Annotated in this window: 105 protein-coding genes, 3 tRNA genes and 1 pseudogene (1 of these 109 only partly in view); 57 read left to right on the top strand and 52 right to left on the bottom strand. The window is 71.8% G+C overall.

Annotated elements, in window-relative coordinates:
• Window positions 1–352 precede the first annotated feature (352 nt).
• Both ACFFXY_RS02395 and ACFFXY_RS02390 read right to left on the bottom strand, forming a co-directional pair.
• On the bottom strand, window positions 353–1,075 hold the full coding sequence (locus ACFFXY_RS02395) for an LmeA family phospholipid-binding protein (RefSeq protein ID WP_382345511.1): 723 nt from the start codon (window positions 1,073–1,075) through the stop codon (window positions 353–355).
• A 49-nt stretch (window positions 1,076–1,124) separates the two neighbouring features.
• Window positions 1,125–2,198 (bottom strand): hypothetical protein, encoded by a 1,074-nt coding sequence (locus ACFFXY_RS02390; RefSeq protein WP_382345509.1) that lies wholly within the window; start codon window positions 2,196–2,198, stop codon window positions 1,125–1,127.
• 318 nt (window positions 2,199–2,516) lie between these two features.
• On the opposite strand from ACFFXY_RS02390, the gene ACFFXY_RS02385 reads away from it, so the two are divergent.
• The 3 genes from ACFFXY_RS02385 (at window position 2,517) to ACFFXY_RS02375 (ending at window position 5,515) form a co-directional block, all read left to right on the top strand.
• Complete coding sequence (locus ACFFXY_RS02385) at window positions 2,517–3,239, top strand: winged helix-turn-helix transcriptional regulator (protein ID WP_106363003.1); 723 nt, start codon at window positions 2,517–2,519, stop codon at window positions 3,237–3,239.
• A 345-nt stretch (window positions 3,240–3,584) separates the two neighbouring features.
• A complete protein-coding gene (locus ACFFXY_RS02380; RefSeq protein WP_359946165.1) occupies window positions 3,585–3,902 on the top strand; it encodes a hypothetical protein in 318 nt (105 codons plus the stop codon).
• A 5-nt stretch (window positions 3,903–3,907) separates the two neighbouring features.
• Window positions 3,908–5,515, top strand: a complete 1,608-nt coding sequence (locus tag ACFFXY_RS02375; RefSeq protein WP_382345506.1) for a hypothetical protein — start codon at window positions 3,908–3,910, stop codon at window positions 5,513–5,515.
• A 77-nt stretch (window positions 5,516–5,592) separates the two neighbouring features.
• Here ACFFXY_RS02375 and ACFFXY_RS02370 read toward each other — a convergent pair whose 3' ends face one another.
• From ACFFXY_RS02370 to ACFFXY_RS02345, 6 genes are all read right to left on the bottom strand, one after another.
• Entirely contained in the window at window positions 5,593–8,652 is a 3,060-nt protein-coding gene (locus tag ACFFXY_RS02370) for a S8 family serine peptidase (protein WP_382345504.1), read from the bottom strand.
• A gap of 231 nt (window positions 8,653–8,883) precedes the next feature.
• Window positions 8,884–9,477 carry a DUF1707 SHOCT-like domain-containing protein gene (locus ACFFXY_RS02365; protein WP_382345502.1) on the bottom strand — a complete coding sequence of 198 codons (594 nt, stop codon included), beginning with the start codon at window positions 9,475–9,477 and terminating at the stop codon, window positions 8,884–8,886.
• Between the two features lie 35 nt (window positions 9,478–9,512).
• Window positions 9,513–9,950 carry a hypothetical protein gene (locus ACFFXY_RS02360; protein ID WP_359946150.1) on the bottom strand — a complete coding sequence of 146 codons (438 nt, stop codon included), beginning with the start codon at window positions 9,948–9,950 and terminating at the stop codon, window positions 9,513–9,515.
• A gap of 185 nt (window positions 9,951–10,135) precedes the next feature.
• Window positions 10,136–10,939: a putative endonuclease domain-containing protein gene (locus tag ACFFXY_RS02355; RefSeq protein WP_382345500.1), complete on the bottom strand. Its 804-nt coding sequence runs from the start codon at window positions 10,937–10,939 to the stop codon at window positions 10,136–10,138.
• Between the two features lie 181 nt (window positions 10,940–11,120).
• Window positions 11,121–11,402, bottom strand: a complete 282-nt coding sequence (locus ACFFXY_RS02350) for a hypothetical protein (protein WP_382345498.1) — start codon at window positions 11,400–11,402, stop codon at window positions 11,121–11,123.
• A 181-nt stretch (window positions 11,403–11,583) separates the two neighbouring features.
• Entirely contained in the window at window positions 11,584–12,450 is an 867-nt protein-coding gene (locus ACFFXY_RS02345) for a hypothetical protein (RefSeq protein ID WP_382345496.1), read from the bottom strand.
• A 343-nt stretch (window positions 12,451–12,793) separates the two neighbouring features.
• Here ACFFXY_RS02345 and ACFFXY_RS02340 point away from each other — a divergent pair, with 343 nt between their 5' ends.
• Window positions 12,794–13,894, top strand: coding sequence for a HEAT repeat domain-containing protein (locus tag ACFFXY_RS02340; RefSeq protein WP_382345494.1), 1,101 nt, complete (start codon window positions 12,794–12,796; stop codon window positions 13,892–13,894).
• Between the two features lies 1 nt (window position 13,895).
• Here the strand turns inward: ACFFXY_RS02340 and ACFFXY_RS02335 are convergent, their stop codons facing one another.
• Window positions 13,896–14,774: a class I SAM-dependent methyltransferase gene (locus ACFFXY_RS02335; RefSeq protein WP_382345492.1), complete on the bottom strand. Its 879-nt coding sequence runs from the start codon at window positions 14,772–14,774 to the stop codon at window positions 13,896–13,898.
• Between the two features lie 80 nt (window positions 14,775–14,854).
• Window positions 14,855–15,562 carry a sensor domain-containing protein gene (locus ACFFXY_RS02330; RefSeq protein ID WP_382345490.1) on the bottom strand — a complete coding sequence of 236 codons (708 nt, stop codon included), beginning with the start codon at window positions 15,560–15,562 and terminating at the stop codon, window positions 14,855–14,857.
• A gap of 172 nt (window positions 15,563–15,734) precedes the next feature.
• Here ACFFXY_RS02330 and ACFFXY_RS02325 point away from each other — a divergent pair, with 172 nt between their 5' ends.
• Window positions 15,735–16,214, top strand: a complete 480-nt coding sequence (locus ACFFXY_RS02325) for a hypothetical protein (protein ID WP_382345488.1) — start codon at window positions 15,735–15,737, stop codon at window positions 16,212–16,214.
• A 485-nt stretch (window positions 16,215–16,699) separates the two neighbouring features.
• Here ACFFXY_RS02325 and ACFFXY_RS02320 read toward each other — a convergent pair whose 3' ends face one another.
• Window positions 16,700–17,434 (bottom strand): DUF7873 family protein, encoded by a 735-nt coding sequence (locus tag ACFFXY_RS02320; protein ID WP_382345486.1) that lies wholly within the window; start codon window positions 17,432–17,434, stop codon window positions 16,700–16,702.
• A gap of 66 nt (window positions 17,435–17,500) precedes the next feature.
• Entirely contained in the window at window positions 17,501–18,016 is a 516-nt protein-coding gene (locus tag ACFFXY_RS02315) for a hypothetical protein (RefSeq protein ID WP_382345484.1), read from the bottom strand.
• Between the two features lie 184 nt (window positions 18,017–18,200).
• Between ACFFXY_RS02315 and ACFFXY_RS02310 the strand changes: the two genes are divergently transcribed.
• Window positions 18,201–18,938 (top strand): hypothetical protein, encoded by a 738-nt coding sequence (locus ACFFXY_RS02310; protein ID WP_382345482.1) that lies wholly within the window; start codon window positions 18,201–18,203, stop codon window positions 18,936–18,938.
• Between the two features lie 61 nt (window positions 18,939–18,999).
• Here the strand turns inward: ACFFXY_RS02310 and ACFFXY_RS02305 are convergent, their stop codons facing one another.
• Window positions 19,000–19,686 carry a GNAT family N-acetyltransferase gene (locus ACFFXY_RS02305; RefSeq protein WP_382345480.1) on the bottom strand — a complete coding sequence of 229 codons (687 nt, stop codon included), beginning with the start codon at window positions 19,684–19,686 and terminating at the stop codon, window positions 19,000–19,002.
• Between the two features lie 27 nt (window positions 19,687–19,713).
• Complete coding sequence (locus ACFFXY_RS02300; protein WP_382345478.1) at window positions 19,714–22,074, bottom strand: hypothetical protein; 2,361 nt, start codon at window positions 22,072–22,074, stop codon at window positions 19,714–19,716.
• A gap of 126 nt (window positions 22,075–22,200) precedes the next feature.
• Between ACFFXY_RS02300 and ACFFXY_RS02295 the strand changes: the two genes are divergently transcribed.
• Window positions 22,201–23,169, top strand: coding sequence for a hypothetical protein (locus tag ACFFXY_RS02295; protein WP_382345476.1), 969 nt, complete (start codon window positions 22,201–22,203; stop codon window positions 23,167–23,169).
• Window positions 23,170–23,171: 2 nt separating this feature from the next.
• Here the strand turns inward: ACFFXY_RS02295 and ACFFXY_RS02290 are convergent, their stop codons facing one another.
• From ACFFXY_RS02290 to ACFFXY_RS02265, 6 genes are read right to left on the bottom strand one after another with little or no spacing between them, the layout of a single operon-like run.
• On the bottom strand, window positions 23,172–24,332 hold the full coding sequence (locus ACFFXY_RS02290; protein WP_382345474.1) for a M23 family metallopeptidase: 1,161 nt from the start codon (window positions 24,330–24,332) through the stop codon (window positions 23,172–23,174).
• Window positions 24,329–24,853 (bottom strand): hypothetical protein, encoded by a 525-nt coding sequence (locus tag ACFFXY_RS02285; protein WP_382345472.1) that lies wholly within the window; start codon window positions 24,851–24,853, stop codon window positions 24,329–24,331. The genes ACFFXY_RS02290 and ACFFXY_RS02285 overlap by 4 nt, the downstream gene beginning before the upstream one ends.
• Window positions 24,854–24,856: 3 nt before the next feature.
• Window positions 24,857–26,776, bottom strand: a complete 1,920-nt coding sequence (locus tag ACFFXY_RS02280; RefSeq protein ID WP_382345470.1) for a hypothetical protein — start codon at window positions 26,774–26,776, stop codon at window positions 24,857–24,859.
• The gene (locus ACFFXY_RS02275; protein ID WP_382345468.1) at window positions 26,773–29,907 is read right to left on the bottom strand and encodes an ATP-binding protein; all 3,135 of its coding nucleotides are present in this window, start codon (window positions 29,905–29,907) and stop codon (window positions 26,773–26,775) included. The genes ACFFXY_RS02280 and ACFFXY_RS02275 overlap by 4 nt, the downstream gene beginning before the upstream one ends.
• Entirely contained in the window at window positions 29,904–30,293 is a 390-nt protein-coding gene (locus ACFFXY_RS02270) for a hypothetical protein (RefSeq protein WP_359946098.1), read from the bottom strand. Before ACFFXY_RS02270 ends, ACFFXY_RS02275 begins: the two co-directional genes overlap by 4 nt.
• 44 nt (window positions 30,294–30,337) lie before the next feature.
• A complete protein-coding gene (locus ACFFXY_RS02265; protein ID WP_106363021.1) occupies window positions 30,338–30,619 on the bottom strand; it encodes a hypothetical protein in 282 nt (93 codons plus the stop codon).
• Between the two features lie 358 nt (window positions 30,620–30,977).
• Between ACFFXY_RS02265 and ACFFXY_RS02260 the strand changes: the two genes are divergently transcribed.
• From ACFFXY_RS02260 to ACFFXY_RS02215, 11 genes and pseudogenes are all read left to right on the top strand, one after another.
• A complete protein-coding gene (locus ACFFXY_RS02260; protein ID WP_382345466.1) occupies window positions 30,978–31,784 on the top strand; it encodes a hypothetical protein in 807 nt (268 codons plus the stop codon).
• 67 nt (window positions 31,785–31,851) lie between these two features.
• Window positions 31,852–32,607 carry a hypothetical protein gene (locus ACFFXY_RS02255; RefSeq protein ID WP_382345464.1) on the top strand — a complete coding sequence of 252 codons (756 nt, stop codon included), beginning with the start codon at window positions 31,852–31,854 and terminating at the stop codon, window positions 32,605–32,607.
• The gene (locus tag ACFFXY_RS02250) at window positions 32,604–32,906 is read left to right on the top strand and encodes a hypothetical protein (RefSeq protein ID WP_382345462.1); all 303 of its coding nucleotides are present in this window, start codon (window positions 32,604–32,606) and stop codon (window positions 32,904–32,906) included. Before ACFFXY_RS02255 ends, ACFFXY_RS02250 begins: the two co-directional genes overlap by 4 nt.
• 12 nt (window positions 32,907–32,918) lie before the next feature.
• A pseudogene (locus tag ACFFXY_RS25395) lies at window positions 32,919–33,287 on the top strand (PPE domain-containing protein); the annotation flags it as partial.
• A 622-nt stretch (window positions 33,288–33,909) separates the two neighbouring features.
• On the top strand, window positions 33,910–35,421 hold the full coding sequence (locus ACFFXY_RS02245) for a WXG100 family type VII secretion target (protein WP_382345460.1): 1,512 nt from the start codon (window positions 33,910–33,912) through the stop codon (window positions 35,419–35,421).
• A 14-nt stretch (window positions 35,422–35,435) separates the two neighbouring features.
• Window positions 35,436–35,774, top strand: coding sequence for a hypothetical protein (locus ACFFXY_RS02240; RefSeq protein WP_382345458.1), 339 nt, complete (start codon window positions 35,436–35,438; stop codon window positions 35,772–35,774).
• A 250-nt stretch (window positions 35,775–36,024) separates the two neighbouring features.
• Window positions 36,025–36,336, top strand: coding sequence for a DUF2563 family protein (locus tag ACFFXY_RS02235; RefSeq protein ID WP_382345456.1), 312 nt, complete (start codon window positions 36,025–36,027; stop codon window positions 36,334–36,336).
• Between the two features lie 47 nt (window positions 36,337–36,383).
• Entirely contained in the window at window positions 36,384–37,127 is a 744-nt protein-coding gene (locus tag ACFFXY_RS02230) for a hypothetical protein (protein ID WP_382345454.1), read from the top strand.
• 2 nt (window positions 37,128–37,129) lie between these two features.
• Window positions 37,130–38,800 (top strand): hypothetical protein, encoded by a 1,671-nt coding sequence (locus tag ACFFXY_RS02225; protein WP_382345452.1) that lies wholly within the window; start codon window positions 37,130–37,132, stop codon window positions 38,798–38,800.
• Window positions 38,801–38,950: 150 nt separating this feature from the next.
• Window positions 38,951–40,225, top strand: a complete 1,275-nt coding sequence (locus tag ACFFXY_RS02220) for a hypothetical protein (RefSeq protein ID WP_382345450.1) — start codon at window positions 38,951–38,953, stop codon at window positions 40,223–40,225.
• The gene (locus tag ACFFXY_RS02215; protein WP_382345448.1) at window positions 40,222–40,878 is read left to right on the top strand and encodes a hypothetical protein; all 657 of its coding nucleotides are present in this window, start codon (window positions 40,222–40,224) and stop codon (window positions 40,876–40,878) included. Before ACFFXY_RS02220 ends, ACFFXY_RS02215 begins: the two co-directional genes overlap by 4 nt.
• Here the strand turns inward: ACFFXY_RS02215 and ACFFXY_RS02210 are convergent, their stop codons facing one another.
• Window positions 40,879–42,081 carry a hypothetical protein gene (locus ACFFXY_RS02210; RefSeq protein ID WP_382345446.1) on the bottom strand — a complete coding sequence of 401 codons (1,203 nt, stop codon included), beginning with the start codon at window positions 42,079–42,081 and terminating at the stop codon, window positions 40,879–40,881.
• Window positions 42,081–43,313 carry a hypothetical protein gene (locus ACFFXY_RS02205; protein ID WP_382345444.1) on the bottom strand — a complete coding sequence of 411 codons (1,233 nt, stop codon included), beginning with the start codon at window positions 43,311–43,313 and terminating at the stop codon, window positions 42,081–42,083. The genes ACFFXY_RS02210 and ACFFXY_RS02205 overlap by 1 nt, the downstream gene beginning before the upstream one ends.
• Window positions 43,314–43,488: 175 nt before the next feature.
• Here ACFFXY_RS02205 and ACFFXY_RS02200 point away from each other — a divergent pair, with 175 nt between their 5' ends.
• From ACFFXY_RS02200 to ACFFXY_RS02190, 3 genes are all read left to right on the top strand, one after another.
• Window positions 43,489–43,824: a YbaB/EbfC family nucleoid-associated protein gene (locus tag ACFFXY_RS02200; RefSeq protein WP_382345442.1), complete on the top strand. Its 336-nt coding sequence runs from the start codon at window positions 43,489–43,491 to the stop codon at window positions 43,822–43,824.
• Window positions 43,821–44,222 carry a YbaB/EbfC family nucleoid-associated protein gene (locus ACFFXY_RS02195; protein ID WP_382345440.1) on the top strand — a complete coding sequence of 134 codons (402 nt, stop codon included), beginning with the start codon at window positions 43,821–43,823 and terminating at the stop codon, window positions 44,220–44,222. Before ACFFXY_RS02200 ends, ACFFXY_RS02195 begins: the two co-directional genes overlap by 4 nt.
• Window positions 44,223–44,297: 75 nt before the next feature.
• Window positions 44,298–45,179 (top strand): hypothetical protein, encoded by an 882-nt coding sequence (locus ACFFXY_RS02190; RefSeq protein ID WP_382345438.1) that lies wholly within the window; start codon window positions 44,298–44,300, stop codon window positions 45,177–45,179.
• A gap of 33 nt (window positions 45,180–45,212) precedes the next feature.
• Here ACFFXY_RS02190 and ACFFXY_RS02185 read toward each other — a convergent pair whose 3' ends face one another.
• The gene (locus ACFFXY_RS02185; RefSeq protein ID WP_382345436.1) at window positions 45,213–46,214 is read right to left on the bottom strand and encodes a Gfo/Idh/MocA family protein; all 1,002 of its coding nucleotides are present in this window, start codon (window positions 46,212–46,214) and stop codon (window positions 45,213–45,215) included.
• 218 nt (window positions 46,215–46,432) lie between these two features.
• Between ACFFXY_RS02185 and ACFFXY_RS02180 the strand changes: the two genes are divergently transcribed.
• Complete coding sequence (locus ACFFXY_RS02180; protein WP_382345434.1) at window positions 46,433–46,588, top strand: hypothetical protein; 156 nt, start codon at window positions 46,433–46,435, stop codon at window positions 46,586–46,588.
• Here the strand turns inward: ACFFXY_RS02180 and ACFFXY_RS02175 are convergent.
• The 4 genes from ACFFXY_RS02175 to moaC are packed head-to-tail and all read right to left on the bottom strand — an operon-like array spanning window position 46,585 to window position 49,110.
• On the bottom strand, window positions 46,585–46,998 hold the full coding sequence (locus tag ACFFXY_RS02175; RefSeq protein WP_382345432.1) for a molybdenum cofactor biosynthesis protein MoaE: 414 nt from the start codon (window positions 46,996–46,998) through the stop codon (window positions 46,585–46,587). The genes ACFFXY_RS02180 and ACFFXY_RS02175 overlap by 4 nt on opposite strands.
• Complete coding sequence (locus ACFFXY_RS02170; protein WP_382345430.1) at window positions 46,995–48,152, bottom strand: molybdopterin molybdotransferase MoeA; 1,158 nt, start codon at window positions 48,150–48,152, stop codon at window positions 46,995–46,997. Before ACFFXY_RS02170 ends, ACFFXY_RS02175 begins: the two co-directional genes overlap by 4 nt.
• Window positions 48,149–48,655, bottom strand: coding sequence for a MogA/MoaB family molybdenum cofactor biosynthesis protein (locus tag ACFFXY_RS02165; protein ID WP_382345428.1), 507 nt, complete (start codon window positions 48,653–48,655; stop codon window positions 48,149–48,151). Before ACFFXY_RS02165 ends, ACFFXY_RS02170 begins: the two co-directional genes overlap by 4 nt.
• On the bottom strand, window positions 48,643–49,110 hold the full coding sequence (gene moaC / locus ACFFXY_RS02160; protein ID WP_382345426.1) for a cyclic pyranopterin monophosphate synthase MoaC: 468 nt from the start codon (window positions 49,108–49,110) through the stop codon (window positions 48,643–48,645). The genes ACFFXY_RS02165 and moaC overlap by 13 nt, the downstream gene beginning before the upstream one ends.
• A gap of 122 nt (window positions 49,111–49,232) precedes the next feature.
• Here moaC and ACFFXY_RS02155 point away from each other — a divergent pair, with 122 nt between their 5' ends.
• Both ACFFXY_RS02155 and ACFFXY_RS02150 read left to right on the top strand, forming a co-directional pair.
• A complete protein-coding gene (locus ACFFXY_RS02155) occupies window positions 49,233–49,601 on the top strand; it encodes a hypothetical protein (RefSeq protein ID WP_382345424.1) in 369 nt (122 codons plus the stop codon).
• On the top strand, window positions 49,591–49,995 hold the full coding sequence (locus ACFFXY_RS02150; RefSeq protein WP_382345422.1) for a hypothetical protein: 405 nt from the start codon (window positions 49,591–49,593) through the stop codon (window positions 49,993–49,995). Before ACFFXY_RS02155 ends, ACFFXY_RS02150 begins: the two co-directional genes overlap by 11 nt.
• Here the strand turns inward: ACFFXY_RS02150 and ACFFXY_RS02145 are convergent.
• Genes ACFFXY_RS02145 through ACFFXY_RS02130 form a run of 4 tightly spaced genes read right to left on the bottom strand, consistent with a single transcriptional unit; the run spans window position 49,992 to window position 54,954 of the window.
• Window positions 49,992–50,576, bottom strand: a complete 585-nt coding sequence (locus ACFFXY_RS02145) for a hypothetical protein (RefSeq protein WP_382345420.1) — start codon at window positions 50,574–50,576, stop codon at window positions 49,992–49,994. The two genes, ACFFXY_RS02150 and ACFFXY_RS02145, sit on opposite strands and share 4 nt — an antisense overlap.
• Before the next feature lie 12 nt (window positions 50,577–50,588).
• On the bottom strand, window positions 50,589–51,836 hold the full coding sequence (locus tag ACFFXY_RS02140; protein ID WP_382345418.1) for a hypothetical protein: 1,248 nt from the start codon (window positions 51,834–51,836) through the stop codon (window positions 50,589–50,591).
• A gap of 59 nt (window positions 51,837–51,895) precedes the next feature.
• Complete coding sequence (locus ACFFXY_RS02135; RefSeq protein WP_382345416.1) at window positions 51,896–52,522, bottom strand: hypothetical protein; 627 nt, start codon at window positions 52,520–52,522, stop codon at window positions 51,896–51,898.
• Window positions 52,519–54,954, bottom strand: coding sequence for an FtsK/SpoIIIE domain-containing protein (locus ACFFXY_RS02130; RefSeq protein ID WP_382345414.1), 2,436 nt, complete (start codon window positions 54,952–54,954; stop codon window positions 52,519–52,521). Before ACFFXY_RS02130 ends, ACFFXY_RS02135 begins: the two co-directional genes overlap by 4 nt.
• A gap of 343 nt (window positions 54,955–55,297) precedes the next feature.
• Between ACFFXY_RS02130 and ACFFXY_RS02125 the strand changes: the two genes are divergently transcribed.
• The 10 genes from ACFFXY_RS02125 to ACFFXY_RS02080 all read left to right on the top strand — a co-directional run bounded on the left by ACFFXY_RS02125 (window position 55,298) and on the right by ACFFXY_RS02080 (window position 72,036).
• Window positions 55,298–55,954 carry a hypothetical protein gene (locus ACFFXY_RS02125; protein ID WP_382345412.1) on the top strand — a complete coding sequence of 219 codons (657 nt, stop codon included), beginning with the start codon at window positions 55,298–55,300 and terminating at the stop codon, window positions 55,952–55,954.
• Window positions 55,955–56,093: 139 nt separating this feature from the next.
• Window positions 56,094–58,160 carry an SPFH domain-containing protein gene (locus tag ACFFXY_RS02120; protein ID WP_382345410.1) on the top strand — a complete coding sequence of 689 codons (2,067 nt, stop codon included), beginning with the start codon at window positions 56,094–56,096 and terminating at the stop codon, window positions 58,158–58,160.
• An 81-nt stretch (window positions 58,161–58,241) separates the two neighbouring features.
• Window positions 58,242–63,203 carry a DNA repair ATPase gene (locus tag ACFFXY_RS02115; RefSeq protein ID WP_382345408.1) on the top strand — a complete coding sequence of 1,654 codons (4,962 nt, stop codon included), beginning with the start codon at window positions 58,242–58,244 and terminating at the stop codon, window positions 63,201–63,203.
• A 116-nt stretch (window positions 63,204–63,319) separates the two neighbouring features.
• Window positions 63,320–64,021, top strand: coding sequence for a hypothetical protein (locus tag ACFFXY_RS02110; protein WP_382345406.1), 702 nt, complete (start codon window positions 63,320–63,322; stop codon window positions 64,019–64,021).
• A 141-nt stretch (window positions 64,022–64,162) separates the two neighbouring features.
• Window positions 64,163–66,766 (top strand): ATP-dependent chaperone ClpB, encoded by a 2,604-nt coding sequence (gene clpB, locus ACFFXY_RS02105; protein WP_382345404.1) that lies wholly within the window; start codon window positions 64,163–64,165, stop codon window positions 66,764–66,766.
• Between the two features lie 279 nt (window positions 66,767–67,045).
• The gene (locus ACFFXY_RS02100) at window positions 67,046–68,275 is read left to right on the top strand and encodes an ArsB/NhaD family transporter (protein ID WP_382345402.1); all 1,230 of its coding nucleotides are present in this window, start codon (window positions 67,046–67,048) and stop codon (window positions 68,273–68,275) included.
• Window positions 68,276–68,364: 89 nt separating this feature from the next.
• On the top strand, window positions 68,365–69,363 hold the full coding sequence (locus ACFFXY_RS02095; protein WP_382345400.1) for a hypothetical protein: 999 nt from the start codon (window positions 68,365–68,367) through the stop codon (window positions 69,361–69,363).
• Between the two features lie 15 nt (window positions 69,364–69,378).
• Window positions 69,379–70,158, top strand: coding sequence for a hypothetical protein (locus ACFFXY_RS02090; RefSeq protein ID WP_382345398.1), 780 nt, complete (start codon window positions 69,379–69,381; stop codon window positions 70,156–70,158).
• 14 nt (window positions 70,159–70,172) lie between these two features.
• Entirely contained in the window at window positions 70,173–71,201 is a 1,029-nt protein-coding gene (locus ACFFXY_RS02085; RefSeq protein WP_382345396.1) for a transcriptional regulator domain-containing protein, read from the top strand.
• A gap of 19 nt (window positions 71,202–71,220) precedes the next feature.
• Window positions 71,221–72,036, top strand: a complete 816-nt coding sequence (locus tag ACFFXY_RS02080; protein ID WP_382345393.1) for an MOSC domain-containing protein — start codon at window positions 71,221–71,223, stop codon at window positions 72,034–72,036.
• 44 nt (window positions 72,037–72,080) lie between these two features.
• On the opposite strand, the gene ACFFXY_RS02075 is transcribed toward ACFFXY_RS02080, so the two are convergent.
• From ACFFXY_RS02075 to ACFFXY_RS02050, 6 genes are all read right to left on the bottom strand, one after another.
• Window positions 72,081–73,019, bottom strand: coding sequence for a hypothetical protein (locus ACFFXY_RS02075; protein WP_382345391.1), 939 nt, complete (start codon window positions 73,017–73,019; stop codon window positions 72,081–72,083).
• Between the two features lie 168 nt (window positions 73,020–73,187).
• Entirely contained in the window at window positions 73,188–73,580 is a 393-nt protein-coding gene (locus tag ACFFXY_RS02070) for a contact-dependent growth inhibition system immunity protein (protein WP_382345389.1), read from the bottom strand.
• 39 nt (window positions 73,581–73,619) lie between these two features.
• A complete protein-coding gene (locus ACFFXY_RS02065) occupies window positions 73,620–74,249 on the bottom strand; it encodes a polymorphic toxin type 28 domain-containing protein (RefSeq protein ID WP_382345386.1) in 630 nt (209 codons plus the stop codon).
• 4 nt (window positions 74,250–74,253) lie between these two features.
• Complete coding sequence (locus ACFFXY_RS02060) at window positions 74,254–74,955, bottom strand: WXG100 family type VII secretion target (RefSeq protein WP_382345384.1); 702 nt, start codon at window positions 74,953–74,955, stop codon at window positions 74,254–74,256.
• Window positions 74,956–74,957: 2 nt separating this feature from the next.
• Window positions 74,958–75,278, bottom strand: a complete 321-nt coding sequence (locus ACFFXY_RS02055; protein WP_382345382.1) for a type VII secretion target — start codon at window positions 75,276–75,278, stop codon at window positions 74,958–74,960.
• Between the two features lie 5 nt (window positions 75,279–75,283).
• Window positions 75,284–75,670, bottom strand: a complete 387-nt coding sequence (locus tag ACFFXY_RS02050) for a YbaB/EbfC family nucleoid-associated protein (RefSeq protein WP_382345380.1) — start codon at window positions 75,668–75,670, stop codon at window positions 75,284–75,286.
• A gap of 171 nt (window positions 75,671–75,841) precedes the next feature.
• Between ACFFXY_RS02050 and ACFFXY_RS02045 the strand changes: the two genes are divergently transcribed.
• Entirely contained in the window at window positions 75,842–76,354 is a 513-nt protein-coding gene (locus ACFFXY_RS02045; RefSeq protein WP_382345378.1) for a hypothetical protein, read from the top strand.
• 22 nt (window positions 76,355–76,376) lie between these two features.
• Here the strand turns inward: ACFFXY_RS02045 and ACFFXY_RS02040 are convergent, their stop codons facing one another.
• Entirely contained in the window at window positions 76,377–77,552 is a 1,176-nt protein-coding gene (locus ACFFXY_RS02040; RefSeq protein ID WP_382345376.1) for an LppU/SCO3897 family protein, read from the bottom strand.
• Between the two features lie 93 nt (window positions 77,553–77,645).
• Between ACFFXY_RS02040 and ACFFXY_RS02035 the strand changes: the two genes are divergently transcribed.
• From ACFFXY_RS02035 to ACFFXY_RS02025, 3 genes are all read left to right on the top strand, one after another.
• On the top strand, window positions 77,646–79,832 hold the full coding sequence (locus ACFFXY_RS02035) for a DEAD/DEAH box helicase (RefSeq protein ID WP_382345374.1): 2,187 nt from the start codon (window positions 77,646–77,648) through the stop codon (window positions 79,830–79,832).
• A 51-nt stretch (window positions 79,833–79,883) separates the two neighbouring features.
• Window positions 79,884–80,456: a DUF4291 domain-containing protein gene (locus tag ACFFXY_RS02030; protein WP_382345372.1), complete on the top strand. Its 573-nt coding sequence runs from the start codon at window positions 79,884–79,886 to the stop codon at window positions 80,454–80,456.
• Between the two features lie 108 nt (window positions 80,457–80,564).
• The gene (locus tag ACFFXY_RS02025; protein WP_382345369.1) at window positions 80,565–82,184 is read left to right on the top strand and encodes a cellulase family glycosylhydrolase; all 1,620 of its coding nucleotides are present in this window, start codon (window positions 80,565–80,567) and stop codon (window positions 82,182–82,184) included.
• A 66-nt stretch (window positions 82,185–82,250) separates the two neighbouring features.
• On the opposite strand, the gene ACFFXY_RS02020 is transcribed toward ACFFXY_RS02025, so the two are convergent.
• Window positions 82,251–83,450, bottom strand: coding sequence for a chymotrypsin family serine protease (locus ACFFXY_RS02020; protein WP_382345367.1), 1,200 nt, complete (start codon window positions 83,448–83,450; stop codon window positions 82,251–82,253).
• 229 nt (window positions 83,451–83,679) lie between these two features.
• Here ACFFXY_RS02020 and ACFFXY_RS02015 point away from each other — a divergent pair, with 229 nt between their 5' ends.
• Window positions 83,680–84,651 (top strand): aldo/keto reductase, encoded by a 972-nt coding sequence (locus tag ACFFXY_RS02015; RefSeq protein WP_382347333.1) that lies wholly within the window; start codon window positions 83,680–83,682, stop codon window positions 84,649–84,651.
• 83 nt (window positions 84,652–84,734) lie between these two features.
• Here the strand turns inward: ACFFXY_RS02015 and ACFFXY_RS02010 are convergent.
• Both ACFFXY_RS02010 and ACFFXY_RS02005 read right to left on the bottom strand, forming a co-directional pair.
• Window positions 84,735–84,810, bottom strand: a tRNA-Arg gene (locus ACFFXY_RS02010).
• Window positions 84,811–84,933: 123 nt separating this feature from the next.
• Window positions 84,934–85,605 (bottom strand): hypothetical protein, encoded by a 672-nt coding sequence (locus ACFFXY_RS02005; protein ID WP_382345365.1) that lies wholly within the window; start codon window positions 85,603–85,605, stop codon window positions 84,934–84,936.
• Between the two features lie 138 nt (window positions 85,606–85,743).
• Between ACFFXY_RS02005 and ACFFXY_RS02000 the strand changes: the two genes are divergently transcribed.
• The gene (locus tag ACFFXY_RS02000) at window positions 85,744–86,886 is read left to right on the top strand and encodes a winged helix DNA-binding domain-containing protein (protein WP_382345363.1); all 1,143 of its coding nucleotides are present in this window, start codon (window positions 85,744–85,746) and stop codon (window positions 86,884–86,886) included.
• A gap of 27 nt (window positions 86,887–86,913) precedes the next feature.
• Here ACFFXY_RS02000 and ACFFXY_RS01995 read toward each other — a convergent pair whose 3' ends face one another.
• The 3 genes from ACFFXY_RS01995 to ACFFXY_RS01985 are packed head-to-tail and all read right to left on the bottom strand — an operon-like array spanning window position 86,914 to window position 89,881.
• Window positions 86,914–88,611: a DUF885 domain-containing protein gene (locus ACFFXY_RS01995; protein WP_382345362.1), complete on the bottom strand. Its 1,698-nt coding sequence runs from the start codon at window positions 88,609–88,611 to the stop codon at window positions 86,914–86,916.
• Window positions 88,608–89,543, bottom strand: coding sequence for a prephenate dehydrogenase (locus ACFFXY_RS01990; RefSeq protein ID WP_382345360.1), 936 nt, complete (start codon window positions 89,541–89,543; stop codon window positions 88,608–88,610). Before ACFFXY_RS01990 ends, ACFFXY_RS01995 begins: the two co-directional genes overlap by 4 nt.
• Window positions 89,543–89,881 carry a GroES family chaperonin gene (locus tag ACFFXY_RS01985; RefSeq protein WP_335992053.1) on the bottom strand — a complete coding sequence of 113 codons (339 nt, stop codon included), beginning with the start codon at window positions 89,879–89,881 and terminating at the stop codon, window positions 89,543–89,545. Before ACFFXY_RS01985 ends, ACFFXY_RS01990 begins: the two co-directional genes overlap by 1 nt.
• A 151-nt stretch (window positions 89,882–90,032) precedes the next feature.
• Here ACFFXY_RS01985 and ACFFXY_RS01980 point away from each other — a divergent pair, with 151 nt between their 5' ends.
• The 4 genes from ACFFXY_RS01980 to ACFFXY_RS01965 all read left to right on the top strand — a co-directional run bounded on the left by ACFFXY_RS01980 (window position 90,033) and on the right by ACFFXY_RS01965 (window position 95,160).
• Entirely contained in the window at window positions 90,033–91,391 is a 1,359-nt protein-coding gene (locus ACFFXY_RS01980) for an AI-2E family transporter (protein WP_382345358.1), read from the top strand.
• Window positions 91,388–93,334 (top strand): ATP-dependent DNA helicase, encoded by a 1,947-nt coding sequence (locus tag ACFFXY_RS01975; RefSeq protein ID WP_382345356.1) that lies wholly within the window; start codon window positions 91,388–91,390, stop codon window positions 93,332–93,334. The genes ACFFXY_RS01980 and ACFFXY_RS01975 overlap by 4 nt, the downstream gene beginning before the upstream one ends.
• Before the next feature lie 192 nt (window positions 93,335–93,526).
• Complete coding sequence (locus ACFFXY_RS01970; protein ID WP_382345354.1) at window positions 93,527–94,156, top strand: DUF47 domain-containing protein; 630 nt, start codon at window positions 93,527–93,529, stop codon at window positions 94,154–94,156.
• Window positions 94,157–94,158: 2 nt separating this feature from the next.
• On the top strand, window positions 94,159–95,160 hold the full coding sequence (locus ACFFXY_RS01965) for an inorganic phosphate transporter (protein WP_382345352.1): 1,002 nt from the start codon (window positions 94,159–94,161) through the stop codon (window positions 95,158–95,160).
• Between the two features lie 854 nt (window positions 95,161–96,014).
• On the opposite strand, the gene mshD is transcribed toward ACFFXY_RS01965, so the two are convergent.
• The 3 genes from mshD to ACFFXY_RS01950 form a co-directional block, all read right to left on the bottom strand.
• Window positions 96,015–96,962 (bottom strand): mycothiol synthase, encoded by a 948-nt coding sequence (gene mshD, locus ACFFXY_RS01960; protein WP_382345350.1) that lies wholly within the window; start codon window positions 96,960–96,962, stop codon window positions 96,015–96,017.
• Window positions 96,963–97,042: 80 nt separating this feature from the next.
• Window positions 97,043–97,134 (bottom strand) — tRNA-Ser (locus ACFFXY_RS01955).
• 41 nt (window positions 97,135–97,175) lie between these two features.
• Window positions 97,176–98,009, bottom strand: a complete 834-nt coding sequence (locus ACFFXY_RS01950; RefSeq protein WP_382345348.1) for an IucA/IucC family C-terminal-domain containing protein — start codon at window positions 98,007–98,009, stop codon at window positions 97,176–97,178.
• A 262-nt stretch (window positions 98,010–98,271) separates the two neighbouring features.
• Here ACFFXY_RS01950 and ACFFXY_RS01945 point away from each other — a divergent pair, with 262 nt between their 5' ends.
• Window positions 98,272–99,048: a CPBP family intramembrane glutamic endopeptidase gene (locus ACFFXY_RS01945; RefSeq protein WP_382345346.1), complete on the top strand. Its 777-nt coding sequence runs from the start codon at window positions 98,272–98,274 to the stop codon at window positions 99,046–99,048.
• A gap of 76 nt (window positions 99,049–99,124) precedes the next feature.
• Window positions 99,125–99,212, top strand: a tRNA-Ser gene (locus ACFFXY_RS01940).
• Window positions 99,213–99,329: 117 nt separating this feature from the next.
• Here ACFFXY_RS01940 and ACFFXY_RS01935 read toward each other — a convergent pair.
• Window positions 99,330–100,523 carry a PucR family transcriptional regulator gene (locus ACFFXY_RS01935; RefSeq protein WP_382345344.1) on the bottom strand — a complete coding sequence of 398 codons (1,194 nt, stop codon included), beginning with the start codon at window positions 100,521–100,523 and terminating at the stop codon, window positions 99,330–99,332.
• 217 nt (window positions 100,524–100,740) lie between these two features.
• Here ACFFXY_RS01935 and ACFFXY_RS01930 point away from each other — a divergent pair, with 217 nt between their 5' ends.
• The 9 genes from ACFFXY_RS01930 to ACFFXY_RS01890 are packed head-to-tail and all read left to right on the top strand — an operon-like array spanning window position 100,741 to window position 107,937.
• A complete protein-coding gene (locus tag ACFFXY_RS01930) occupies window positions 100,741–101,343 on the top strand; it encodes a helix-turn-helix transcriptional regulator (protein WP_382345342.1) in 603 nt (200 codons plus the stop codon).
• Between the two features lie 51 nt (window positions 101,344–101,394).
• Window positions 101,395–102,213 carry an alpha/beta hydrolase gene (locus ACFFXY_RS01925; protein WP_382345340.1) on the top strand — a complete coding sequence of 273 codons (819 nt, stop codon included), beginning with the start codon at window positions 101,395–101,397 and terminating at the stop codon, window positions 102,211–102,213.
• A gap of 57 nt (window positions 102,214–102,270) precedes the next feature.
• On the top strand, window positions 102,271–103,005 hold the full coding sequence (locus ACFFXY_RS01920) for an ABC transporter ATP-binding protein (RefSeq protein WP_382345338.1): 735 nt from the start codon (window positions 102,271–102,273) through the stop codon (window positions 103,003–103,005).
• The gene (locus ACFFXY_RS01915) at window positions 103,006–104,925 is read left to right on the top strand and encodes an ABC transporter permease (RefSeq protein WP_382345336.1); all 1,920 of its coding nucleotides are present in this window, start codon (window positions 103,006–103,008) and stop codon (window positions 104,923–104,925) included.
• Between the two features lie 45 nt (window positions 104,926–104,970).
• On the top strand, window positions 104,971–105,318 hold the full coding sequence (locus ACFFXY_RS01910; protein WP_359945835.1) for an ArsR/SmtB family transcription factor: 348 nt from the start codon (window positions 104,971–104,973) through the stop codon (window positions 105,316–105,318).
• Window positions 105,308–105,781 (top strand): SRPBCC family protein, encoded by a 474-nt coding sequence (locus ACFFXY_RS01905; RefSeq protein WP_382345334.1) that lies wholly within the window; start codon window positions 105,308–105,310, stop codon window positions 105,779–105,781. The genes ACFFXY_RS01910 and ACFFXY_RS01905 overlap by 11 nt, the downstream gene beginning before the upstream one ends.
• Window positions 105,781–106,443 carry a dihydrofolate reductase family protein gene (locus tag ACFFXY_RS01900; RefSeq protein WP_382345332.1) on the top strand — a complete coding sequence of 221 codons (663 nt, stop codon included), beginning with the start codon at window positions 105,781–105,783 and terminating at the stop codon, window positions 106,441–106,443. Before ACFFXY_RS01905 ends, ACFFXY_RS01900 begins: the two co-directional genes overlap by 1 nt.
• A gap of 58 nt (window positions 106,444–106,501) precedes the next feature.
• Window positions 106,502–107,140 carry a TetR/AcrR family transcriptional regulator gene (locus ACFFXY_RS01895; RefSeq protein WP_382345330.1) on the top strand — a complete coding sequence of 213 codons (639 nt, stop codon included), beginning with the start codon at window positions 106,502–106,504 and terminating at the stop codon, window positions 107,138–107,140.
• Window positions 107,137–107,937 carry an SDR family oxidoreductase gene (locus ACFFXY_RS01890; RefSeq protein WP_382345328.1) on the top strand — a complete coding sequence of 267 codons (801 nt, stop codon included), beginning with the start codon at window positions 107,137–107,139 and terminating at the stop codon, window positions 107,935–107,937. The genes ACFFXY_RS01895 and ACFFXY_RS01890 overlap by 4 nt, the downstream gene beginning before the upstream one ends.
• 21 nt (window positions 107,938–107,958) lie before the next feature.
• Here the strand turns inward: ACFFXY_RS01890 and ACFFXY_RS01885 are convergent, their stop codons facing one another.
• Together ACFFXY_RS01885 and ACFFXY_RS01880 are read right to left on the bottom strand one after the other, a co-directional pair.
• On the bottom strand, window positions 107,959–109,116 hold the full coding sequence (locus ACFFXY_RS01885) for an RNA polymerase sigma factor (RefSeq protein WP_382347330.1): 1,158 nt from the start codon (window positions 109,114–109,116) through the stop codon (window positions 107,959–107,961).
• Entirely contained in the window at window positions 109,116–109,532 is a 417-nt protein-coding gene (locus tag ACFFXY_RS01880; protein WP_382345326.1) for a YciI family protein, read from the bottom strand. Before ACFFXY_RS01880 ends, ACFFXY_RS01885 begins: the two co-directional genes overlap by 1 nt.
• 215 nt (window positions 109,533–109,747) lie before the next feature.
• Here ACFFXY_RS01880 and ACFFXY_RS01875 point away from each other — a divergent pair, with 215 nt between their 5' ends.
• Window positions 109,748–110,152, top strand: a complete 405-nt coding sequence (locus ACFFXY_RS01875; protein ID WP_382345324.1) for a hypothetical protein — start codon at window positions 109,748–109,750, stop codon at window positions 110,150–110,152.
• A 56-nt stretch (window positions 110,153–110,208) separates the two neighbouring features.
• Here ACFFXY_RS01875 and ACFFXY_RS01870 read toward each other — a convergent pair whose 3' ends face one another.
• Together ACFFXY_RS01870 and ACFFXY_RS01865 are read right to left on the bottom strand one after the other, a co-directional pair.
• Window positions 110,209–110,412 carry a cold-shock protein gene (locus ACFFXY_RS01870; protein ID WP_359945815.1) on the bottom strand — a complete coding sequence of 68 codons (204 nt, stop codon included), beginning with the start codon at window positions 110,410–110,412 and terminating at the stop codon, window positions 110,209–110,211.
• A 266-nt stretch (window positions 110,413–110,678) separates the two neighbouring features.
• Complete coding sequence (locus ACFFXY_RS01865; RefSeq protein WP_382345322.1) at window positions 110,679–111,038, bottom strand: hypothetical protein; 360 nt, start codon at window positions 111,036–111,038, stop codon at window positions 110,679–110,681.
• A 131-nt stretch (window positions 111,039–111,169) separates the two neighbouring features.
• Between ACFFXY_RS01865 and ACFFXY_RS01860 the strand changes: the two genes are divergently transcribed.
• Window positions 111,170–112,192, top strand: partial view of a TetR/AcrR family transcriptional regulator gene (locus tag ACFFXY_RS01860; protein WP_382345320.1) — the 5' portion only. Its footprint extends 87 nt past the window's final position; 1,023 of the gene's 1,110 nt are visible here — the first part of the coding sequence; it begins with the start codon at window positions 111,170–111,172; the stop codon falls past the right edge of the window.

Genomic DNA, 112,192 nt, shown 5'->3' with positions numbered 1-112,192 from the left:
CCGCTGGAGACGGCGAGCAGGGTGATCCAGGGGATCGTCAGTCCTGGGATCGAGACCGGTTCCGGCCGCGCGGAAAAGCGCGTTCAGGGAACCTGGGGATGCAAGCCTTGCTCTTGGATGTCACGCACGCTGGGCCGCAATGCGGCGACTGCCTTCGGCCTCCGGGGCCGGGCGAGTCGCCTAAGGCATTCGACAGAGCGTGGCCGCGATCATGCAGTAGTCGATCGCGCGCCGCTTCGTGAGCATCGGCTTGCGCATGGGCAGAACGCTAGCAGACTTCCCGGGCCGAATCCACCGCCGTTCTCGCGATGCGGACCCCGAATGGAACCGAACGCGAGGGGGCGGTCACCGGTCAGGTGAGGACGACGTCCTCGGCGGAGGCGGCGATGGCGACGGCGTCGCCTTCGAAGGAGATCTCGGCGAGGGTGATCCCGTAGGGCAGTTCGGGGAGCTGGACGGTGGAGGTGAGCTGGGACGCGAACTGGTCGACGAGGGGCTGGACGGCCTGGGGGAGGCCCTGTGTGAGGGACTCGACGGCGTCGGGCGTGAAGCTGATGGCGTCGTCGCCGACCTCGATGCTGCCGGTGGCCTGGAGGTCGACGCTGACGCCGCCGAGCTCCTCGGTGGTGGTGAGGGTCGCGTTGCCGTCGCGGTCGATCTCCAGGTCCCAGCCGGTCTGCTCGGCCAGGAGCGCCTCGATGGAGTCGATGGAGATGGTGCCCTCGACGTCGAGGGTCCCGGCGACGGCGTCGCCGCCGTCGCTGAGCTCGCGCCAGTCGGCGGTGACGTCGCGGGCGGTCATGGCGAGTTCGGGGAAGACCAGGCCGTTCGCGCCGACGTCCTTGAGGGTGATGTCGATGCGCTCGAAGTCGCCGGTCCACGCCTGGGTGGCGAAGGGCCAGCCGTGGATGGTCACGTCGGGGCGCCGCTCGGAGTAGGCGCCGTGGTCGGCGGCGGTGGCCGCGACCTCGGTCGCGATGCGCCGCTCGGCGACCGCGTTCGCGACCCGGTCGCCGAGGGCGAGGAGCGCGGCGGCGATGACGAGGGTGATGAGGAGGCGGCGGAGGATCTTCACCAGGGGGCTCCAGGGAGTCGCGGGGTGCGTGCGGCGCGAGGGGTGTGCGTCAGTCGATCATGTAGTAGGCGCTGAGGAGGTACACCACGGGGCCCGTGACGGCGAACGCCAGGAGCGGGCCCGCGGCGCTGACCACGGGGTTCGGGGCGGTCCCGGCGCCGTCGATGCGCCGCGACGCCGACATGTAGCCGCACGCGAGGTCCGACAGGACCGCGATGAGCGCGACGAGGAGCCCGCCGATCGCGGCGTGCTCGGGGTCGGGGCCCTCGATGACGAGCCCGGCGTAGGCGGCGGACGCGGTGCCGCACATGGTGCCGATGACGATCCCGAAGGCGCCGCGGGTGACCTGGCGGTTGATGCGCGGGTCGGGCATGACGAGGTCGACGGCGCGGGCGGCGAGGACCGCGGTCCCGGCGGCGACGACCGCGGAGTACATCGCGGGCGGCGCCGATCCCAGGCGGGACAGGGCGATGTAGCAGGCGTACCCGCACACGGCGACGCACAGGAGCATCGTGAACCCGAGGCTCTCGGTGAAGCCCTCGTGGGTGCGGCGCGCGAGCTGCCCGGCGACGGCCGCGCCGAACGCGAGCGCGAGGAGCACGGTGACCGGCAGGAGCGACACGGGCGTCCACGTGACGGCGACCCAGTCGGCGGCGACGGCGAGGAGGGACGCGACCGCGATCGTGATCCAGGCGCCCTCGATGCGCCGGACCCACGTCAGGAGGACGACGGCGGCGATCTGGAGGACCGCGATCCCGGCGGCGTAGACGGGCCGCTCCATCTGCGCGCCGAGGACGAGCCCGGCGGCGACGACGATGACGACGGCGATCGCGGGGAGGCGGTGGAGCAGGTGCGGGGTGGGCGGGGGCAGGGTGTGGTCCTCGCGGCCGTCGGCCCCGGCGGCCCGGTAGGCGCCGGTGTCGGCGCCCGGGGCGCGGCGGGGGGAGGGGCGGCGGGAGGAGGCTTTGCGGGCCTGCGCCTTCCGGGACGGCGCGGCCTTGCGGCCGGGCGCGGCCGCGGGCGGCTCCTCGGGGTACGTCTCGCCCCAGGCGGGGCCCTCGGCGGGCCGGGCCGCCTCGGGGGGTTCGTGGCCCCAGGTCTCGTCGGGTCGGCTGTACGACACGGACACAGCCTACGGCAACGCCCTTGTGCACCGTTCACCTTCGATGGGCGGTCCGTCCCGGTGTCGGGGACGCCATCCCCGCGGGTGACGGGGCGGCCCGGTCCGTGTGCGGCGCGTGTCGGCGGGGTGAACGGCGGTTTGCCGCCGCCTCGCCGGGGCGCGTCCCGCATAGTGAAGTGACGCGGTGGTGACGCTGGTCATTCGGCGGGTGACCGTTTACACTCGGACAGGACTCCACCTACCGCATGTAAGCCCACCCGTCGCCGAAGCCGGGAAGAGCGATATTCGCGTGTGCTCACCTACCAGCGGAGGACTGCCTTGGAAATCCTGATCCTCACTTCCAACCCCGTGCCGGAGTCCCCTGAATCGATCCTGCCGTCCCTGGAGCTGCTGCCGCACCGCGCGCGGTACGCGGGCCGGGACGTGCGGGCGCTGCTGAGCGGCCCGAGCCCGGACGCGGTCATGGTCGACGCCCGGTCCGACCTCGCCGACGCCCGCGCCACCTGCCGCGTCCTCCAGGCCACCGGCCTGACCGTCCCGCTCCTGGCGATCGTCACCGAGGCGGGACTGGCCGCGCTCCAGGCCGACTGGGGCGTGGACGACTTCCTCCTCGCCTCGGCCGGCCCCGCGGAGGTCGAGGCGCGCCTGCGCCTGACCACCGGGAAGCCCAACGCGGCCACGGCCGCCGGGCCCGCGGTCATCCGCGCCGGGGACCTCACGGTCGACCCGGACACGTACGCCGCGAAGCTCAAGGGCGCCCCGCTCGACCTGACGTACAAGGAGTTCGAGCTGCTGCGGTTCCTCGCCCAGCACCCCGGGCGCGTGTTCACCCGCGAGCAGCTCCTGCGGGAGGTGTGGGGCTACGACTACTTCGGCGGCACCCGCACCGTGGACGTCCACGTGCGGCGGCTGCGCGCGAAGCTCGGCTCGGAGTACGAGTCGATGATCGGGACGGTGCGCCAGGTCGGCTACAAGTTCGTGGCGCCGCCGCCGGAGAACCTCCGCGAGTCGGAGCCGCTCCCCGAGCGGGTCGACGCGTAACGGTCGCCTTCCATTCGTTCCCCGTCCACGTCAGCGACGGGAGAGGCGGTTCCGCACAGCGGGGCCGCCGTTTCTTTTAGTTTCCACAGTTGACAGTGGGGCAGGAGTTCCCACCGGTCCAGGAGTTGTGCTCGAACCTGATGCGGCCGTGAGCATTTCCGCTCGATCGGGTGAACGGTCTCCCGGAGTCGTGCCAAACAGGAATATTAACCGAATAAAAGAACGTCCGAGAAGCGTCCTAACCGGACAATTCCGGCAACAGAGAGTACCCGTGGGGTGGCACTCGGTGGATAGAATTGAGGTCGCTTTGGACTCAAACCCTCGCCCCCCTTGGAGTGTGACCCCGTGTCCGATCGCTCCGTCGACCCCGACGCCCTCGCCGAGTTCCGCGAGGCCGCGCAGGGCCGCTTGGATTTCCTCGAAACACTGATCGAACGGCTGCGGCACGGCAATGAACTCGGCGTGGAGCCCGGCTTCGGCCTCCTCGACTCCGGCCAGACCGCCCGTGAGATGTACCGCGACTTCCACCGCCAGACCTGGTCCAACCTCCAGGACCTCCGATCCGATCTGGCCGGCATCATCGCCACGGTCGACGGCGTCGCCGAGCGCGCCGCCGAGACCGACGCGTCGTCGGCCGCCCACCTGTCGCGAAGCAAGGACTGACCGACATGCCTGAGACCCAGACCAGCGGCGACACCGGCCGCGACGACGAGGACCGCACCGAAGAAGACCGCACCGACGAGGAGACCGACGGGCGCGACGAGGACGACCGCGACGACGACCGCGACAGCGACGACGACGACCGCGCCAGCCGCGACCGCGACGGCCACCCGCGCGGACGCCGCGAAGAATACGAGAACAACGCGCCCGACGACTCCACCGTCGTCGAGTACCAGCGCCGCGACGCCGACGCGCTGTTCCTCTCCGGCCAGCCGTGCGGCTACGCCAACTGCCAGAACGGCGTCAACGAGGCCGAAGCGGCCTGGATCAAACTCGTCTCCGCCATCCCCATCGCCGGACAGGTCCAGATGCTCACCGTCGAGACCAAGGGCACCCCCGCGCCGAGCCAGGAGGCCATCCGCAACCTCGTCGCCGAGGTCCGCCCCGACGACCCCGACAAGTACGCGCTGCGCATCGTCAGCGAGCACTGGCAGACGTTCAAGAACGACTTCGACACCGACCCGACCAACGGGATCGCGCCGACCCTCAAATCGGCGCTGCGCTCGCTCTCGGAGACGTGGAAGGGCACCGACTTCGACGCGTTCGCCGAACAGGTCGAGATCGTCCTCGCCAACTGCGCCTCCGTGTGCGACGACATCGGCGACGCCACCACCGGCGCCGTCGGACTCCTGGAGCAGAAGGCCGACGAGTTCTTCGGCCTCCAGGGCGGCGACTCCGGGGAGCTCCCCTACCCCGCGCCGCTGTACTGGATCTCCGACATGGAGTCCATGTTCACCGACCCGCTCGTCCACGTGCGCCCGCCGTTCCGCTCCGGATGGTGCGACGTCACCGCCGGATGCGACAACGACGGCGGCCTCATCGGCGCGCTGTTGGAACTCGGCGGGTTCGAGAAGGACTACGTGTCCGAAGTGAACGACTACGTCGAGAACCAGACCGACTACTACATGCGCAAGCACAAGAACGACGAACCGCCCATCACCGAGGAGCAGGCGCGCTCCTGGGCGCAGGCCGACGCCAACCAGAACATCACCGCCGACGTCAACGCCGGGATCGACGACTACAACTCGCGCTCCCAGATCGCGAACGAGGACGTCGTCAACCGCTGGGAGAACGCCGAGGAGTCGGCCTCCACCTTCCAGCCCGAGGCGTACCCGTCCAGCCCCTCCACGTTCCGCGACTCCTCCGACATGCTCTCGGACTCCTACGGGGGCCTCGACGGCGGCAGCGGCGGCCTGGAGAGCGGCACGCCCGCCGGGGGCGACGGCCTCGAACCCCCCGGCGGCGGAGGCGGCGGCGGCATCAGCGGCGGCCTCGCCTCCGGCGGCGGCGGCCTCGACGGCGCCACCCTCGGCAGCGGCGGATCGTTCCCCGTCGGCGCGGCCTCCGCGACCGGCGCCGGCGCCCTCGGCAACACCGCCGCGGGCCTCGGCGGCACCGGCGGCGGCATGGGCGGCATGATGGGCGCCGGCGGCGGCATGGGAGGCCGCGGCATGGGCGGCGACCAGGAAGCCGAAGGCGAGCACAAGGACTGGCTCGAAGAAGACGAGGAGATCTGGGGCATCATCCGCGACGCCGAAGAAGACCCCTACGCCTAGCCGAACCGCCTTGCACCAGCACGGAAAGGAGCCCCCGGGGCGCCGCTTCATCTCAGATACTCAGGCGCTCAACGCACTCAAGTCGTGATCCCCACGACCGTCGCGTCGATCGCCTCCCCGTCCGCCGCATAGTTCAGCGTCCCGAGGTAGCGCGAACCCGCGTCCAGACCCGACCACGACAGCGACAGCGCGTACGCCCCGCCCGTCTCCACGGCCTGCTCGCCCGGCGACACCGCGAGGTTCCCCTCGTCGCCGCCCGGCACCACCCACGAATGCAGGCGCGCCTCAAGCGGCGACGGACCCGCCCACTCGTCCACGAACACCACGAACGTGTAGCCGCCCGGCAGCGTCACCGTCTCGTTCGAGCCGCCCGAAGCCGAGTAGCCGACCAGCGTCAACTCGTCGCCCTCCTTCAAGTACACGAACACGTCCAGGTCCGTCCCCGTCGGATGCTCCGACTCGAACGTCGCGAACCGCACCAGCGCCGCATCCGCGGGCGTCGCGAACTCGAACGACGCCACATGCGAATTCACCGCGGGAGCGTCCGTCGGGAACGACGACGCGTCCGGGTCCGTCAGCGTCGACGTCGACACCTCCGACGCCACCAGCCCCGACACCGACGCGCCCAGCGTCCCGTCGAAGCCCGACAGGCCCGACAGGTCCTGCGAACCCGAAGCGCCCGACAGCGACAGCTCGTCCGCCGCCGCCAACTGCGACGGCTTCACCGTGATCGGCGAACGCACCTCGTGGACCGTCCGGTTGCCCTTCGTCTCCGTCCACGTGATGTCGCCGAACGCCCAGTCGCCGAACGACGCGTCAGTGCGCGTGATCGTCAACGTGTACGTCGCCGACTCGCCCGGCCGCAGCGTGATCCGCGACTTGTCGACCTCGACCTCGAAGCCCGCGGGCGCCGTGATCTCCGCCTTGTACGTCGACTTCTTGTCCGACGCGTTCGTCACCGTGCGCGACACCTCGTAGACCCCGGTCAACTCCGCGACCGTGATCGACGGGTAGTTCAACTGCGACGGGTCCATCGAACCCAGCGCATCGCAGTTCGACTGGATCTTGTACGCCTCCGGCGTGCCGCAGATGTACTGGATCCACTCCACCGGCGACGACTCGTACACCAGGCCCGGATCGAACATCGCCGCACCGTCGGCATGGCCCGCACCGAAGTCGAACGGCGTCGCGTCCTCACCGGCCCGCTGGATCGGGTCCCCCGCCTGGTCGGTCTGGTACGCCGTCGTCATGATCGCCGACTTGATCGCCATCGGCGACCAGCCCGGGTTCTCCGACGCCAGCAGCGCCGCCAGACCCGCGATGTGCGGACTCGCCATCGACGTGCCCTGGTTCGTCCCGAAATCATTGCCCGCGTGGTTGTCAGGCGTCACACCCGCGACGACCTCCATACCCGGAGCCGTGATGTCCGGCTTCAGCAGGTTCTGACCCGCCGCCAGCGCCGGACCGTTCGACGAGAAGTCCGCCATCACCGGCGCGTTCTTGTCCTCCAGCTCAGAGCCCTCGACCTCCACCTTCGGGTTCGAGCGCGAGCCCACCCACTCGGAGAAGTCCTGCCCGTCCTCGTACGACAGGTGCAGCACCGGGACCGCCTGCGACGTCACGACACTCGCCGGACCCCGCTCGTACTGGTCCACCACGATGAGCGCCTTCCCGCCCAGCGACGCGATGTAGTCCGCGTTGTCCGAGAACAGGTTCCCGCGCACGCACACGACCGCCTTGCCCGCGACCAGCTCCGCGTCCAGCGTGCCCGCGTCGCACGTCGCCGCCGCGGCCGGATCGGCCCCGTCCAGCGCCACGTCCTCCGCCAGGCGCACCCGCCACTCGGCCTCGCCGACCATGCCCGCGGCCTCGACCTCGGTGCGGCCGTACTCCAGCTCCGTGCGGAACGTCTTGTCGTGCGAGGACGCCGCCACCGTGGTCACCCACGGCTCCTGGTGGTCCACCGTGGACGTCGGGCCGTCGTTGCCGGCGCTGGCCGCCACGAACACGCCCGCCGCGGCGGCGTTGAAGAACGCGATCGACACCGAGTCGACGAACTCGGGGGTGCCGGTCGAGCCGATCGAGAAGTTGATGACGTCGACGCCGTCGGCGACGGCGGCCTCGATGCCCGCGACCAGGTCCAGGCCGGAGCAGCCGCCCCAGCAGACCTTGTAGGCGGCGAGGCGGGCGGCCGGCGCGATGCCGGAGAACGTCCCGAGGTTCTCGCCGTCGATCTTGACCTTGGTCTTGTAGTTGCCGGCGGCCGTGGTCGCGGTGTGGGTGCCGTGGCCGTCGGAGTCGCGCGGCGACGCGTAGCTCGCGGCGGAGACGCCGCGCGCGTCGAACCAGCGGGCGCCGATGAGCTTGTTGTTGCACTCGATGTTCCCGGCGGGGTCCTCGTCCTCGCCGGTCTCGCACTCGCCGTTCCACTTGGCGTCGATGGTCGCCTGGTCGGGGCGGGGCTCGGAGAGCGGCGCCAGGGCGGGGTTCTCGGGCCAGATGCCGGTGTCGAGGACGCCGACGATGACGCCCTCGCCCGCGTGCTTCGCGGAGCCGAACTGCTCCTCCCAGGCGCCGTCCTTGCCGGAGACGTCGAGGAAGCCGGTCGCGTCGATGGCGCCGGTCGGCTGGTAGATCACGTCGGGGATGACCGCGAGGACGTCGTCGCTCGCGGCGAGCTCCTCGGCCTCGGCTGCGGTGAGGTGGGCGCCGAAGCCGTTGAGGACCGTGTCGTACTGGGTGAGGGCGTCCACGTCGTACTCGGCGATGACGTCGGCGCGCTCCTCGGCGAGGAAGCCCGCGTACTCCTCGACGGCGTCGGCCGCGAAGTCGATCGTGCCGCCGTCGGCGGGGGCCGTCGCGTCGAGGCCGGAGACGCCGCCCTCGTAGGTGGCGATGGGGTCGTCGGCCAGTTGGACGACGTAGTAGCCGTCCTCGTAGACGATCGGGGCCGCGGCCTCCTTGAAGTACTGCGGGAAGACCTCGGGCAGCGCGGACTCGGCCGCGGCCGGGCCCGCGGCCGCGGTGGTGAGCGCGGCGACCACCACGGGGACCGCGGCGGCCGCGACGGCCGCCCTGGTTCCTGCTCTGGCGCGTCTGGCGACGCGCCTTGTCTTACTGGGGGACGGAGATCCCATGCGATGAGCTCCTCTCAAGGGGGGCGCGCACCGCGGAGGGTGACTGGTCCTCCACCGCAAGGTCACTTGCCGTGGCCGCGGCGCACGGAAACGAGCCTATTGCGAGGAAGGTTCGGTGTAAACCCTCGTATGAGGGGAATGCCGGGATCAGGCATGACTGTTATGGGGCCGTTACAAAGGACGTTGCGGCGTCCTTGTATTCACTGAATTCCATATCCCGCCGGGAGCGGCCTACCAACGCCACCAGAGGAATCGGCGCTCGTAGCGGAAGGTCACGGAACTGGCCTTCGCCTTCCCCGAGAACGTGAAGCGAATACCCGAACCTCCCTTGTAGGGGGCGTGATTGCTCACCGAGCTCGCCATGACGTCCGTATTGTCGTCCGTCGCGTAGGCGCCCCTGGGGAGGACCACTTCGAGCGAGGACGCGATGAGGTTGACGTCGATCTCGACCTCGCCGGTGCGGATCACCGCGTGGCGGCAGTCGAGCTTCACCGACGACGCCTTCGCGTCGACGACGAGCCGAGCCGGGACGACCCAGTCGCCCTTGCGCTCCAAGGACGAGGCCTTCGGGGTGAGGCGCAGCTCGGCGGGCGCGCCGGGGGCGGGGCGCGGCGAGGCGGGGACGGCGAGGCCCCCGGCGGTCTCGGGGAGGTCGGCGAGGAGGTGCTCCACCTCGGCGAACGTGCGGGCCTCGTACGCCTTGCCGGACCGCTCGGCGAACTCGTGGAGGTCGAGGCGGCCCTCTTCGGTGGCCGCGTGGAGGCGGGCGATGACGGCTTCGCGGTCGGCGTTCGACATGCGCAGGTTGGGGTCGGGCCGGTTCATCGGAGGGCGCTCTTCTCAGGCGGTGCCATGGCTTCTCATCTTCTCTTCGGGCCGGGGTCGAGCCGCCGCGGCCGTCGCACCAGCCCGCCGTTGCACCATTCGTGGTAGTCGAACAGGTCCGGTTGGCGGATCAGCGCTCGGGTGTTGGCTGCCCATAGTCCAACATACTGGTCCCGCGACTCGGATGCCTTCTCCAGGAGCCGGTCGACGCGTTTGCGGGGGTGGACCCGGAACTTCGTGCGGACCGCGTCGCCCGCGTAGATGTAGAGCACGTGGAGCGCGAACGAGCGCTTCGGGCAGGTCGGGTCGCCCGCGAGCTCCAGCCAGGTGTCGGCGAGCTCGTCGGTGGCGAGGGTGAGGTCCCACTGCCGCCCCTCGGGGGCGGTGGAGTACGGGTCGAGCGCCCACTCGGTGATCTCCTGCGGCGTCGGCTCCGCCGGGCGCGCGAACCCGCCGAAGGTCCCGTCGGCCACGTGCGCTCCCCGCCTGAATTGAACAATGCTCGCACCGATCCTAGCCCGCCGCCGCCCGCGGCCCCGCCCCCGTTTTCGCCTCCCGCCCCCCGGGGGGCCTCCCCCCTCCCCCCCACCCACCCCGCCCCCCGATCCCCGCCCACCCCTGTGGCGCCGGCGCCGCCCGGCCTCGTGTCGTCATCGGCTCACCTGAGGGCCAGGGACACCTCCTCGATGCGGGCGTTGATGTCGTGGAGGTCGTTGGCGCTGGGGTCCCAGCCCTTGCGCAGGAGGAGGTCGCGGAGTCGGATCAGCCACGGGCGGGGGTGCTCCATGACGTCGGTGGCGGTGAGGACCTCGACCTCCCAGCCGAGGTTCTGGAGGAGGTGGTGGCGGCGCCGGTCGCCGGTCTCGGCGGCGAGGCCGAAGTGGGTCGCCATGCCGTCGTACTCGACCCCGATCCGCCACCGGTCCCAGCCCAGGTCGAGGAAGCGCGACCGGCCGTTCGGGCCGCGGACCCGCAGTTGCGGGACCGGCGCCGGGAGGCCCGCGTCGGCGATGAGGCAGCGGGTCCACGACTCCATGGGCGACTCGGCGCGCGGGTCCGCGGCCAGGAGCGTCGCGTTCGCACGGCGCAGCCGCTCCCCGTGCAGCGGTTCGAGCGCGCCCGCCAGGCGGTGCACCTCGATACCCGCCCGCAGGAACTGGTCGGCGGCGGCCACCGCTTCGAGCCGCGGCAGGTCGGCCGCGCAGTCCACCAGGGTCCGCGCGAGCGTGGTCACCGGGAGGCCGTCGACCACCGTGATCTCCGCCAGCACCGGATCGGCCGAGGACTCGACCGGCCACTCGCGCTGGTCGGCGCCCGGCGGGAGCACGTCGAACCCGTGGATCCAGGCCGCGGTGCGGCCCGTCGCCACCTGGCTGAAGTCCGACTCGAACACCGTCTCAAACCGCAGGAGGAGGTCCTCCCCGGCGGCGAGCAGGTCGCCTTCGAGCGGCGAATCGGTCATTGCGGGAGCTGCGGTGCGGTACGTCCGTATCTGCGTCATGTCTCAACGGTCGCCGACTGGTCGCAGAGCGTCCACATTTTTCTTCTCCGCCTGTGGATAACCTGCGGCGGGGTTTTCGACGCCTGGTCAGGGCCTGTGGATAACTTCAGCGGGCCCGGATTCGCGGTCCGGGCCCGCTCGCTCACTGTCCGGCGCGGCGGCACGCGCCCTCGGCGACGCCCCGGGCCACGCCGGTGCCCGCGAGGGACTTCACACAGGCGTCGTAGCCCTTCGGGTAGGTCTGCGCGCCCGCGGTGACGCAGGCGGTCTTCCTTGCGGCCGTGAGGGAGTAGCCGTTGGAGACGAGGTGGGTGAAGCACTCGGAGGCACCGGCCTGCGCCGGCGAGCCGGCGGCGAAGGCGATCGCCGTCCCGGCGATCACGGCGGTGGAGGCGAGTGCGAGGCGGCGGGTGAAGGTCCGCATGGCGGCTCCGTTCGAGGGTGGCGGGGGTCCAGTCGCACCGTACCAACCCCGCGGCCGCGGCGGGGTCGCCGATTTCGCCGATCGCCCGGGACCGTGCTCTGAGTCGTTGCGCCGCAACGTGAAACGGTGCGGGAGGGACCTGAAGGCCCCTCCCGCACCGTCGTCGTTCAGTGCTCCGGCGTCAGTACTCGACGTCGCAGAGCTTCCAGGCGCCGCTCTCCTCGACCGCCGTGAAGGTGTACCCGGAGTCCAGGTCGTCCTGGGTGTCCGGCGGGAGGTCGTCCATGGTCCAGCCGACCCAGACCTGCGTCGCGCCGCTGACCTCCTTCGACATGCTCCACAGCAGGAACCCGAAGTTGCCGCCCTCGTACTCCAGCTCCCAGTCCACGTCGAACTGCATGTTGTCGCTCGGGCTCGCGCACACCACGGACTGGAGCGCCGCGTCGTCGTCGGTGTCCGACGCGAGGCGGTACGTCAGGGCCGCGCCCTCCGGCGAGTTCGCCTCGAAGTCGTCGGAGTTGACCGGGGTGCCCCACCCGTCCAGGGTGGCCCCGGAGTCGCCGCCGTCGTCGGTGGGCTCCTCGGAGGCCTCCTCGGACGGCTCCTCCGAGGGCTCGGGCTCGTCGGAGGCGCTGGTCTCCGGGTCGCCGCCGCCCGCCTGCGGGTCGTCGTCGTCGCCGGTGAGCTTCGGGATGAGCAGGACCGCGGCCACGCCGAGGACCACGACCAGGCCGACCACGACCCCGAGGATCACGCCGAGGTTCCCGCCCTGCTTCGCGGGCGGGATCGGCGGCGGCAGGACCGAGCCCGGGGCCGACGGGTAGCCCGCCTGGACGCCCATCGGCGGCGTGCCCATCGGGGGCTGCGTGTACTGCGGCTGCCCCGGCGGGGGCTGCATCTGCGGCTGCGAGTAGCCCGGCTGCTGCTGGTAGTAGTTCGTGGGAGGCGGAGGCGTGCTGTACCCCTGCGAGTAGGGGTCGCTCGGCTGCTGCGGCTCGGGCTGCAACTGGTACTGCGGGTTCTCGCCGCCGGGGGGCGGATACGTCATAGCTCTAACACGCCTCGTCTGCTCAGGGGCTGGGGCCGGGCCGCGGAGGGATGGGTTCCACCCGCGTGCTACCGATCGTACAGGCCCCGGGCGAGAATGTGGCACCCGCGAAAGCGCAGGTCCGGGCCGCAATACGGCAACAGTCCCGCATACCGGGCGCCCCGGAACGGCCCCGCCGCGCCGTTTCCGCCGTCGCACACCCTGTGCGACCGCGCGGGCCCCGCGAGGACTACGCTTTATGCCCCGGCCCTCTGCGGTCCGGGCCCCTCACCAGGGCCCCGCACGGCGCCGTACCGAGAAGTTCAGGCAGCACAGAACACCGCTTCTACCCGAGGTTCAACGTATGGCGAACGCAGCAATGGGGCTCTGGACGCTCAGGTTCTCCTCCGTCCTCGCCCCCGTCCCGGTGGTCGAGCTCCTGGAGATCGACCGGATCTGGGGCTACGGCCTCCTCTGCCCGGCCATCGCCGCCACCTGGGCCACCGGAGTCTGGCAGCGCCGCCGCCACCTCGCCCGCACCGCCGTCGGCCCCGCCCCCGCCGCACCGCCCCGCCAGGGCTTCTGGGACCCCGAGCGCGCCGGCGCCCCCGCCGTCGACGGGCACGCAGAGCGCCGCGACCGCGCCATGACCAACCTCGTCGCGTCCATCAAAGACGAATCCGTGGACGCCGACCTGCGCATCCAGCTCATCCAGGACCTCGTCGACCTCGGCGGCGAAGCCATGGCCCTGCGCCTCTCGCCCGTCGCCGTCGCCACCGAAGTCGACGTCGAAGTGCGCCTCGAAGCCGCCGAGCACATGGGCCGCTTCAACCTCGACGACGCCGTCGAAGCCCTCGAAGCGATCGCCACCGACCCCGGCGTCGACGACAAGTACCGCCTCGACGCCGCCAGCGCCCTCGCCGACAGCGCCGCAAGCCCCGCCGCGATCGCCCTCATGCAGCTGGTCACCGACGACGGCGTCAGCGAGTACGTGCGCCACTCCGCGGCCCACGCGCTGCGCCGCGTCAACCGCGACGCCGCGGCGATGGCGCTGCGGCACCTCGCGAACGCGCCGCTGGTGACGTCGCGGCTGCGGATCATCTGCGCGGAGCAGCTCGCCGACGACAGTCGCGAGGACGCCCGGGAGGCGCTGTGGCGCATCGTCAAGGGCGTCGAGTCGCTCATGGACCACCACTTGGGGATCGACGCGGCGGAGGCGATGCACGGTGTCGACCCGGACGCGGGCGTGGAGGCGTACTCGGTGCTCGCGGTCGACTCGTGCTTCCACTGGGCGGGGCGGATCGAGGCCGCGTACCGGCTCGGGCGGCTCGGGGTGGGCGACGGGTTCGACCTGCTGAGCGATTTCGCGTGCGCGGAGGGCGTGGAGGACGTGTACGGGCTCGCGGCCCTGGACCGGCTGTTCCAGTTGGAGATCGAGTCGGGGACGCTCGACTCGGAGGAGTGACCTACGCGGGCTTCTCGGCCGTGTAGACGGTGTCGATGGCGAGGTGGTGGAGGTCGCGGCGGTGGCCGAGCCAGTCGGGGCCGTCGCGGTCGAGCAGGCGCGCCCACGTGTCGCGGTCGGCGTCGTCGAGGTGGTGCGTGAACCATTCGACCCTGGCGGCGAGGGAGTCGAGGGCGTGGTCGAGGTCGGCTCCGGCGAGCGGGGCGGGTTTGGCGACGAGGTCGTTCACGGTGTGGACGTTGACGAGTCCGGCGTGTTCGAGGGCGAGGTTCCAGCCGTAGGGGAGGGGCGTGCCGCCGTGGGCGGCGAGTTCGTCGGCGAGGCGGCGGGCGCCCGCTTCGATGAGGCGCAGTTCCAGGCCGGGGCGGCCGGTGCCGAGGTTCGCGGGGAGGAACTGGGGCGCGGTGCCGCCTTCGCCGATGGCGAGGCGCCCGCCGGGGTTGAGGAGCGCGGCGAGGTTCCGCAGGGCCGCTTGGGGGTCGGCGGCGTGGTGGACGACGTGTCCGGCCCAGGCGAAGTCGACGCGGGGGAGGGCGGCGAGCGCGTCGGGGTCGTCGATGGAGGCGAGGGCGGTCGGCATGGGGGTGCCGCGTTCGGCGGCGCGTTCGCGGACGAGGTCGAGCATGGCCGGTTCGGCGTCGACGGCGGTCACGTGGACGCCGGGGAGGGTCTCGGCGAGGGCGAACGCCATGCTGGCGGCGCCGCAGCCGATGTCGGCGGCGGTGCGGGTGCCGGGGCCGGTGAGGGCGGCGGCGAGGCGGCGGTACCGGGGGGTCTCGGCGTCGGCGCGGGCCCGGAACCGGGGTGCGGCCTCCGCGAAGTCGAACACCGCGTCGCCGCCGTCGCCGTCGTGTCCGTGGTGGTGCCCTTGCGGTGCCATGCGGCCCAACCTATCACCGGGCGCGCGGCGGGGGCGGCCGCTCGGTGGGCGGCCGCCCCTTCGGTGTGCGCAGTGGAGGGTCAGACGGTGGAGAGGCGCTCCTGGACGCGGGTGACCTCGGCGTCGGCGAGCGCCGAGCGCGCGGGGCCGTGCGGGGCGTCGGCGTCGGTCAGGGACGCGAGCAGGCCGCGGGACAGGCCCGCCTGCGTGAGGGCGAAGCCGCGCAGGACCAGGGGCAGGAGCAGGGCCATGACCAGGCCGCCGGCGACCGCGAGGGCCGAGACGGCGAGGTAGGAGTCGCCCCAGCCGAGCCAGCGGGTCGCGTGTTCGAGGCCGTCGCCGTCCCCGGTGGCGCGGCGGATCGCCCAGGCGTACAGCGGGTACGCGAGGGACGCGACGGTGGCGGCCCACCAGGCGAGGGCCACGACGAACCCGGCGATGGCGAGCGGGAAGTTCACCACGCCCCACAGGAGGTTGAGCCACGACTGGCCGTCGGCGAGGGGGGTCAGGAAGCGGCGCAGCGGGGAGGCGCCCTCGGGGGCGCGGCGGTAGTGCGGGCGCTCGACGGGGCTGCCGAGGACCCCTTCGAGCTGGGCGCGGCCGGCGGCGGCGAGGCCGCGCATGGCGAGGAGGGTCGCGGCGAGGATCGGGACGCCCGCCCAGACGACGGCGGTGCCGACGCCGGCGGCGAAGCCGGTGACGGTGATGACGAACGCGGGCAGTGCGATCGGGAACGCGGAGAGCAGGTACGCGGAGTCGGCGCCGAGCTGCTTGAAGGTCTTGTTCATGCCTTCAATTCTCGGCCGCAGCGGGCGTTCCTTCGAGCCTGCGAGCAGGCATTTCGCCGGTAGGGCGGGCCCTACCGGGCGGGTCGGGGCGGCCGGTCCACGGGGGTTTCAGGAGCGTCCGCTGACCCGGTTTTGAGCCGCCGTCGAGGTTCGGCCGCGAGGCTCGCTTCCCATGAGACCGATGCTTTCCCGGGCCGTGCGGATCGGCTGCGCCGCGGGCCTCGCCGCGTTCGCGCTGGCCGCGTGCGGCGACGACGACGCGGACGCGGGCGACGAGGCGTCCTCGTCGTCGGATAGCCAGTTCGCGGCGTACACGGCGTGCCTTGAGGGGCAGGGCGTCGACCTCCCCGACGACTGGACCCCGTTCGGCGAGGGCGGCGCCATGCCCGGCGGCGACGGCGGGATGCCCACCGGCATGCCGTCGGACATGCCCACGGACCTGCCCTCGGACTTCGGGACCGACATGCCCACCGACATGCCCTCGGGCGGCTTCGGCGGCGGCGGGTTCGCGGCGCCCGACGGCGTCGACGAGGACGACTGGGCGGCCGCCACGCAGGCGTGCGCCGACGAGCTCCCGCAGGGCGGCGGCATGCCCGGCGGCGGGCAGGGACCGGGCCAGGAGAGCGCTGCCGGCGAGACCGCCGACGACTGAGGCTTCACCCTTCTCTCCCCGGAGACGGAGCGGCGCCGGGCGCGCCATCGAGCCGGCGCCGCTCCGAGAGCACCGAAGGGGCATAGGTGCGGCCCGGGTCGTTGACCTCGACACCGGGCCGCGATGTGCCACGTAGTGGCCGCGACGCTCCGTACGGCAGCCGTTGAGTCTGCTGCTAGCACAGTGCTCTTCCATTGAGCTACCGCCGCAAGTGGTGCGGCGGGAAGGATTCGAACCTTCAACACCTGTGTCCCAGGGGACCGCTCGCGGAGTCGTGCGGCGTGGCGAATGCTGACACTGGAGCGAGAATCTGAATCTTCGCGGTGCGCCTCTACCAATTGGGCCACCCTCACGGCCGGTCGAGCCGGAGGGGAGGGAATCGAACCCCCACCTGTCACCGCGCAGTATTGCGACTAAACCTCAGTTTCAGCGTGGTTCGGCGCTCGCGCGCCACCCCTGCCGCTCAAAGCAGGGGGGTCTGTGTCCTACCCGCCCAGCAGGTAGCCGAAGACCTTCGCGCCGACGGACTCGTCGACGACCTCGGTCCCGTTGGCCTCCTCGCGCGCGAACTTGACGGCCACCTGGAGCTTCTCCAGGCGCTCGGTCAACTGCGCGACGCGCTTGGCGGGGGCCGAGCCGGAGAACTTCACCGTCGTCCAGTACCCGACCGGGATGTCCTCGTAGTACACCTCGACCTGCGCCGGGTGCTCCTCCGTCGCCTCGGCCTTCACGTGGTTGCGCGGGACCTTCTTCGTGCGGACCGTCCGCACCGGGTCCGTCGCGAAGCAGTCCGCGGCCTCGTTGAACGTCCACGACTCGGCCGCGTCCAGGACCGGCAGGGCCTTCACGAACGACTGGAGCTCCGCGAGCTGCTTCTCCAGGAACAGCAGGTACGTGACCGGGACGTCCGCGACGAGGACCTCCCCGTCCACGGTGATGTCCGCCGTCGCGAGCGCGTTCGTGCGGTCCTTCGTGGCCGTCACGTCGAACAGGCGCGTCATCGCCGCGGACACCTCGCGGAGCTGCTCCTCCACGCGGCGCTGCACCTTCGTGGACTCCGGCGGCAGCTGCTCGCCCTCCTCGTCCTTCGGCTGGTACGTCCGGGAGATGCCCGACAGCAGCGGCGCCTTCGCGAGCTCGCGCCCGGCGTCGCCGAGGGAGCGGGCGGCCTTCGCCTTGACGCTCTTCTCGATCGCGATGATCTGGTTCAACTTGGTCACGGAGCAACCCTCACTTTCGGGCCCCACCATAGGACGCGCGCGCCACCGCCGGCAACGCCGTTTCCGTCACCGGTCGCACCACCGCGCCGACTTCGTCGCACCGAGGAAGCACAGGATCAGCACCGACAGGACGATGCCCGTGCAGTCGAACTGGATGTTCACGCCCACGCCCCCGCCCGCCGGGCGCAGCGCCGCCAAGAACACGGCCTGCCACGCGATCTGGAACGCGATCGACACGCCCTCCACCGCGAACGCGCCCCGCCGCGCCGACGCGCGGCGGTCCATGATCCCGACCGCGAACAGCCCGCGCAGCGCCGCGAACCCCAGCGCCTGCACCGCCGAGACCAGCAGCACCAGCGGGACCCACGCCGCCAGCCCCGGATAGAAGTCCTCGAACACGTCCCGGCCCGCCGTCAGCGTCACCGCCGTCCCGATGCCCCCGAGCAGGCCCAGGCCCACCTGGACCCACATGAGGACCACGGCCGTCGTCGTCAGGCCCGGCCGCCGCGGCGGCCCCCCGTACGGGTACGCGTAGGGGCCCGGCGGGTACGGGTACACGGGATACTGCGGGGGAACGGCCACGGGTCGGACCTCCAGAAAGGGGATGGCACCGAGTGTAAGCGCCCGGTCGCTCCCGCGGGGTCCCCGAGAATCCGCACCGAAGCGCGCGAAACGGTTTTCGGCCGACCGGTTTCGGGGTACTAGGGTGGGCGCGGGCCGGACGGCAGGGCCGCCGCCCGGGAACGCGGCAGGACGGAGACGCGACATGATCATGCGACTGGCCCGGTCGCTCGGGTACGACGTCGTCGAGGTCGACGACGGCGACGGGACCCTCGCCGTCGGCGGGCACGACGGCGCCAGCGCCCTGCGCGTCGGCTGGAGGCCGCTCATCGTCGAGGGATACACCGGGTCCGGGTCCATCGACCGGTTCGCGATCCGCACCCGCGACGCACGGCACCGCGAGAGCCTGCGCGACATGCGCGAACGCCTCCGCGGCCCCGCCAGCGACACCGACCCCGTCGACCTCGCTGCCCCCATCCTGAAACTCCTCGCGCCCGGCGCGTACGGGGTGCGGCGCTGGCCCGACGCGAACGTGCACATCGAGCCGTTCGGGGAGAACCGGTCCGCGTGGTGGTACCCGTACGAGCCGATCGGCACCGAGGGGACCGCGGTCATCCCCACCGACGTGTGGCCGCCCCCCGGGGAGGACACCGTCACCGAGTACGCGGCCGCGATCGCGGGCGGCGAGCGGCCGCTCGCGGTGCTGCTGCGGTCCGAGCCGCCCGGCGACGAGCAGGACTGCGCGGCGTTCCTCATCGACGGGCACCACAAGCTCGCCGCGTACCGGCGCACTGGGACCGCCCCGCACTTCCTCGACATCGCGCGCCTCGCCGACCGGCGGCCGTGCGATCCGGGCGACCTGCGGGCCGTCATCGGCGGCGACGGGAGCCTGGAGCAGTCCGCGTCGAACCTCATGCGGTACCTGGAGCACGCCAGAAAGTGAACGGGCCGTTCACTGCACAGCGGTGAACGGCGCGTTCACTACCGAATGGAGGACGGCGCGTTCACTGCTGCGCGCGCCACTTGCCCGCGGGGACCCCGCCGGGGCGGTCGAACGCGTCCAGCAGCGCCCGCGCGTTCCCGTCGCTCCCGACCGCGCCTTCGACCTCGGCCAGGTACTCCTCCACGAACGCGCGCAGCGGCGCCCCCGCGACGGCGTCGCCGATGGTGAACTCCGGTGCGGCGTGCAGGACGAGGAGGAGCATCCCGTGGACGCGGCGGTCCGGGCCGCCAATGCCCGGCTGGAAGTACGGGACGTCGAGGACCCGCGCGCCCGCGGCCTCGTAGAACGCCAGGCGCCGCCGCGGATCCCCGTGCGCGTCGTGCGCGGGCGCGCCAGGGTCCTCGATCTCGGCGACCACGATGCACGGGTTCCGGCGCACGCTCCACACGTTCACCGCGTCCCGCAGCAGCCGACCGCCGATCCCGCCGCCCCGCGCCGCCGGACCCACCGCCAGGTACGTGAGCAGCTGGACGCGCGAGGCCGCCGACCACTCGCCGAACGCGGCCGCCACCGGCGTCCCCGCATCGTCGACCACCGCGAACAGATTCGCGGACCCGCGCTCCAAGGCCGCGGCGAGCACGTCCTCACCGTCGAGCTCCTCCGGCGGGAACGCATGCTCGAACAGATCCCGGTACACCGCCGTGAACAGCGCGTCCGGCGCCGTCCGCTCCACCGTCGAGAACCCCATGCCCCGGAGTCTCCCACCGGCGGGCCCCTACGGGCGGGCGATGCGCCGCATCCGCGCCCGCGCGAAGGCCGTGCGCGCCCGCACCAGGCCCCGCACCGGCAGCCCCGCCAGGAACCGCACCGTCGACCACGGGCCGCCCTGGTACGACACCCACCGCGCCGACACGTACACCGCCGCCCACGCCGCCACGACCACCGTCGCCGCACCCCACCCGGCCGGCGTCCAGAACCCCGCCGCCTGCCAGATGCTGATCGCCGCGCACACCGACAGCGCCGACACCGCCGCCGTCAGCGAATCGCGCACCCGCTGCTGCCGGTCCACCTCCCAGCGCTGGAGCGTCGCCTCCGACTGGTCCGCCATCACCTCGTTCAGGCGCTCGCTGAAACTCGCCAACTGCTCGTCCACGCCCTTCACCGCCAGCAGCCTGCGCAGCTCCGCCGTGTTCGACGGCGACCGCAGCAGCCCCGGCGAGTGCAGCAGCGCGATCACCTGCCGCGTCTCCCCCTCGAACTCCAGCATCTGCATCCGCTTCGCCTTCATCGCCTCCACTTGCGCGGCCCGGTCCGCGCCCGGCCGGCTGTACCCGGCGATGATCTCCGAGACGCCCGCCCGGTACGCGTCCAGCTGGTGGTTCCAGGCCGCCATCATCCCGCCCAGGCACACCGTGAACTCCGCGATCGCCTCCAAGTCCCCCGAGATGAAGTTGGGGGCGTCCAGCGCCGCGATCACCGTCGTGTTCTCCGTCGAGATCAGCAGGTCGCCCTCGTTGCGCTGGTTCCAGATCTTGCGGGAGTGGTCGTCCGCCAAGCGGATCCAGTCCCACAGCGACTCCTTCGCGTCCGGAGCCGAATGCAGCAGCACCGACGATCCCACCAGCTCCAGCAGCCGGTTCCCGTCCTGCACCAGCGGCCGGTCCTCGTCCCCGCTCGGCGGCTCGAACTCCCGGCCCCGCTCGCTCGCCCGCAGCACCCGCACCAGCACGTGCGAACGGCCCCTGTGGATGCCCACCGGCCCCTCCGGCTCCCCCTTGCGCGGCGCGAGCGCCTCGGGCAGCTGCCGCAGGATCAGGTCCCTCGCGAAGCGCGCCAAGCGGTCCCACGTCCGGTCCGTGCCCTCGCACGACACCTCGACCGTCCCGTGCTCCCGGGCCGCCCGGAACATCGCCGCGTGCAGGCCGCTCGGGTACAGGTCCTCCACGGATCGCTCCAGGCGCAGCGAGTGGACGCCCATGGGGGAGAATCGCAGCGCCGCGTTCAGCTCCTCGACCGTGTCCCCGTCGACCACGAGCCGCACCTTCGGGAGGATCAGCTCCAGGCCGTCGAACCGCTTGGCGCGTTCGAGCCGCGGCTCCCAGATGTCCGCGTGGTACGTGAAATGGTCGATCGCCGCCGACGGCCGCACCGGCCCCGCGCCCTCCTCGAACGCCCGCTTCAGGCGGACCCGGACCGTCTCGTAGTCGATCCCGTTGACGCCGAACGGGAACAGGTACACGATGCGGCCCTCGTCGATGCGCATCCACTGCTTCCGCCGGTCCGCGTGGGCCTCGCGCAGCCGCTCCAGGGCCTGCCGGTGCGCGTTCATCTTCGACAGTTCGACGGACGAGAACGGCCACGTGTTCACCAGGACCCGCAGCTCCTTGCGGACTTCCAGCCGGTCCTTCTCCTTGCCCGCCGACTGCGCGACCAGCGCGCGGTGCAGGCGACGCAGCATCAGGTGGTACTCGCGGCGCACCGCGACCTCCCCGCGCACGTACCGGCCCACCGGGCCCTCGTCCTCCTCCGCGTCGTGCAGCAGGCCCGTGCACGACCCGATCACCATGTCCAGCGCCTCCGAATAGCGCAGTTGCGACCCGGTCTTCAGGCAGTCTTCCAGCTCGATCTCCGACCGGACCAGCTCGCACAGGCGCAGCGCCAGTTCCACCTCGGGCGCCTCGTCGCCGTCGAGGCTCCAGTGGCGGCGCACGATCCCGCGGAACCGCAGCATGCACTTCATGAGCAGGTCCACGCGGTACGTGTGGTTCCAGGCCCGGACCGAACTGTGGTGCACCCACAGGCACAGCAGCGCCCGGTCGACGGCCGTCGGCGTGCGCGCGGCCTGCGTCCCGAACACCTCCCCGGCCCGATACAGGAACACGTCCTCCACATCGAGCTCCCCGCCCGGGTCGACCTCCGACTGGAGGCCGTTCCAGATGAAGCAGTCCCGCACCGCCTGCGTGTCCACCCCGCACCGCTCCCGCAGATGCGCCTCGATCAGGCCCTGCACCTCCGGCGACCTCGCCACCAGCTCGAACCGGATCGGGCCCCCTTCCGGCCCGGCGCCGTCCCGCTGCCCCGGAACGACTTCGACTTCGGCCGCAGTCTCACCGCGCTGCATCGGAGGGTGGCTCATGCCACAAGTCTATGGCGGACATGCACTTCACCGGGTCCCTCGCCAGCGCCCCGGACCCGTCCCGGGCCCCGAACCCACCACCGCTTCCGGTTGAGCCCGGTGGGCCCCGTCCCATAGGCTGTCCCCATGCGAAAGGGTCTGATCCGCCGCACCATCCGGCGCGCCCGCACCTCCCGGCCCGCCACGGTCGCCGACACCACCGGCAAGCGCTACCGCGTCATCCCCGCCGACGACCCCGAAACCGCGGCCTACGCCGACCCGCCCCGCAAATGGCCCCGCGTCGCGACTATGGCCGGCACCTGGGCCCTGGTGCTGGCACTCGGCGCCTGGATCGCCCCCGCGTTCGCCGCCAGCGGGAACGAGGAGAACCAGGACCCTAGAGACGAGACCGCAAGCTCCGCAAGCAACGCGGCCTGGCGATACCTTCGCTACGGAGCCAGTGAAGACCTTGATCGTGCAGAGGCCGTGCTCTGCGACGGCGCGGAACCCGAACTCGCCCCTGGCGACCTCGATGCGATCCGCCAGTCCTACGCCGACGAACTCGGCGGCATCACCCGAGTCGACGTCGAGACCGGCGACCCGGTCCCCACCTCCGACGGCATCGCCATCGCCGGAACCGTCTCCTACGTCTCCGAAGGCACGCAACGCCATGAGGAGTTCGTGGTGACCGTGCAGGAACACGGCGGCACCTACTGCGTGTCCGACGCGAACCAGCCCGGACCCGAGGTGCCGACCGCGAGCCCCGACGAAGGCGCGAGCCCTGAAGTCGACTTCCAGGAGGTCGCCACCGACTTCCTCCGCGCTGTCGTCGCGGACCGGAACCCGGCGACCGCCGAAGCCATGCAGTGCAGCGCGTTCACCGGGATCACCGCCCAGGACCTCGACGACGCCATCGCCGAATGGGTCGCCGTCAACGGGGCGACGACCGGGTACCTCAACGGCATCTCGCCCGCCGACGGCGTCGGCGCCTTCGAGACCGAGATCGTCCTCCAAGGCGAACTGAACCAGGAGAGCTTCACGTTCCAGATCGCCGTCGAAGGCGACTGCGTCGCCTCACTCGACGGCGGCGACGCCCTCATGAACGCCGCCGACTGACCTCACTTCAGCGGGGCGCCCATCTGGTTCATGAACGCGATCGGGTCCACTGCGCCCGCTGCGCTGCGGTCGGCGTTCAAGTGGGTCTCGAAATGCAGGTGGGGGCCGCTGGAGCGGCCCGAGGAGCCGACGTAGCCGAGGATCTGGCCCGCCTGGACCACGTCGCCCTCCTTGACCAGAGGGGCCGAACCCATGTGGCAGTAGCGGGTCAGGTAGTCGCCCGCGTGGAGGATGTTGACGTACCAGCCGCAGCCGGCCACCTCGGGGGAGCCGTCCACGTCACACGAGTACGGCTCGCCGTACAGGCTGGCGTTGCACTCCGAGGTGATGACGGTCCCGCTCGACGCCGCCACGATCGTCGCACCGCGCGGCGCGCCGATGTCGACCCCGTTGTGGGTCGGGCGCTCCGGGGTCTGGAAGCCTGAGTTGATCGGGCCCTCCACCGGCGCCATCCAGCCCGCCGCCGACAGCTCGCCCGGCTGCGCGCACGTGCCGAGCTGCGTGCTCACCGCCGAGACGCTCGCGCCGCCGCCGGTCAGCGTGTTCACGATCTCCGTCGCGATCGGCTCGTGCTTCGCATAGGCGTTCGGGAACGCCGAGATCTGGACCGACTGCGCCGCCTGGGTCAGCGGCATCGTCTCCCAGCCGTCGATCGTCACGAGCTTCTCGTAGAATTTCGTGGACGCGTACACGGGATCGGTGACCTGCTCCGGCGTCCCCCAGCCCGACGACGGACGCTGCTGGAACAGGCCCTGCGAGTCGTGGTCGTTCCGGTCGCCCAGGTGCCCCAGGTTCGTCAGCCGCGACTCCTGCATCGCCGTCGCCACCGCGATGACCCAGCCGCGCACCGGGACCTCCAGGTCCTGGCCGACCGCGATGATGATCGCCGCGTTCCCGATCTGCTCGGAGCTGTACGGCCCGATCTCCGGGAACTCCCCGTTCACATCGACCGACGTCGTCCCGCAGCCGGCGGCGATCGCATTGCCGTCCTCGTCGTTCGACTGATCCGACAGGAGCTGCACGATCGACACCACGGCGCCCAGGCAGCACACGGTCAGGACCGTGAGCGTCCACATGAGCGGCCGCAGCCGCTTCGGCACCCGCGGCGCCAGGGGGTCCTCGGACCGCTCCTTTGCGGTGCTCTCCTCGCTCGCGACGCTCATGACTGCTCCCAGTCGATCGCCGACACCAGCCAGTCGCCGCCGCCGACCTCGACCATCGTCAGCGTCAACGTCCCCGTGTCGAGCGGGATCGCGACCTTCGAGCCGTCGGGCACCGCCTCCCCGGCGACCTCCGTCGCCGGGACCGTCTCGGGGTCGACGCCCTCCATCAGGGCGGCGGTGTCATCGGTCAGCAGCGGCCGGATCGAGTCGAGCCAGCCCTGCGAGCCGTACCCGTTCGGGTTCAGCCAGGCCTCGGCGAACTCGACGGCACGGTCCACCGCCTCCTGCGGGAGCTCCTCGTCGGTGAAGCAGCCGTCCTCTTCGCACTCGTCGGTCGCGAACCCGTCGTCCGCGGTCACCGCCTCAGAAGTGGCCTCCCCTTCAGCGCCGTCCGCACCGTTCGTGCCGTCGAGCGGCGTGTCCTGGCGGCGGTTCGCCAGCGCGATCACCCCGAGCACCAGGACGAGGATGATGACGACGATCCCGTAGCGGGAGAAGATGATCCGGAGGGCGCGGTTCATCCGTCATTCCCTTCTCGCAGGCCGGTAGACCTCTCCACCACCGGAGGCGCCGCCCCCGGAGGACGTGCTCGATCCCGATCCGCTCGTCGAGCTCGCGGACTTGTCCGGGGTGCTCTGCTGCTCGGGCAGCGAGTCGCTCGGCTTGCCGCGCGGATTGGGGCGCACGGTATCCGAGGTCTCCTCGGGGCGGGCGTCGTCCCGGCGCTGCCGGGCGCGCTCCAGCTCGCGTTCGCGCTCGGCGCTCTGGTCCGAGCCGCTGACGCGGCGGCCGAGGAACGCGTCGGCCGGGCCGCTGCCGCCGACCAGGCCCGCGATGCGTCTGCCCGGTCTGAGGAGCAGCCAGGCGGCGACGCCGAGAAGCCCGATCATGACCACTTGCAGCCACACGGGCATGGCGGTCTGGAGGATGCGGCTCGACGCCCATATGTAGATGACCGCCGCGAGGGAGAAGATCGCAACGTTGATGATCGCGCCCAGGACCGTGTTCACCAGTCGCTTGAACGGGCCGCCCGCGGGGCGGAGCAGCGCGATGGTGCCGATGATCGGCAGGGCCACGATCGCGAACCGCACGATCATGAAGCCCAGGATGATGAGGATCGACGCGGTGAGGTCGAACAGCGAGAAGAAGATCGCGGTCAGCAGCGCGAGCAGGCCGGTGCCGGTCCGCTCCCAGGCGCGCTGGCCGCTGATGTTCGCGTAGGCCTCGGGGTCCTCGGTCTGGATCTGCGCGACCAGGCCCTGCCAGAGTTCCTGCTTCTCGGCGATGAGGTCGTTCCGGGTACCGGGGTCCTCGGCTTCTTCGTTCTCCTGCCATGACAGCGCCTGGGCTGCGAACAGCGCCGGGCCGTACTTGTAGGCGGTGTTCGACTCGGTGACGACGGGGTTGCCCTCTTCGTCCTCGACGACCTCGCCGTTGCGCTCGCGGAACTTGACCTCTTCGCTCTGGCCGAGCATCGTCCGCAGCCAGTTCTGGTACAGCACCTGGCCGGAGACGGTGTCGGAGGCGGTGACGGCGGCCGAACGGGTGTCGATGCAGAAGTCGTCGCCGTTGAGCTCTTTGAGCTCGTCGTAGCGGTCCTGGTCGACACCGGGGATGCGGGCGCAGCCGTCGGCGGTGTCATCGGCGATGAGGACCGTGCTGAGGTCCATGCCGATGGTCAGCGCCTTGTCGGTGTACTCCGCGGCTTTTACCGGCCAACGTACGACGGCCGTGACCAGGACCAGGATGAGAACAGCCCACGCCACAGTGGTGACCGCGTTGTTCATGTCCGCCTGGCGAGAGCGCCACAGCAGGTACAGGCCGATGAGGCCGACCGTGACGGCGCCGAAGACGGTGAAGATCTGGCGGTAGAGGACTTCGGTGCCTTGCTCCATGAAGCGGTTCGACCAGCCCCACATGGTGTCGGGCTCCCACGCGGCCTGGCGCATCGAGTTCGCGGCGCCGACGGTGGCGACCGACAGGTTGAACTCCATGTTGGCGAGGGCGTTCGCGGTGTCGGCGCCGTTGGGGATCGAGACCGATTCCACGCATTGGCCGCCCACGCTCATCTGCTGGGAGCCGTACATGGGCAGCTGGTATCCGGCGTAGCCGTAGGCGCTGTAGGTGCCGATGCCCTCGCTCTTGTCGAGGTTGGAGGGCTCGGCGAACCAGCCGGCCATGCCGGAGTCGGGCGAGGCGGGTTGGGGTGCCGCCTCGCACGGGAGCTCCTGGGCGTCGGGGAGTTCCTCGATGCACTGGGACCAGTACGTGTGCCACTCGTAGTCCGAGCACCCCTCGTCCCCCTGCGCCCCGGCCGTCCCCGGCGTCAGCACCAGGGCGCCCAGCGCCGCGGCCAGCGCGACGAGGATGCGGGCGGCCCGGCCCCCGGCGCGCCGCCAGGCGCGGGCGGGAGGGGCGAGGTCGTGGGCGGAGGGGTCGGTCACTGGTCCTCCCCGGGGGTGGTGTTCAGGTAGTCGAGGAGGCCGCGGACCCAGCCGAAGTCGGCGCGGATGCGCTGGACGCGGCCGTCGACGTCGCGCATGACGAACTCGCGGTAGGGGAGCTTGCGGGTCTCCGAGGCGTCCACTTCGGAGAGGGACGCGAGGACCGACTCGTACCCGACCCCGGTGGGCACGCGCAGCAGCTTGAGGGCCTCCTCGGCGATCGTCGCGTCCTCGGCGATGCGGCCGACGAACACGGTCGAGACGAGGTTCTGGACGTCGAGTCCGAGGATGTCCTTCGGGTTCTGGGAGGCGACGAGCGCCGCGAGGTTCCATTTGCGGGAGTCGCGGGCGAGGCGCACCAGGAACGAGCGGCCGGACTTCCAGCCCTCCATGAAGTGGGCTTCGTCGAGACCGACGAGCTTGCGGCGGTGCATGTCGCCGCCGTAGGCGCGGCGGACGGCGAGGCGGTGCGCGGTGTGGAGCATCGGCAGCGCCAGGGCCTCCTCGGCGGACCAGTACTCGCGTTCGATGCCGAGGTCGGGCAGGCGCAGCCCGGACATGGTGATGACGGTGAGCGCGGTGTCGTCCTCCAGGACGCCCTTGTCGGGCGTGCCGAAGAACAGTTTCGCGAGCGGCATCTCGGCGGTGTCGAGCAGGAGCGCGGCGAGTTCGGCGCCGTCGCCGGTGACGTGGTCCTCGGCGTCCTGGAGGGACTCGACGAGGTCTTCGAGGGCCGAGTCCTCCTCGGCGGGGACGTGGCGGGCGGCGTGGCGCAGGAGGCGGGCGGTGCTCGCCTCGCGCTGGACCTGCGGCGGCAGGAGCATCGAGCAGATGTCCTGGACGAGCATGCGCCGCTCGGAGCGGGCGTTGGAGACGGCGATGTCGTACTCGCGCTGCCCGTCGGGCGAGTCGGCGTAGTGCTCGCGGCGCGGGGACGGGATGAGCGCGTAGGGCGCGAGCGTCCCGTACTCGGAGCCGGTCAGGTTGAGCACGCGCGAGAACGGCTTGAGCTCGGGCATCTCGCAGAGCTTCGCGAGGGGCCCCGAGGGGTCCAGGAGCGTGACCTGGACGCCTCGGCGGGCCGCGAGGTAGCCGATGGCGCCCATGAGCGTGGACTTGCCGCCGCCGGGCTCGGCGACGAACACGGACAGGCCGGACTTCTCGCGGACCTCGGTGGCGAAGTGCAGGTCGAGGAAGACGGGGCTGCGGGAGGTGCCCGCGGTCCGTCCGATGAGGTCGCCGCGGCGGTCGCCGACGACGGACGCGGCCTGCGGCATGGCCGCGGACATGAGTTTGACGGGCATGCGGCGGACGTACCCGGTCTGGGCGACCGGCTCGCCGGGGATGAACTCGCGGGCGAGCCAGTCCTGGTTCTTCGGGTGCTGGAGGCTGATGCGCATGTCCCGCTGGTACATCTGCATGAGCGTGCGGGCGCGCTCCAGGCACTCCTCCTTCGTGTCGGCGGTGACGGCGAGGCGGTGCCAGCCGTGGGCGCGCGCGGCGTCGATGGGCAGGCCGGTGGTCATCTCGTCGCCGACGCCGAGCGCGCGCTCGGCGAGGCGCTGGAGCTCCGGCGGGGCGTCCATGGCGTGCTCGTCGTAGTCGCGCTGCTGGCTCCGGATGAGGCGGAGCCGGTGGTCGAGGTCGCGGAACGCCTCGCCCGCGCCGAGGATGTCGATGCGGCTGGACAGCTCGACGGGCCAGGGGCAGCGCTCGTGGAAGTGCAGCCACGGCTCGTGGCGCTGGGGAATCTCCAGCTCCTCCATGCGGCCGACGGTGAGGACCGCGGTGTGCTTCTCCTCGCCGGTGAGGCGATTGACGAGCTTCACCGTGGACCCGTAGGGGCTGCGGTACCGCTCGATCGACTCGGTGAGGGCGAGGACGTCGCCGGGCTCCCAGTCGTCGTCGGAGCCCGAGAGCAGGCGCGGCGGCTCCATGCCGAGGGCGACGGACCGGTAGACGAGCCATTCGAGCTCGGCGGTGGTGGCGCGGCGGGCGCGCACGCCGAAGGACCCGAGGACCTCGTCGAACTGGAGGGAGCGCTTCTCGATCTTCTCGCGCTCGGAGAGCTTGGTGCCGCGGCCGAACATGCGGCCGACCTTCTCGCCGACCTGGTCGAACGCGCCGCGCCGGGAGAACGTGATGCCGAGGAACGTCTCGCCCTCGGCGTGGGAGAGCTGCTGGAGGTGGCGCTGGGCGGCCACGAGGTGGTCGGCCCAGCTCGTGCCGCCCGGGACGGTGCGCAGCGGCCGCGCGGTGTGCTTGTCGACGGTGCGGGCCCACTGGTCGGCCGGGAACGGCCGGGTGGTGCGGCGCAGGTGGACGCGCATGCCCGCGAGGCCCGCGTACTGCTCGGCGATGGCGACGATGAGCGCCTCGCGTTCGAGGTCGGGCCGGAAGGACCAGCGCACGCCGGGCAGCTTGTACCAGGCGGTGACGGACGCGGGCGTGAACGTGGCGTGCCCGGCGATCTCGGTGAGACTCAGCTCCCGGAGCGGCTGGCGCTCCTTCTGCGCGCCGATCGGCTTGACGCGGGTCGGCTTCGCGTCCCCGGCTGGGACGGCGACGGCTTCCTTGCGGGAAGGCCGGACCGGGACGAGGTCCTGGCCGGGCACCCGTTGTGTCCCGGTTTGGCGAGCCTGCGGGCGGGTCGCGGACGCACCTCTGCCACCTGCGGCGGAGGGCCGGTGACCCTGGTCAGCACCCTGTGGATAACTCGGGCCCTGCTGTGGATAACTTCCGTTGCGCTGTGGATAACCCTGTGGATTCCCGCTGGTGGGAGCCGGTGCGTAACGCTGTGGATACCCCTGTGGATAACTTCCCTGATTCTGTGGATAACCCTGTGTACGACCCTGTGGAGGAGTGGTCGACGGCGGTGCCGTCGATGCAGGTGGCGACGCGTGTCGCACGGACTCCACTGGGGACTGCTGGCGGGGCTCCTGCGGCGCCTGCGGTCGCTGCGGCTCGCTCTGGGGGCGCGCCTTCGCGGGTTCACCGCGAAAGACCGCGTCCGCGAGGGCGGTCGCGTCGTCGCCCAGGTCGCCGGACGGCCGCTCCCGGTCCCGCACCGGCGCGGGCGGCCGGGGGGCGGAGAACTTGGCGACGGGCTGACGGCGGTCCTCGCCGCTCATAGGCGCTCCTCAGTTCGGACGGGCTCCACGAGCGTGGGCCGCAGGCGGATCGAACGGGTCGTGAACGCCGGGACGCGGACCTCGTGGCCGGAGTCGCGCGTGTGCTTCCAGTCGGTGAGCAGGGTGCGCAGGACGGTGGTCGCGGGCCGGTCGGCGTCGACGTAGCGGAAGATCAGCGAGGTCGTCACGAGGGCGAGGGAGATCTCGATGGCGGGGAACAGGTCGACGTCGCCGGTGAAGGCCCAGCGGATGAACATGAACAGCGCCAGCAGCGCGGCGAACGCGCCGTACTGCCCGTACGGGAGGTGGACGGGGAGGGTGTACCCGGGGGGGCCGAGGTACAGCAGGCGGGCACGGTAGATGTCGTCGTCGGTGCGCAAGCGCATGGGCGTCCTCCGTCCGGCCTTCCTCTAAGGGGCGATGCGGGATGCTAGTCCTCTTGGCTGAACAGCACGTCGACCAGGCCGCCGCCGACGGCGACCAGGACCACCGCGCCCGCGATGAACGCGATCCCGATGATCGCGATCGTGGACGAGGTGAGGACGCGGCTGACCTCGCCCTTGTTCGCCCGGGCGATGAAGATGAGGCCGAGGATGGCCAGGAGGATCGGGGCGATCTTGGACAGGAAGAACCCGATGATCCCCTGCGTGTTGATCTCGGCGCCGGCTTGGGCGTGCGCGGCCACCGTCCAGAGTGTCTCTCTCACAGTCATCAGTCCCATCCTTTCGTCACACGAGCCACTAGAACCTCACGTAACGCAATTTTCACTCATGTTTCTTGTCTCCCAACCCATTGCGGGGTCTGCCCTCATCATATGCCGGACCCCTGACGGAACGCACCTTCGTCGGCTCGAAGAGCGACCACGGGACCGGACAACCGCAACTGAAACAGATAAGCCGGGAAGTATCAATCCGATGGGCGCGATCACTCCGTGTCGGCAATCCGACACTAAACTGGGAGAGCCGGGTGCCCTACGCTCAAGCGGCACCGCACAATAGAGCCCGACAGCCCTCACGGGCCAGCCCGATCCGCCGGCCCCACGGCCGTGCGCCGACCTCGCGGAGACCACCATGGACTACATCGACGACATCGCCGGCCGGCTCACCGCCGCGGCCGTCGCCTTCGCCGTCGCCGGTCTCGCGGTGGCCGCGCTCTCCGCCGCGGCCCTCGGCGGCGTCCGCGCCTCCGAGAAGTGGCCCTCCGCCCCCGCCCCCCGCCTCGGCCGCCCCGCCGTCATGACCGGCGCCCTCGCCGGACTCGTCGTCTTCGCCCTCGCCGCCGGACTGTTCTCCCTGGCGCAGTTCGGCACCGGTTTGAACGCGAACCTGCGGGTACTCCTCGCCGTGGGCGTGGACCTCCTCGCCCTCGCCGCCGGGCTGTGGCTCGTCAGCTTCGTCGCCGGGAAGATCGAGATGCGCACCCTCATCGCCGTCCCCGACCACCACGCGACCCCGCCGCCGATCCCGGTCTCCGGCGACCCGACCCGCTACCAGATCCCCGACTACACGGAGACGCCCGTGGAACCCGACCCGCAGGACCAGCCGCACCAGTACGCGCCCGAGCCGCGCCAAGCGCCCCAGTCGCCGTACGCGCCCGACCTCACCTCCACCGGGAGCCTCCCCGCGACCCGCCCCGGCGTCCCCACCATCCCCACCGACACCCGCCCCGGCTGGGTCTTCCAGGACAAGGGCACCGGCGCGTTCTACGCCGCCGTCGCCCAGAGCCGCGGCGGCATCAGCCTCCTCGCCCTCGACGACTTCACCGTCGCCCGCACCGCCTCCCTCGTCGGACCGCTCGAACTCGTCGGCTCCGTCGAGGCCACCGTCTGGCCCCTGGAGAACGGCCACGCCGAGACCGGGGCCGACCGCACCGCCTGAACCCCAGGCCGCCCGAAACGCGCCCGGTCACTGTGAGCGCGGTTCGCTATCCTCGGAGTGACCTCCAGTGAAGCGAGCCGCGACTGTGACCGACGCCGACCGGGTCCTCACCGACCTCGACGAGCACGTGACGCTCCGCGTGTCCGACGGCCGCATCACCGTCCAGATCACCGCCGCCGGCTTCGGCCAGCCGCCCGCCGCCCTCGCCAAGCTCGTCGTTGAACTCGCCGGGACCCTGCCCCGCCCCGGCGCCGAAGCCGACGGGAACCTCGCCGCGGGCATCGACGCCGTCACCGGCCTCCGGCAGGCCGCCGCCACCGGCGGCTACGAGGACTTCGCCGCCGCAGTGCGCGGGCGCCTGGGCATCGAGGCCCCCCGCGACACCCTCAGCCGCGACCCCGAGTTCGACCGCGCCATCGCCAACCGCCTCGACGGCGTCCTCAACGCCATGCGCGCCGCCCAGACCGCCCGCGCCGAACCCGCCCGCGAGGTCCTCACCGCCGAGATCTTCACCGACGAAGGCGACTGCTCCGTCACCTCCAGCTCCGAACGCGCCGTCGCCGGGGTCTGGATCGGACCCGCCGCCCGCGACCGCGGCATCGACGGCCTCGGCGAGGCCCTCACCGGCCTCATCGCCCGCGCCCGCGACGAGGTCCGCCGCCTCGCCGAAGACCGCGCCCGCGCCGGCCTCCCCGACCAAGTGGCGGCGACGATCGACAATGCCGGAGAGGACGCCGCACGCGCCGGCGAGGCCACCGGCCGCATCCTCGACGGCATCAGCAAGGCCAACGAGGCACTCCAGAGGAAGGCAGGACGCGCATGACCCGGATCTTCGACCCCGAGTTCGTCCGCCGACTCGGCGAGGGCATCGACGCCAACATCGTCCCCGTCCTCGAATCCGCGAACGAGGACCTCCCCGCCCTCAGCGCCGTGGACCGGAGCCTCCACGCCACCGTCGCCCTCCCGATGGCCGCCGCGTACTCCCTCGCGACCGCCACCGTCACCGAGTCCATGGCCGGAGCCGCCGAAGGCTTCCGCCGGATGCGCGACGCCCTCGACGCCTGCGCCCAGGACATGACCGACGCCGACGACGCCTCCGCCCGGGCGTTCGGCGGCAACTGAGGGAGCCGCCGCATGCCCACCGGCCAGAGCCTCTACCACGCAGGGGAGGAGATGTCCCCCTACTACAACGGCGTCATCAAGTCCTGCGCCGTCGCCATCGCCCCGCCCGCCCTCGTCTTCGGCCCCGCCGTCCAGTCCATGGCCACCGGCATCTACCTCAACCAGTGCAACCCCGGCGACGTCCTCAAAGCCGCCGGAGCCTGGGTCTCCCTGGCCGAGAAGAACACCGCCGCCGCCGACGCCCTCCAAGCCGAGGTCGACACCGTCGACGACGGCAACTGGAGCGGCGCCGACGCCGACGCCTTCCGCGCCTCCGCCGCCAGCGTCAAAGCCCAGCTCCAGCAGCTCGCCGTCACCGCGTTCCTCATCGGCGCCCAGCTCCTCGCGTTCGCCGTCATGCTCACCGTCTACTGGCTGTTCCTCACCGCCTGCACCGTCGTCATGGACGCGTTCCTCGCCGCCTACCTCACCGCACTCGCGGGCGCCCTCACCGCCCCCGGCGCCCCCGCGGTCATGGCCGGCGCCCAATCCGTCGCCACCGGCCTCGCCGCCTCCATGAAGCGCTTCGAGGCGTCCCTCGCCGCCGTCTCCGCCGGCTGCGCCGACCTCGCCGGCGGCCTCACCGCCATCACCTTCGGATACCAGAAGGCCCAGGGCAGCCCCGTCGAACCGCTCGACATCGCCGAGGCCGGCCTCGCCGACATGCTCGACGGATTCCTCGTCTACGGCGCCAACGTCGCCGCCATGACCCCCGGCGGCGGCCAGCTCCCCGACAGCGGCGGGCCCGCCCTCGGCCTCCCCGACTCGCTGCTCGACCTGTGGGAGGACCACGCGCCCGACCGGTCCACCGGCCCCGAGCCGGTCGAACGGCGGTTAAGACCCGCATCGTCCCGGCCCCGGCCGCGGCCGTCCCGCCCCCGCGCCGTTGAGTGCTGTCACGCAGGGCCTCCAGTTGGTACCGTGAGGGGGACCGGCCACCCGTCCCCTCGCGAGGTGAGTATCGATGAGCGACAACGACTCGTACCAGGGCCTCGACCCTGCCGCCCCGGCCGCGGCCGCCCCCGCGTTCGGGTCCGTCGCGCCCGCTCCCGACATCGAGACCCAGCCCGACGAGGCGATCGTCGCCGTGCGCCCCGGCTGCTCGAACCCCGCGTGCGCCAACGCGACCGCGCACCCCTCGGAACCGGGCTGGCAGCGGCTCGTGTCGGCCGTCCCCGTCGAGCGTCAACTGTTCCGCCTGCGCCCCAAGGCGTCAGGGATGGCGTACCCGACCGAGGCCGACTTCCGGGACGCCGTCGCCGCGGTCCGCCCCGCGCAGGCCGACGCCCACTCGCTCGCGCGCCTGCGCGGCGCCTGGACCGACGACGTCTCCGGTCGCCTCGCCGACTGGTCCGAGCGCATCCGCTCCAACCTCGCCGACCTCGCCGAAGGCTGGTCCGGCAGCGACTTCGACGCGTTCGAGACCGCCTGCGGCCAGACCCGCGACCTCGTCGAGGACCTCATCGACGACGTGGACGCGACGGTCGCGAGCCTCCAGACGACCGAGGACGCCCTGTACGCGATCCAGGGCGGCGACTCCGGCGAGATCCCCTACCCCGCACCGCAGTTCTGGATCGACGGCGAATGGCACAGCTGGGTGTCCGTCCACGTCCGGCCCGCGTGGTGGCACGGCGACTGCATCGAGTACACCTGCCAGGACGCCGAGCACGTCCTCGCCCTCGGCGGCGCCGAACCCGAGCTCGCCACCGAGGTCATCGACTACATCGACGAGCGGATCGTCCACTACGTCGACTACTACTCCAGCCCCGTCAACATCGAGCGCGAGGGCCTCGACCCCGCGAAGGGCCTCACTGTCGAGGAGGCCAAGGAGCTGGCCGTCGTCGACGCCGTCGAGCACTACGGGACCCTCGTCGACCAGAGCTGGGGCGCCTACGACGCCCGCCAGTCCGAGATCGACGAGGACGTCGCCCAGCGCGGCGCCGACACCGACGGCGAGGCGCGGTCCGTGCGGACCGTCCGCAGCGACAAGCCCTACCCGGCCGCCGCCGACCCCGCCTACATGGACCTTGAACCCCCGCCGATGGACCAGCCCGCCGGGACCTCCTCCCCCCGCGCCACCGAGGACCCGTCCCTGGACCCGCCCGCGGGCGAGCCGCCCGCCGACGACGCCGGCCAGGAGCCCGCCGAGGACGACGGGACGACCGGCGGCCTCGCGAGCGGCGGCACCGGAACCGGCGCGTCCCCGTTCGACGGCGGCTTCGCCGCCCCCGCCGCGGCGGCCCCGGTCTCCAACGGCGGCAGGGAGGCCGCGGTCCTCGGCGCTGCCGCCGCCGGAACCGTCGCGGGCGCCGCGAGCGCCGCCGCACCCCGCGGCGGCGTCCCCGTCATGGGCGCCCCGGGCGCCGCCGGGCGCGGCGCGCCCGCGGACGACAAGGAGCGCGAACCCGACGTCGACCTGGTCGAGGACGCGAACATGTGGGGCTTCGTCAACGAGGACGACGACCCCTACGCCTAGACAAGGAGCCCCGAATGGCCAACCGCGCCTTCGACCCCGCCGCACTCGAACGCTACCGGCAGTTCCTCGGCGACCTCATCGACGAGCTGGAGAACGACATCGTCCCGTCCCTGCGCGACGGCGCCCTGAAGAAGGCCCCCGCCTTCGGCTCCTCGCCCGGCGCGACCGAGCACGCCGCCGCCGAGTACGCCGACTTCCACGCCACCACCTGGCGCAACCTCCAGTACCTCCGCGGCACCCTCTACGGCCTCCGCGCGGGCCTTCAGTCCGCCATCGACAACGGCGGCGTCGTCGACCAGCAGACCGCCACCGACATCCTCCGCCTCACCGACGGCGACGACCTCTACGCCTGATTCCGACCCGTTTCTGGCTATTGCGAACTGCGGTCACAATGCGTAATGGCCCTGTTGTTCAAAGGCGCACGGTTTGCACACCCCTGCTAACCTGAACCGTGAACTTACCGCCGAGACCCGCGTAATCCCCCCGAAGGACGCCAGGCAGCGCCCCGATTCCGCACGTGCCTATCGCGTCCTCGCGCGATGGAGTCCGACCGCACGTCGGGGGACCGTACCGCAGGTACTGAACTCACAGACAGGAATTGCGATGCCGAAGGTCGATCCAGAAGCGCTGCGCGCCTACCAGCGAACCGTCCAGGCTCAGTTGGACAAGCTCGAGGACGAGATCATCGCCCAGATGCGGAACGGGCAGCCCCTCGGCAAGCTGCCCGCGTTCGGGATGCTGGACGGCTCCCAGCAGGCCGCGCAGACCTACACGACATTCCACGAGACCACCTGGAACAACCTCCAGGCCCTCCGCGAATCCCTCGACGGCATCATCACCACCCTCGAAGACTCGGCCAAGACGCACGAGGACACCGACGACGTCAGCGACCAGAACTTCGACAACCAGCTGTGACAGTGGTCAGCCGGCAACCGGGCGACCGACAGAGAGGATCCATCAACGTGACCCGAAACCTGACCCTGATCCGGGGCCTCGCCGTCGCGGGCGCCGCCGGTCTCCTGCTGACCGGCTGCGGCGGCAACGAACCCCCGGTCCCCGGCGAGAACGGCACGAACAACCCCGACGGCGGCGGCAGTTCCGGTTCCAGCTCGTACGGCGTGATGGCCGAGTGGGACGGCTGCGAGGCGCTCGGCGACAATGCGGCCTTCCAGGAGTTCATGGGCCTCCAGGACTGGGGCGCGAACGGACTCCAGTCCAGCGACATCCCGGGCGGTGTCGACGGCGAGGCGTTCAACTGCACCGCCAACATGGCGACCGTCGCGGTCTACACCAAGCAGGGCAGGGACTTCACCGGTGACGCGAACATCGATGTCGGTGTGGCCCCGTGGGAGTCGGACTCTGAGGCGACCGAGAACTTCGGTGAGCGCGTCGACCAGCTGAAGACCGCGCTGGAGACCGGTGGCACCGAGTACGCGGACGTGCAGGAAGGCGAGATCGAAGGCGACTGGGACGAGAGCTACTACCACGTCGGTACCTCCAGCACCCGGTTCGTCTTCAGCGCCATCGTCCGCACGGGCGACATCGTGTTCTACGTGTTCACCGACTACACGAACGACCCTGCGGCCGCAGACGGGGCCGATCCGGTCTACCCCTTCACCGACGCGGATTACAGCGACTGGGTCCTCAGCGACTACATGCCGACGACCTTCGCGGACCTCCTCGCTAAGAAAGAGAGCGGGCTCTAGCAATGGCAGAAGAATTCGAGAAAGAAGACTACGGCGATGCCGCCGAGGGGAAGTCGAACTCGGCGATCCAGGCCCGGATCAACGAGTTGATGAAGACCCCCAGCTGCGGTCTCAGCGAGTGCACCGCGAAGACGGTGGACCCGTCTGAGGAGGCCTGGCTCAAACTCATGTCGGCTGTTCCCAAGGGGGAGCAGGCAACGGCGAACATCCGCCCGTCGCGCACGATCCAGGACTACGCCCTGCCGAACGGCGAGTCGGTTCAGTCGCTCGTCGCCTCGCTCCGCCCGAGCAGCCCCGACGACTACGCGATCCTCACCATCAGCGACAAGTGGAAGTCCGTCTCCACGACGTTCCTCGACATTCCCGCTGACCTCGAAACCGGTCTCACGACCCTGTCCGCGGACTGGGAGGGCGACGACTACGACGCCTTCGAGGAGCAGGTCCAGACGGTCATCAAGAACTGCAAGAAGGTCGTCGACGACATCGTCGGCGCCGACGGCAACGGCGGTGCGGTCAAGAACCTGACCGACAAGGCCAACGAGATCCTCGCGCAGCAGGGCGGGGACGAGTGCCCCTACCCGTCGCCGAAGTTCCACCTCGAAGACGCCGCGGCGTGCTCGCACAAGATCCACATCCGGCCGCCGTACTTCCCCGCGTGCGAGGTCTTCCCGGACGACGAGACCAAGGTCGCCATGGAGTGGGCCGGGTTCGACAGCACCATCGTCGACGAGGTCCAGGAAGAGCGCGAGAACACGTACAACGCGTACATCGAGTACACGAACCAGTACCCGGAATACGAAGAGGACGGGATGCGCGGCGAGGAGCTCGCCCGCGCCCGCGCCGACGAGTATGCCAAGGACGCGACCGACAGCCTCGGCACGGACGGCCAGGATGAGCTGCAAGCGCAGGCGACCCAGGTCAACGAGGACATCACGGACCGCACCAGCAACACCAATATGGCGGTCTCGGAGATCAAGCCCGAGGCGAAGCAGTCGGATCCGACCGCGTTCAACAACGGCGACACCGAGCCTCCCGGCGGCCTCGACGGCGGTTCGCCCCCCGGTGGCGGGTCCCCGCCCGGGCTCGGCGACATGAAGCCTCCGGGCGGCATGAAGCCGGTGACGCCGTCGACGCCGAACCTGCCGGACGGCCCCGGTGGCACCGACATGCCGGGCGGCACGGATCTGCCCGGCGGGTCCGACCTCCCCGGCGGGCTCGACGACAACCAGTGGACGCCGAGCACGCCTGACCCCGACGACCTGCCTTCGGGTGGTCTCGCCGGCGGCGGCGGTGGCCTGGGCGGCGGTCTCGGTGGCGGCGGCCTCGGCGGTGGCATCGGCGGCGGTGGCGGTCTTCCCGGCGGCGGCGCAGGCGGCGGTCTGGGTGGCGGCCTCGGCGGCGGCATGGGCGCCGGAGGCATGGGCATGATGGGCGCGGGCGGCGGCATGAAGGGCGGCGCAGGCGCCGCCGGCGCCGGCGGACGCAGGCCCGGAGGCATGGGCCGCGGCGGCGGCGGCATGGGCAAGGGCGGCATGGGCGGCGGCATGATGGGCGCCGGCGGCGGCCGCGGCATGAACGGCGGGCCCGGCGAGGACGGCGAGACCGGCACCTGGCTCACCGAAGACGAAGACGTGTGGGGCATCGGCAACGAGAACGAGGACCCGTACGCATAGCAAGGCAAGACCATGAACCGGGGCCGGTGGCGATCCGCCGCCGGCCCCGGTTTCCTCACTTCCCGCGAACGCCGGGGCAGAACGCCCCTGGCGCGGATGCGATAGCTTGGATCGTCCACGCGCACCTCTGACCTCTCTAGGAGCCGAGCCATGTCCGACCTCGCCGAGCAGTACGGCTCCGACATCTCGCAGTACCCGACCCCGGAAGCCGACGGGACGCTGCGCAACATCGCCGAGGACGTGCCGGTCGTCAAGAGCGGGCAGAAGATGGCCGACCACATCTACGCCGCGGTGACCGGGGACGATCGGCTCGCCTCCGCCGCCGCCGTCCCCGGGGACATCGCCGGGCTCGCGCTCGAAGCGGCATTCGCGATCCAGGACCCCATCTACGCGCTGGCCCAAGCCGGTCTGAGCATCGTGCTCGAACTCGTCGAGCCGCTCAACGAGCTGCTCTACATGGTCTCCGGTGATCCCGAGGAGATGAAGCGGCAAGGGGAGGTCTGGGGGCAGGTCTCGACCGCGCTCGGGGCGCTGCGGGAGGAGAACGCCGCCGCGGTGAACGAGAACCTCAGGTCCTGGACCGGTGACGCCTCGGACGCCGCGTTCGAGCAGCTCACCGCCATCGAGGCGTCGATCATGGCCGCTTCCAACGAGGCCGCGGGCGTGCAGACGCTGCTCGGCTGGGCGGAGCTGCTGGCCGAGACGATCTACGACGTCATCAAGTCGATCATCGCGGAGCTGGTCGCATGGCTCATCACGCGCGGCCTCATCGCGCTCATGAACAGCGCCTGGTCGTTCGGGGCCTCGATGGCCGCGTTCGTGCTCTCGGCCGCGTACAAGTCGTTCTCGATGTTCAGCCGCGGCTTCAAGAAGCTCAGCGAATGCAACCGGATCTTCAAGGCGATCCTCGGAGTGATGGGCAAGTTCGTGCTCGACAACCCGGTCCTCAAACGCGGCCTGGGCAACTGGGTCGGGATGCTGGCGGCCCTCGGCGCCAAGGCCGGCGTGACCGCCGCGCTCACCGGCGGGCTCGGAGCGCTGCCGCTGGCCGGGGGCGCGCTCGGCGGCGGCGGGGACGGCGGGAGCATGATCAGCCGCGGCGGGGGCGCCGGAGTCACGGTCGACCCCGACGAGCTGGTCCAGACCGCCGGGGCCCTTGAAGGGCTCAACGGCAACACCGACGCGATCAAGACCGTGGCGGCCGAGGCCACCGCCGCCGAGATGACCTGGGGTCTCCCTGGGGTCGCGTTCGCCGGGAAGTACCAGGAGGCCGGGAACGGCATGGTCGAGATCATCGGCAACATCTCCGGGGCCCACACGACGAGCGCAAGCAGTCTCCGCGGCTGCGCGGCCGACTACGAGGCGGCCGACGGCGAGGTCGCGTCGCAGTTCGGGAACCTCCAAGGGGAGCTGGACGGAAAGTGACCGCGAACCGCCCGCCCAAGGTCGACTTGAAGGTCGACGCCAAGTGGGTCCTCAATGCGAACTGGGTGCGGCCCGACGAGCGGCTGCTCGAATGGGCGCCGGTCTGGAAGCTTCCCGTCATGGAGGGCCTGCCGCGGCCGCGAATGCCGCTCGGCCAGGCGCTTCAGCGCATCGGGAAGACCATCGGGCTGGTGCTGCTGTGGACCGTCGGGTCCGTCGTCATGCTGATCGTGCTCGCATTCGTCGCGGACGGGCTCAGCGGAGCGAGCGTCGGCGGCGGCGGGAAGACCAAGCGCGTCAAAGGACCCGGGGTGGTCCTGCACGGGGATGGCCGGGCCTCGATGATGGGTCGACTCGTGACGCCTGCACTGCGGCGCAAAGGATGGTGGGTGCTCTCAGACCAGCGTGTGGCGTTCGTGGCGGTCAAACGGTGCTATACGAAGTTCCTGAGCGGTACGGGCACAGAGAAGAAGATCGACGGGCCCGTCCCGCTTGAGACGGTGCTGGAGATCCCGCGGGAGCGGTACGCGTACGACGAGGACCACCGGTACCGCAAGACCGCGATCCTGCGGCGCACCAAGCCCGCCGGGCTCTACCGGCGGATCAGTCTGGCCGACGGGTCCGGTGTGGACCTGCGGCGGCGGCACCAGTAGTCAGGCGGGCCAGATGCGCGGCGGGACCCAGTCATCAGGGTCGGCGTTGTTCTGGTAGGCGCGGCCCACGGCCGTTTTGGCGCGCTTGGTGATCCGGTGGGCGAGTTGTGCGGGCAGGGGCTCGAAGGCGGTGCCGTTCCAGATGTGGAAGACGCGGGCCGGGACGTGGAGCACCGCTGCGTCGCCGTGGGCGGGCACCTCGACCGTGAACTGAAGCGAGGCCTCGTCCCCGTAGGCGACCCGGAACTCATGCGGCCCAGGGGCAAGCGGGTAGTGCCAGGCGGACCAGTCGCACGGCACCTCGGCGCCGTCGATCCAGGTTCGCAGGCCGTCGGCGTGGGCGAGGGCCAGCGCCTCGCCGGTGCCCTCATAGGACAGTGTGCCGTCGGCGCCGTGGGACAGGCGGTACAGGAACAGGTCGAACACGACCAGGAGCCCCTGGACCTTGCCGCGCGCGTCCTCCGGCGACGGGTAGGCGGTCGCGCCGCCGTCGGTGCGGGTCGAGTCGAGGCGGTTGGCCTTGGCGCGCTTGTGGAGCGAGCGGGTGGCGAGGATGCCCATGACGGCGCCGCCGATGAGGACGAGGCCGCCGACGCCGCCGATCGCGCCCGCGACCGCGGCGAAGGCGCCGCCGTCGGAGAGCGGGACCGCGACCATTGCGAAGGCGACGGCGATCGCGCCGACGACGGCGATGAGGCATCCCGCGCCCGAGACGTTCGCGGCGCGGCCGCCGAGGACCGGGAGCAGGTCGGAGGCGTCGCGGACCCGGTAGAGCTGGGTCCGGTAGTCGACCTGGTGGCGCACGGCGACGCCCTGGCCGGTCGTGAAGTGGACGCGCTCTCCTGCGGCGAGCGTGAACACGGCGCTGGCGGCGTCGGCCCCTTGGACGTCGAGCCGGTGGGCGCCCGGGGCGACCTCGACCTGGTAGCGGCCGTCCCCGGCGGCGACCGGGGCGCCGTCGAGGAGGAGCACGCCGGTGCGGTCGGCGGTGGCCGCGGTGCACACGAGGACGTCGAGGAGGCCCGAGCCGGGACCGGGGTCGGCGGGCGCGGAGCGGCCCGCGCGGTAGTCCTCGACGGTGTCGAAGCGGAGGGTCGGGGCGCCGGGCGCCTCGTGGCGGCACCCGTCGCGGTCGCGGTAGGCGGCCCGCGGGGCGTCGTCGACGTCCCGCGGGTCACCGAAGGAGCGCCCGGCGGCCTCCACTAGCCGTTGAGCCCGTCGACGATGGAGGAGTCGGAGGGCCCGCCCGCGCCGGCCATGTTGCCGGTGGCGCCGACGAACTTGATCCCGGCCTCGGCGAGCGGGGAGGCGGCCTTGCCGAGGGTCTCGACGACGCGGCCGAGGATGGTGTTGGCCTGGAGGAACGCGTCGACGGCGGTCTTGTAGCGCTTGATGGCCATGACGATCGACTGGATCGCGGAGCGGATCGAGTTGATCATCGCGGCGACGGCGGCGCCGCCGAAGGTCACGGCGGAGAGCGGCCCGGCCGCGGCCCAGGTGATGATCTGCTGGCTGGCCCACTTCCCGGCGATGTCGAGGAGGGTCTTGCGGATGAGGGTCGCGATGAGCTCGGTGACCTGGAGGAGGCCCTGCATGACCTGGATCTTGTCGCCGACGTCGATGACGGCCTCGGCGAACTCGGCGATCTTCTCGCGGGCGGCGTCGCCGTCCTTGCCCGACCACCCGGTGAGCATCTCCTCGGGGACCTTCGCGACGGCCTCGCCGATCGGCGGCAGCGCGTCCTTGATCGGGTCCCAGCGCTGGATCTCCTGGTTCATGCGCTCGCCGTTGCCGGTGACCATGCCGACCAGGTCGTCGATGGGCTGGATGAGGGAGATGAGGAAGTCCAGGCCCGCGGAGATGAGGAACATGAGCGGGTCGGTGATCGCCTGGGCGACGTCGTTGAGGGTCCCGAGCAGGGAGTTCGAGACGTCGGCGACGGCGCCGATGAGCTCGCCGGCGTTCTCGGCGCGGCCGACCTTCTGGATCTTCTCGACGGTGTCCATCGCGCCGAAGATCGGCTTGGCGTAGGACTGCTTCTTGGACTCGGCGGTCTCGAACATCTGGAAGTTGCCGTCGCCGTCGGTGAACGTCGAGCCGCCCCACTGGATGGAGCCGCCGAGGCCCTCGGGGTGGTACTGGCTGAAGTCCTTCGCGATGTTCATGTCCGCGGTCTCCCACGTCTCGCGGCAGTCCTTGAGGCGCCCGGCGTGGCCTTCGAGGCCCGCGGTGAGCATCTCGAACATCTCGCGGAGCTCGCCGAGCATCTGGTAGTAGCCCGGGGAGAAGAACAGGCCGGGGACGCCCCACGCCATCATGTCGAGGCCGTCGTCGTCGGCCTTGCCCTGGAGCTGCTGGGCGGCGGGGAGCTGGCCTCGGAGCTGCTGCTCGGCGGTTTCGAGCTGGGCGGGCGTGACGCCTACCGGTTCACCCATGGGACACCTCTGATCGACGGGGGGAGTGCGGACTCTGGTCAATATAGCGAAGCCCCCCAAACCGCGCCAGTGACGAACCTGTTCACACCCGTGACAGGTGGTAGCAGCCTCCCGTTAGCATCGTGGGATGCCGCGGCCGACCCACCGGCCGCGCCTGCCCCGGGAGGTGAGCGGTATGCCGGAGGATCCGGCCGAGGACATGCGGCGTAAGGCCCGCGAGATCGAGCGCATCGCGGTCGAGCTCGAAGGCGAGGCCGTCAGCGAGGACGGCGCGGTCCGCGTGGTGACCGGCGCCGCCGGCAACATCAAGGAGCTGGACCTGCGCATGAGCGCGTACCAGATGTCCGGCGTCGAGCTCGGCGAGCTCATCGTCGAGACGATCCGGGCCGCCGACCGGCGCACGCAGGCCGACCTCGCGCAGCGCGTCGGCGCGATCATGGGCATGCCGCTGTCGCCCGACGACCTCGGCGGCGGCGGCCTCGCCCCCATCGACCCCGAGGAGTCCCGATGAGCGACCGCGAACGCCCGACCGACCCCGAAGCGATGATGCGGCGCCTGGAGCAGATGCAGGCCGAGGCCGAGTCGATGCTCGCGAAGTTCAACGAGCTCAGCGAGCAGCTCGGCGCCGAGGCCGTGGAGGTCTTCTCCGAGGACGGCCGCGTCCGCGTCAAGCTCGACGCCGACGGCAAGGTCGCCGAGATCGGGATCGACGAGTACGCGATGCGCGCGCGCCAGTCCCTCGCCCCGACGATCACCGCCCTCATCCAGGAGGCCACCGCCACGCACGCCCTGAAGATGGCGCAGATGGCGCAGGCCCTGGTCGGCGACAAGATCGACGTCATGGGCATGATCAACCGCGACATGCCCGACCACCTGCGCGACCGCGCCCGCGACAACCTCGACCGCTGAGGCCCCTGCGGCCCGGCCTTCCCCCCGGCGCCGCAGGGTCACCGCCCGGTTGCCCCGCCCCGGTATCTTGCTGGCATGGGAATGAAGGACCGCCTGGAGCAGATGAAGCAGCGCGCCCAGGACGCCGGGAAGATGGTCGTCGACGTCGGCGTGGAGAGCGCCCGCGAGAAGCGCGACGCCGCAACGGGATTCGCCAAGGGCAAAGTGGACGGCGTCACCGGCTACGCCGTGCAGAAGCGCGACGCGGCCGTGGACTTCGCCGCGAACACCAAGTCCGCCTTCAAGGAGGGCGACTTCGAGGAGTTGCTCGCCCGCCTCCCGCTGCCCGCGCAGCCGGTGCAGGAGGAGTGGCAGTGGAGCCTCGCGAAGCTCATCACCTCCGGGAACAAGCCCCCCACCGGCACCGGGATGCTCCTGGGCCTGCTCGACAATTTCGGGACCATCGACATCGGCCCCAAGGAGGTCGGTTTCGACGGCGGGACCGCCAAGTGGCACAAGGTGAAGGCGATCCGGACCCGCTCGCTCGACGGGATCCTCCAGAAGCTCTCGACCGACACGTTCACCGAGTCGATCGAGGCGCTCCTGCCGCCCGTCCCGGGCCGCGGCTGGGTCTCCGAGAAGGCCACCTCCGCGATCTTCACCCTGTGGGCCATGGTCGCCGACCTCGCGATCCGCGACCCCGAGGCGGGCCGCCGCCAGGTCGTCTGCGAGATCGAGTACAAGGGCTGGATCTTCACGAAGGAGGCCGCGACCGGGTACTTCACCGGCCCCGTCATGGCGCTCCTGCCGAACCTGGACCGGATCTTCCGCGACGAGGCCGCGAGCCGCGGCATCCTCGTCGAGCAGGCCGAGGACACCGCGATCGAGAACGCGGAGGCGCGCGTCGCGTGGCTGCGCGAGAAGCACGCCGGGATCGTCGCCAAGCGCGCGGAAGCGCAGAAGGCGATCGAGTACTAAGGGGCGCTTGGGGTCCGGCCCGAAGGCCGGGCCCTACGACTGCTTCGGGTGGGTCTCGCCGGGGTAGCGCAGGCCGATGGCCGATCGCACCTCGTCGAGGATCTCCATGACCTCAAGGGTCGACTGCGGCGGCACGAGGGTCGACTCCAGCCGCCCCTGGCGCAGCGCGCGGTGCACTTCGAGCGCCTCGTGGACGTAGCCGTGGCCCACGAACGGGGCCTCGAACTCGCGCGGCGGCTCGTTGTACCGCACCAGCGTGTACCCGCTGGGCCGGTACGCGTAGTCCCGCAGCTCGATCCGGCCCTCGGTGCCCGCGATCGTGACCTCGTTCGCGGCCCCGCCGCGGTAGGAGCACATGAGCTGCGCGACGGCCTTCGGGTACTGGAGCGTGATCGCGGTCTGCGCGTCGACGCCGGTCACCTCGTCCATGACGGCCACGGCCGACACCGACTCGGGCACGCCGAGCGCCAAGTGCGCCAGCGTCACCGGGTACACGCCGAGGTCGAGCAGGGCGCCCCCGGCGAGCTCGGGGTTGCGGAGCCGGTGCGAGGGCGGGATGTCGCCGGAGATCGCGAAGTTCCCGTTGACGGACACGACCTCCCCGATCATGCCCTCCTGGATGGCCCGGCGCATCTCCCGGATCGCCGGGTTGCAGCGGGTCCACATGGCCTCCATGAGGAACCGCTGGTGCTCGCGGGCCACGTCGAACATGGTGCGGGCCTGGGCCGCGTTGTACGCGAAGGCCTTCTCGCACAGGACGTGCTTGCCGGCTTCGAGGAGCCGGAGGGTGGGCAGGTAGTGATGGGAGTGGGGCGTAGCGACGTACACGATGTCGACCTCGTCGTCGGCGGCGAGCGCCTGGACGGAGTCCCACGCGTGAGGGATGTCGTACTTCTTGGCGAACGCGGCGGCGCGCTCCGCCGATCGAGAGGCCACAGCGGTGACGCGGCAATCGTCGAGGAGGGCAAGATCTTCCACAAAGGTCGATGCGATTCCGCCGGTCGCCAGGATTCCCCATCGGATCGGTTCAACCATGGACGTAAGCACACCACAACTTCCGGCGATCGTCAACACGAGGGTGAGCGGTACTATCTCCTCCAACCGGGCCAATTCCCTGCAAGACGGTGACGGTCCGTGACTGGATCGGTATCCCAGGGTGCGCGGTGTGACGCTCCACCCACCGGCCGGCCGGTTCGCCCCCGCCGTCCCGCTTCGCCCTCGGCGCCCGGCCGGGCCCGTGGCATCATGGCGCAATGCAGACGATCCACGCCGCACTCGCCGCGGCCGAAGGCGACGCGGACCCGGGCGCGGCGCTCGGCGCGATCCTCCTCGGCCTGCTCCTGTTCGTCGGACTCGGCGTGGTCCTCGTGAAGACCATGGGCGGCAAGAAGGACGACCCCGAGGGCTAGGGGCAGTTCACCCACTCGTCGGTGCCGTCGTCGAAGAACTGGTGCTTCCAGATCGCCAGCCGCGCCTTCACCGCGTCCACGAGGTCGGCGCACGCCTCGAACGCCTCCCTGCGGTGCTCGGCCGCGACCGCCGCGACCAGCGCCGGGTCGCCGATGCGCAGGTCCCCGACGCGGTGCGAGACGACTACGCCGCGCACGCCCGGCCGCGCCGCGACCTCCTCGGCGATGCGCCGCAGCTCCTCGCCCGCCGACGGGTGACCCTCGTACGACAGCGACAGGACGCCGCGGCCGTGGTCGTGGTTGCGGACCACCCCGGCGAAGGAGACGACCGCGCCCGCCTCGGCGGCAGCGACGGCCGCCTCGTGCTCGGCGACGTCGAGCGGGGCGTCCAGGACTCGGGCGCGGATCATGACGACACTCCGGGGACGGTGGCGAGGGCGACGGTGCTGCCCGCGGCGGCGGCCCCGTCAGGGGGGATCACCGCGAACCCGGCGGCGCCCGCGAGCCCGCGGAGCATCGCCGACCCGTGGTGGGCGAGGCGCCGACCGGCCGGGTCGACGAGCGCGAGGTGCGTGAACGAGCCGCGGCCCGGCACGTCCTCGGCGAGCGCGACGGTGCGCAGCGGCGGCAGCGGCAGGCCGCGCAGGCCCGCCAGGAGCGGCGCGACGACCGTGACGACCGCGATCACGGCCGACTGCGGGTTGCCGGGGAGCCCGGCGATGAACTTGCCGTCCCCGGTGCGCGCCAAGAGCATCGGGAACCCTGGGCGGACGGCGACGGTGTTGAGCACGTACTCGGCGCCGATCTCGGCGAGCGCGGCGTGCAGGTGGTCGACGGGGCCGACCATGGTCCCGCCGGTGGTGCAGACGACGTCGGCGCCGGCGAGGGCCTCGCGCAGGGCGGCGACGTGCGCTTCGAGGGTGTCCTCGACCGGACCCACGCCGTCCTGGACGTCGGCGCCGACGAGGAGGTGCGGGACCATCGGCCCGAGGGCGTCGCGGATGCGGCCTTTGCCGGAGACGCCGCTGGTGAGCAGCTCGTCGCCGAAGACGACGACGCGGGCGCGCGGGCGCCCGTGCGCGGGCAGCGTCAGGTGGCCCGCGGCGGCGGCCAGGCCGATCACCGGCGGCGTGACGGGCGTGCCCGCGGGCATGAGCTCCTCGCCCTGCCTCGCCTCCTCACCGGCCTCGCGCCATTCGCGCGCGGTGGGGCCTTCGACGTAGCCGTCGGCGACGGTGCCGTGCTCCAAGCGGATGAGGCTGTCGGCGCCCTCGGGGACCTGCGCGCCGGTCGCGATCTTCACGGCCGCACCGGGAGCGAGCGCATCGGGGACCTGCCCGGCGAGGACCTCGCCGCCGATGCGCCACGGCGCGGGCCCGGCGACGGCCCAGCCGTCGACCGCGGAGGTCGGGAACGCGGGCAGGTCGGAGACCGCGGTCAGGGGCGCGGCGAGCGCGGACCCGGCGGCCTCCCCGAACGACAGCTCGGCAGGGGCCGGTTTCGCGGCATAGCCTGCGGCCCAAGCGGTCTCGCGGGCGTCGGCCCAGGTGATCGGGTCGGTCATGCTGTCCTCCCATGGTCGCCGCGGTCGTGATCGGCATCGTGGAGCTGGGCGACCGCGTGCTCGATGAGGGCCCGGGTGAGGACGGCCAGGCCGTCCTTCGCGGCGCCCCGCGACCCGGCCAGGTTGACGATCAGGGTGCGCCCGGCGACGCCCGCGATCCCGCGCGACAGCGCCGCGTGCGGGGTCTTCGCGAGCCCGGCCGCACGGATCGCCTCGGCGATCCCGGGGACCTCGTAGTCGACGACCTCGCTGGTCTGGTCCGGCGTCAGGTCGAGGCTGGTGAGCCCGGTCCCGCCGGAGGTGACCACCAGGTCCGCGCCCGCGGCGACCGCCGCGCGCAGGGCCGCGCCGACCTCGGCGCCGTCGTGGACGACGACCGGCCCGGTCACGGTGAACCCCTGCGATCGGAACCCGTCGGCGAGGATCGGCCCCGACTCGTCTTGATAAACCCCGTCGGCCGCCCGGTTCGAGGCGACGACCACGGTCACGTTCACCTGTGCCATGCGCCGGTCTTCCCCCCGAGCTTCTCCTCGACGCGGATATCAGAGATGACGGCCGCCGGATCGACGGCCTTGACCATGTCCACCAGCGTCAGCGCCGCCACGGACACGGCCGTCAGGGCCTCCATCTCGACGCCGGTGCGGTCGGCGGTCTTGACGCGGGCGGCGATGTCCACGCCCTCGTCGGTCACCGTCAGGTCGACCTTCACGCCGCTGATCCCGATCGGGTGGCACAGCGGCACCAGGTCAGGGGTGCGCTTGGCGGCCATGATCCCCGCGATGCGCGCGGTCGCGAGCGCGTCGCCCTTCGCGAGGGAGTTCGCCCGCAGCGCCGCCACGACCTCCGGGGTCGTGCGCAGCCGCCCGGTCGCCAGCGCCGAGCGCTGCGAGACGTCCTTGCCGGAGACGTCGACCATCCGGGCCGCGCCGGACGGGTCCACGTGGGTCAGGTCAGCCATGCAGCGAAGTCTAGCCGCGGAGGGGGACACCGGCCCGCTTCCGAAGCGGCGGGCCACGTCCCCGGCCACTTCGCGGTGCGGCCTCGGATTCGGCTCCGGGGGCCTGTATTAGCGTCGGGTGCGTGATCGAATGGCTCTACCTCGCCGCCCAGGCCGCCGCGCTGGCGACGGCCGCGTGGTTCTTCGTGGACACGGCGCGTTCGCAGCGGGTGGGGCGGCGCCACCTCGCGGGCGTCGCCGTCCTGGAGGCGTTCCTGCTGGCGCAGCTCGTCGCGGGCATCGCGATCGTGCCCGGCGAGTCCGGGAGCGGCGCGGGACTGTTCTTCTCGTACCTGGTCACGGCGCTGCTGGTGCCGGTCGCGGCGTGCTTCTGGGGCTCGATCGACCGCAGCCGCTGGGGGATCGGGACCGTCGCCGCGTCGGGGCTCATCGTCGCGGCGCTGCTGCTGCGCATCCACCAGATTTGGGAGTACCAGATCCATGTCGGCTGAACCCGGGGCGCAGCGCCGCCTCGCCGACGGCTTCGGCCGCCTCATCGTCCTGGTGTACATCGTGTTCGCGGTCTCGGCGGGCGCCCGCGCGGGCTACCAGGTCGCCACGAAGTTCTCCGAAGCGCCGCTGAGCTTCACGCTGAGCGCCGTCGCCGCCGCGATCTACCTGGTGGCGGCGGTCGCGATCGTCCGCGGCGCGGCCCGCACCGCCCTCGCGGCGGTCGGCGTCGAGCTTGTCGGCGTGGTCGCGGTGGGCGCGTTGAGCTTCGCGGACCCGGACTGGTTCCCCGAGCCGTCCGTGTGGTCCCACTTCGGGTCCGGCTACGGGTACGTGCCGCTGGTCCTCCCGGTCGCGGGCCTGGTCTACCTACTCAAGCGCCGCAAGGAGGCTTAGGGGCGCTCGATCGCGTCCGCGGCGGCCCCGAGGAACGCGAGCAGCGCCGCGTCGGCGTCGGGCTTCGCGTGCCCGCGCCGCCAGCCGACGACCCAGTTCCCCCGGACCATCCACGCCCGCCCGAGCGGGTCGGCCAGCGAACCGAGGAGCGCGCTCGCACCGGCCGGGTCGGCCGCGACCGCAGTCCGCTTCGCGCCCTCGGGGACCGGTACGGCGAGGCAGCGCGCCTCGGGGTCGAACCACTGCTTCGTGAACCGCTCCGAACCGGCGTCGGCGACCAGCAGGTCCGAGGCGATCCCGCGCAGCGACACGGCCGTGAACCGGTAGGCCACGTGCTTCCTGCCGTCCCAGACGCCCGGGTTGGTGAACGCGGCGACGCGCCGGCCGCCGCGCTCCCCGGCCGCGGTCTCGGCCGCGGGCTTGTTGAAGCGGACGCCGAGGGCTTCGAGCTCGTCGAGGCCTGCCCCGTCCCCGGTCCGCAGGCCGTGCGCCGCGGCGAACCGCGCCGCCCGGCGCCGCCGGGCCGCGCCCGTCGCGGCGCCGAAGACGGTCTCCAGGAAGAACTGCGCGATCGCCTCCACTGCCGCCCCCGGTCAGACCTGGTTGTACAGCGACTCGAACGAGGCCGCCGCGATCTCGTCGGCGCTGCAATAGGAGTCCTTGACGTCCCGCAGCCGCTGCGCGTGGCCCGTGCAGGCCCCCGAGATCTGCGCGGTCGTGGCCGCCGCCTCCTGGCACGAGCCGTTGTAGGAGCCCGCGAACATCAGCCCGGTGAGCCCCCAGGTCATGTCCTCCGAGGCCGCGCCGGAGGCCACCGAGTTGATCGAGTCGCCGTTCCCGGAGAGCCGGTCGAGCTCGGCGGCGAGCGCGTCGAGTTCGTCGAGCTGGACGGTGAGGCCGTCGGCGCTCGCGGCCGAGGACGGCCCCGCCGGGGCCCCGTCGGCGGTGGCCGCCTGGTACCCGGCCGAGGCCGAGCCGAGCCCGGCCGTGATGCCGCCGGTGATGAGGCCGCGCATGAGGACCGCCTTCCACAGCGGCTTGCCTGCGGGGAGGAAGAACTTCTGGAGCAGCGGCACGATCTTCGCGAAGATCTTCCCGGCCGCCGCGAACTTCGAGAGCGCCCGCTGGATCGCGAGGGTCGCCTTCACCATCCCGGAGAGGATGAACTCGGCCATGGCCGCGCCGAACGTGAACGAGGACGCGGCGAGGGCGACCAGGCCGCGCATGATCAGCCACGACACGAGTTCGGCGAGGATCGACTTGATGACGTCGTAGATGGTCTGCGCGACCACCTCTGCCCACGACAGGAGCTGCTTGATGCCGCCCGCCTCGTGGCCCATCGCGCCGATCGCCGCGGACAGGCCGTAGAGCTGGTTGTACGCGGCGTCGGCCGCCGAGCCCTGCCAGTTCGGGATGCTCGTGCCGACGGCGGTGCCGACCTCCTCGCCGAGCGCGGTGAGCGCCTCCTGGACCTGGCCCCACACCTCCTGCTGCTGCGCCATCTGGCCGGGGTCGCCGGAGACCATCTCCAGCAGGTCGTTGAGCGGGGTGACCAGTTCGAGGACGATCGTCAGCCCGGCGTTCGCGAGCGCGAAGACGGGGTCCTTGATCGCCATGAGCCCGCCCATGGCGAGCATCCCGAGGTCGGCGGCGATGCCGCCGGCCGCGTCGCCGAGCGAGGAGTCGCCGTTGACGGCGTCGCCGATCTCCTGCGCGATGCCGTACACGGGCTTGGCGAGCGGGATGTCGTTCGCGATCCGCTCGCCCGCGCCGGGGCTCTCGACGGGGTCGTACCGGGTGATGTCGGACCCGTACCGGTCCGCGTTGCCGGGCTCTGCCATGGTTCACCTCGGGCGTGGTGTGATGCTTGGGTCACTCGACTATAGGACCGGCGTGCCCGCTAGCTGAAGAACCCGAAGCACGCGACCAGCAGCGTCGAGCCGCACACCACCAGGCCGAGGCGGAAGTTCCGTTCGAGCTTCGCCTGCTCGTCGCCGATGCGGGGCCGGGACGCGACGCCGATGGTGAGCCAGCCCGCGCAGAACGCGGCGAGCGGGGCGGCGACGAGGACCGCGCCGAGGACGATAGCGCCGGTGAGGTCGTCGGCCCTGACGGTGCGCAGCACGACGAGCTGCACGAGGACGCACGCGAGCGCGAAGGCGCCGTAGACGAGGCCGTTGCGCTCGTCGGCCCTCCAGCGGGGGAGCCACGGCGGCCGGTGGGCGAGGAACCGGGCCTCTTCGAGTTCCGTCGCCGCCGTGCGCAGGTCGTTCTCGGCGGCGGCGAGTTCGGCGTGCGGGTCGCCGAGTGGCGCGGGTGCGGCGGCGCGCTGCGGGGGCGCGGTGCGGGCGGTGCGCGCGAGCTCGTCGACGGCGGTGCGGGTCGCGTCCGCCTGCTCGGCGAGGCGCTGCGTGCGCTGGCCGAGCGTCTCGGTGAGGGTGGCCGTGGCGGCGGCGGCCTCGGCGGCGGTGCGGCGGGCGTCGTCGAGGCGGCGGAGCTGGGCGAGGTAGTCGTCGAAGGCGCTCACTGGCGGGTCCTCTCGGCGGTGGCGGCGTCGTTCGGCGCGCTGCCGCCGCTGCGCTGGCCGGGCGTGTGGTTCTCGGGGCGGGAGAACGGGACGACGAGGCGCCCGCCCGCGGTGTCGGCGTGCCGGTCGACCAGGAGCGCGCGGCCGGGGCGGGGGCTCCAGTGCTGGAACTGGGTGCCGAAGTGGCCCATGATCTCGCCACCGGGGAGGTTGAGGACGAGCGCGCACGCGACGTCCTCGCGCCCGGCGGTGCCGCCGATGTCGTCGGTGAAGCGCCGGAAGTTCCGCCACCAGCCGAGGAGGTGGACGCCGCGGGCGGGCCCGGTCCGCAGGAGGTCCCGCAGCGCCTTCTGCCCCTTGGCGTCGAGGGCGGCGGCGTCGAGGCCCCACGCGGCGACGACGGTGCCGTCGGGGACGTCGGCGAGTTTCGCCGCGAACTCCGAATCCGATATCCTATAGGATATAGGGTGCAGGATCGCGTGGCCGGTGAAGTCGACGCCCCATACCTGCGTCCCGTTGCCCGCCAAGGCTTCGACGGCCGCTTCGAGGGCCTCGCCGCCGACCGGGTCGGAGCCGAGGACGGCGAGGTGGCGGCCGGGCCTGCGGTCGAGGTCGACCCCGGCGGCGGCCAGGTGCAGGGACACTTCGCGGCCGAGGAGCGCGCGGCCCGGCTTGCGCTCGCCGGGGAGGGCGTCGGCGAGGTGGACGGGCCGGTAGCCGTAGAAGACGCGCGGCGCGCCGACCCCGGCGTGGGCGCGGCCGAGCTGCTCGCGGAGGCGGTGCATGGCCTCGGGGTCGGTGTCGGGGAAGCGCGCGACGCGGTCGGCCCCGGCGGTGCCGCCCTCGCGGTTGACGACGACCTGCCCGAGCGAGATCCGCGCGGCCGCATCGTTGTTCGGCTCCAGGACGGTGCGCGCGCCGGGGAGGGCGATGCGCATCGGGAACTGCCCGAAGATCGAGTCCTTCTTGGCCCACAGGGCCTCGATGCCGGAGATCGTCTGGGAGGCGAGCACCAGGTGGACGCCGTACGAGCGGCCCTTGCGCGCCAGGTTCTCCAGCAGCGCCACCGCTTCGGAGGCGACGCGGTCGTTCCCGGCGAGGAGCACTTGGAACTCGTCGGCGACGCACACGATCCGCGGGTACGCCTCGTGCTGGCGCAGCCCCGCGAAGGACGCGACCCCGTAGCGCTTCATGACGTTCGAGCGCCGCGTCATCTCCTCGTTGAGGGTCTTCAGGACCGCGAGGCCGTACTCGCGGTCGGACTCGACGCCGACGGCCCGCGCGTGCGGGATGAAGGACGGGTCGCGCTCGGTGGGGATGAACTCCGTGAACGACACGCCCTCTTTGAAGTCGAGCAGGAACAGTGCCACGTCCGTTGGGGCGTACCGGGACGCGAGCCCGTAGAGGACGTCGAGGAGGAGCACGGTCTTGCCGCCGCCGGTGCGCCCGCCGACGAGCCAGTGCGGGGTCGCGTCGTCGAACCGCAGCCGCACCTCCCCGGCCGCGTCGCGTCCGATGAGGACCTCCAGGCCCTTCGCGGGGTCCCCGGCCTCGGGGGCCGCGGGGAGCAGGTCGGCGAAGGTGAGGGTCGCGGCGTCCTTGTGCCGCTCCGCGAGCCGCGCCGCCTCACCGGCCACGAACGACGGATCGGGGGCCTCGGGCCAGGCCACGGGGGCGGCGAGGCGGTCGCCGCGCCCGAACGGGGCCGCGGGCGGGTTGGTCACCTCGACGCGGTCGCCGACGGCGTGCATGACGGCGGCCTGCGGGAGCGACGGGAGGCCGCAGCCCAGGACGGTGACGCCGTGCGCGAGGCCGGAGCGCGCGAGCGCGTCGATCCGCTCCACCAGGGCCTTCGGGGCGTCCCCGAGTGAGGCCACGACCAGGAGCATCCGGTCGGTGCGGCGGCCCGCGATGTGCTCGGCCACTTGGGATTCGGCGAGCGCGACCGCGTCGGCGGCGGCCCGGGAGTCGGTCGCGACGAGTTCGACGACCCCGGCATCGGCGAGGGGCCGCAGCGGCGCGAACGAGGCGCCGAGGGTCGCGGTGTCGATCCCGACGACCCGCAGCCCGCCCGCGTCGCGGGTCGCGACGGCGTGGAGGACCGCGGTGCGCACCAGGGCAGCAACGCCCTCGACGCGCGCGTCCACGGAGGTCGCGAGGTGCCCGCGGGACCCGAACGGGACCACCAGCGGCACGGTGCGGCCCTCGTGGAGGACGACGCGGCCGGCGTGGAGCAGTTCGGGATCGGTGCGCAGCTGCTGCGCGGAGGCGGCGGCCGCGTCGGATATCTGACGTTCGGCCGCGAGGAGCGCGGGGTCCACAGGGGTCTGGAACGCGGCGTCGCCGAGGCGCTCGGCCGCGAGCGAGGCGCGGGCGGCCGCCGCGTCGCAGGCCGCCGCCGCGTTCGCCAGCGCAGTCTGGAAACCGGGCACCTGGCCTCCCCTTCAAGCGGTTCGCGGCCGCGCCGGGCGCGGCCGGACGGCGGCCTGTACGAGTTGTACAACCGGTCACACCTTATCGCGGGACGGCTCCCCGAGGCCCCCTGCGGGCGGCGCCGCGGGGCCGATCGTCCGCTTTGCGCAACCTTCCCCCGGACGGGCGCGTGCATTACGCTAGAGGCAAGCCCGAACTCGCTGACCCGAGTGCCCTGACCCGCCCTGTCCGCGCCCACGGAACGCCCGCGTGCGCGGCCCGTAGAACCGAGGTGCGACCCGTGCGCCGCCGAGGCGGCGCCGCGCGCCGTCCTCCGGATTCGCCGAGAAGGACCCATGCCCCATGAGTGAGTTCCTGGATATCGCCCTATCCTTCCCTCCGGTCGTCTTCTCCTTCGGCCTCATCCTCGTGGTCCTGTACTGGCTGTCGGTCGTCGTCGGCGCGCTGGACGTGGACGTCGTCGACGTCGGGGCCGACCCCGAGATCGAGGCCGGGGGGTTCTGGGGCGCGTTCGGCTTCGGCGCCGTCCCGTTCACCGTCGTGCTGTCCCTGTGGATCACGCTGGGGTGGATCGTCACGGTCCTCGGCACGTCGTGGGTGCGCAGCGCCGACGTGCTCATCCCCTCGGCCGCTTCGGGGACGGCCGTGCTCGTCGCGGGGCTCGGCGTGGGGATGCTCGGCGCGAAGCTCCTGACGCGCCCGCTCGCGCGGCTGTTCGACGACGCGCCCGCCACGCACCACGCGGACCTGGTCGGGAAGGTGTGCGTCGTGCGCACCGGGACCGTCACCCTCGACTCGGGGCAGGCGGAGGTCATCGACGAGGAGGGCGCGGTGATCCTCATCAACGTGCGGCGCTCCCCGCACGAGCCCGAGGGCATCGACGACGGCCTGTTCGCGCGCCACTCGAAGGTCGTGGTGTTCGACTACGACGAGTCCGACCAGGTGTTCCTCGTCGTCCCGGTCGCGCTTCCTCCGGACATCGCCGTTCTTGAGGCATAAGGGTTCTTCGCGCGTTCCGCCCCTCCCCGAATCGTGCCGCGCCCGCGTTCGCGGACCCCGCAAGGGGCGGGACTTGGCTATCGTGGTGCCACGCCCGCAACTCACGCCCCCTCGAAGAGTCTCGTTAGGAACCCACCGAATGGACGCCTCCAACTCGGCTACCTTGATCACGCTCGTGGTCGCCGCGCTCATATTCCTCGGCCTGCTGCTCATGATCATCCGGCTCTACCGGAAGGTCGCCCCCGGCCAGGCGCTCGTCGTCACCAAGCTGCGCACCCGGAAGGTGTCGTTCACCTCCGCGCTGGTCCTGCCGATCATCCACCGCGCCGAGTACATGGACATCTCGGTCAAGACGATCGAGATCAACCGCGCCGGCAAGGACGGCCTGATCTGCCAGGACAACATCCGCGCCGACATCTCCATCACGTTCTTCGTGCGCGTCAACGCGACCGCCGAGGACGTCATCAACGTCGCGGGCGCCATCGGCACCAAGCGCGCCTCCGACCAGGACACGCTCCAGGAGCTGTTCAACGCCAAGTTCGCCGAGGCGCTCAAGACCGTCGGCAAGCAGCTCGACTTCACCGACCTGTACACCAACCGCGACGAGTTCCGCGACCGCATCCTCAACGTCATCGGCACCGACCTCAACGGGTACTCCCTCGAAGACGCCGCGATCGACTACCTGGAGCAGACCCCGCTCGACCACCTCGACCCGCAGAACATCCTCGACGCCCAGGGCATCCGCAAGATCACGGAGCTGACGGCCCGCGAGTCGGTGACCACCAACGAGCACCGCCGCAACGAGGAGAAGGAGATCAAGCGCCAGGACGTCGAGGCCCGCGAGGCGGTTCTCGAACTCGAACGGCGCCAGACCGAGGCCGAGATCCGCCAGCAGCGCGAGATCGACACGCTCCGCGCCCGCGAGACCGCCGAGGTCCAGAAGGTCCAGGCCGAGGAGCGCCTCAAGTCCGAGACCGCGCGCATCCGCACCGAGGAGGCCACGGGCATCCAGCACGAGAACCGCCTCCGCGAGATCGCCGTCGCCGAGAAGAACCGCGAGCGCGTGCTCGCCGTCGAGACCGAGCGCATCGAGAAGGACCGCGTCCTCGAAGTCGTCGCCCGCGAGCGGGAAGAGGAACTCGCCCGCATCGCCGCGAACAAGGAGCTCGAAGCGCAGAAGCGCGAGATCGCCGACGTCATCCGCGAGCGCATCGCCGTGGAGAAGACCGTCGCCGAGCAGGAAGAGGGCATCAAGCGCCTGCGCGCCACCGAGGAGGCCGAGCGCGAGCGCCAGCGGGTCATCATCCTCGCCGAGGCCGAGGCGCAGGAGAGCCTCGTCAAGGACATCAAGCGCGCCGAGGCCGCCGAGGTCGCCTCCAAGCACCTCGCCCGCCAGCGCCTCACCGAGGCCGAGGCCGAGCAGCAGGCCGCCGAGCTCGAAGCGCGCGCGAAGATCCGCCAGGCCGAAGGGGACCAGGCCATCGCGGCCGCCCCGGGCCTGGCCGACGTCCAGGTCCGCGAGGCCGAGGCCGACGCGATCGAGAAGGGCGGGCTCGCCGAGGCGAAGGCCGCCGAGGCGAAGGGCAAGGCCGAGGCCGAGGCCCAGGCCGCCATCGGCAAGGCCGAGGCGACCGCGACCGCCGCGAAGGGCACCGCCGAGGCGAACGCCCTGCGCGAGAAGCTCGTCGCCGAGTCCGCGGGCCTCACCGAGAAGGCCGCCGCGATGGACGCGCTGTCCGAGGCCAGCCGCGGGCACGAGGAGTACCGCCTGCGCCTGGAGATGGAGAAGGAGCTGCGCGGCGCCGAGATCGAGGCCCGCCGGTCCATCGCCGAGCAGCAGGCGAACGTCATCGCCACGGGCCTGTCGAAGGCCGACATCTCCCTGGTCGGCGGCGACGCCCAGTTCTTCGACCGGGTCGTCGGCGCGATCGGCTACGGCAAGGCCGTCGACGGGTTCGTCGCCCACTCCGAGGTCGCCCAGACCGCGGTGGCGGCGTGGGGGAACGGCTCCACGTCGTTCGCCGAGGACCTCAAGGGCGCCCTGGCCGGGATCGGCACCGAGGACGTCAAGAACCTCACCGTCTCCGCCGCGCTCCTGAAGCTCATGGGCGGCGGCGGCGACGAAGGCGCCCTGAGCGGGCTCCTGTCGAAGGCCCGGGAGCTCGGCGTCGCCGAGAAGCCCGCGCTGGAGATCGCCGCGAAGTAACGCTTCACGCCGGGGTTCGTCTCCGATCGGAGACGAACCCCGGCGCCCGCCCGCGCCCACCTAACGCTCCCAGGGGAACCCATGGCCGCAGAGCAGACCGCCGCCGACACCGCACCCGCAACGTCCCTCGACGGCGGCACGTACGAGGTCCTCTCGTCCCGCCTCGCCGGGTACGCCGCCGAGCTGGCCGACCGGGCCGAGGCCCTCAACGCCGCCCGCACCGGCGCGTTCGGCTCGACCGAGCTGACCCTCCTGGGCACCACCCGCATCCGCACCGCGAACAACTGCGTGCCCCGCGACATCGCCCGCGTCGGGGACCGCCTCCTCTTCGGCTACAACGTCCACATGGGACTGAAGTCGCAGACCGGCGTCGCCGACGTCTTCGCCCTCCACGACTTCCGGCGCGAGGACGGGAACTTCGCGTTCACCGACGTCGCCGAGCCCGGCCATATCCTCGACGACGCCAAGTTCACCGCCGACTTCACCGAGATCTACCGGTACTACCGCTCCGCCGAGCTCCTCCAGGTCCGCGAGGTCGACACCCGCCTCCTCGCCGTCTTCAAGATCGGCGAGCAGCTCGCCGACCAGCGCGTCCTGCGCTGGCAGCTGCGCCCCGACGGCGGCGCCGACTACATCGACGCGCGCGGCGAGGCCGACGCCGTCTGGCCCGACCCGTACGACTTCGAGTGGACCGAGACCACCCGCGAGCACCACGTCACGGGCCGCTTCCCGCACGTGTCCATCGAGGACGAGATCTTCGTGGAGTGCATCAACGGCGACCTCACCGTCAAGATCGAGGACAACACCGACTCCGGCGAGGGCGTCTACTCCGAGCCCGTCGCCGAGCCCCTCCAGTCCCTCGCCGACGCCGAGATCGCCTACGCGCGCATCGGACCCCTGATCCTGCTGCGCATCCTCCCGTACAAGGAGACCGCCGCCAGGCACCTGATCTACAACACCCGCACCGCCACCGTCGTCCGCGCCGACGCGATCGGCGCCGCGTGCCGCCGCCTCCCCGAGGACCACGGCCTGATCTTCCCCGGCGGCTACTACCTCAACGAGGGCCGCCTCAAGACCTTCGAGCACGAGGCGGCCGGCCTGCGGTTCAAGAAGGTGATCCGCTCGCCCAACGGCGAGGACGTCCTCTACGTCTTCTACGACCAGGCCGAGGGCCGCTCGCTCCTGCTGCCGTACAACGTGATCCGCAAGGAGGTCGCGGCGCCGATGAGCGTCCACGGCTACGCGGTGTTCGACGACGGCACCCTGGTCGCGTTCCGCGCCAGCGGCGACGAGGCCACCCGCGTCCACCCCATGCAGGTGTGGGCCACCCCGTTCTGCTCCGAAGCCCATGCGGCCGAGACGGAGTCGGGCGACACCCCGATCCACCGCATCGGCAACGCCGAGGCCGTCCGCGCCGTCTCCGACGCGCTCTCGGTGGCGCGCATGGTCCGCGAGATGGAGCCCGCGCGGGCCGTGTTCGAGGCGCTCATCGCCGCGGCCGTGCGCTGCCTCGACGACTACCCGTGGCTCGGCGACGCGGGCCTCCACGGCCTGGACGAGACCCTCAGGCAGGTCAGGGACACCGCCGAGGCGGTCCTGGACGAGTACGCCACGGTCGCCGAGCTCACCGCCGAGGCCGAGAAGGCCCTCGACGAGGCGCGCACCGGCACCGTCAAGCTCCTGCGCCGCGCCCGCGGCGAGACCCCCAAGAGCGCCGAGGAATGGGTCGGGCTCCTCACCGAGCTGCGCGGCGCCGCAGGGCACCTGGTGACCCTCCGCGAGGTCCGCTACGTCGACCTCGCCGGGATCGACGCGCTCAGCGCCGACACCGCCGAGTCCCTCGCAGCGACCGGCCGCCGCGCCGTCGCGTTCCTCGAACGGGACGACGCGTTCACCGCCTACCACGAGCAGATCGCCGACCTGGAGCGCAAAGCCGAGGCCATCGAGACGGTCGCCGAGGCGAACCCGGTCCTCGGCGACCTCGACGCCCGCCAGAAGGGCCTGGAGACGCTCACCGAGGTCGTCGCGAACCTCGACATCGGCGACGCCGTCGTGCGCACCGCGATCCTCGGGCGCGTCTCCGAAGTCCTCGCCGCCGTCAACCGCGCCCGCGCCGCGCTCGCCGCCCGCCGCCGCGAACTCGCCGTGGGCGAGGGCCGCGCGGAGTTCGCCGCCGAGTTCGCGCTCCTGGGGCAGTCCGTGACCGCCGCGATCAGCGCCGCCGACACGCCCGCCGCGTGCGACGAGCAGCTGGGCCGCCTGCTGCTGACCATCGAGAACCTGGAGACCCGCTTCGCGGACTTCGAGGAGTTCCTCACTCGGTTGGCGGACAAGCGGACCGACGTCTACGAGGCGTTCTCCTCCCGCAAGCAGCACCTCCTGGACGAGGCCGCCCGCCGGGCCGAGCAGCTCGCCGCCTCCGCCGACCGCATCCTCGAAGCCGTCGCCCGCCGCACCGTCGCACTGTCCTCACTGGACGAGGTGAACACGTACTTCGCGACCGACCCGATGGTCGAGCGCCTCCGCAAGGTGGTCGCGGAGCTGCGCGGCCTGGACGACACCGTGCGCGCCGAGGAGATCGAGGGCCGCATCAGCGCCGCCCGCGCCGAGGCCGGGCGGGCCCTGACCGACCGCATCGACCTGTTCGACGGCGACGCCGTCAAGTTCGGCGAGCACCGCATCCCCGTCAACACCCAGCCGCTCGACCTCACCCTGGTGCCCACCGGCGACGCGCTCGCGTTCTCCCTCACCGGCACCGACTACCGCCACGTCGTGGACGACCCCGGCTTCAGCGACACGAAGCCGTACTGGCAGCAGTTCCTGCCCTCCGAGAACGCCGAGGTGTACCGCTCCGAGCACCTCGCCGCGGCCCTCCTCGCCGAGCACGGCGCCGCCGCGCTCCTGAACGAGCCCGACCTCCCCAAGTTCGTCGCCGCCGCCGCGGCCGAACGCTACGACGAGGGCTACGAGCGCGGCGTCCACGACGCCGACGCCGCCGCGATCCTCGCCGAAGTGCTCCGCCTCCACGGCGGCGCCGGGCTCCTGCGCTACCCCGCCGCCGAACGCGCCCTCGCGCGCCTGCTCTGGCACGCCCCGAAGGACCGGGCGCCGCACGCGGACGGCCGGTTCCCCGACACCGAAGCGCGCCAGGCGGCCTGGGCCGCGCAGGCCCGCTCGCTCGCCCGCGCCCGCGATGCCTTCGGCCGCGCCGACGTCATGGACGGCCTCGTCGCCGAGCTCGAAGCCGCGCTCGCCGCGTTCCTCACCGCCGCCGGGCTCGCCGCCCGCAGCCGGTCCGCCTTCGCGCCCGACCCGCACCTGGCCGCCGAGTACCTCGCCGAGCAGCTCGCCTCCGGCACCGCGTTCGCCGCCTCCGGCCGCGCCCGCGCCCTCCTCGCCGCCTTCGAGAACCACATCGGGCCCGCCGCGTGGACGGCCCTCGCCGCCGACCTCGCCGCCCTCGGCGACCTCGGCCTCGCCTGGGGCCTGGCCTGGAACTGGCTCGACGCGTTCTGCGCCCAGGCCGACAGCGACCGCTTCGACCCCGCCGACCTCCCCGAGGCCCTCGCGCTCCTGGTCGCCCCCGGCGAGTCCGCGGGCCTCGACGCCGAACTGGAGGCCCGCGTCCCCGGGCTCCTCGGCACCCACGCGCGCATCGAGAACCGCGTCCTGCCCGTCCGGCTCGACGAGTTCCTGGCCCGCACGGGCGCGTTCCGCCGCACCGTCCTCCCCGGCTACCGCGCCTACCAGCGCCGCCGCGCCGACCTCATCGAGACGCACCGCTCCACGCTGCGCATCGAGGAGTTCAAGCCCAAGACCATGGCCGGGTTCGTGCGCAACCAGCTCATCGACGACGTGTACCTGCCGCTCATCGGCGCGAACCTCGCCAAGCAGATCGGCGCCGGGTCGGGCGAGGGCCGCCGCACCGACCAGTCGGGCATGCTCATGCTGATCTCCCCGCCCGGGTACGGCAAGACGACCCTCATGGAGTACGTCGCCGACCGGCTCGGGATGCTCCTGGTCAAGGTCAACGGCCCCGCGCTCGGGCACGAGACGACCTCCGTGGACCCCGCGGACGCGCCGAACGCGACCGCCCGCGCCGAGGTCCAGAAGATCAACTTCGCGCTCGAATGCGGCTCCAACGTCCTGCTGTACCTCGACGACATCCAGCACACCAACCCCGAGCTGCTCCAGAAGTTCATCTCCCTGTGCGACGCGCAGCGGAAGATGGAGGGCGTCTGGAACGGCCGCACCCGCACCTACGACCTGCGCGGCAAGCGGTTCGCCGTGTGCATGGCGGGCAACCCGTACACCGAGGCCGGGCAGCGGTTCCGCATCCCCGACATGCTCGCCAACCGCGCCGACGTGTGGAACCTCGGCGACGTCCTCTCCGGGCGCGACCGGGTCTTCGCCCAGTCGTACATCGAGAACGCGCTCACCTCCAACAAGGTCACCGCGCCCCTCGCCGGGCGCGGCCGCGCCGACGTGCAGGTCCTCATCCGCCTCGCCCAGGGCGACCCGACCGCCGCCCCGGACGCGCTCGCGCACCCGTACTCGGCGGGCGAGCTCGACCAGGTCCTGTCCGTGCTGCGCAAGCTCGTGCGCATCCAGGAGACCGTGCTGCGCAACAACCTCGCGTACATCGCGTCCGCCGCCACCGACGCGGCCGCCCGCACCGAGCCGCCGTTCCTGCTCCAGGGCTCGTACCGGAACATGAACCGGCTCGCCGAGCGCGTCGTCCCGGTCATGAACGACGACGAGCTGGAGGCGGTCATCGACGACCACTACGCGGGCGAGGCGCAGACGCTCGCCTCCGGCGCGGAGGCGAATCTGCTCAAACTCGCGGAACTGCGAGGGCGCCTCAGCGCCGAACGCGAGGCGCGCTGGGAGGCCGTCAAGGACGCGTTCCGCCGCGAGCAGACCCTCGGCGGCGCGAGCGACGATCCAATGTCGAGGGCCGTCGGGGCCATCACGCTGCTGTCGGACCGCGTCGCCGGAATCGAGAGCGCGCTCCAGCAAAGGAGCGGCGTCCGCGGCGAATAAAGGCTCGCCGCTGGGCCGCGCCGACCCGGACACCCGGTACGCTTTTCAACAAAAGCTTGGCGCGTAGCCCGCAGTGCCCCTGCAAGCCGCAGACGAACGAAATAAGGGAGGTCCCCGTGCCGACGAAGACGGGAGATAAGGTCCGGATCATCGTCTTGGGCACCGGCCCCGACGCCGACACCGCCCGCGCGATCGCCGAGTCCGACGCTGATGTCGCACTCGCCAAACAGTTCACCAAGACCGTGACCCACCTGGTCGTCGACGACACCGTCAAGACGACTGAAGCGCGCGTGAAGAAGGCCGAGGAGGCCGGCGTCCCGGTCCTCACCGTCGCCGAGTTCCGCGCGCTCCTCACCGCCGGAGCCGAGGACGAGACCGAGGAGACCGCGGAGGCCGAGACCGAGGCGCCCGTCGCCGAGGACGAGGCCCCCGACGCCGGCCCCGAGGTCGTCGACGAGCCCGAGCCCGTCGTCGCGGAGGCCGAACCCGAGCCCGTCGCCGAAGCCGAGCCCGAGCCCGTGACCGCGCCCGCCGACGAGCCGGTCGAGGAGCTCGAACCCGTCGCCGAGGACGAGAAGCCCTCGGAGGCGGCGCCGACCGACACTGTCGACACCGCCGAAGCAGCCGAGAAGACCGAGTCCGACACGCCGGTCGCCGAGGCGATCGACGAGCCGGAGGAGGCCGCGGCCGACCCGGAGAAGGCCGTCCCGTCCCAGGCGGAGGCGCCCGCCATCGAGACCGACGAGTCCGAGAAGGCCAAGCCCGGCCTGCTCGCCAAGATCAAGTCGATCTTCGGCCTCACCGGCGCCCGCAAGTAGCGCCCGGAACCCGAAAGCCCCGAGCCCGCCGGGCTCGGGGCTTTTCTGTGGTTCGCTAAGGGCGAACGCGCAGCATCCCGTCGCGAAAACTTGAGCCGGGTAGACTCAACTCGGCACCCGACGAGAGGAAGGCACACCGCAGTGGACGTCAACCGCCTGACCACCAAGAGCCGCGAAGTGATCTCCCAGGCCGCGCGCACCGCCGCCGCGAACGGCAACCCCGCCGTCGAACCCTGGCACGTGCTCGACGCGCTCCTCACCGTCGACGGCTCCACCGCGCCCGGCCTCCTCCAGCTCGTCGGCGTCACCCCCGGCACCGTCTCGGCCGAGACCGAGCGGCGCATCGACGAGCTCCCGTCCGCGTCCGGGCCCTCGGTCTCCGAGCCGTCCATGGCCCGAGACGCCCTGCGCGCCATCAACGCCGCCGACAAGATCGCCACCGACTACGGCGACGAGTACGTCTCCACCGAGCACCTCCTCGCAGGGCTCGCCCAGGCGGGCGGCGAGACCGGCCGCCACCTCGCCGAGCTCGGCGCCACCGACAAGAAGCTCATCAGCGCCTTCCCCACGCTCCGCGGCGGCGACCGCAAGATCTCCTCCTCCGACCCCGAGCAGGGCTACAAGGCCCTGGAGAAGTACGGCGTCGACCTCACCGAGACCGCCCGCTCCGGCAAGGTGGACCCGGTCATCGGCCGCGACACCGAGATCCGCCGCGTCATCCAGGTCCTGTCCCGCCGCACCAAGAACAACCCGGTCCTCATCGGCGAGCCCGGCGTCGGCAAGACCGCCATCGTCGAGGGCCTCGCCCAGCGCATCGTCGCCGGAGACGTCCCCGAGTCGCTGCGCAACCGCCGCGTCATCCTCCTCGACCTCGCCAGCATGATCGCCGGGGCCCAGTACCGCGGCCAGTTCGAGGAGCGGTTCAAGTCCGTCATGGAGGAGATCAAGTCCTCCGACGGCGAGATCATCCCGTTCATCGACGAGCTCCACACCATGGTCGGCGCCGGGAAGTCCGAGGGCTCCCTCGACGCCGGGAACATGCTCAAGCCCGCCCTCGCCCGCGGCGAGCTCCACATGATCGGCGCCACCACCCTCAACGAGTACCGCGAGCACATCGAGAAGGACGCCGCCCTCGAACGCCGCTTCCAGCAGGTCTACGTCGGCGAGCCCACCATCGAGGACACCGTCGCGATCCTCCGCGGCCTCAAGGAGCGCTACGAGGTCCACCACGGCGTCCGCATCACCGACTCCGCCCTCGTCGCCGCCGCCCAGCTCTCCGCCCGGTACATCCAGGACCGCCAGCTCCCCGACAAGGCCATCGACCTCGTCGACGAGGCCGCCTCCCGCCTGCGCATCGAGATCGACTCCCGCCCCGAGGAGATCGACCAGGTCGAGCGCGCCGTCCGCCGCCTGGAGATCGAGGAGACCGCCCTCCAGAACGAGACCGACGACCCGGCCTCCGCCGAGCGCCTCGCGTCCCTCCAGCGCGAACTCGCCGACCAGCGCGAGCGCCTCGCCGCGCTCTCGCGGCAGTGGGAGTCCGAGAAGGGCCGCATCTCCAAGGTCTCCGACATCAAGGAGGAGCTCGACGACCTCAAGACCCAGGCCGAGCGCGCCGAGCGCGAGTACGACCTGGAGAAGGCCGCGCAGCTGCGCTACGGGCGCATCCCCGAACTGGAGCAGCAGCTCCACGACGCCGAATCCGAGCTCGCCACCGCCGACACCGACCCCGCCCACCAGCCGATGCTCAAAGAGGAGATCGACGCCGACGAGATCGCCGACGTCGTCGCCTCCTGGACCGGCATCCCCGCCGGGCGGCTCCAGGAGTCCGAGACCCACAAGCTCCTCCACGCCGAGGAAGTCCTCGGCGAGCGCGTCGTGGGCCAGCTCGAAGCGGTCACCGTCGTCGCCGACGCCCTGCGCCGCGCCCGCGCCGGCCTGTCCGACCCCAATCGGCCCACCGGCTCGTTCATCTTCGCCGGGCCCACCGGCGTCGGCAAGACCGAGCTCGCGAAGGCCCTGGCCGAGTTCATGTTCGACGACGACCGCGCCATGATCCGCATCGACATGGGCGAGTACACCGAGCAGCACTCCGTCGCCCGCCTCATCGGCGCCCCGCCCGGGTACGTCGGGTACGAGGAGGGCGGCCAGCTCACCGAGCCCGTCCGCCGCCGCCCCTACTCCGTGGTGCTCCTCGACGAGGTCGAGAAGGCCCACCCGCGCGTCTTCGACACGCTCCTCCAGGTCCTCGACGACGGCCGCCTCACCGACGGCCAGGGCCGCACCGTCGACTTCCGCAACGTCATCCTCATCATGACCTCCAACCTCGGCTCCTCGGCCCTGGTCGACCCGCTCCTGGAGGACACCGCCAAGCGCGACCAGGTCCTCGCGTCCATCCGCTCCCACTTCAAGCCCGAGTTCCTCAACCGCCTCGACGACATCGTCATCTTCCACGCGCTCGAACACGAGCACCTCAAGTCGATCGTCACCGTCCAGCTCGGCCACCTGGAGCGCCGCATGGAGGCCCGCCGCCTGCGCCTCGACGTCAGCGACGCCGCCAAATCCTGGCTCGCCGACCGCGGCTTCGACCCCGTCTACGGCGCCCGGCCCCTGCGCCGACTCATCCAGACCTCCATCGGCGACCCGCTCTCCCGCGAACTCCTCGAAGGCAAGATCATCGACGGCGACACCGTCGAAGTCGACACCTCCGACCTCGGCGACAAGCTCACGGTCACCAAGGGCTGAGCCTCCGAAACGAGCAACCGCGCACTGCGACCGCCCCGGACACGAGACGACGTCTCGCATCCGGGGCGCTGTCGTACCCGAGGTGCTGTCGTATTCGGCGCACTGTCGTACCCGGGGCACTGTCGTACCCGCCGGGCACCATCGAAGCCGGGGGCGGCCGCGAGCGCCCGAAATATGCAGAACCGCCGCAACACGCCCGACTCCCCGCCCGGGCGCGCCGCCCGGCGACCCGGTCACTGACCGTGGCCGCCGGGCCGAACGGTTCCTACCATTGGCCCGGTGACCGGAACCCCGACGCGCCTGCGGCGCGCCCGCCTCGACTGGCTCGACCTCGCCGTGCTCGGCGTGTTCGGGGCCGGGCTGGTGTGCTGGGCGACCGGAGCGCTCCCGAACGGCGACGCGCTCGCGAGCCTCGCCCGCGTCGCGCCGCTCGTGCTGTTCCTCGGCACCGTCATGGTCATGGTCGCGATCGTGCAGGCCTCGCAGCTCTTCGACGCCGCCGCCCGCGGCCTCGCCCGCCTCGCGCGCGGCAGCCACGCCGCGCTGTTCGCGGCCTGCGTCGTCCTCGCCTCCGCAACCACGGTCTTCCTCAACCTCGACACCACGATCGTGCTGCTCACCCCCGTCATGCTCGCGCTCGCCGCCGCCACCCGCGCCCCGGCCCTCGCGCTCGCCATGACCACCGTCTGGCTCGCCAACACCGCGAGCCTCCTCCTGCCGGTCTCGAACCTGACGAACCTCCTCGCCGCCGACCGCATCGGCCTCGACCCCCTCGCCTTCGCCGCCCGCATGTGGGCCCCGCAGCTCGCGGTCATCGCGGTCACGGCCCTCTGCCTCTGGCTCGGCTACTGGCGCCGCCGCCACCGCGAACTCGACCGCTACGCCGTCCCCGCCGAGCCGCTCCCGATCGCCGACCGCCGCCTGTTCTGGACGGCCGCAGCGGTGTGCGCGGGCTTCGTCCTCGCCGTCGTCGCCGAACTCCCCATCGCCCTCGTCTCCACCGCCGCCGCGGCCGTCCTCCTCGCGTACTGCCTGCGCCGCCGCCGCGACCTCCTCTCGTGGGAGCTCGTCCCGTGGCGCCTGCTGGTCCTCACCGCCGGGCTCTTCCTCGTCGTCCCCACCCTGATGCTCCACGGCGGCGACGCCCTCGTCTCGGCCCTCGCGGGCACCGGCGAGGGCGACGCGGGCGCCCTCCGCGCCGGGTTCACCGGCGCGGCCCTGGCGAACCTCGTCAACAACCTGCCCGCCTATGCCGCGGTCGAATCGGTGATCCCGGAGGGGAACCCCGACGCGCTCTTGGCGGTGCTCATCGGCACCAACACCGGCCCGCTGGTCCTGCCGTGGGCCTCCATGGCGACGCTCCTGTGGTTCGACCTGGTCACCGGCCGCCGCCCCGGCGTCCCCGAGGACCAGCGCATCCGCGTGCCCCTCAAGCGGTTCGCGGCCTCCGGCGCGGTCCTCGCGGCCGCCGCCACGACCGCGGGCCTCGCCGCGCTCATCTGGCTCTGAACACGGGCGCGACCCGAACGCAATACCACTATGGAATGAAAGTTCGCGATTCGCCCGAATGCCGCAGCATCATTGGTCATAGTGCATCCATGGCATTCACCGGTCCCTCGGGCGCCACACCACGCCTGTCCCGCCGCGCCCTCCTCACCGGCGCGCTGCTCGCCGGGGCCGCGGGCCTCGCGCCCGCCCGGCCCGCCCGCGCCGCCGAGACGCCGCAGATCCGCGCCGCCGCCGCAGGCTGGACCGGACGCGGCGGCGAGCTGCTCGTCCTCACCGCCGACGCCCTCGACACGGGGTACGCCCTGCGCATCCTCGAACCCGGCGAGGCCGCCGAGCCCGGCGCCGACGTCACCGGCGTCCTCGGCCCGCCGCTCCCGCTGCCCCTGCCCTCCGACTTCACGCCCCACTCGATGGCCGCCACCGGCGCGGTCCTGTGGCTCACCGGCGCAAGGGAGGCCGCGCCCGGCCGCGTCCGCCCCGCGCTCCTGCGCATCGAGGACGCCGACGGCGACTACGCCGACCTGCCCGTCCCGAAGGACATCGGGGCCGGGCTCGCGACGGCCATCGCCCCCATGGGGGAGCACGGCATCGCCGTCGCCGTCGAGGGCGGCCCCGACGAGCACCTGACCGCGCTCTCGCGCAGCCGCCTCGCCGTCACCGCCGACGGCGGGCGCACCTGGACCGCGGGCGTCCTCGCCGACGACCTCGGCGAGGGCTACGGCACCGTCCTCGCCGAGACCGGCAGCGGCGTCTTCGCGGCCGTCGCCGACGGGGACGGCACCCAGACCGCCGCCACCGCCCGCCTCGCCGAAGCGGGCGCGCCGCGGCTCGTCCTCACCCCCGCAGGGTCCTTCCCCGGCGCGGGCCGGCCCATGGCCGCCGTCGCCGCCGGCACCCACGTCAGCCTCTTCTCCGACCGGGACGGCGCGGTCACCGAGACCCGCTTCACCGACGACGAGCGCACCGAGGCCGCCGTCGGCCCCGCCGCCGACTGCGCCTGCCGCGGCGAGATCCTCGCCGTGCCCGGCCGCCGCGGCCTGTGGCTGGAGACCGACGGCACCACCATCCACATCAGAGGAATCAGGTAGCGACGAGGAGGAACCGTGACATTCCCCAGCAGCTCCAAGGCGTTCGCGCGCTCGGCCTGCGAACTCCCCGACATCACCCGCGACTGGCTCTACAACACGGCGTGGAAGATGCGCTACCGCACCGCGTTCAGCGAGAGCGGATACGGCGTCCACCCCAACGTCACCTCGTTCACCATGCACCAGGAGACCCACACGCAGGCCGGGAAGGTCATGCGCGACCTCAACGCCCTCGGCGCGACCTACGCCCGCAGCGAAGGTCCCTGGCCGTACCGGTGGACCGGCATCGCCGGGACGAAGGTCTGCAAGCCCGGGTACCACCGCTACGGCGCGGCCATCGACTTCACGCGGTTCGACTGGGGCTCAGGGCATTACGTGGACACCGCCGTCCACGGCAAGGAGAAGCGCCGCTACCTGCGCCGCCGCTACCTGGCGGTGATCGCCGTGTGCCGCAAGCACTTCGGGACCGTCCTCCATTGCTACAACGACCCCGACGGCTCCCACTGGAACCACATCCACGCCGACCGCGGCCGCAAGGCCGTCGCCGCCGACTGGGGCTACCAGACCGACACCACGATCATTCAATGGGCCGCAAGGGATCTCGCGGGCATCACCGACATGGCGATCGACGGCGACTTCGGCCCGCAGACCAAGCAGGGCCTGGCGACCCTCCGCAAGCGCTTCGGGGCCGAGAAGGTCGACCCGACCGCCTCGTCCGCGAACTTCCTCGCCTGGCTCGACCTCATCAGCCGCCACGGCATGGCCGACAAGGACGCCGGAGCGTACAAGTCCGGATGACCAAGGAGGACGACATGAACCGACGCACCAAGGCCCTCGCCGCCGCCGCGGCCCTCGCCTCGCTCGCCCTCCTCGCGACCGCCTGCGACGCCGACTCGGTCACCGGCCGGGGCGTCGCCGCCGACGCCGGGGTCTTCTACGGCCTCGGCGACGACCACCGGCTGTACCGCTGGGACGTCGGCTCCGACGCCGCCGAACCCGTGCTCGACCTCGGCGGCGCCTGGGACGCCGAAGGCGACGTCGGCACCGTCCTCCGCGCTTCTTTGAGCATCGACCCCCGCCAGCGCACCGCCGCCTGGATCGAGGGCGGCACCCCCGACGCGGTCCTGCGCTTCGGCGACCTCGACACCGGCGAGATCACCACGGCCGCCGCCTATCCGCTGGACCACGCCTGCATCGACCCGGCCTGGCTCCCCGACGGCTCCGCGCTCCTGGTCCACCGCGCCGCCGTCTGGGGCGCCGCCACGGCCGAGGGCGACGCGACCCCGCTGCCGGTCGCGGCCTGGGGCGACACCGAGTGGTACTCACCGGACGCGGGCCAGCTCCCGACCACAGTGGAGCTTCCGGAGGACGGCTGCCGCGTGCGCTGGTACACCGCCGAGGACGGCTCCGCCCAGGCGATCTACCACGACCTCCAGCTCACCGAGTTCTACCGGATCGACACCGACGGCGCCGTCCTCGACACCGTGAACATCCCGGGCCTCACCGGCACCGAGCCGCTCACGATCGGCCTGGTCGACACCGACCCGGCGGGCCGGTACGCGTGCGTCGTGGACGGGTACGGGCCGTACGGGGCCTTCAAGGGCGGCTTCACGATCCGCGCCGAGTCGGGCACGCGCGTCATCGACCTCGCCTCGGGGGAGGCGGCCGGCTCCGAGGAGTCGGCGTCGTGCACCTCGCTCCACGACGACGGGTACGTCTCGCGCGACGGGGCGACGGCCGCGTTCATCGGGTACGACGGGTCCGCGAAGTGGTCGGCGACGCTGCCGGGCGCGATCAAGGAGTCGCCGGTCCTGTTCTTCTACCCGGACGGCGAGGAGTAGCGCGGCATAGGATGCCACGGTGAACCGCGTCAAGGGCATCCGCCGCCACCCGCTCAAATCCGCCGCCGCCGAGCACGTCGAGGCGGCCCGCATCGGCAAGCACGGCCTCGACGGCGACCGCACCTGGGTGTGCGTCGACGCCGACGGCACCATCGGCAGCGCCAAGCAGCCGCGCCTGTGGGGCGCGCTCCTCGACGTGGACGCCGCTTACGACCCGGACGGCGACGGCGTCCTGGTCACCGCCCCGAACGGCCTGAGCGGCGCCGCGGGCACCCCCGAGGCCGACGCCGCGGTCTCCGAGTGGCTCGGGCGCCCCGTCACGCTCACCCGCACCGCGCCGCAGCAGCTCAAGCGCCACCACTGGTGGCCCGACGAGCCCGGCATGATCCCCGAGTGGGCCGCCGACGCCGTGTCCGGCGGCGACGCGGTCGTCGCCGTCCGCCACGACGCCGCGGACGGCCGATTCTTCGACTTCGGCCCCCTCCATCTCGTCACCACCGGCGCGCTCGACCGGCTCAGCGCCGAGCACGGCGCCGCCGTCGACCCGGTCCGCTTCCGCCCCAACCTGGTCCTCGACCTCCCCGGCGACCCCGAGCCGGGGCAGCGCCTCACCGTCGGCGAGGTCGCCGTCCAGGTCCTGGTGCCCACGCCGCGCTGCGTCATCCCCTCGATCGCCCACCGCGGCAACCCGAACGACCCCGCGCTGCTGAAGACCCTCGCGAAGCACCACCGCCGCGACGTCCCGGACTTCGGTCGCGCCACGTGCTTCGGCTTCTACGCGGAGATCCTCAGCGAGGGCGTCGTGCACGTGGGGGACGAGGTCGTCCTCGGGTAGGCGAAACGGCCGGGCGCGGTGGCGCCCGGCCGCGATCGGGGCCGCTAGTTGTACGCGGTGGTGTAGTACCTGGCCTTGTAGAACTCGGCGCCGGAGCGGGTGCGGTCGGCGGACTGCGAGAACACGATGGTCGGGCTGCCCCAGGTGCGGGAGCCGGTGTTGTCGGCGCGCATGTAGAAGTACTCGCCGGTCTTCATCTTCACGTACGCCTTGATGCGCGTCGTGGTGTGCAGGGTGGTCTTGGCGAGGCTCGACTTGTTGATCGAGTAGACGCCGTAGGAGTCGGAGACCTGGAGGAGCGAGGAGTTCGAGAAGTCCGCCTGGAGGTCGTGGCCGAGCCCGGCGAGCGCGACCTTCTTGCTGGACTTGGCGAGCCGCACGTTCCGGTACGTCCCGGAGACGGTGTAGGCCTGCACGATCTTGTCGCCCGCGGCCCACAGGAGGCTGTTGTTCGGGTCCCAGATGACGCCGTGCGCGCCCGCGAGGGAGACCGTCTGGACCTTCGCGAGCGTGGAGGGGTCGGAGATCTTGGTGGGCCCGTAGACGGTGAGGAACCCGTCGGAAGAAGCCGAGACGAACGCCCCGATGTTGGGGATGCGCTCCAGCGCATGGGGATTGCCGCCCGGCGTGGCGCTCCAGAGCACGTCGTTCAGCTCCTGGTCCTTCTCGTCGGTGATGTTCCAGATCCCGACCTTGCCGCCCGAGGCGGCCGCGAGCCCGATGGCTCCGAACTGGGCCGTGTCGCGGATGCGGCAGTCGGAGAGGTTCGACCACCCGCCGGTGCCCGGGCTCCACGACTTGTACCGGTTGGCGTCGCTGAAGGCCTTGTCCTTGTCGAACACCATGACCTTGTTCTGGACCTGCTCGGTCACCATGATCTTGAAGTTGGCCGTGTCCGCCGCCGCGATCCCGGCGCCCACGGCCCCGGCGGTCGCCAACGGCGCGCCGATCGCCAGCGCCCGCAGCAAGTTGCGTCTCTTCACAGGAACTCCTAGGGGGGTAGGAAGCATCCGGACCCGATCCGGGCCCCGGACCGACCCCAGTGTGCCGCATCCCAACCAATCCCGACACCCCGCCACACCTCCACCCGCGCAACGGTACTGCGCCGCTACGCTTCCCCTCACCCAGCTCCAGCGGCGAGGCGGCGGTCCTCAGCGCCAGTCCGAGTGCCTTCCGGCGAATGCGAGATCCCAATCGTCCTGGTCGATTCCCGCTGTGATCGCCCGCAGCTGCTCGGCCGTCTCGGAATGCTCTGCGAAGTACGACACCGGCAGCGACAGGCAGGCGTTCAGCAGATCACCGGGGTACATGTCCCCTTCGGCAAGCGGGTTCCGGTCCAGTTCCGCGAGCGCGAACGAGACGGTCCAGTCCAGTGCGACCTGCTGTCCGATGAGCAGCCGAAGCTCCTCGACTGTCAGGGTCGCCGCAGGCTTCGTGTACGCCTCGTACGCCTTTCGGACGAGGCGGGTGGCGTCGTCCCCCGGCACCGCCCACCGCTCGCCGGTGAGCTCCTCCAGCGTCTCGCGGACTCCTGCCCTGTTCATGCGTTCCCTTTCCGTTCGCATCCGAGGAATCGAGGCCGATCAGCCACGGGGGACGAATCCTTCCGAGTAGTCGAGCATAGTGCTCGCCTGGGAGAGCAGCGCTTCGTACGCGGCCTTGTCCTCGTCGCTCATCCGCGAGTCGTCGAGCTTGCGCTTCGCGCGGTCGATGATGTTCATCAAGGCGTTCTGCGCGTCGCGAACCTCGTGCACGTGGTCCCATGGGGTGCCGTCGCTCTTCGTCGCGACGACCTCCCCGTTCAGTTCACGCCGAGCCGCATCCAGGTCCTTGTACTGGAGATGCTCCTTGACGTTGTCGATCCGGTCATTGAGCCGGTCGATGTCCGGATCCTGCTGAGTGTTCGTGGAGTCGTTGTCGTCGCTTGAAGAGGAGTCCTCGGAACTCTCACTGCCGCGGCCGTCCTTGGATTCGGCATCGGCCGTGTCGTGGACTTCGGCCATTTCCGTGGAGGCGTTCTTGCCCTGGAAGTTCAGGCGCTCTTCTCGTTCGGCGGAGTCCTTGGGGCGGCCGGTGAGGGGGTCGATCTCGCCGCTGTCGCCGCCGTCGGGACCGTCGTTGCCGTCAGGACCTTCCGGGCCGTCGCCGCCTTTGGACCTGGCCGTGAGCAGGCCGACGCCGAGGAGCAGGAGGAGTTTCAGGGCGCGTCGCATCGGCTCACACCCCCAGGAGGGTCTTGAGGTTGGTGAACGACTGGACCAGGGCCATGCCGTAGCCCATGATGATGCCGGCCCACTTGACGACGGCCGCGACGATCTGCGCGGCGATGACCGGGATCGTGACGACGAAGATCGCCTCGACCGCCCACACGATGACGTGCCCGACCAGCTCGGCGATGAGGTCGCGCACCAGCTCGTGGGTGATCTGGACCAGGCTCCCGGCGCCCTCGGTCGCGGCGGCCATCGCTTCGGCGGTCGCCGCCAGCGCGGAGGCGGACGTGACGTTGTGGGCCATGAGCGACTTGTACGAGTCGGCCGCGTCGCCAGTCCAGGTCGGCATGTCGCCGTCGAGGTGCGTGGTCAGCTCCTCGACGATCGCGAGCAGCTCGGTCGACATGTTGCTCCACGTCTGCGCATGGGCCGCAACGACGTCTGCCTTCCCGGTGAGTTCCTGGAGCATCTCGCGCAGCGGCTCGAAGTACTCCATGGCCCAGCCCAGGCCCGCCGACAGCAGTGCGCTGAAGGGGTCGAGCACCGACCCGACCACTTCGAGTGCGAACCCGCCACCGGCGAGCAGGTCGTCCACCCAGCCTTCGGACTTGAACGCGTCGATCATGCCGAAGTACGAGTCCAGCGGGCCCGCCCCGGTGTACCACTTGTTGGTCGACTGGACGGGCGCGATGAGCGGATTGTCGGACATGCCTACGCCCCCATCCGGTCACGCAGTTCCGCGAACGCCGTCTGCGAGTCGGTGTCCCTGGCCTCGTACTCCTCCGCCGCCGCGCGCAGCGCGTTGGCGGCGATGGTGAAGTTCTCACCGAGGTAGGAGGTGATCTCGTCCTGCCGCTGGTGCCGCTCTTCCAGACAACCGGAGATCCAGCCGCACAGCAGCCCGTACGCCTCGTCGTCTTGCTCGATGTACGCGCTGGCGTTCATGATCCCGTCGAAGCGCTCCTTGAGCGAGTCGAGGAACCTGGCGTGCTCGCGCAGCTCCTCGGGCTCGACGGTGTATCCGCTCCCCATGGCGCTCAGCCCTCCCCGTCGGTCCGCGGCATGAGCTGCGAGCGGACGCGGTCCGCGATCGCCTGCCCCGCAGCCGAGTCCGACCCGAGCGTCTCGGAGATGATCGCGGCCGAAGCCTCCGCCATCTGCGCCCGCGCGGCGGACACGGCCGCGAGGATCGCCTGGCCGGTGTGCTCGGTGTCGATGCGGCGGGTGCGTTCGCTGAGCTGGACGTCGACCATGTTGCCGCTGGAGTCGACGGTGACCCTGACGAGCCCGTCCGGGTCGACCCCCACCGCTTTGAGCTCGCCGAACCGGGTGCTCATCTCCTGGGTGTCGGCGGCGAGCCGGTCGATCCGGCCCTTCCACGCGCTGAGGTGCTGCCGCGACGCCTCGGGGTCGGGGATGCCCATGTGCGCTCCTGCCCTTCGTTCGGGGTTGCGGCACAAGGGGTCATGTGCCGGTGACAATCGGCCAGGCTAGTCGGTCCGTGCAAGGGCGGCGCCGGACCAGGTGGGAGCGATTGCGGTGGGGAAACCTAGAATCGGCGGATGATCCCTTTGCGACCTTTCCTGAGACGCTTCATGGTGGCCGGCGCGGTCGTCGCCGTGCTGGCGGCGGCCGGTTGCGGGGGCGGGGCGGAGGAGACCGATGTCGAGGTGTCGGATTCCGGTGCCGCCGCCGCGACTCCGGGGGCGTCCGATCCCTCCGGGCGGCCGTCGTCCTCGCCGTCCGAGTCTGAGTCCACTGAGGAGTCAAGCTCGGACGGCGGCGACTACGAGGACTGCGGCGACGGCGCGTGCGAAGTGCCGTTCACGGGGTCGGTCCAGTTCCCCCTCACCGGAGGGGACGGCGAGTGGACGGTGGACGCGGCCGTCGAGGACGGCGGCGTCCGTGTCAGCCTGACCACCCCCGCGGGGCTCGGCGGGGGCGGCGGGTTCCTCGACCACCCCTCGTGCGCGCTGACGTTCCGCGCCGACGGCAGCGGGGGCCTCGCCTGCGACGAGGAGCCTGCCGCGCCCGACTCCGGGGGCATCGTGGTGCACCTGCTGGAGCTCGACGGGGACGACGCGACCGTCGCGGCCGCCCTCGGGTGACGGCCGCGCACGGGGTGTCGGATTACAGCCAGCCCCAGCAGACCGTGAAGGACAGCTCGGGGAAGTCGGGGACCTCCTCGTAGGCCCAGCCCCAGCCGTTGCACCAGCTCTCGCCGTCGACGATCTCGTTGGTACGGCCGGTGACGTAGGCGTTGCCGTCGCCGCAGTCGGACACGAACTCGGCGTACGTGTAGTCGGAGTTCATCGACAGGCAGTCGTCGACCTCGGCGTACCCGATGTCGCCGCTGGCGTACATCATCTGGAGGCACAGCGTGGTGTCCAGATAGGTCGAACCGGTGGAGTAGCCGACGCCGTAGATGTAGTACGTCGTGTCCGTGCAGGCGCTCGTGCTCGACTCGCCTTGCAGCCGTTCGATGACCTTGAACGCGCCGTCCTGGCACTCGATGATGTTCCACGCGCTCCCTGCCGTGGAGGTGCCGTAGACGCACTCGCCGACCTGGGCGTGGAACGCGTCGTCGCCCGCGATCACGGTGTAGCTCAAGCAGAGCACGCGGGTGGCCCCCGTGGAGGAGACCGCGAGGTCGACCAAAGTGTTGCTGTCGCACGCCGTCAGGTCGCTGGTGCCCTCGACGATGTCGATCGTCTCGAAGGCCCCGGCCCCGCAGGTGGTGGTCTCCAGTTCGGGGAGGGTCTCGTCCCCGTAGTTGTAGAAGCAGTCGCCGATCACCGCGTCCGCCACCGGGTCCACAACGGCCGACTCGGTCGGATCGGAAGAGGAGTCGTTGCTCGAATCGCCGCCGCCACCGCCCCCGCTATTGTCGGTGGCCGTGGTGCTCGGGGTGTCGGAGCGGTCCAGGCCGACGACGATGCCCCAGGTCCCCAGCGCGAGCACCAGCACGACCCCGAGTGCGATCCCGATCCACCCGCCGACCGGGATGCCCTGCGACGGCACGGGCACCGGCGCGTATTGCGGCTGCGGCATCCCCGGATAGGCGCCCTGGTAGGCGTCCCCGCCCGGATAGGGCCCGGGGCCGGGCGGCGGCGGGTAGGCGCCCGGAGCAGGCGGGTAAGGACCCTGGGCGCCCGGAGGCGGGTACCCGATGTTGCGGCTCGTCTCCGGGCCGGGCATGTAGCCGGGATTGGGGGCGGAGCCGGGCGTGTACCCCGGGCCGGGGCCGGCGGGCGAGCCGTTCGGGCTCTGGTTTGCGGCGGGGTCGTAGGAGGAATAGGGGTCCATGAGGCGATTCTGTCAGGCTGATGCAACCGCGCGGCAGGGCCGCGCACCGCCCCGGCCCATACAATTGGTCCCCTCCCGACCCCAGGAGTCCCCATGGCCGCCCCGAACGACAAGCGGACCCTCCGCGAGCACGCGCGCTCGCAGGTCGCGCGCGCCCGAGAAACGCTGCGGCAGTGGGAGAACCTCGCCTCAGCGCCCGCGCAGCTGCGGAACGCGGTGCGCGGGCACGTCGCGGACATCGCGCAGGAGGAGGTCTCCGGGCAGCTCGTGACGATGCGCGTCAGCGAGCTGAAGAAGACCGCCAAAGGGCTGCGCCTCGCGAAGCTCGAAGAGGCGGGGATCGCCACCGTCGCCGACGTGCTCGCCAACTCCCGCGAGCAGCTCCTCGCGATCCCGGGGGTCGGCGCGCAGACCGTGGACGAGGTCAAGGCCGCCGCCGAGCACTTCGCCGAGCGCTCCCGCGCCGACACCAGGCCCCGCTTCGACCCGCAGCGGCGCGACCCGCGCCACACCCGCATCCTCGCGCACCTCCAGGCCGAGCAGACCGCGTCCGCGGCCGTGGACGACCTGCGGGAGACCGTGCACCGCTTCCGCGAGCGCGCCATGCCGTACTTCGCCGCGGCCGACCGCGCTGGCAGCAGGCTCGCGATGCTCTTCTCGCGGCGAAAGCGCCGGGCCGAGACGCTCGCGCGGCTCGACGTCCTCACCGAGGTCAACGCCGACGCCGAGACCCAAGCGCTGCAACGGGACCTCGCCGCCGCCCTCGACCGCGCCCGGCCTGAACGCTGGACCACCGACGAGCTGTGGCGCGACTACGAGCGCCGCGCCGCGAGCGTCAACACGCAGCTCGCCAGGCTCACCGGCTCCGACGTCGAGGACGCCGGGCGCGCCGAGGACTTCGTCGGCGCCGACCTGCGGCAGGAGATCGAGACCCTGCCGCTCGACCGCTCCCTCATGCGCACCGACCTGCGCTACTACCAGCTGTTCGGCGCGAAGTACGCGATCCACCAGCGCAAGACGATCATCGGCGACGAGATGGGCCTCGGCAAGACCATCCAGGCCCTCGCCGCCGCCGCGCACCTCGCCGCGAACGGCCAGCGGCGTGCCCTCGTCATCTGCCCGGCGAGCGTCGTCCCGAACTGGCTCAACGAGATCCGCAAGCACACGCAACTGGACGCCTTCAGCCTCCACGGCCCCGACCGGGAGGAGGAGGCCCGCAGGTGGCTGCGCCGCGGCGGGGTCGCGGTGACCACGTTCAACACCGTCGACCGGCTCGAATCGCTGCCGCAGCGGTCGAAGTTCGCGCTCGTCATCGTCGACGAGGCCCACTACATCAAGAACCCGAACGCCAAGCGCAGCACCGCGGTCGGCGCGGTCATCGGCCGCTCGAAGCGGGCGGTGCTCCTGTCCGGCACGCCGATGGAGAACCGCGTCCAGGAGTTCAAGTCCCTCATCGGCCACCTCCGGCCCGACCTCGCCGAGCGCGTCGGCGAGGGCGACGACGTGGTCGGCGCCGAGGCGTTCCGCCAGACCGTCGCCCCGGTGTACTTGCGGCGCAACCAGGAAGACGTGCTCACCGAGCTCCCCGAGAAGATCGAGGTCGAGGAGTGGGTCCAGTTCAACGCCGAGGACGAGGACGAGTACCGCGAGCAGGTCCGCCGCCGCAACCTCATGGGCATGCGCCGCGCCTCCTCCGCCGTGCCCGGCTCCGCGAAGCTGGAGCGCCTCGCCGAACTCGTGGAGGACGCGGGCGAGGAGGGCCAGAAGGTCATCGTGTTCTCCTACTTCCTCGACGTGCTCAAAGCGGTCGGCGAGCGCATCGGCGACCGCGCGATCGGCCCGATCACGGGCAAAGTGGCCGCCCCCAAGCGCCAGGCCATGGTCGACGAGTTCGCGCGCCGCGAGGGCCCGGCGGTGATCCTCGCGCAGATCGAGGCGGGCGGCGTCGGCCTCAACATCCAGGCCGCGTCCGTCGTGGTCCTCGCAGAGCCGCAATGGAAGCCGAGCATCGAGCAGCAGGCCGTCGCGCGGGCGCACCGCATGGGCCAGACCCGCCGCGTCCAGGTCCACCGCCTGCTCGGCAAGGACGGCGTGGACGAGCGGATCCGGGAAGTGCAGGAGCACAAGGAGATCCTGTTCGAGCACTACGCCCGCCACAGCGACGCCAAGGGAAGCGGCGCCATGGCGACCGCGACCGCCGTCGCCGCCCGCGAGGACGACGCGGTCCCCTTGGAGCAGCGCATCATCGAGGCCGAGCGCGCCCGCCTCGGACTCGCCTGAACCGGGCTAATCGGGTTGCGCCGCCTCCCGACGGCGGCGAACATGCAGCGTATGGAAACACCCCGAACCCCGGACCGCCAGATCCGGGCCGTCTATGACGCGGAGACGATCACCGTCTACCAGGCGTACGACGCGCACATCGCCGATCCCGCGCTCGCCGCGCAGACGTTCGTGCCGCCCTTCAAGAAGGACCGCATGACGTGGATCAAGCCGTCGTTCCTGTGGATGATGTACCGCTGCGGCTGGGCGGCCAAGCCGGGCCAGGCCCGCGTCCTCGCCGTCTCGATCACCCGCGAGGGCTTCGCCTGGGCCCTCGCCAACTCGTGCGGCAGCACTCCGGCCCCCGACGAGACCCACGACGACTGGAAGCGCCGCCTCGCGGCCTCCCCGGTCCGCGTCCAGTGGGACCCCGAACGCGACCTCCACCTGAACCGCCTCGGCCACCGCTCGATCCAGATCGGACTCTCCGGCGACGCGGTGCGCCGGTACACGGGCGAGTGGATCACCGGCATCGCCGACGTCACCCCGCTGGCGCGGCGCATCGCGGGCCACCTCGCCGCCGGGGACCAGGACCGCGCCCGCGACCTGCTCCCGGCCGAGCGTCCCTACCCGCTCAGCGCGTAGCCGACCTCCGCGCAGCCCCTCCTTGACAGATGTATCCAGATGCATCAATATGTAGGGGCAATACATTTGGGATCGCTCCCAATTCAGTCTCACGTCAGGAGCCCCGGCATGGCACCGGCACGAACACTTCGTCAATTCCACAGGGCCGCAACAGCAGCGGTCCTCAGCGCGCTCGTCGTGTTCGTCGCGGCGGGCCTGTTCGTGCTCGGCCTCCCCTCGACGCCCGCCCTCGCGCAGGTGCAAGGCACCGGCACCGGCTTCCTCCACACGGACGGCAGCCGCATCGTCGACGAGACCGGCGCCGAAGTGCGGCTCACCGGGATCAACTGGTTCGGCATGGAGACCGACAACCACACGTTCCACGGCCTGTGGGCCAACGCCCCCGCCACCTGGAGCGGCCAGCTCGACCGCATGGCCGAACTCGGCTTCAACACCCTGCGCATCCCCTACACCGGCGACTCGCTGCGCCCGGACGCCGAGGCCACCAGCGTCAACGACTACACCAACCCCGACCTGGTCGGCCTGCACCCGTTGGAGATCCTCGACAAGGTCATCGAGCACGCCGGGGACCTCGGCATGCGCGTCATCCTCGACCGCCACCGCCCGAGCGCCGCCGGGCAGACCGCCCTCTGGTACACCCCGCAGGTCTCCGAGCAGAGCATCATCGACGACTGGACGATGCTCGCCGAGCGGTACGCGGGCAACCCCACCGTCATCGGCGCGGACCTGTTCAACGAGCCGCACGCCGAAGGGACCCTGCCGAACGCGACCGGCTCCTGCTGGGGTTGCGGCGTCCAGGCCCGCGACTGGCGCCTGGCGGCCGAGCGCATCGGGAACGCGATCCTCGACGTCAACTCCGACTGGCTGATCCTCGTCGAAGGCGTCTCCACCGTCTCGGGCGGCCTCACCAACGAGTGGGACAACGACCCCTCCACCGACGACGAGAGCACCTGGTGGGGCGGCAATCTCAGCGCCGCGCTCCAGAACCCTGTCCGCCTCGACGTGCCGGACCGGCTCGTCTACTCCGCGCACGACTACGCGATCTCCGTCTACGACCGCCAGCCCTGGTTCGAGGACCCCGACTTCCCGAACAACCTCCCCGAGGTCTGGGACCACTTCTGGGGCGACCTCCACAAGCAGGACGTGGCGCCGGTCCTGGTGGGCGAGTTCGGGAGCACGCTGGCGAACCCCCTCGACACGCAGTGGCTCAACGCGCTCATGGACTACATGACCGAGAACGGCATGTCCTTCACCTTCTGGGCCTGGAACCCCAACTCCGGCGACACCGGCGGCCTCGTCGACAACGACTGGTGGACCGTCAACCAGACCAAGTACGACATCCTCGAACCCCACCTCAACCCGCCCGTCCCCGACGGCAACGGCTCCGGCGAGACCACCTCCCCGACCACCCCGCCGCCTGCGCAGACCGGCGCCTGCACCGCCACCTACGCCATCACCGGCGGCTGGCCCGGCAACTTCCAAGCCAACGTCACCGTCAAGAACACCGGCACCACCGCCCTCAACGGCTGGACCGTCAAGTGGACCTACGCCGGCGACGAGCACGTCTACAACTCCTGGAGCACCCAACTCACCCAATCCGCCAAGAACGTCACCGCCACAGCCCCGTCCTCGAACGCCTCTCTGGGAGCAGGCCAGCAGACCACCTTCGGCCTCCAAGGCACCTACACGGGAACGGCCGGAACGCCAGTGCTCACCTGCACCGCTTGAGAACAACGGGATTCGGCCTTCGCGAACGGCCGCGGGCACCGGGCCCGCGGCCGGTCTCGCCGCCGCCTATTCCTTGAGCAGCACCGTCACGCCGAGCGCGTGATCGAGGTCGTCCGCCAGGGTGAAGACGCTCTTGCCGCCGCAGAGGCCGACGTGGGACCCGAAGGCGCGGTTCTGGTAGGACCAGCCGCCGCCCGAGTCGCCCTGTACGGTATAGGCGTCCTTCATACGGATCATGCTCTCGGTGAGGTAGCCCTCCAAGGTGCACGAGTAGAAGATGTTCTGGACGCCGATCGAGCAGCGCCGGACGTCGGTCTTGCGTCCGAAGACGCAGATGGACTCGCCGACCGAGACCTCCCACCACCGTTCGATGGAGAGCGTGTCGCGGCGCTTGTTCGCGGAGGAGTAGAACTCCGGCCGGTCGATCTGGGCGGTCGTGGTGTGCCACTCCACGTCGCCCCAAGCGCCGCGGTGCTGGGCCTGGAAGTCGAGGCTGACGGTGCCGGTCTCGGACGTCCAGGTCCCGGTGAGCCCCTGGCAGTGCCCGGCTGAGGTCGTGCCGCCGACACCGTTCTCGTTGACCACACTCCACCCGGTGGTGCAGGTGAAGTTGACGCCGGCGTACGCGGGCAGGCCGCCGTACGTGTATTGCACGGTGTTGCCGAGGTCGCCGACGACGTCGAGTGCGACGCCGTCCTGGAGTCCGCCGGAGAGCTCGCGGACGATCGCCTCCGGATCGGTCGGCAGGCCCGGCTGGGCGGCGACCTCGGCGCTGATCGTGCCGGTGGTGATGTCGACGCCGCTGGACAGGTCCGTGTACCCGAGCGCGACCAGCTCGCGGTTCAACTGCCGGTTGCGCTCCCTCAGTTCGAGGAACGAGAACCGCTGACCGTCGGCGATGACGACCTCCTGGCCGCTGGCGCGGACGGCCTCCAGGACGACCTCGTCGGCCTCGCCCTTGATGTACAGCGTCGGGGTGCCGCCGGGGCGCTCCGACAAGGCCGTGCCCACGAGCACATCGAGGTGTTCGGCGACGATGGCCGAAGTGATGCCGTCAAGTGCCTGGGCGACCCGGTGCTGGGCCTCCGCCTCCTCGAACGTCCAGCCGAGGGCTTCGGCAGTGAGCGCGAGGTCTTCGCGCAGGCTCTCCTCAGCGGTCTGATAGCCGGGATCGGCATCGTCCTGGGCGAAGGCGGCGGGCGGTGCGAGCAGCAGCGAGGGGATCGCGAGCGCGGCGACGAGGCGCACCGCGAAAGACTTGTTCATGGGGTGTCCGATCTGGTCAGTGCTGGGCGGGGATGGCCCAGGTTCACCGGCCTGGACTCCAAGTGACGCTATCGATTCGGAGCGCGATCGTGCGGTTCCGAGCGGAGTCGTGGCACGAACCCGCGACTCGACGCCCGCCTGCAGCCGCCCCCAGTACGTCGAGACGCGGGTCGGTATCGTGCTGGTGCGGCCCGATCGGGTCGGTGCGGCCTGGGAGAGGGGACGGTTCATGGAGTACACGCGTGTGGGGGCATCAGGACTCAAGGTCAGCCGGATCGCGCTGGGGTGCATGAGCTTCGGCCAGATGCCCCGGGACTCGGACGCATGGGCGCTCGGCCCGGAGGAGTCGGCGCCGCTGTTCCGCCAGGCGGTCGAATTGGGGATCACCTTCTGGGACACCGCGAACATGTACTGGGCCGGCAGCTCGGAGGAACTGGTCGGCAAAGCGATCAAGGAGTACACCCGCCGCGAGGACGTGGTCCTCGCCACGAAGGTGTTCTTCAAGATGCACGACGGTCCAGGCGGCTCAGGGCTGTCGCGCAAGGCGATCCTCGAACAGATCGACGCCTCCCTGGGGCGGTTGGGAACCGACTACGTCGACTTGTACCAGATCCACCGCTTCGACCCCGAGACGCCGGTCGAAGAGACCATGGAGGCACTGCACGACGTGGTGCGAGCGGGGAAGGTCCGCTACATCGGCGCGTCCTCGATGTGGGCCTGGCAGTTCGCCAAGATGCAGCACGTGGCAGAGGTGCACGGCTGGACCCGGTTCATCTCCATGCAGGATCAGTACAACCTGATGCAGCGCGAGGAGGAGCGCGAGATGTTCGGCCTGCTCGCCGATCAAGGGGTCGGCAGCCTCCCGTGGAGCCCGCTCGCCAAGGGCCGCTTGGCCCGTTCTTGGGGTGAGCGAACGGCACGTTCCGAGCGCGACCCGATGGCCGCCCGCTATGACGCCGAGCGCGACCGCCCGATCGTGGAGGCCGTGGCCCGGATCGCGGAAGAGCGCGGCGTGCCCATGGCGCAGATCGCCCTCTCCTGGGTGCTCGGGAAGTCCGCGGTGACCGCTCCGATCGTGGGCCCCACGAAGCCCCATCACCTCGCCGACGCAGCGGCGGCCGTCGACCTCGAACTCACCGATGACGAGGTCGCGGCCCTGGAGGAGCCGTACACTCCGCGCCTGCCCACCGCCTTCAGTTAGCCGCGCACGGCGGTAGTGGTGCTCCGAGGCTCATGACGCCGGATAGCAGGAAAGCCGGGTCGATGACCCGGCTTTTTCTGTGGTGGTGCGCCGCGAGGGATTCGAACCCCCAACCTTCTGATCCGTAGTCAGATGCTCTATCCGTTGAGCTAGCGGCGCTTGGCCCGGTTGAGCAGGCCGGGCATAACCTTACCTGGCCCGGGATCGGGGCTGCAACCGGGTTCGGTGGTGTGCTGTGGGTCATTCGTCCGGGATCTGAACCCAGAACAGAAGGATCTGGGGTCAGCAGTTGTCGAGGACCGTCTTGGCGAAGGCTCGCCAGGCCTCGGGGAGGGCGTCGGTGCCGACAGCCGCCCAGACGGCGGTCTCGGCCTCGGGGACCTCGTCGCCGAGGAGGTAGCGGGCGATGAATTCGGCGCGGCCCGCGTGGCCGGGGAAGAAGTAGCCGCCCGCGGCGAAGAGGGCCACGTAGGCGCGGTGGAGGCCCGTGGTGAGGGCCTCGGCGGTCTCCCAGGGGTCGGTCGCGTCGGCGAGGCGCGCGGCCAGGGTCTCGGCCTCGGCCGCGACCGCTTCACGGGACGCGTCGGCGAGGGCCTGCGGGAACTCCGTCACCTCGGCGCGGGCCTTGGACCCGAGCTCGGAGTCGTCGGCGAGGAGCGTGCCCTCGGCGAACGCGCCGATGACCTTGAGGGACTCCGAGGAGGGGTGCTCCCAGTCCTCCCCGCGGCCGAGGGCTTCCAGGAGCTTCTGGAAGCGACTGACCGTGAGGTGCACCGCCTCCGCGCTCGCGTCCTCGGGCACCTCGGCGGTCTCCCACACGCACACGAGCTCGGCGTCCTCCCCGAACCCGGACAGGGCGGGGCCGTGCGCGTACGCGAAGGCGAGGCGCTCGTCGTCGTTGAGGTCGGCGAGGACGTCGGTGGAGAGCCTGAGGACCGCGTTGGGAAGGGACATGCCGCAATTGTGCTTGCTCCTCGCAACCGCGTCCACCCGTCTGAGCAGAGGAACCATCCGTGATTCCGGCCATCAAGGCGCATGGGGCGCATGGTTCGGCGGAGGGCTCATGTCGCCTTCTCCCGCTAGCATGAGCGGATGCCGACACCCACCCGAGACCTCACCCCGCGCGCCGTCGCCGCCTGGCGCGCCCGCTCGCAGCGGCTGTGGGGCGAGCGCCTCGCCACGCCGCTGGACGCCTTCGACCACCTCGTCGCCGTCCAGTCGCAGGAGTACCAGCCCTCGAAGCTCACCCCCGCGATGCGCGCGGCCCCGGACGGGGACGGCCGCGGGTACGCCGGGGCCGCCGCCGTCGACGAGGCCATCGAGCAGGGCGCGGTCGTGCGGACCCACGTGCTGCGCCCCACCTGGCACACCGTGCCCGCCAAGGACCTGCGGATGCTGCTGACCGCGACCGCCGACCGGGTCAAGCAGCTCATGGGCACCAACAACCGCAGCCTCGGCCTTGACGCGCACACCCTCGACAAGGCCGCCGAGGCGCTGGCCGCCGCGACCGCGGGCGGGCGCCACCTGAACCGGAACGAGGTCATCGAGGCGCTCAAGACGGCCGGGGTCGCCGACCCGACCGGCTCGCGCCTCTCGCACCTGCTGGAGCACGCGGAGCTGACGCGGGCCGTGTGCTCGGGCACGCCGAAGGACGGGAAGCAGACGTACGCGAACTTCGACGAGCGCGTCCCCGCGGGCGACATGGGTCAGGACGAGGCGGTCCGGGAGCTCGCGCGGCGGTTCTTCGCCTCCCGCGGCCCCGCCACCGTGAAGGACTTCACGCGCTGGGCGACCCTGAAGGTGGCCGACGCGAAGGCCGCCGTGGACGAGCTGAAGCTCGGCGGCTCGGGCCTGCGCGAGCTGCGCTACGACGACCGGGTCTTCTACTACGAGGGCGAGCGGCCCGAGCCGGAGGACGGCGGGCCCGTCGTGGACTTCGTGCAGGGATTCGACGAGATGCTGTGCTCCTACACCGACTCGAAGGACTTGGTGCTGCACCACTCGGTGCCCCGGGCGCTGTTCCCCGACCGGCCGCGGTTCAACTCCGCGATCCTCCTCGACGGCCAGGTGATCGGGAACTGGAAGGCCGCCGTGAAGAAGGACCGCGTGGCCATCGAGACGTGGCGGGTCCGCGGCTTCACCGCCGCCGAGATCGCCGCCCTGCGCCGCGGCGCCGACCGCCTCCGCGCCTGGTACGGCAGCCCGGAGATGGAACTCGGCCTCGACCACGACTGAGTCGCGGTCGAGGCCGATGAGCGGCGCTTAGAGGCGCGCCAGCGCCTCGCGGAACGGGTCGAGGCCCATCGAGCCGAGGTTGAGGGCGTCGGTGTGGAACTGCTTGAGGGAGAACTCGGCGCCCTTGCGGCCCTTGTACTCCTCGCGGGCCTGCATCCACAGGCGCTCGCCGACCTTGTACGACGGGGCCTGGCCGGCCCAGCCGAGGTAGCGGTTGCGCTCGAACGAGAGCATGTCGTCCTCGATGGTGCGGGTGTGCGCCTTCATGAACTCGAACATCTTCTCGCCGTCCCACTGCTCGCCCGGACGCCAGCCGAACGGGTTGTCCTCGGGGATCGCGAACTCGCAGTGGAGGCCGATGTCGACGATGACGCGGGCGGCGCGGAACGACTGCGCGTCGAGCATGCCCAGGCGCCCGGCCGGGTCCTCGTCGTAGTACCCGAGCTCGTCCATGAGCCGCTCGGAGTACAGCGCCCAGCCCTCGCCGTGGCCCGAGCACCACATCATCTGGCGCTGGAACCGGTTGAGCAGCTCCGTGCGGGCCATCGTCTGGCCGACCTGGAGGTGGTGGCCGGGGACGCCCTCGTGGTACACCGTGGACTTCTCGCGCCACTTGCCGAACAGCTTCTGGCCCTCCGGCACGGACCACCACATCGCGCCCGGACGCGAGAAGTCCTCGCTCGGGCCCGTGTAGTAGATCGCCCCGTCCTCGGTCGGCGCGATCTTGCAGTCGATCGTGCGGATCTGCTCCGGGATGTCGAAGTGCTTGTCCGCGAGGTCGGCGATCGTCGAGTCCGCGAGCTCCTGCATCCAGTCGCGGAAGACCTCCTTGTCGGTGAGGTTCTGCTCGCCGTCCTGGTCCAGGAACGCCACGGTCTCCTCGATCGACGCGCCCGGCTTGATGCGCTCGCACGTCGCGCGCATGTCCGCCTCGATGCGGGCCAGCTCCTGCCAGCCCCACGCGTACGTCTCCTCAAGGTCGATCGCCGCGCCGATGAAGTAGCGCGACGCCCGCGAGTAGCGGTCGCGGCCGACCGCGTCCTTCTCGGGCGCCTGCGGGGCCAGCTCCTCGCGCAGGAACCGCGCGAAGTTGTGGGTCGCCGAGCGCGCCCACGCCGCGCTGTTGCCCAGCGCGATCTTCAGCGGCCCCGACGTGATCGGCTCGCCGTCGATCGTCACCGAGCTGATCAGGTTCGCCCAGAAGTCAGTGCCGGGCCCCTTGACGCCGTTCCAGTTGTCGCAGTGCGTGGCCACTTCGAGGACCTGCCGCTTGGCGGCGACGCGGCCCTCCGCGGCCTCGGCGCGCAGCGTCTCGGTGTACTGGTTGAACGCCTCGGTGACGGCGGCCAGGCGCGCCGCGATGTTCTCCGCCGCGACCTTCCCGTCCTTGGGCATCAGGTCGAAGATCTGCCGCACGTCGTGCACGGGGGACGCCAGCACGTTCAGGCTCAGGTACTCGTCGCCCGCCTCGTACCGCTCCAACTGGAGGCGCAGCCGCTCCAGGATCGCGTCCTTGGCGACCCGCTCGCGCTCGTCCACCGGCTCGGCGGCGTCCAGGTCGGCGATCCCCTGCCGCAGCAGCGCCGCCTGCGCGGCGGCGCCCGCGGGCGAGAGGTCGTCGATCTCGTGGTCGTGCCCGGGGACGCCCATGGCCGTCGCCATGAGCGGGCTGAGGGCGATGAAGTCCTCGACGTACTTGTCGGCGATCTGATCGATTCTTCTCATGGAGTGGACTGTACGCGAGGCCGCCGCCCGATCGCGACCTCACTTTCCACGCCCTCGACCCACCCGCCCGCGGCCCCGAGGTCCAGCAGCGCTTCACGCGTCAGGGGGACCCGCTCGGCCTCCCCGGGCTCGGGCGGCCAGGCCGCGCGTCTGGCGCGGGCCCGGTCGAACCACGCGGCGATCCGGTCCGGGTCCTGGCGGTACTCGGCGACGTACTGGTGCGCGGTCCCGAGCTCCTCGCCCAGCTCGTCGAGGGCGTCCAGGAGCATCGCGTGGTTGCCCTCGACCATCCCGGCGAACAGCGCGGTCGGGCTGGCCGCGACCCGGGTGCCGTCGCGGAACGACCCGGCCGCGAGCGTGCGCGACAGCGGGTCGTCGGCGGTCAGGACCAGCGCGGCCGCGACCAGGTGCTCCAGGTGCGAGATGCGGGCGGCCGCGGCGTCGTGGTCGTCGGCGCGGGCCGGGACGACGCGGGCGCCGATCGAGGCCCACAGGCGCGCGAGCAGCAGCCAGTCGTCCAGGTCGGTGTCCGCTTCGAGGCACAGGACCCAGACGCGGTCGCGGAACAGGCCCGCCTCGGCGCTGGCGAAACCCGCGGTCTCCTTGCCCGCCATGGGGTGCCCGCCGACGAAGCGCGACTGGGCGGCGAAGGCGCGGGCGGCGTCGGCCTTGACGGAGGCGGTGTCGGTGACGAGGCCCCGGTAGTCCTTGAGGGCCGCGGCGACGGAGGCGAGGTGGCGGACGGGGGCGGCGACCACGGCGACGTCGGCGTCGAGGAGCGCGGCCGGGTCGGCGGCGACGGGGAAGTGCGCGGCGGCGGCCGCGCGGACCGCGGGGTCGGGGTCGTGGCCGAGGACGTCGTGCCCGGCGTCGGCGAGCGCGAGGGCCGCGGACCCGCCGATGAGGCCGAGGCCGGTGACCGCGACGCGCATCAGAGGTAGAGCCCCGTGCCGTCGTTGTCGACGCGCTTGGCGGCGACGGCGTGGATGTCGCGCTCACGCAGGAGGATGTAGGTGCGGCCCTGGATCTCGACCTCGGCCTTGTCCTCGGGGTCGAACAGGACGCGGTCGCCGTTCTCGACGGAGCGCACGAGCGGCCCGACGCCGACGGCCGCGGCCCAGTGCAGGCGCCGGCCCATCTGGGCGGTCGCGGGGATGACGATCCCGGCGGCCGAGCGGCGCTCGGAGTCGGCGTCCTCGCGCACGAGCAGGCGGTCGTGGAGGAGCCGCACGGGCAGGCCGGTCGTCGAGTCCAACGGTGTTTCGGTCACAGCGCCCGAGCCTACCGCGAGCGGCGGGTGGTGGCGCCTGCAAGACCGGTCTCGGTGGTGCTGGCTGGATGGGGACAGTCGCATCGAACCGGTACGGTACGTGTTGACGTTGCACCCGCCTCCTTCCGGAGGAACCGTCCTTGGAGACACCGTGAGCCGATTCCGCCGCACCACCGCCCGTGCCAGACAGCTGTGGATCGGCATGCGCCTCAACCCGGTCGCCGAGCGCGCCGCCGCCGGGCGCGCCGACGAGGAGCCGGACGTCGGCGGGGGCGGCGCGGACCTGCCGCCCGAGGACCCGGCCGCCGCGGTCGGCGGCGACCCCGAGCGCCGGTACGTCCCCACAGGACTCGTCGTGGGCGCCGCGTGGTCGTGGCGCCTGCTCATCATCGGCGCGCTGCTCGCCGTGATCCTGTACCTGCTCAGCCAGGTCACCACGGTCGTCATCCCCGTCGTCATCTCGTTCCTGCTCGCCGCGATGCTCCAGCCCCCCGCGGCCTGGCTGATCCGCCACGGCTGGAACAAGTCCCTCGCCTCGATCCTCATGCTCGTCGCGGGCCTGGCCGTCGTCTCCTCGGTCATCACCTTCGTGATCCAGCAGTTCATCGCGGGCGTCCCCGACTTCTACGACTCGATCGTCACGGGCCTGCGCGACGCCCAGGCCTGGCTCGAATCCGGCCCCTACGGCCTCGACGGCGCGCAGGTCGCGGAGATACTCGCCGACGTCCAGGCCAACATCACCAACTGGTACGGCGAGAACCAGGAGACCATCGTCCAGACCGGCCTCAGCGTCGCCGGCTCGACCGCCTCCGGGCTCGGGAACTTCGTCACCGGCCTGTTCCTGGTCCTGTTCACCACCTACTTCTTCATCCGCGACGGCCGCCGCATCTGGACCTTCCTCACCGGCTGGCTCCCGCGCCCCGCCACCGAGTCGCTGCGGTACGCGGGCGGCGCGGGCTGGTCGACGCTCGTCCAGTACATGCGCACCGTCGTGGTCGTCGCCGCCGTCGACGCGATCTTCATCGGCCTGGGCCTGTGGCTCCTCGACATCCCGCTGTGGCTGCCGCTGACCACGCTCGTGTTCCTCGGCGCGTTCATCCCGATCATCGGCGCCACCGTCTCGGGCGCGGTCGCCGTCGTCGTCGCGCTCGTGGGCACCGAGAACGGGCTCGTCAACGCGCTCATCGTCCTCGGCATCGTCCTGGCCGTGCAGCAGCTCGAATCGAACCTGCTCCAGCCGTTCCTCATGAGCCGCGCCGTCAAGCTCCACCCGCTCGCGATCGTCCTCGCGGTCACCGCGGGCGGCTTCGTGTGGGGCATCGTCGGCGCGCTCGTCGCCGTGCCGCTCCTGGCGATCGTCAACGGCACCGTCCGGGCGCTCAACCGCTTCCGCGACGCGCGCCGCGAAGCCCAGGCCCGCGGCCTGGAGGACGGCGACGCGACCGTCGAGGCCGCCGCCGACGGCGGCGACCCGATCGACGCGGGCGAGCGGGCGGCCCGGGAGCGATGAGCGCCGACGCCGAAGCCCTCAAGATCCTCGACGCCGCCGTCGCGGCCACCCCCGGCGGCGCGTCCCGCGACGGCCAGCGCGAGATGTGCGCGGCCGTCGCCACCGCCGTCGACTCCGGGAAGCACCTGCTCGTGCAGGCGGGCACCGGGACGGGCAAGTCGCTCGCGTACCTGTGCGCGGCGCTGGCCACCGGCAAGACCGTGGTCGTGTCGACCGCGACGCTCGCGCTCCAGCACCAGCTCGTGGCCGTGGACCTGCCGCGCCTGGTGGAGGCCGTCGCGCCGGTCCTGGGCCGCAAGCCCTCGTTCGCGCTCCTGAAGGGACGCCACAACTACCTGTGCAAGCGCAAGATCGCGGGCGACGGGGAAGAGGACGAGGGGATGCTCGAAGGGACCGAGCAGCTCAAGTGGGCGGGGCAGCAGGCGTCGTTCGCGAAGCAGGTGCAGCGCCTGTACGACTGGGCGAACGACACCGAGACCGGGGACCGCGACGACCTCGACCCGGGGGTGAGCGACCGGGCGTGGAAGCAGGGCTCGACGACGTCGAGCGAGTGTCCGGGCGCGAAGGACTGCGCGCAGGGCCCCGACTGCTTCGCGGAGCTGGCGCGCGCCCGCGCGCACGAGGCGGACATCGTCGTCACGAACCACGCGCTGCTGTCGATCGACATGATGAACGAGCGGTCGGTCCTGCCCGAGCACCAGGTGCTCATCGTGGACGAGGCGCACGAGCTGGTCGACCGGGTCACGAACGCCGCGCGCGCGGAGCTGCACCCGGCACGGCTGCGGTTCCTCGCGCAGCGGGGGCGCCGCCTCATCGACGCCGATGTGGCCGACGAGATCCGGGAGGCCGCGGACTCGCTGGAGAACGCGCTGAACATGGCGGGGGAGCGGCGGTTCTCCGGGGAGCTGCCCGCGCCGCTGACGGAGGCGCTCAACCTTGTCAACGCCTCGTGCGTGAAGGCCACGACCCATCTCGGCGCGCTGGACGCGGAGACGAAGAAGCAGCTGAGCGCCCAGCAGCTGAAGGCCGGTCTCGTGGAGGCCGTGGAGACGGCGGGCCGGTGCATCGGCCCGGCCGGGGACGACGTGATCTGGGCGGAGCCGAACGGGCCCGTGCTCGTGGCGGCGCCGCTGTCGGTCGGCGGGCTGCTCTCGGCGATGCTGTACGAGGACCGCACGGTGGTCGCGGCGTCGGCGACGCTGACGCTGGGCGGGAAGTTCGACACGGTCGCGCGGAACATCGGCCTGCCCGCGGACGGGCACGGGTGGACCTCCCTCGACGTGGGTTCGCCGTTCGACTACCCGAAGCAGGGCATCCTGTACGTGGCGGCGGCGCTGCCGCGTCCGACCGCGTCGGGCCTGTCGGACGACGCGGGCAAGGAGCTGCTGCGCCTGGTGGAGGCGAGCCGCGGCGGGACGCTGGGCCTGTTCTCCTCGAAGAAGGCGGCGGCGGAGGCCGCGGAGCTGCTGCGCGCCAAGACGGACTACTCGATCCTGCTTCAGGGGGAGGAGACCCTCGGGTCGCTGGTGAAGCGGTTCAAGGAGGAGGACTCGACGTGCCTGCTCGGGGTCATGTCGCTGTGGCAGGGCGTGGACGTGCCGGGCATGACGTGCCGCCTGGTGGTGGTGGACCGCATCCCGTTCCCGCGCCCGACGGAGCCGCTGACGGCGGCGCGCTCGGAGGCCGCGGACGCGGCGGGGCGCTCGGGTTTCGCGGAGGTGTCGGTGCCCGCGGCGGCGATCCGGCTCGCGCAGGGCGCGGGCAGGCTGATCCGGCGGACCTCGGACCGCGGGGTGGTGGCGATCCTCGACTCGCGGCTCCAGACGAACCGCTCGTACGGGAAGTTCATGCGGGACTCGCTGCCGCCGTTCTGGTACACGACGAAGTCCGATTCGGTGGCGGGGGCGCTGGGCCGTCTGGCGGACGCCGCAGCCGAAGGTTAACAATTCATGAACTTCACTAAAACTCTTGTATAACCCCAGCTTAGAGCGGTTTCGTGGAGTCTCACACAGGGAACTTCGCTAGCTTGTGTCACGTTCACCTGGATGTTAACTTCGGCGTGACGATTTCCAGCCGTCCCCTTGCCTGATCGGTACAGTGAGGACAGTCAAAGCGACCGAAAGCAGGGGTGCCCGGTGCGGTTCTCGCTGAAGCCTCAGGACGACGCGTTCTACGCCTTCTTCAACGACGCCGCGGACAACATCCGCCGCGGGGTCGGGATCCTCTCGGAGCTGGGCGACGACGCGCCCGACTTCCAGAAGATCTCGGAGCGCCTCGTCGACGTCGAGCACGACAACGACCAGCTCACGCACCGCCTGTTCAACAAGGTGAACTCCACGTTCGTCACCCCGATGGACCGCACCGACATGTACCACCTGGCCGGGAAGCTCGACGACATCCTCGACCACATCGAGGCCGCCGCGAACCTGGTCTACCTGTACGGCCTCTCCGACCTCCCGGCCCTGCCGCGCGAGATGATCGAGCAGATCACCGTCCTCTCCCAGCAGGCCGACCTGCTCGTGGAGTACATGCCGAAGCTCAAGGGCCTCAACGCCACCATGCAGGACTTCTGGGTGGAGTGCAACCGCCTGGAGAACGACGGCGACCGCGCCTACCGGATGCTCCTGGTCCGCCTGTACTCCGGCGAGTACGAGGCCCTGACGGTCATGAAGCTCAAAGAGGTCGGCGACGAGCTCGAAGCCGCGTGCGACTCGTTCGAGTCGGTGTCCAACGTGGTCGAGTCCGTCTACGTCAAGGAGTCCTGAGCGTGGACGGTGTGCTCGTCGCCGTCGTCGTCTGCATCGCCGCCGCGCTGCTCTTCGGCTACACCAACGGCTTCCACGACTCCGCGAACGCCATCGCGACCTCGATCTCGACCCGGGCGCTGCGCCCGCGCGTCGCGCTCGGCATGGCCGCGATCGGCAACTTCATCGGCGCGCACCTCGGCGGCAAGGTCGCCGCGACCGTCGCCAGCGGCCTCGTCGAGCTCCCCGGCGGGATCGACGGCATCCTCATCGTGATCGCCGGCCTCCTCGGCGCCATCACCTGGAACTTCATCACCTGGTACTTCGGCCTGCCGACCTCGTCGTCGCACTCGCTGTTCGGCGGCATGGTCGGCGCGACCATGGCCGGCGGCGCGGTCGTCCTGTGGAGCGGCATCGTCGACAAGATCGTGCTCCCCACGATCATCTCGCCGGTCGTCGGCTTCGTGCTCGGCTTCCTGGTCATGATCGCCGTCTACTGGCTCTTCCGCCGCGGCCGCCCCGACAAGCTCAACCGCGGCTTCCGCCACGCCCAGACCGTCTCCGCCGCCGCCATGTCCCTCGGGCACGGCATGCAGGACGCCGCGAAGGTCATGGGCATCATCGTCCTCGCCCTCACCGTCGGCGGGTACTACAACCCCGACGACCCCATCCCCGAGTGGGTCTACCTCGCCAGCGCCGCCGTCATGGCCGCCGGCACGTACGCGGGCGGCTGGCGCATCATCAAGACCATGGGCCGCCGCATCATCGACCTCGGCCCGCCCCAGGGCTTCGCGGCCGAGACCGTCGCCAGCGCCGTGCTCTACGCGAACACGTTCCTCCTCGGCGCGCCGATCTCCACCACGCACACCATCACCTCCGCGATCATGGGCGTCGGCTCGACCGGCGGCAAGCGCGCGGTCCGGTGGGGCGTGGCCCGGTCGATCGTCATCGCCTGGATCATCACGTTCCCGATCGCCGCACTGGTGGGCGCGCTGTTCTACCTGCCCATCCAGTTCCTCGGCTAGCGCTTCCGCGAAGCGGCCCGGTCCCTCGGACCGGCCCGCTCCCGTTTCTCCCGTTGCGCACCGGCGCCGCCCCCGTTTCGACTAGCGTGAGGTGCATGTCCGTACAGCGCTTCGGGAAGTGGGACTTCCGGGCGGTCGACTCCGAGTCGGCCGCCCGGGCGCTCGCCCGACTCAAGGAGCAGGGCGCCCCCGCCGAACCCGAGCGCGCCGCCGTCGTCGTCCTCCTGCGCGAGGCCCCGCTGCGGGTGTTCCTGCTGCGGCACGCCGCGAAGGAGCCGTTCGGGCTCCCCGCGATCGGCCGCGCCGACATGCCCGGGGCCACCGCGCGCGAGCGCTGGGCGCACCTGGACGTGGACGCCGGGTACGAGCGCTCCGCCACCGGCCCCCGCGGTTCCCTCTACGGGTTCCCCGGCGGCCGCCACAAGCCCGACGACCCCGACGTCGCCATGACCGGCGTGCGGGCCGTCGAGGAGGAGACCGGCGCGATGGTCGCCCTCCAGCGGGCCTGGGCCCGGTGGGTCACCCCCGAGTACGAGCCCGTCCGCTTCGACACATGGATCTACGTGGCGACCCTCGCCGAGGGCTTCCAGCCGCGCATCCGCGTCCGCGAACCCGAGTACGCCACCTGGATCGGCCCCGAGCAGGCGGTCTGCCAGTACGGCGGCCAGATGTCCATGCCCGAGGCCACGGTCCTCGCGGAGCTGTCGCGCTACTCCACCGTCGGCGAGGTCTTCGCCGCCGCCGAGCAGCGCGAGATGGGCCCGATCCTGCCGCGCGTCAGCCTCCAGGAGGGCGAGGCCCGCCTGGTCCTGCCCGGCGAAGAGGGCTACCCGGCCGGGGCGCTCGCCCGCGCGTTAAGGGCGGGTCCAGCTCAGGGGCCGCGACCACTGCACGTCCGTGCGGACCACGGTGAAGCCCTGCTTGCGGTACAGGCCCACGGCCTTCGTGTTCGACTCGTCGGCGTACAGGTCCACCTGCCGGATGCCGTGCGCCGCAAGGTGGGCGAGCCCGGCCAGCGTCAGCGTCCGGCCCAGGCCCGTGCCCTGCGCGCGCGGGTCGACGCCCAGCACGTACACCTCGCCGACCCCGCCCTCCACTTTGGTCCAGTGGAACCCGAGCATGCCCTCGTCGTCCTCCGCGACCAGGAGCCCGTCCGGGTCGAACCAGGACTCCTCCTCGCGCGCACGCAGATCCGCCGCGGTCCAGCGGCCCTGCTCGGGGTGGTCGGCGAACGCGGCCGCGTTCACCCGCAGCCACTCGGCCTCGTCCCGCCCGGTCCTGAACGGCCGCAGGCGGACCCCCGCGGGAAGCGACGCCGCCGGAGCGTCCCCGACGGGCCAGTTCCGCCCCGCGCCCTCGGGCCAGGCCGCGGGCCAGGGGAACCCTTCGAGGCTCCGCGAGAACTGGAACAGCACCCGCACCCGGTCGAAGCCGCGCGCCTCCGCGAACCGCGCCGAGGACGGCAGGTCGCCGTGGCCCCACACCCGCAGCTCGCTCGCGGCGGGCCCGATCCAGTCGACGACGGCGTCGAGCAGGCGACCGCCCACCCCCTTGCCCCGGTGGTCCGGATCCACCGCCAGCTCGGCCTCCGCGACGTCCCCGACGACCTCCGCGCCCGCGTACGCGACCATCGAGTCGTTAAGGGGCACAACGAAATGCCTGCGACTCCTGTCGGGGTTCATCGACATCGCCAAGGTGGTCCGCTCGTTGAACGGGGCGATGCCGTCGGCCTCCTCGCAGCGACGCGCCATGGTAACGATTCTGTGAATATCCCGACCCGGAAGTGAAGCATGTTGCGCCATGGGGTTACTCTATTCCTGGACTCAGCACCGTGCCGGGGTGCTGAGTCCTTTTTCATGCCCTCGGCGCGCGGGGCGGTCCGTGGCGGAGAAGGTGGGATTCGAACCCACGGTGGGCTTTGACACCCACGGCGGTTTTCAAGACCGCTGCACTAGTCCACTATGCGACTTCTCCAGAGCCCGTGAAGGCACGCGTCAATCTATCAAACGCGGCGGCTAGCACCGATCGGTCTGGACGCAGCAGGTCGCGCACGTGCGCCCGCCCTCGATGGTCAGCGCCAGGCAGCAGGTGCGGCGCCGGTACGCGAGGCGGCCGTCCTCGCCGGTGGCGACGTCCACCAGATGCGCCACGTCGAACGCTTCGAGCAGGGTCTTCGCGATCACCTCGTCGGCGTCCGGCACCGCCGGGGCCATCGACGCGACCGCGTACGACAGGCCCGAGGCCAGCGACCCCATGAGCGTGCGGCGGCCGACCCGCACGCGCGCCAGGAACGCGTCGAGGACCGGCCCCAGGTGGGCGTCGAAGGCCGTGGCGCGCAAGCGGTCCAGCAGGACCTCCTCGTTCGCGACGACCTCGACGTCAGGGTGGCCCGCGCACGGGTCGTGCGGGAGGGCGAGGAACCGCGGGCGGACCTGGCGCACCGAGAACATCGGGGCGCCGGCGCTTACGCGGAAGACGGTGTTCGCGGCGTCCATGACCGGGACGCGGCGGGCCGCGACGTACCCGAGGACGACGGGCGCGAGGGTCCAGTAGCAGTAGGTCTTCCACGCCAGGGCCGCGTTCGCGTGGGGCGAGCCGCCCCACAGCGCGGCGGCGGTCGCCATGAGCTCCTCGACGCGCTCCCCTGCGGCGAGCTCGGCGGCGGGGAACTCGACGGCGCCGTCCGCCGGGCCGCCGTAGAGCCAGGACCTGATCCCGGCGACCGGGTGGGAGCCGCTCTCGCGCTCGACCCGGGCCGCGACGGCGCGCAGCGCGCGCATCGGGTGGGGGACCGGCGGGTGCGCGAGCACGGGGACGCCGGTGAAGGCTTCCGCAGTCGCGAGCCGCATCAGGATACCCCTCTCAGGTAAGGACTGGCTAACCTTACCTGATTCCGCAAGCCTAGTGTCAATAAACCGACAGACGCGGCGCGGCGACGGGGTGTAGGCAGGCGAGGTGCCGTGAGGGTGAGCGTCGCCGAGTGGGATGAGATTCACAGCACCTCGCCTAACGCCTACGATCATGCCCCTGACCCCGGGCGACGCGTCGCACACGCGGTGCGACCGGTCCCGTCTAGGTGTCCCCTTTCGGGGCTCTGGCACTCTGGTGCGCATGTCGCAGACCGAGGCCCCTCCGCTCCTCCCGCGCCGCACGATCGGCCGCGAGGTCGTCATCGTGCTCCTGCTCTCCCTCGGCGCCTCCGCCGTCTGGTCGGTCGTCGACATCGTCGGCACCCTCACCGAGCCCGGCGGCCTCGCCGACTCCGTCCAGTCCATGAACTCTGCGCGGGCCGAGGCCGAGCGTCCCTGGTACGACCTCGCCCAGCAGCTCGTCAGCCTCGCCCTCGCCATGGCCCCGGTCGCGCTGGCGCTCCACCTCCTCAGCCTCGACCGCGGGAACCCGTTCCGCCTCATCGGCTTCGACGCGCGCCGCCCCTGGTTCGACCTCCTCGGCGGGGCGGGCCTGGCCGCGTGCATCGGCATCCCCGGCCTCGCGCTGTACTTCACCGCCCGCGCCCTGGGCCTGAACGCGACGATCGCGGCCGCGAACCTCAACGACGTGTGGTGGGCCGTCCCGGTCCTCGTCCTCGCCGCCCTCAAGAACGCGATCGTCGAGGAGGTCGTGGGCGTCGGCTACCTCGTCACCCGCCTCCGGCAGCTCGCCTGGCGGCCCGTGACCATCGTCCTCGCGCACTCCCTCCTGCGCGGGACCTACCACCTCTACCAGGGTTTCGGCGGCTTCATCGGCAACGCCGTCATGGGCGCGGTCTTCGCCCTCTGCTTCCTCAAGTGGAAGCGCACAGGCCCCCTCGTCGTCGCCCACACCCTCCTCGACATCGCCGCCTTCGTCGGATACCTCCTGGTCGCACCCCACGTGAGCTGGCTCTGACCGACCCCAACCCGCTTGGCCCCCCTCGCGCCCTACCGGTATGCTCGATGCTCGTACGTCTGACGTACGAGCCACTGGAGGATTCGCATAGTGGCCTAGTGCGCCCGCCTGCTAAGCGGGTTTCGGGTGATACCCGATCATGGGTTCAAATCCCATATCCTCCGCAACGAGAACCGTGGGGACCCTGCCGATTCGGCAGGGTCCCCTTAGTCTTCTCGGCAGCGGCAGGCGCCGCCCGGACAGGTCATCGCACTGGCCGAGGCGTTTGCAGGAGCCCGGCGTTAGCGGTTCCAGGACTGGGGCGGGAGTTGGGTCCAGGCGTGGCAGGCGGCGACGAGTTCGGCGATGTCGCCGGGGCGGGCGAGGTTTTTGCCGGTGACGACCTCGATGCGGCGGAGGCGGTGGCGGATCGTGTTGGGGTGGCAGGTGAGGGCCTCGCCGGTGGCCTGGGCGGAGCCGCCCGCCTCGATCCAGGCGCTGAAGGTCTCCAGGAGGAGGTCGCGGCGGTCGGGGGCGAGGTCGAGGAGGCCGCCGAGGACGGTCCGCGAGGTCTCCTGGGCCGCATCGGGGGCGGACGCGACGAGGACGTTCATCGGGCTGTCGCGGAACTGCTCGACCGTGGCCGTCCCGGGGTGGCGGCGCAGCACGAGCTGCGCCAGGCCCAGGGCCCAGGCGGCGCGGCGCAGCGGCACGAAGACCGGACTGACGCCGATCGGGCCCGACGCGTGGCGCTCCAGGACGTCGAGGACCGGGCGCATGCGGGTGAGCTTCTCCAGGGACAGGACGCCGTACAGCGCGTCCTGCGCGAGGTGCCACACCGAGGCCACGTCGATCGCCGAGAGGCTGGAGCCGACCCGCGGGATCGGGTCCTCGCCGAGGCCGGTGGCCGCCGCGACGACCACGAACTCGCCCTCGACCGGCAGCCGCAGCTTGTCCGCGACCTCGACCACCGTCGCCAGGCCGATGTCGCTGGTGAGCAGCACGTTCACCAGGGCCGAGCGCTCCCGCTCGCGCGTGAGTAGGAGGTGCTGGGCCTCCTCGCGGTACGCGTGGATGATGGTGTCGCCCACGAGGTTGTGCAGGTGGAACCAGTTGCGGGACAGGTCGACCACGTCGTCGGCCGCGATCGCGGGCGCGGCGCGGGCCGCCCGGATGATCGCGTCCCACGCCTCGTCGTAGCCGATCCTGAACGATGACAGCAGGTCCGCCAGCGGCATGCCCTGCTTCGCGCGCTCGCGGCCGGTCTTGACGGCCATCGCCAGGTCGAACTTGCGGCCGGACAACCGGTCGAACGCGTCCTCGACGTTGCCCACCACCGAGGCGAGCACCATCTCCCGCGGGATCGCCCCGGCCGCGTACACCGGGACCTCCGTGAAGATCCGCGCCGTGATGAGCTCGGCGAGCGCCGGGACGCCGCCGCCGATGCGCCGGATGACCTCTTCTGCTGTCCTGCTTGTCGATTCGATGCTCTCCACCGTCACCTCCGCCGGGATCGCCTGCGCGCGGGCTGTGTCGGGGAACAACGCGCCGGCCGAAACGCTGTCCCGCCTGCCAATGACCGGAAGCGCGCTCACCCGTCAATCTATATGGCACGACGCACAGTCGCAGGACCGTATGCGGTCGCAGCCCGTGCCGACCAGCTCCGATCCCACCACGGGCCCGCACCGCGCGTCCACGGCCGACAGGAAAAGCATGCTTTCGGTACTCATCTGCTCCCGCACGTTCGCCGCGACCCAGCGCATGGCCGCCGTCGCCGCCCGGCACGGCATCGACCACAACGTGCGCACGGCGGGCACCGGCGACGACGCCCTCGCCATGCAGGCGCAGCGGCCCGCAGAAGTGGCGATCCTCGATGCGGCCGTGGCCCTCTCGTACGGCGCGGCGTTCCTCACCAGAGTGCGCCGCACCTGGCCGCGCACCGCGACGATCGTCGTCGGGGTGAGCGGCCCCCAGCTCGCGGCCGAGGCCGTCACCGCGGGCGCCCGCGGCGTGTTCGGCTCCGGGGCGGAGGCCGACGAGCTGGTGTCGGCGCTGGCGTGCTCGATGCTCGCGAACTGGCCGCGGCCGGGCCTCAAGCGGAAGGCCGAGCCGACGTTCGGGGCCGCGCCGACCGAGCGCGAGATGGAGGTGCTGCGGGCCATGAGCGAGGGCCACAGCAACGCCGAGATCGGCCGGCTGCTGTTCCTCAGCGAGGACACCATCAAGACCCATGCGCGGCACCTGTACCGCAAGCTCGGCGCCCGCGACCGCGCGCACGCCGTCGCCGCGGGGTTCCGCATCGGCCTCCTCTCCTAGCGCGCGGGGCTGGAGTGGCCGGTGGGGCGCGGCGGTGTGAGAATGGCTCCCATGGCGATCCCCGACCTGGACGAACTGCGCGCCGACATCACCGCCCGGCGCGGGCGGCGCGCCCCCGGACCCGAACTGCCGCACGTGGAGGACCTCACCGGCCCCGGCGGGCTGCGGCTGCGCCGGTACGGGCACGGCGAGCCGCGGCCGGTCCTGGTGTTCGTCCACGGCGGCGCATGGGTGGTCTGCGACCTCGACACGCACGACCGCACCTGCCGCCGCATCGCCGCCGCGTGCGGCGTCGAGGTGCTCGCCGTGGACTACCGGCTCGCCCCCGAGCACCCGAACCCGGCCGGGATCGAGGACGTCGCCGCCGTGCTCCGCTGGGCCCGGCCCTGGGCCGTCGCCGGGGACTCCGCGGGCGGCTTCCTCGCCGCCATGGCCTGCATCCGCCTGCGCGACAACGGCGAGCGCGTCCCCGACGCGCAGATCCTCCTGTGCCCCAACACGGACCTGACGCTCTCCCAGCCGAGCGTCGAGGAGAAGGGCACGGGCTTCGGGCTCGACGCCGACTTCCTCGCCTGGGCCGTCGCTCAGTGGGAGCCCGACCCGGTCCGCCGCGCCGACCCCGCGAACAGCCCGATGCTCGCGCCCGACCTGCGCGGCCTCCCGCGCGCCGTGATCGTCACCGCCGAGGACGACGCCCTGCGCGACGAGGGCCGCGTCTTCGCCGACCGCCTCCGCGAAGCAGGGAACGACGTCGCCTACCGCTGCGAGCCGGGCCTCGTCCACGGGTTCATCCAGGGCATGGACCTCACCTCGCCCGAGGCCGCCGCCGCGCACGAGCGGGTCTTCGCCGACATCCGCGCGCTGCGCTGACACCGGCCCCGCCGCCGTGTCAGCGGCGTGTCAGGCCCCGCCCGCACCCTTGCCGGCATGCACACCACCGAACCACCGGTCGCCCTCGCCGGCGTCACCCGCGTCTACGGCAAGGGCCCCACTGCCGTGCGCGCCCTCGACGGCGTCGACATCGCGTTCCCCGCGGGCTCCTGGACCGCCGTCATGGGCCCCTCCGGGTCCGGGAAGTCCACGCTCCTGCACTGCGCCGCCGGGCTCGAACGCGTCACCTCCGGGACCGTCCGCGTCGGCGGCCGCGACATCACCGGCGCCACCGACGCCGAACTGACCCGCCTGCGCCGCACCGAGATCGGCTTCGCGTTCCAGACGTTCAACCTCATCGCCTCCCTCACCGCGGAGCAGAACGTCGCCATGCCCCTGCGCCTGGCCGGACGCAGGCCCGAGCGCGCCGAGGTCCGCGCCGTGCTCGACGCCGTCGGCCTCGCCGACCGCCGCAGGCACCGCCCCCGCGAGCTCTCCGGCGGGCAGCAGCAGCGCGTCGCCATCGCCCGCGCCATGGTCACCCGCCCCGCCGTGCTCTTCGCCGACGAGCCGACCGGCGCCCTCGACACCAAGGCCGCCCGCGCCGTCCTCGCCCTCATGCGGTCCATGGTGGACGAACGTGGGCAGACCACGATCATGGTCACCCACGACCCGGCCGCCGCCGCGGCCGCCGACCGGACCGTGCTCCTCTCCGACGGCCGCATCGTCGAACACCTCGAACGCCCCACGACCCGCCAGGTCGCCGAACGCCTCGCCGCCTTGGAGGACTAGATGATCCTCCTCGCCTGGAACACCTTCCGCGACCGCTGGCAGGTCTTCGCCGGGGCCCTGGTCACCGTCTGCCTCGGCGTCGCCCTCGTCCAGTCCTCGCTCCTCGCGCTCGTCGCCGCCGCGACCGCGCCGATCCCCGCCGGACTCGCCCCGGAGGACGCGCTCGCGCTCCAGGGCGCGTACGACGGGGCCCTGACGCTCCTGTCGATGGTGCTCGCGCTGGCCGCGTTCACGGCGGTCTTCATCGTCGCCTCGACGTTCGGATTCACCGTGGCCCAGCGGCACCGGGAGCTGGCGCTGCTGCGGCTCACCGGCGCGAGCCGCGGCCAGGTGCGCTCGCTCCTGGTCGGGGAGGCGGTCCTGCTCGGGCTCGCCGGGTCCGCGCTCGGGACCGTCCTCGGCCTGCCGGTGATGCGCGTCCAGACGTGGATGCTGGACCGGTTCGGTTTCGCCCCAACGGGGTTCACGGCCCAGTGGCGGCCGTGGGTCGTCGCGGTGTCGCTCGGGACCGGCGTGCTCATCGCGGTCCTGGGCGTCCTCGCCTCGTCGCGGCGGGCCGCGCGCATCCGCCCGCAGGAGGCCCTGCGCGAAGGCGCGGAGGCCGCGCAGGTCATGACGGCGTCCCGCTGGGCGATCGGCCTGGTCTTCACGGCCGGGGCCGTGGTCCTCTACGTGCTGTTCCCCGCGGGCGCCGCGCCGCTGCCGGTCTGGTTCATCCAGGTCACGCCGTTCCTGGTCACGGTGCCGCTGGTGATCGGGCTCAGCGCCCTGGCGCCGCTCGTCGTCCCGCTCGCGGCCCGGCTCCTCGGGCTCGTCTTCCGCGGCGTCACAGGCGAACTCGCGCTGTCGAACCTGCGGTCGGACGCCCGCCGCAGCGCCTCCACGGCCGCGCCGGTCATGGTGCTGTTCGCGCTCACCGCGGGCATCGGCGGCACCCTCGCCACCGTCGGCGAGGCCGGACGCCAGGAGACTCTGGCTACTGTGGATGGCGACCTCGTGGTCACCGCCGACCATGCCGAGTCCGGTGTCGCCGAAGCGGACGGCGTCGCCGCGGCGTCCGCGCAGGCGCAGGTCCTCTTCGAGCTCGACTTCGAGGAGTCCGGGGCCGCCTGGACCGAGGCCCACTACGGGCTCGCCGTCGACCCGGCCGACTACCTTGCGACGCACGAGGTAAAGCTCGTCGCGGGCGACCTCGCCGACCTGGCCGGGAACGCCGTCGCCGTGAGCCCCAAGGAAGGGCGCGAGCGGGAGTGGAGCGTCGGCGACGCGCTGCACGTCCGCCTCGACGGCGAGCGGTTCGAGGTGCGGATCGCCGCGATCCTGCCGCCCTCGGTCGCCGGACCGGAGTACCTGCTGCCGATCGCTCTCGCGCCCAGCGGCACCGGGCCGTGGGAGCACGTGGTGCGCCTCGACGCAGGAGCGGACCCCGAAGCGGTCGCCGCGGGCCTCGCCGGGTTCGGCGACGTGACCACTGTGGAGTCATGGGCCGACGCGGCCGCCGCCGCGGACGAGCGGTTCACCCGCGACACGATGATCGTGCTGCTCGGGATGACCATGCTCTACACCGTGATCGCGATCGTCAACGCCGTGGTCATCGCCGCCTCGAACCGGCGCCGCGAGTTCGCCGCCGCCCGCGTCACCGGCCTCGCCCGCGGCCAGGTGGTCGCCCTGGCGTTCCTGGAGTCCCAGGCCGTCGTGTGCATCGGCGTGCTCCTCGGCGCCCTCGCTGCCGCGGCCTCCGTGCTCGGCGTCGCGGCGGCCCTGGAGACCCTCGCCGGGATCAGCGCGCTCGCCGTCCAATGGCCGCTCCTGCTCGCCCTGGCCCTCGGCTCGGCCGCCGTCGTCGGGGTGACGAGCCTGGTCACGGCCCTGTCGGCGACCCGCACGCCGCCGATCCGCCTCGTCGCCTCCCGCGAGTAACCCGGACCCGCTTGACATATTCCGTTATGGGTATATGATCGGTGCATGGCACGAGCCGCGACCACCTCCGACGCGTTCAACGCGATCGCCGAGCCCCAGCGCCGGCGCATCCTCGACCTGCTCAGGGGGCGGGAGCTGGCCGTGTCCGAGCTCGCGGGCGAGCTCGGCCTGCCGCAGCCCGGGGTGTCCAAGCACCTGCGGGTCCTGCGGGAGGTCGAGCTGGTGCGCGTGCGCAGCGACGGCAAGCAGCGCCTGTACTGCCTGAACGCCGAGGCCCTGCGACCGGTCCAGGAGTGGGTCGGCGGCTTCGAGCGGTTCTGGGAGGCGAGCTTCGACCGGCTGGACGAGTACGTGCAGGAACTGAAGGAAGAGGAAGGGCGAGATGGCGACTGACGAGCAGACGACCGACCGGGAGATCGTGCTCTCCCGCACGGTGAACGGCCCCAGGGCACTGGTGTTCAAGGCGTTCACCGAGGTCCGGCACCTCTCCAGGTGGTGGGGCCCGGACGGGTTTACCACCACGACGCGGTCCTTCGCGTTCCGCGAGGGCGGCGACTGGGACTTCACCATGCACGGGCCCGACGGCGCCGACTTCCCGAACTGGATCACGTTCACCGAGATCGCCGCGCCCGAGCGCATCCGCCTCGTCCACGGCACGTTCAAGGACGACCCCGAGAGCTTCGACCAGGTCCTCACCTTCACCGACCTCGGCGAGCGGACGGACCTGGAGATGCGGACGGTGTTCCCGTCGAAGGCCCACAAGGACCTCGTGGTCGAGCAGTACGGCGCCATTGAAGGCGGCAAGCAGACACTCGGCCGCCTCGCGGCCTACATCGAGAAGGAAGGCGAGATCTGATGGCCGGCAAGGTGTTCTTCAGCGTGACCATGAGCCTCGACGGGTACATCGCCCCGGTCGACGGCGGCGCCATGAAGGCGATGAACGAGGGCCGCACCCACGACCCCGAGTACAAGCAGTGGATGTCGCAGTGGGCCGAGCTCCAGGGCTGGGCCATGGGGCAGGCGTTCTTCCGCGAGAACCTGAAGATGGGCTCGGGCGGCAAGACCGGGCCCGACAACGACGCGCTCAAGGCGACCTTCGACCGGACCGGCGCCACGGTCATCGGCAAGCGCATGTTCGACGGCGGCGAGGGGAGCTGGCCCGAGGACGCCCCGTTCCACACGCATGTCTTCGTGCTCACCCACCAGGTCCGCGAGCCGTGGGAGCGCCCGGGCGGCACCGTGTTCCACTTCGTCAACGACGGGATCGAGAGCGCCCTCGCGCAGGCCCGCGCGGCCGCCGGGGGCCGGGACGTGCGCATCGGCGGCGGCGCCGAGACGATCCTCCAGTTCCTCAACGCCGGGCTCGTCGACGAGTTCTCGCTGACGCTGCGGCCGGTGCTCTTCGGCGCGGGCGACGCCCTCTTCGGCGGCATCGACCACGCCCGCGTCAAGCTCGAACCGGTCTCCTCGGTGGCGACCGAGTCAGGCACGCACCTGACGTACCGCGTGAAGTCCTGATCAACCACGGGTTTGACCCAATCAACCAAACGGATAATTAACTGGTAGGGTTCGTCCTGTGGAACCCAGGACGAACCGGCGGCGCGCGCCCGAGCCCGCGGCGCGCGTGCGCGACGCGGAGCGCACCAAGGCGAAACTGCTCGACGCGGCGCTGACCGAGTTCGCCGCGCACGGCTACCAGGGCGCCCGCGTCGGCGCCATCGCCGAGCGCGCGGGCGTCAACAAGCAGCTCGTCAGCTACTACTTCGGCGGCAAGGAGGGCCTGTACCGGGCCCTCCAGCGCGGCTGGCTGGAGCACGAGCGCGACCACGCCGAGTCCGGCGTCCCGCCCGAGGAGCTCATGCGCTGGTACCTGCGCCAGAACCTCTCGGACGTGCGCACCGTGCGGCTCGTCCTGTGGCAGGCCCTCGCCGAGGGCGGCCCGCAGGAGGAGACCGAGGCCGACGTCGAGGCCGAGCAGGAGCGGATGCGCGAGCGCCAGGAGCAGGGCGACTTCGCGCCCGACCTGGACACCGCCGCCGTGCAGCTCGCCATGATGGGCATGGTCTTCGCGCCCGCGGTCTTCCGCACCACCGCCCGGCGCCTCTTCGGCGTCGACATCGACGATCCCGACTTCGAGACCCGCTACGGCGACACCCTGTCGCGCATCCTCGCGCGACTCGCCGCGGACACCACCACCGAAGGAGACCACCCATGACCGTCCTGGTCACCGGCGCGCGAGGTTCCATCGCGCGTAACGTCATCGCGCAGCTCATCCTCGCGGGCGCACCCGTCCGCGCGGCCAGCCGCACCCCGGTCGAGGTCGAGCTGCCGGGCGGCGCGCTGCCCGCCCGCTTCGACCTCACCGCGCCCGAGACCCTCGCGCCCGCACTGGAAGGCGTCGAGAAGGTCTTCCTGTACGCGGCCCACGAGGGCATCGAGCACTTCGTGCCCGCCGCGGAGGCCGCGGGCGTCAAGCACGTGATCCTGCTGTCCTCGGCGGCCACGCTGGGCCCCGAGGACAACCCGATCGCGCAGGTCCACCTCGCCGTCGAGCGCCCGCTCGAAGCCTCGAACCTGTCGTGGACGTTCGTGCGCCCGGCCATGTTCGCGACCAACTCGCTGTGGTGGGCCGAGTCCATCAGGACCGAAGGCCTGGTGCGCCTTCCCTACCCGGACGCGCCGGTCAACCCGATCCACGAGCGCGACATCGCCGACGTCGCCGCGACCGCGCTCCTCGGCGGCGGCCACGAAGGCCGGAAGTACACCGTGGACGGTCCCGGGCACCTGCCGCAGCGCGAGCAGGTCGCCTTGATCGGCAAGGCGATCGGCCGCGACATCGCGGTCGAGGAGCTGCCGCGCGCGGCCGCCGAGCGGTTCATGCCCGCGTCCCTGCTCGACATGCTCGCCTCGGCCCAGCCGATCGCCTACGGCCCCACCGCCGAAGCCGTCACCGGCCGCCCGGCCCGCACCTACGAGCAGTGGACCGTCGACCACGCCGACGACTTCCGCTGATCCGGCGGAGCCTCCAGCGGCTCAGTCCGACCGCGCCCGGTTCAGCCGTGCCGCCTGCTTGAGCAGGTGGGTCATCTCGGCCGAGCTGGGCGCGGTGCGCGCCGCGGCCGCGTAGGAGCGCGCCGCCGCTTCGAGGTTCCCGGCCCGCTCGTGCAGGTACGCGGCGACCGCGTCGCGGCGCGGCAGGTTCGCGTCGAGCGATTCGACCAGGCGCAGTCCCGCGAGCGGGCCGTCCACGTGCCCGACCGCGACGGCCCGGTTGAGCGCCACGACCGGGTTGGCTGGCGCCAGTTCCACGAGTTCGTCGTACCACTCCAGGATCTGCGGCCAGTCGGTCTCCTCGGCGCTCGCGGCGTCGTCGTGCAGCGCCGCGATGGCCGCCTGCACCTGGTACTCGCCCAAGCGGTCCCGCACGAGCGCGCCCTGGAGCAGCGCCACGCCCTCACTGATCATCGCGGCGTCCCACAGGGACCGGTCTTGGAGCGCGAGCGGCACGAGCTCCCCGGCCGCGTCGGTGCGGGCGGCCCGGCGCGCGTGGTGCAGGAGCATGAGCGCCAGGAGCCCCGCGGCCTCGGGGTCGCCGGGGACGGACGCGGCGAGCTGACGGGTCAGGCGGATCGCCTCCGCGGCGATGTCGGCCTCGCCGCCGCCCGCGAAGCCGCGATCGAACATGAGGTACAGCACGCGCAGCACGGCGCGCACGTCCCCGGGCGCGGCGAACCCCGCGCCGACGAGGGTCTTCTTCGCGCGCGAGATGCGCTGCGCCATCGTCGATTCGGGGACCATGAACGCCTGCGCGATCTGCGCCGTCGTGAGGCCCCCGACCGCGCGGAGCGTCAGCGCGATGGCCGACGCGGGCGTCAGCGACGGGTGGCAGCAGCGGCTCAGCAGCAGGAGCGTGTCGTCGGCCTGCCCTGCCGGTCCCGGCGCGGGCTCGCGCCGGACTGCGACCTCGCGGAGCGCCCGCGCGGAGGCCGAGCGGCGCGCGTCGAGGAACTTGCGCCACGCGACGGTGACGAGCCACCCCTTCGGGTCGTCGGGGGCGTCGCCGTCCCAGCGCCGCAGGGCCTCCAGGAGCGCGTCCTGGACGGCGTCCTCGGCCTCCGCGAAGTCGGCTCCGCGGCGGACGAGGACGCTCAGCACCTGCGGGGTGAGGTCCCGCAGCAGGTGGTCACCGATCACGGGTACTCGACGGTCGAGGGCACGCCGTAGAAGGGCCGGACCTCCAGCCACTCGTGGAGCGGCTTCCCGTCCTTGCCCGGCGCCGCCGACAGCTCCGCGGCGGCCTCGTAGGCGCGCTCCTTCGACTCGACGTCGATGACCATCCACCCCGCGATGAGGTCCTTGGTCTCGGCGAACGGGCCGTCCGTCACCGGCGCCCTGCCCTCGCCGTCGTAGCGGACGAACGCGCCCTCGGGCGACAGCGCCTGCCCGTCGACGTACTCGCCGCGCTCGCGGAGCTTCTCGGCGAAGTCGTCCATGTACTGGAGGTGGGCCTGGATCTCCTCGGGAGTCCACTGGTCCATCATCGGGGCGGCGTTCGGGTGGGGCTGCGGTCCGCCGCGGTAGTGCTTGAGCAACAGGTACTTGGCCATGACTTTCCTTTCGCTGCGGCGGCGTCCCTCGCCGTCGACACCCCTGGGACGGTGCCGTCCCCCGGTTCTCGACATCCTGCCGCAGATTTCCCGGAACTTTTTCCCGACGGGGTTACGCCGCAGCGCTGAGGTGCGATTACGTCCCCGCGTTGATGCGCGGGCGCGTCGGGTGCCGCGACGATGGAGACATACGACACCTCTTGAAGGAGCCCGACATGAACGTCAAGCAGCACTGGACCCGCCCCGAGACCGCCGCCGTCGCCGGCCTGCTCGCGAGCGCCTCCGGCATCGCGGTCCTCTGGGCCGCGGGCATCGAGTTCCCCGTCTACCCGCCGCCCGGCATCGTCCTGCTCGGCACCGGCGCCGTCGCCTTCGCGGCCGTGCGGACCCGCGTCCGCTGGGCCTTCGCCCTCCCGATCGTCCTCGGCGCGTTCATCCAGGCCGGGTTCATGATCGAGGGGTTCACCGGCGGCGTCGGCTTCGCGAACCTCGCCGGGGACGCCGGGACCGCCGCCCAGATCGGCCAGGCCGTGCAGCAGCTCGGCGCGGTCACCGCGATCGTCGGGGGCGTCCTCACCCTCCGGGCCCGCACGGCGCGCAGGACGCCGCAGGCCGTGTGAAAGGGCATGAAAGCGGGGCGGTGGCTAGCAGCCACCGCCCCGCTTCCTCATTTCGCCTAGAGCACGCGAATGTTCGCGGCCTGGGGGCCCTTCTGGCCCTGCTCGATGTCGAACTCGACCTGCTGGTTCTCTTCGAGGTCGCGGCGACCCGTCCCCTGGATGGCGGAGAAGTGCGCGAACACGTCCGCAGAGCCGTCGTCGGGAGCGATGAAGCCGAAGCCCTTGTCGCCGTTGAACCATTTCACAGTGCCGGTGGCCATGTGTTTCTCCTCTTGTTCGGCGGACCGCCTGGGCGGTCCAAATTCCGCGCCGATGACGCCGGCGCGGAAGTCGGTGTAGGGGTGGTGGTCGGGGCATGCGGCGACCGGCCGCGGTAGTGAAACCGCGTGCCTCAGGGTGATCCGATTCGTCGTGACTCCGGACCGCGTGATCGAAAAGATTGGTCGCCTGATTCGTTCGAAGTGATGAAACGCCGCTCTGCCAACGTGCCGGCGGCGTTGAGAAGCTTGCCCGACCCTACACCAACTCAGCGGCGGGTCACCTTGTGCAGCACCTCTCGGCCCCGATCCGGCAGCTCAGAGGCCGCTGATATCAGCGCGTCCCGGGCGTCCTCCAGCTGATCGAGGGCCCGGCGGTACCCGCTGGCGGACTTGCGGCGGTCGTACGCGATCTTGAGGCCGACGACGGCGACCGCCGCGACCCCCGCCGCGACGAGCGCCACGACCACCGGGCTCACCCCGCGGCGGGGCTCCCAATCGTCGGGGTCGAGCAGCTCCTTCCCGTGCAGCTCACCGATGTCGGCGCCGTCGTCCGCCGTCAGATCGGCCATGCGGATGGCGTCCGCCTCGGCTCCGGCCTCGGCCGGCAGGTCCTTCTTCGCGCTCATGTGCTCGCCTCCTCCTCGGTGCGGCAGGATTCCCCGCGGGACGACCTGGGAAACCTCCGGGATGCAGTCCAAATGGCCGCGGCATCCGGATGCGGCCGTATCCTGAGCGCCGTCGGGCGGAGGAGCGAAACATGGCGAGACTCACACGAGTCCAGCAGCAGGCGCGCACCCGCGCCGCGGTCCTGGCCGCCGCACGGGCCGAGTTCACCGAGCACGGGTACGCGGGCGCGAAGGTCGACCGGATCGCCGACCGGGCCGACCTGACGCGCGGCGCCGTCTACTCGAACTTCCCGGGCAAGCGGGCGCTCTACCTGGCCGTTCTCGTCGCGATGGTCGAAGAGGGCGCCGCCGGAGCGAACGCGGCCGGCGAGGCCGCGGCCGCGGAGGCGGCCCCCGCTGCGTGGGCCGCCGTCCCGGAGGACGCCGCGGCCCCGCAGAGCGCCGAGGACGCCCTGACGCGCTTCGCCCGCGCCTGGCTCGACCGCCTCCCGCTCGCGGGCGACAGCGCCGCCGGAGGCCGCCTGCGGCTCCGCTCGCTCGCCGGGGTCCTCGACGGGGAGGGGCGCGACGCGCTCGCGCAGATCGCCCGCCTGGAGGCGCTGCTGCTCGCCGTCGGCCTCGAATCCTGCGAGGGCCTCCCCGGCCGCCGCGTGCGCCTCGCTGAGCTCGCCCTGACGCTCCTGAACGGCTCGGGGCTCCTCGCCGAGCTCGCCCCCGGCTTCGGCGACCCGCTCGACCGGGCCCGCGCCTGCGGGCACCTCGCCCGTCTCGACCTGGACGACGCCTGGAACCCCGCGCCCGCGCCGCCCGCAGAGCCGGGCCGCGAGATCCTCGCGCCCCTCGACGCCCCGCTCGACCTCGCGGGCGGCGGGCGCGTGGACCTCGGGGCCGACGGCGTGATCGCGGTCCTCGGGACCGCGCGGCTCGCCGCCGCCGAGGACGCGCTCCGCTCCACCGGGCCCGGCGAGCAGGCGACCGTGATCATCGTCGCAGCGGACGACGAGACGCGGAACCTGCTGCGGCTCAGACTCACCGACCTCACCTCCTGCCTGCGCCCGGTCCTCCCGGCCGACGCCTGGCAGGGCCTGCACGTCGTCCTCGACGACGGGACCCTCACGGCCGCAATCGGGATCGACGGCACCGCCGCCGACACC

The sequence above is a fragment of the Glycomyces mayteni genome (genome assembly GCF_042428885.1).
In the GTDB taxonomy this organism is placed as follows: domain Bacteria; phylum Actinomycetota; class Actinomycetes; order Mycobacteriales; family Micromonosporaceae; genus Glycomyces; species Glycomyces mayteni.
This window is presented reverse-complemented; position numbering and strand designations above follow the sequence as displayed.

Coding starts and splice junctions, on each gene's coding strand:
- ACFFXY_RS02375 (WP_382345506.1), top strand. CDS start 3,908: ATGCCTGAGACCCAGACCAGCGGCGACACCGGCCGCGACGACGAGGAC.
- ACFFXY_RS02370 (WP_382345504.1), bottom strand. CDS start 8,652: ATGGGATCTCCGTCCCCCAGTAAGACAAGGCGCGTCGCCAGACGCGCC.
- ACFFXY_RS02365 (WP_382345502.1), bottom strand. CDS start 9,477: ATGAACCGGCCCGACCCCAACCTGCGCATGTCGAACGCCGACCGCGAA.
- ACFFXY_RS02355 (WP_382345500.1), bottom strand. CDS start 10,939: ATGACCGATTCGCCGCTCGAAGGCGACCTGCTCGCCGCCGGGGAGGAC.
- ACFFXY_RS02350 (WP_382345498.1), bottom strand. CDS start 11,402: ATGCGGACCTTCACCCGCCGCCTCGCACTCGCCTCCACCGCCGTGATC.
- ACFFXY_RS02345 (WP_382345496.1), bottom strand. CDS start 12,450: ATGACGTATCCGCCCCCCGGCGGCGAGAACCCGCAGTACCAGTTGCAG.
- ACFFXY_RS02340 (WP_382345494.1), top strand. CDS start 12,794: ATGGCGAACGCAGCAATGGGGCTCTGGACGCTCAGGTTCTCCTCCGTC.
- ACFFXY_RS02335 (WP_382345492.1), bottom strand. CDS start 14,774: ATGGCACCGCAAGGGCACCACCACGGACACGACGGCGACGGCGGCGAC.
- ACFFXY_RS02330 (WP_382345490.1), bottom strand. CDS start 15,562: ATGAACAAGACCTTCAAGCAGCTCGGCGCCGACTCCGCGTACCTGCTC.
- ACFFXY_RS02325 (WP_382345488.1), top strand. CDS start 15,735: ATGAGACCGATGCTTTCCCGGGCCGTGCGGATCGGCTGCGCCGCGGGC.
- ACFFXY_RS02310 (WP_382345482.1), top strand. CDS start 18,201: ATGATCATGCGACTGGCCCGGTCGCTCGGGTACGACGTCGTCGAGGTC.
- ACFFXY_RS02305 (WP_382345480.1), bottom strand. CDS start 19,686: ATGGGGTTCTCGACGGTGGAGCGGACGGCGCCGGACGCGCTGTTCACG.
- ACFFXY_RS02300 (WP_382345478.1), bottom strand. CDS start 22,074: ATGAGCCACCCTCCGATGCAGCGCGGTGAGACTGCGGCCGAAGTCGAA.
- ACFFXY_RS02295 (WP_382345476.1), top strand. CDS start 22,201: ATGCGAAAGGGTCTGATCCGCCGCACCATCCGGCGCGCCCGCACCTCC.
- ACFFXY_RS02290 (WP_382345474.1), bottom strand. CDS start 24,332: ATGAGCGTCGCGAGCGAGGAGAGCACCGCAAAGGAGCGGTCCGAGGAC.
- ACFFXY_RS02285 (WP_382345472.1), bottom strand. CDS start 24,853: ATGAACCGCGCCCTCCGGATCATCTTCTCCCGCTACGGGATCGTCGTC.
- ACFFXY_RS02275 (WP_382345468.1), bottom strand. CDS start 29,907: ATGAGCGGCGAGGACCGCCGTCAGCCCGTCGCCAAGTTCTCCGCCCCC.
- ACFFXY_RS02270 (WP_359946098.1), bottom strand. CDS start 30,293: ATGCGCTTGCGCACCGACGACGACATCTACCGTGCCCGCCTGCTGTAC.
- ACFFXY_RS02265 (WP_106363021.1), bottom strand. CDS start 30,619: ATGACTGTGAGAGAGACACTCTGGACGGTGGCCGCGCACGCCCAAGCC.
- ACFFXY_RS02260 (WP_382345466.1), top strand. CDS start 30,978: ATGGACTACATCGACGACATCGCCGGCCGGCTCACCGCCGCGGCCGTC.
- ACFFXY_RS02250 (WP_382345462.1), top strand. CDS start 32,604: ATGACCCGGATCTTCGACCCCGAGTTCGTCCGCCGACTCGGCGAGGGC.
- ACFFXY_RS02245 (WP_382345460.1), top strand. CDS start 33,910: ATGAGCGACAACGACTCGTACCAGGGCCTCGACCCTGCCGCCCCGGCC.
- ACFFXY_RS02240 (WP_382345458.1), top strand. CDS start 35,436: ATGGCCAACCGCGCCTTCGACCCCGCCGCACTCGAACGCTACCGGCAG.
- ACFFXY_RS02235 (WP_382345456.1), top strand. CDS start 36,025: ATGCCGAAGGTCGATCCAGAAGCGCTGCGCGCCTACCAGCGAACCGTC.
- ACFFXY_RS02225 (WP_382345452.1), top strand. CDS start 37,130: ATGGCAGAAGAATTCGAGAAAGAAGACTACGGCGATGCCGCCGAGGGG.
- ACFFXY_RS02220 (WP_382345450.1), top strand. CDS start 38,951: ATGTCCGACCTCGCCGAGCAGTACGGCTCCGACATCTCGCAGTACCCG.
- ACFFXY_RS02205 (WP_382345444.1), bottom strand. CDS start 43,313: ATGGGTGAACCGGTAGGCGTCACGCCCGCCCAGCTCGAAACCGCCGAG.
- ACFFXY_RS02200 (WP_382345442.1), top strand. CDS start 43,489: ATGCCGGAGGATCCGGCCGAGGACATGCGGCGTAAGGCCCGCGAGATC.
- ACFFXY_RS02195 (WP_382345440.1), top strand. CDS start 43,821: ATGAGCGACCGCGAACGCCCGACCGACCCCGAAGCGATGATGCGGCGC.
- ACFFXY_RS02190 (WP_382345438.1), top strand. CDS start 44,298: ATGGGAATGAAGGACCGCCTGGAGCAGATGAAGCAGCGCGCCCAGGAC.
- ACFFXY_RS02185 (WP_382345436.1), bottom strand. CDS start 46,214: ATGGTTGAACCGATCCGATGGGGAATCCTGGCGACCGGCGGAATCGCA.
- ACFFXY_RS02180 (WP_382345434.1), top strand. CDS start 46,433: ATGCAGACGATCCACGCCGCACTCGCCGCGGCCGAAGGCGACGCGGAC.
- ACFFXY_RS02175 (WP_382345432.1), bottom strand. CDS start 46,998: ATGATCCGCGCCCGAGTCCTGGACGCCCCGCTCGACGTCGCCGAGCAC.
- ACFFXY_RS02170 (WP_382345430.1), bottom strand. CDS start 48,152: ATGACCGACCCGATCACCTGGGCCGACGCCCGCGAGACCGCTTGGGCC.
- ACFFXY_RS02165 (WP_382345428.1), bottom strand. CDS start 48,655: ATGGCACAGGTGAACGTGACCGTGGTCGTCGCCTCGAACCGGGCGGCC.
- moaC (WP_382345426.1), bottom strand. CDS start 49,110: ATGGCTGACCTGACCCACGTGGACCCGTCCGGCGCGGCCCGGATGGTC.
- ACFFXY_RS02150 (WP_382345422.1), top strand. CDS start 49,591: ATGTCGGCTGAACCCGGGGCGCAGCGCCGCCTCGCCGACGGCTTCGGC.
- ACFFXY_RS02140 (WP_382345418.1), bottom strand. CDS start 51,836: ATGGCAGAGCCCGGCAACGCGGACCGGTACGGGTCCGACATCACCCGG.
- ACFFXY_RS02125 (WP_382345412.1), top strand. CDS start 55,298: ATGAGTGAGTTCCTGGATATCGCCCTATCCTTCCCTCCGGTCGTCTTC.
- ACFFXY_RS02120 (WP_382345410.1), top strand. CDS start 56,094: ATGGACGCCTCCAACTCGGCTACCTTGATCACGCTCGTGGTCGCCGCG.
- ACFFXY_RS02115 (WP_382345408.1), top strand. CDS start 58,242: ATGGCCGCAGAGCAGACCGCCGCCGACACCGCACCCGCAACGTCCCTC.
- ACFFXY_RS02095 (WP_382345400.1), top strand. CDS start 68,365: ATGGCATTCACCGGTCCCTCGGGCGCCACACCACGCCTGTCCCGCCGC.
- ACFFXY_RS02085 (WP_382345396.1), top strand. CDS start 70,173: ATGAACCGACGCACCAAGGCCCTCGCCGCCGCCGCGGCCCTCGCCTCG.
- ACFFXY_RS02070 (WP_382345389.1), bottom strand. CDS start 73,580: ATGAACAGGGCAGGAGTCCGCGAGACGCTGGAGGAGCTCACCGGCGAG.
- ACFFXY_RS02065 (WP_382345386.1), bottom strand. CDS start 74,249: ATGCGACGCGCCCTGAAACTCCTCCTGCTCCTCGGCGTCGGCCTGCTC.
- ACFFXY_RS02060 (WP_382345384.1), bottom strand. CDS start 74,955: ATGTCCGACAATCCGCTCATCGCGCCCGTCCAGTCGACCAACAAGTGG.
- ACFFXY_RS02055 (WP_382345382.1), bottom strand. CDS start 75,278: ATGGGGAGCGGATACACCGTCGAGCCCGAGGAGCTGCGCGAGCACGCC.
- ACFFXY_RS02050 (WP_382345380.1), bottom strand. CDS start 75,670: ATGGGCATCCCCGACCCCGAGGCGTCGCGGCAGCACCTCAGCGCGTGG.
- ACFFXY_RS02045 (WP_382345378.1), top strand. CDS start 75,842: ATGGTGGCCGGCGCGGTCGTCGCCGTGCTGGCGGCGGCCGGTTGCGGG.
- ACFFXY_RS02040 (WP_382345376.1), bottom strand. CDS start 77,552: ATGGACCCCTATTCCTCCTACGACCCCGCCGCAAACCAGAGCCCGAAC.
- ACFFXY_RS02035 (WP_382345374.1), top strand. CDS start 77,646: ATGGCCGCCCCGAACGACAAGCGGACCCTCCGCGAGCACGCGCGCTCG.
- ACFFXY_RS02030 (WP_382345372.1), top strand. CDS start 79,884: ATGGAAACACCCCGAACCCCGGACCGCCAGATCCGGGCCGTCTATGAC.
- ACFFXY_RS02025 (WP_382345369.1), top strand. CDS start 80,565: ATGGCACCGGCACGAACACTTCGTCAATTCCACAGGGCCGCAACAGCA.
- ACFFXY_RS02020 (WP_382345367.1), bottom strand. CDS start 83,450: ATGAACAAGTCTTTCGCGGTGCGCCTCGTCGCCGCGCTCGCGATCCCC.
- ACFFXY_RS02015 (WP_382347333.1), top strand. CDS start 83,680: ATGGAGTACACGCGTGTGGGGGCATCAGGACTCAAGGTCAGCCGGATC.
- ACFFXY_RS02005 (WP_382345365.1), bottom strand. CDS start 85,605: ATGTCCCTTCCCAACGCGGTCCTCAGGCTCTCCACCGACGTCCTCGCC.
- ACFFXY_RS02000 (WP_382345363.1), top strand. CDS start 85,744: ATGCCGACACCCACCCGAGACCTCACCCCGCGCGCCGTCGCCGCCTGG.
- ACFFXY_RS01995 (WP_382345362.1), bottom strand. CDS start 88,611: ATGAGAAGAATCGATCAGATCGCCGACAAGTACGTCGAGGACTTCATC.
- ACFFXY_RS01990 (WP_382345360.1), bottom strand. CDS start 89,543: ATGCGCGTCGCGGTCACCGGCCTCGGCCTCATCGGCGGGTCCGCGGCC.
- ACFFXY_RS01975 (WP_382345356.1), top strand. CDS start 91,388: ATGAGCGCCGACGCCGAAGCCCTCAAGATCCTCGACGCCGCCGTCGCG.
- mshD (WP_382345350.1), bottom strand. CDS start 96,962: ATGGCGCAACATGCTTCACTTCCGGGTCGGGATATTCACAGAATCGTT.
- ACFFXY_RS01950 (WP_382345348.1), bottom strand. CDS start 98,009: ATGCGGCTCGCGACTGCGGAAGCCTTCACCGGCGTCCCCGTGCTCGCG.
- ACFFXY_RS01945 (WP_382345346.1), top strand. CDS start 98,272: ATGTCGCAGACCGAGGCCCCTCCGCTCCTCCCGCGCCGCACGATCGGC.
- ACFFXY_RS01930 (WP_382345342.1), top strand. CDS start 100,741: ATGCTTTCGGTACTCATCTGCTCCCGCACGTTCGCCGCGACCCAGCGC.
- ACFFXY_RS01925 (WP_382345340.1), top strand. CDS start 101,395: ATGGCGATCCCCGACCTGGACGAACTGCGCGCCGACATCACCGCCCGG.
- ACFFXY_RS01920 (WP_382345338.1), top strand. CDS start 102,271: ATGCACACCACCGAACCACCGGTCGCCCTCGCCGGCGTCACCCGCGTC.
- ACFFXY_RS01915 (WP_382345336.1), top strand. CDS start 103,006: ATGATCCTCCTCGCCTGGAACACCTTCCGCGACCGCTGGCAGGTCTTC.
- ACFFXY_RS01910 (WP_359945835.1), top strand. CDS start 104,971: ATGGCACGAGCCGCGACCACCTCCGACGCGTTCAACGCGATCGCCGAG.
- ACFFXY_RS01905 (WP_382345334.1), top strand. CDS start 105,308: ATGGCGACTGACGAGCAGACGACCGACCGGGAGATCGTGCTCTCCCGC.
- ACFFXY_RS01900 (WP_382345332.1), top strand. CDS start 105,781: ATGGCCGGCAAGGTGTTCTTCAGCGTGACCATGAGCCTCGACGGGTAC.
- ACFFXY_RS01890 (WP_382345328.1), top strand. CDS start 107,137: ATGACCGTCCTGGTCACCGGCGCGCGAGGTTCCATCGCGCGTAACGTC.
- ACFFXY_RS01880 (WP_382345326.1), bottom strand. CDS start 109,532: ATGGCCAAGTACCTGTTGCTCAAGCACTACCGCGGCGGACCGCAGCCC.
- ACFFXY_RS01875 (WP_382345324.1), top strand. CDS start 109,748: ATGAACGTCAAGCAGCACTGGACCCGCCCCGAGACCGCCGCCGTCGCC.
- ACFFXY_RS01870 (WP_359945815.1), bottom strand. CDS start 110,412: ATGGCCACCGGCACTGTGAAATGGTTCAACGGCGACAAGGGCTTCGGC.
- ACFFXY_RS01865 (WP_382345322.1), bottom strand. CDS start 111,038: ATGAGCGCGAAGAAGGACCTGCCGGCCGAGGCCGGAGCCGAGGCGGAC.